This is a genomic window from Streptomyces sp. NPDC048643 (assembly GCF_040650615.1).
Lineage (GTDB): Bacteria > Actinomycetota > Actinomycetes > Streptomycetales > Streptomycetaceae > Streptomyces.
The window spans coordinates 1-112,213 of the sequence record NZ_JBEZHO010000006.1; the positions used below are offsets into that span (position 1 = coordinate 1).

The following is a 112,213-nucleotide window of genomic DNA, read 5'->3' on the forward strand; positions in this document are numbered from 1 at the left end:
CCGATCGCGATCATCAACGACAGGCCGATCGCCGAGTCGAAGGAGTACCGGCCCCCGACCCAGTCCCAGAACTCGAACATGTTCGCCGTGTCGATCCCGAAGTCGGCGACCTTGCCGCTGTTCGTCGACAGGGCCACGAAGTGCCGGGCGACCGCCTCCTGACCCGCCTTCAGCCCCTCCAGCAGCCACTCCCGCGCCGAGGTCGCGTTCGTGATCGTCTCGATCGTCGTGAACGTCTTCGACGCGATGATGAACAGCGTCTCCGCCGGATCCAGACCCTGCAACGCCTCATGCAGGTCCGCACCGTCCACGTTCGACACGAACCGCACCGTCAGACCACGGTCGGTGAACGGACGCAACACCTCGTAGGCCATCGCCGGACCCAGGTCCGAACCACCGATACCGATGTTCACCACATTGCGGATCGGCCGCCCGGTGTGACCGGTCCACTCACCCGAGCGCACCCGCCCCGCGAACCCGGCCATCTTGTCCAGGACCGCGTGCACGCCCGGCACGACGTTCTCGCCGTCGACCTCCACCACCGCGTCCGCCGGCGCCCGCAACGCGGTGTGCAGCACCGCCCGGTCCTCCGTCGTGTTGATCTTCTCGCCCCGGAACATCGCGTCCCGCAACCCGAACACACCCGTCGCGGAGGCCAGTTCCTGGAGCAGGGCGAGGGTCTCGTCCGTGATCAGGTGCTTGGAGTAGTCGATGTGCAGATCGCCGACCCGGACGACATAGCGCTCGGCGCGGCCGGGGTCGGTGGCGAACAGCTCACGCAGGTGGGGCTGGAGCAGCGTGGTCGCGCGGTGGTCCTCCAGGGCCACCCACTCCGGACGCCGCGTGAGGCGGGGGAAGTCAGGCACGGGAGGTCTCCTTGATGCCCTCGCCCCGCAGGGCGACGGCGTACATCTCGTCCGCGTCGAGGCGGCGCAGTTCCTCGGCGATCAGCTCGGAGGTGGAGCGCACCTTCAGCGCCAGGGTGCGCGGCGGCTGTCCGGGCAGGGACAGCGTGGCCAGCGGCCCGTCGGGACGGTCGATCACGATCTCGCCGTTCTCGGTGCCGAGCCGTACGGCGGTCACCACCGGCCCCGCGGTGACGACGCGCTCGGCGGTGACCTTGAGGCGTGCCTCCAGCCAGCGGGCGAGCAGTTCGGCGCTCGGGTTCTGCGCCTCGCTCTCGACCGTCGCCGAGATCACCTTCGCGCGGGCCTGGTCGAGGGCCGCCGCCAGCATCGAGCGCCACGGCGTCAACCGGGTCCACGCCAGGTCGGTGTCACCCGGCGCGTACGAGGCGGCGCGGGCCTCCAGGGCGCGCAGCGGGTCCTCGACGGCGTACATGTCGGTGATCCGGCGCTGTGCGAGGGCGCCCAGCGGGTCCTTGACCGGGTTGTCCGGCGCGTCCACCGGCCACCAGACGACGACCGGCGCGTCCGGCAGCAGCAGCGGCAGGACCACGGAGTCGGCGTGGTCGGACACCTCGCCGTAGGTCCGCAGGACGACCGTCTCGCCGGTGCCCGCGTCCGAACCGACGCGCACCTCCGCGTCGAGGCGGGAGTTGGTGCGGTCGCGCGGGGTGCGGGCGACGCGCTTGATGACGACCAGCGTCCGCGAGGGGTGCTCGCGGGACGCCTCCTCGGCCGCCTTGATGGCGTCGTAGGCGTTCTCCTCGTCGGTCACGATGACCATCGTCAGGACCATGCCCACGGCGGGGGTGCCGATGGCCCTGCGCCCCTGCACGAGCGCCTTGTTGATCTTGCTTGCCGTGGTGTCGGTCAGATCGATCTTCATGGCCTGCGCCAGCTCCGTCCGTCTCGTGCGAGCATCTCGTCGGCTTCCTTCGGGCCCCAACTGCCCGAGGGGTACTGCGCGGGCTTGCCGTGCGCGTCCCAGTACCCCTCGATCGGGTCGAGGACCTTCCAGGACTCTTCCACCTCCTGGTGACGGGGGAAGAGGTTGGCGTCGCCGAGCAGGACATCCAGGATCAGCCGTTCGTACGCCTCCGGGCTGGACTCGGTGAACGACTCGCCGTACGCGAAGTCCATGGTGACGTCCCGGATCTCCATCGAGGTACCCGGCACCTTCGATCCGAAGCGCACCGTCATGCCCTCGTCCGGCTGGACGCGGATGACGATCGCGTTGGCGCCGAGTTCCTCGGTGGCCGTGGAGTCGAAGGGGGAGTGCGGGGCGCGCTGGAAGACGACCGCGATCTCGGTGACCCGGCGGCCGAGCCGCTTGCCGGTACGCAAGTAGAAGGGGACGCCCGCCCAACGGCGGTTGTCGACCTGGAGCTTGACGGCCGCGTAGGTGTCGGTCGTCGACGCGGGGTCGATGCCGTCCTCCTGGAGGTAGCCGCGCACCCGCTCGCCGCCCTGCCAGCTCGCCGCGTACTGGCCGCGCACGGTGTGCTCGCCCAGGTTCTCCGGCAGCTTCACGGCACGCAGCACCTTGAGCTTCTCGGTCAGCAGCGACTCGGCGTCGAACGCGGCCGGTTCCTCCATGGCGGTCAGCGCCATCAGCTGGAGGAGGTGGTTCTGGATGACGTCGCGTGCGGAGCCGATGCCGTCGTAGTAGCCGGCCCGGCCGCCGATGCCGATGTCCTCGGCCATGGTGATCTGGACGTGGTCGACGTACGACCGGTTCCAGATGGGCTCGTACATCTGGTTGGCGAAGCGGAGCGCCAGGATGTTCTGGACGGTCTCCTTGCCGAGGTAGTGGTCGATACGGAACACCTGGTCCGGGTCGAACACCTCGTGCACGATCTTGTTCAGCTCGCGCGCGCTCTTCAGGTCGTGGCCGAACGGCTTCTCGATGACGCCACGTCGCCAGGACCCCTCGGGGGCGTCGGCGAGTCCGTGCTTCTTGAGCTGCTGGACGACCTTGGGGAAGAACTTCGGCGGGACGGACAGATAGAACGCGTAGTTGCCGCTGGTGCCCTGCGAGGAGTCCAACTCCTCGACGGCCTCCCGCAGTTGCTCGAAAGCGGCGTCGTCGTCGAAGTCGCCCGGGATGAACCGCATGCCCTGGGCGAGCTGCTGCCAGACCTCCTCGCGGAACTCGGTGCGCGCGTGCTCGCGCACCGAGTCGTGCACCACCTGCGCGAAGTCCTGGTCCTCCCACTCACGACGGGCGAACCCGAGGAGCGAGAAACCCGGCGGCAGCAGACCCCGGTTGGCGAGGTCGTACACGGCCGGCATCAGCTTCTTGCGGGACAGGTCACCGGTCACACCGAAGATGACGAGCCCGGAGGGGCCCGCGATCCGGGGGAGCCGGCGGTCGCGCGGGTCACGCAGCGGGTTGTCCCAGTCGGCCGCCGGGACGACGCCGAGCGCCTCGGCGAGCGCCTCGGGCGTCAGGCCGGACGGTTCCACGGGCGCGTCACCGGATCCCTGCGGCGTGGCGGCCGCATCCTGCGCGGTGTCGTCGGAAAGTTCCCCACGCTTGGTCATGCCCTCTCGACTCCCTTGCCGCGCAGCGAGGTCGAGACCGCTTCGAGCAGGTCCTCCCACGCCACCTCGAACTTGGCGACGGCCTCGGTCTCCAGCTGTGCGACGACCTCGTCGTAGGAGATCCCGAGCGCCTCGACGGCGGCCAGGTCGGCACGCGCCTGGGCGTAGCCGCCGGTCACCGCGTCACCGTGGATGTCGCCGTGGTCGGCGGTCGCGTTCAGCGTCGCCTCCGGCATGGTGTTCACCGTGCCCGGCGCGACCAGCTCGTCGACGTACAGGGTGTCCTTGTACGAGGGGTCCTTGACGCCCGTGGAGGCCCACAGCGGTCGCTGCTTGTTGGCGCCGGACGGGGCGAGCGCCGTCCAGCGGTCCCCGGCGAACACCTCCTCGTACGCCTCGTAGGCGAGCCGCGCGTTGGCGAGCGCCGCCCGGCCCTTGAGCGCGAGGGCCTCGTCGGTGCCGACTTTGGCGAGCCGCTTGTCGATCTCGGCGTCGACGCGGGAGACGAAGAAGGAGGCGACGGAGTGGATGCCGGCGAGGTCGATGCCCGCCGCGACCGCCTTCTCCAGGCCCGCCAGGTAGGCGTCCATGACGGCGCGGTAGCGCTCCAGGGAGAAGATCAGCGTGACGTTCACGCTGATGCCGAGGCCGATGACCTCGGTGATCGCCGGGAGGCCCGCCTCCGTCGCGGGGATCTTGATCATGACGTTCGGGCGGTCGACGAGCCAGGCGAGCTGCTTGGCCTCGGCGATGGTGGCGTCCGTGTCGTGGGCCAGCCGGGGGTCGACCTCGATGGAGACCCGGCCGTCGCGGCCGCCGGTCGTCTCGAACACCGGGCGCAGGATGTCGGCGGCGGCGCGGACGTCGGCCGTCGTCATCATGCGGACGGCCTCGTCGACCGTCACCTTGCGGACGGCGAGGTCGGCCAGCTGCTCCTCGTAGCCCTCGCCGGAGCCGATGGCGGCCTGGAAGATGGACGGGTTGGTGGTCACGCCCACCACATGGCGGTTCTCGACGAGTTCGGCCAGGTTGCCGGACTCGATGCGCTTGCGGGACAGGTCGTCCAGCCAGATGGACACGCCTTCGTCGGAGAGGCGCTTCAGGGTTGCCGCGGTCGCGGTTGCTTCGGTCACAGTGATCATCTTCCTTGGTACGAGCGGATCAACCGCGCAGGGCGGCGAGGGATTCCCGCGCGGCGGCGGCGACGTTCTCGGCGGTGAAGCCGAACTCGGTGAACAGTGTCTTGGCGTCGGCGGAGGCGCCGAAGTGCTCCAGCGAAACGATGCGTCCTGCGTCACCGACGTAGCGGTACCAGGTCAGACCGATGCCGGCCTCGACCGCCACGCGGGCCTTCACGGACGGCGGAAGCACCTGCGCCCGGTATTCCGGGGACTGCTCCTCGAACCACTCGACGGACGGCATCGACACGACGCGGGTGCCGACGCCCTCGGCCTCCAGGCGTTCGCGCGCCTCGACGGCGAGCTGCACCTCGGAACCGGTGGCGATGAGGACGACGTCCGGGGTCTCGGTGGAGGAGTCCCGCAGGACGTATCCGCCGCGCGCGGTGTCGGGGTTGGCCGGGTAGGTCGGCACACCCTGGCGAGTGAGGGCCAGACCGTGCGGGGCCGGGTCGGTGGCGTGCCGGCGGAGGATCTCGGCCCAGGCGAGGGAGGTCTCGTTGGCGTCGGCCGGGCGGACGATGTTCAGGCCCGGGATGGCGCGCAGCGAGGCGAGGTGCTCGACCGGCTGGTGGGTGGGGCCGTCCTCGCCGAGGCCGACGGAGTCGTGCGTCCAGACGTACGTGACCGGGAGCTGCATCAGCGCGGACAGCCGGACGGCGTTGCGCATGTAGTCGGAGAACACCAGGAAGGTGCCGCCGTAGATGCGGGTGTTGCCGTGCAGCGCGATGCCGTTCATCTCGGCGGCCATCGAGTGCTCGCGGATGCCGAAGTGCACGGTGCGGCCGTACGGGTCGGCCTCCGGCAGCGGGTTGCCCTTCGGCAGGAAGGAGGACGTCTTGTCGATGGTGGTGTTGTTCGAGCCGGCCAGGTCGGCGGAGCCGCCCCACAGTTCGGGGAGCACGTCACCGAGGGCCTGGAGCGCCTTGCCGGACGCGGCGCGGGTGGCCACGGAGGTGCCTTCCTCGAACACCGGCAGCGCGGCCTCCCAGCCCTCGGGGAGCTGGCCCGCGACGATCCGGTCGAAGAGCTTGGCGCGCTCCGGGTCGGCGGTGCGCCAGGCGTCGATCCGCTTGTCCCAGGCGGCGTGCGCCTCGGCTCCCCGGTCGAGGGCCTGCCGGGCGTGGGCCAGCACCTCGGCGTCGACCTGGAAGGTCTGCTCCGGGTCGAAGCCCAGGATGCGCTTGGTGGCGGCGATCTCCTCGGCCCCGAGCGCCGAGCCGTGCGAGGCCTCGGTGTTCTGCGCGTTGGGCGCGGGCCAGGCGATGATCGTGCGCATCGCGATGATGGAGGGCCGCCCGGTCTCGGCCTTGGCCGCGGTGAGCGCGGTGTGCAGCGCGTGCACGTCGATGTCGCCGCCGAGGGAGGGCTCGATGCGCTGCACGTGCCAGCCGTACGCCTCGTACCGCCCCAGGACGTCCTCCGAGAACGCGGTCGCGGTGTCGCCCTCGATGGAGATGTGGTTGTCGTCGTAGACGAAGACCAGGTTGCCGAGCTTCTGGTGGCCGGCGAGCGAGGAGGCCTCGGCGGAGATGCCCTCCTCCAGGTCGCCGTCGGAGACGATCGCCCAGATGGTGTGGTCGAAGGGGGACTCGCCCTCGGGGGCCTCGGGGTCGAAGAGGCCGCGCTCGTAGCGGGCGGCCATCGCCATGCCGACCGCGTTGGCGACGCCCTGGCCGAGCGGACCCGTCGTGGTCTCGACGCCGGCGGTGTGCCCGTACTCCGGGTGACCGGGCGTCTTCGAGCCGTGCGTGCGGAACGCCTTCAGGTCGTCGAGGCCGAGCTCGTAGCCCGACAGGAAGAGCTGGGTGTAAAGGGTCAGCGAGGTGTGACCGGGGGAGAGGACGAAACGGTCGCGTCCGGTCCACTCCGGGTCGGCGGGGTCGTGACGCATCACCTTCTGAAAGAGGGTGTACGCCGCCGGGGCCAGGCTCATCGCCGTTCCGGGATGGCCGTTGCCCACCTTCTGCACGGCGTCAGCGGCCAGGATGCGGGCGGTGTCGACGGCTCGGCGGTCGAGCTCGGTCCAGGTGAAGTCGTCGGAGCTCTGCGTACTCATCTTCAAGAAGTCCTCACGGGAGGGGTCGTCGCTGGTCGAACGCCTTCAAACCTAAAAGTCAGACTTTTGCTGCGGAAGGTGCCCGTGTGTCAGCCTTCGGTGAAAGTGGGACACGCAGAGTCGTGGCGAGCCGACGCGAGAAGGACATGGCAGACAGAACCACCCAAGGCGGGACCGGGGCCCGAAGCGGTGCCGCGGGCGAGGGAGGCACCCCGGACGGGATCAGGACGTTCCCTTTCCCGTCCGATCTGAGCCTCTCCGGCGTCGGTATGCAGGTCGGCGCGATGGGGACCGGGCGCACCTGGCACGCGGAGGCCCCGCTGGAGCGCGTGCACCGCATCGACTTCCACGTCGTGATGCTCTTCAGCGAGGGCCCGGTCCGTCACATGATCGACTTCGCCGAGTACGAGGCCGCGGCGGGCGACATCCTGTGGATCCGGCCCGGCCAGGTGCACCGCTTCTCCAGCACCGACCGGTACCGCGGCACCGTCCTGACCATGCAGCCCGGGTTCCTGCCGCGCGCGACCGTCGAGGCGACCGGCCTCTACCGCTACGACCTGCCCCCGCTGCTGCACCCCGACGCCGGCCGACTCGCTGCCCTGGAGCACTCGCTCGCCCAGCTGGAGCGCGAGTACGTCGACACCACCACGCTGCCGCTCAGCCTGCACACCTCGGTGCTGCGGCACTCGCTGACCGCGTTCCTGCTGCGCCTCGCCCATCTCGCGGCCAGTTCCGCCGAGGCGGCCCGCGAACACACCGACACCACCTTCACCCGCTTCCGGGGCGCGGTCGAGAAGGACTTCGCCACCAACCACAGCGTCAGCGCCTATGCCGACGCGCTCGGTTACTCGCGGCGCACCCTGGTCCGCGCGGTGCGCGCCGCCACGGGGGAGACGCCCAAGGGATTCATCGACAAGCGGGTGGTCCTGGAGGCCAAACGGCTCCTCGCGCACACGGAGATGCCGATCGGGCGCATCGGGGTGGCCGTCGGCTTCCCGGACTCGGCGAACTTCTCGAAGTTCTTCCAGCAGCACACGGGGGCGGCTCCGGCGGCCTTCCGCGCCGAACTGCGCTGAGAGGGGCGGACCGTGTGGTCCGCCCCTCCCGCCCGGCCGTTGGGCCGTCGGGCACCGCTCCCCGCGGGGAGCCGCGCCTCAGTGACCGAAGTCGAACCAGTTGACGTTCACGAAGTCGGCCGGCTGGCCGCTGGTGAAGGTCAGATAGACGTCGTGCGTTCCGGTGACGGAGCTGATGTTCGCCGGAACGGTCCGCCAGGACTGCCAGCCACCGGTGTTGCCGAGCGCGAAGCTGCCGACGGGTGTCGCGGTCCGGCTGTCGAGACGCACCTCGACGAGCCCGCTGACACTGCCGCCCGCGCCGCTCGCGACCCGCCCGTAGAACTGCCTGGCCGCCGTGGAACCGAAGTTGACGCCCTTGTAGAGCGCGTAGTCGCCGTTCGCGATGGAGCTGATGTTCTGGCCGCCGCCGGTGTCGGTGGTGGTCTCGGTGCCGACGCCCGCCTGCCCGTCGTACGACTCGGCCTGGATGGTGCTGTAGGCGTCACGGTTGCCGGTGGGCGGAGGGGTGGTCCCGCCGCCGCCGCCGGCCGACTGGAGGACCTGGACGTAGTCGACCACCAGCGGGTGGCCCGGCACCGTGCCGCTGTCGGGACCGCCGCCGAAGGCGTCGGGGAAGCCGCCGCCCATCGCGACGTTCAGGATGACGAAGTAGCCGTGGTTGGTGGCGTTCGCCCACGTGGTCGCGTCGACCTGGTTCGCCTTCACCGTGTGGAAGTTGACGCCGTCGAGGTAGAAGCGGATCTCCTCGGGGCTCGTCGACCGGTCCCACTCCATGGCGTACGTGTGGAAGCCGGCCTGGCAGGTGCTCCCGGCGCAGGGGGTGTTGCCGCCGATGCCGGACGTCTCGTTGCACGGGCCGCCCGGGTTGGTGCCGCAGTGCATCGTGGCCCACTCGGTGTTGAGGCCCTGGACGTTCTCCATGATGTCCAGCTCGCCGACGCTCGGCCAGTTCTGGTAGTTGCCGCGGTAGGGCGCGCCGAGCGCCCAGAACGCGGGCCAGTAGCCCTTGGCGGCGGCGCCGGTCACGTTCGGCATCTGGAGCCGCGACTCGACGCGCAGTTTGCCCCCGGCGGGCGGTTGGAAGTCGGTGCGCTTGGTCTCGATGCGGCCCGAGGTCCAGTTGCCGGAGGCGTCCCGGCGCGGGGTGATCAGCAGGTTGCCGCTGCCGTCCAGAGCGACGTTGTTGGTGCTGGAGGTCATCGTCTCGACCTCGCCCGTGCCCCAGTTGGCGGCGCCGCCCGGGTAGCTGGTGCCCGTGTCGTACTGCCAGTTGGCGGTGTTGACGCCGGTTCCGGCCGTGCCGTTGAAGTCGTCGAGGAAGACCTGGGACCAGCCGGAGGGGGGAGTGGGGGCGGAGGCGTTCGCGGGGAGGGTGGCCGCCGTCGCGGCGGCCGCGGCCAGACTCAGCGTGCTGAACACGGCGATGAGCACACGCCGGAGGGAGCCGCGTCTGACTGGTGTGCCGGAAGTTTCACTCATGGGTGCCTCTTCGGGTACGGAGTGTGGGGTGCGCGGGTGGTCGTGAGAGCGCTCCCATGGCCTTTGAGAGCGCTCTCACAGCAGCTGCGCGGCCAATGTGCTCTCTGTCACTCCGACCGTCAAGAGGTGAAGCCGAGAAACTCCTTGCGGCGTACGGGAGTTCACGCCGTGAAAGAAGGAGTCGCGCGGTCGGGGCGGCCCGGCGCGCCACGCCGGCACCCGCCCCTCGGCACCGCCGTCACAGGGCGCTGCCGGTCTTCCAGTCCGCCCACGACAGGTTCCAGCCGTTGAGGCCGTTCGACGCCTCGACGGTCCGTTCACCCGAGTTCTCGACCACCACCACGTCACCGAGCATCGAGCTGTCGTAGAACCGGTAGCCCGGTACGGAACGGTCGGCCCCGCCCTGCGCGTCGTGCAGGCCGATGCAGCCGTGGCTGGTGTTGCCGCTGCCGAAGACCGAGGCCGCGGCCCAGTAGTTGCCGTGGATGAACGTGCCGGACGTGGTCAGGCGCTGGGCGTGCGGCACGTCCGCGATGTCGTACTCGTCGCCGAGCCCCACGGTCGAGGACTCCATGCGGGTCTGCCGCAGCCGCTCGCTGATCACCATGATCCCGGACCAGGTGGTGTGGTCCGCGTCGCCGCCGGTGACCGGGTAGCTCGCGAGGGTCCTGCCGTCCCGCTCGACCGTCATGGTCTCCTTCGCGAGGTCCACGGTGCTCACCTGGCGGCGGCCGATGTGGAAGGTCACGTCCTTCGACTGGACGCCGTGGACACCGTCCGCGCCCTCGACGTCCTTCAGCCGCAGGCTCAGCGTGATCTTCGTGCCGGCGGCCCAGTACTCCCGCGGCCGGAAGTCGAGCCGGGAGTTCCCGAACCAGTGGCCGACGATCTCGACCGCGGGCTCCGCCGTGACGGTGACGGCCTTCTCGACGGCCGCCCGGTCCGTCACGGCGTGCGTGAAGGCGATCGACACGGGCATGCCGACACCCGAGGTGGAATTCGCCTCGGGCGTGAACCGGCCCACGAAGGTCTCGCCCGGGGACTTCGTGACGAAGGTCGCGATGTGCTCCGAGCCGTCCTCCGTTTTCGCCGTGACCGTGTATTTGGTGCCCGAGTACGGATTCCTCGACGAGGTCCATCGTGTACGGGCCTCGTCGAAGGATCCGGCCAGAAGGGAACCGTCGTTGCCGGACACCACGACCGTCGACAGGGTGCCGTCCGTCACGGTTATCCCGACCGGGCTGCCGAACGCGGCCTTCTTCGTGCCGTCGGCCGGGGTGAAGGAGAGGGTCGGCGTCCTGACCTGGGACGTGGCCCCGGACCCGGCCGTCGCACCGCCGGTCGCCGTCGCGCCGGATCCCTCCGCCGCGCCGGCGGAGGCACCGCACCCCGTCAGGGCGAGTGCCGGTACGGCGGCGCCGAGGGCGGTGAGCACCCCACGCCGTGACCAGGCGGGACGCCCGCTCCGGCGCGGGTGCCGTCCTGCGGTCTCCGGCACGGAGTCGGGCCGGACGGATATCTCGGGGACCTCCACGGAACGCCTTTCCTCGGTTTCTGCTTCCCCCTTGCCTCCGAGGCATCTTGTGCGACGTTCATGGGTCGATTCTTTGAATTCGGCCTCCCTCACCTGAGATTCCTGTGAGGACACCCGGAGAGACGTCCGGAATCCATGGTGTCGGGCCGCCTCCGTTTATGAACAGAGTGTGAAGTGCCGAACGGATTCCTGAGCTTCCGGTGAGATCGCCCCTCTCCGGAAGCCCTTTCCGGCGGCTCCGGCCGACAGGGGGACGAGGAGTTCCGCCTGTCGGATCCGCACCAGACCAGCCGGAGGTATCCGTGAGTCCAGCCCGTGAGCGCCCCACCGTGGCCATCGTCGGAGCGGGCGCGGCCGGCACACTCACCGCCGTGCAACTGTGCGAGTCGGCGGCCCGCCGCCGGACGCCCCTGCGCCTCGTCCTGATCGACCCCGCCCCGGAGGCCGGACGCGGCACCGCGTACGCCACCACCGACCCCCGGCACCGACTGAACGTGCCCGCGGGGGGCATGAGTTGCCATCCCGACGACCCCGGTCACTTCACCCGCTGGCTGTGCCGGCACGGCGAACCCACCGTCACGCCAGCCGACTTCGCCACCCGTTACCGCTACGGCGCCTACCTCGCCGACACCCTGGGGCGGGCCGTCGTCCACGCCCACGGCACGGTCGCGGTACAGCGGCTGCGCACCAGGGCCGAGGGCTGCACCCGTACCTCCGACGGCCGACCGGAGCTCCGACTCGCCGACGGCGCGCGCCTGGTGGCCGACGGCGTGGTCCTCGCCACCGGACCGGCCGGCACCACCGCCGACTGGGCCCCACCCCGCCTCCGCGCCTCCGGGCGCCTCGTCCGGTCCCCGTGGGCGCCGGGCGCCCTCGACGACGTGCTCGCCCACCGCGGCACCGGCCCCGACAGCGCCGCGCGGGCCGACGTCCTGCTGGTCGGCACCGGCCTCACCGCGGTCGACCTGGCGCTCACCCTCGACCGGCCCGACCGCACCGTGCACGCCGTCTCCCGCACCGGACTGCTGCCCCAGCCGCACGCGCTGAGCCCCGCCGCCCCGATGCCCGCACCCGACGACCTCGACGCCCCCACCCTCTCCGCGCTGCGCCGGACCGTCTACCGCCACATCGGCCGCGCGGTGCGCACCCACGGCGACTGGCGGCCCGCCCTGGACAGCCTGCGCCCGCACACCGCGCGCCTGTGGCACAGCCTCACACCCGACGAGCGCGCCGCGTTCCTGGAGCGCGAGGGCGCACTGTGGAACGCCCACCGCCACCGCATGGCGCCGGCGACGGCGGAGTCCGTGGACCGGGCGCGAACGTCCCGACGGCTGCGCGTGCACACGGGCCGGATCACCGACACGTCCGCACGACCCGACGGCACCCTCCTGGTCACTCTCTCCAACGGCACCCGCCTGGAAGCCGGTTGGGTGATCGACTGCACCGGACCGGGTCCGCGCCCCGAAGACCCCCTGTGGCGCTGCCTGTTCGACACCGACGCGGCGGTCCCCGGACCGCTCGGCCTGGGCGTGGCGACCCGTGACGGGCGGCTCGTCGACGCGTCGGGGCGGACCGGGCTCGCCCTGTTCACCCTGGGGGCCCCACGCCGCGGGGAACTGTGGGAGACCACCGCGGTCCCCGAGATCCGCTCTCAAGCAGCTCACCTGGCCCGGCAGTTGCTCACCCTCCTCGTCCCGCCGCGACGAGCTGCCCGCCGCCGTCCCCTCGACTCCCACGGACTCCCGCTGTCCACCCACGCCGAGGCGGCGGCCGCCCACCGCACCGGACTCGAGCGGGTCCAGAAGGTCAGGGCGGGCGCCGAGGGCGCCTTTCGCCGCGCCGTCGCGCTCGACCCCGGCTTCGCCCTCGGGCACGCCGCCCTCGCCCTGCTCGGTCACGAGGGCGGCGCCGACGTCGACGTACCGAGAGCTCTGGCGGACGCGCGCCGCGCCGCGCGGGAACGGGCCGACGCACGCGAGCGCTCCTTCGTCGACATGGTGGACCGCCGGGTGCGCGCCGACCCCCCGGACGCCGGTGCGGGCGCCCTGCTCGACCACCTCGCCGCCCACCCCGCCGACGCGCTGGCCCTCGCCGCCGCCGTGCCCACCATCGCCTTCTCCGGCATCAACGACCTCGACGCCGCCTACGCGTTGAAGCTGGTCGAGCAGGCCTCGCCCGCCTACGACGGACACTGGTTCCCGGCCTCGCTGCTGGCCTTCCTGCGGCAGGATCAGGGCCGTTACGCGGAGGCGGCCGAGCTGGCCCACCACGCCCTCGCCGCCGAGCCCGCCGCCGGGCACGCCGTGCACGCGCTGGCCCACGTCCACTACGAGTGCGGCGCCCACGCGAAGGGCCGCGACTGGCTGGACGCCTGGGTCTCCGGTCAGGGCAGGGGAGCCGTCCACCGGGCCCACTTCTCCTGGCACATCGCCCTGCACGAACTCGCCCTGGACGACCCCGCCGCCGTCCGCAGACGCTGGTTCGCCCAGCTGGCCCCGGGCCGGGTGACCGGTGTGCGTGCGCTGGTCGACTCCGGGTCCCTGCTGTGGCGGGCCCTGCTCAGCGACAGCTGGCGGGGCCGGATACCGGCGTCGGAGATCCTCGACAGCGTCGCCCCCGAGCACGTGGAACGCCCGGCCACGGCCTTCACCGCCCTCCACGCGGCGGTCGCTCTCACGGCCGCCGGTGACCTCGCCGCCCTGCGCCGCCTCCGCGACCACGCCGCGGGCGCCGACCCGGTGCAGCGCGCGGTGGTCGCTCCGCTCTGCGAGGCCCTCGCCGCCCTCGTCGAGGAGCGCTTCGCCGATGCCGCCGCGGGCCTCGCCGCCCTGCTCCCGGTCCTCGCCCGGGTCGGCGGCAGCGCGGCGCAGCGCGAGGTCGTGGAGGAGACGCTCTTCCACGCCCTCGTGGCGGCCGGTCGCTGCGAGGCGGCCCGCCGCGTGCTGAACACCCGGCTCGACCGGGCCGATGCCCCGAGGGACCGCCGACTGCTGGCGGGGCTGGGCGGCCGGGAAACGCCCTGAACCCCGCTCCGGCGGACGTCAGCCGGTACGGGCCCTGAGGTGGCCGCCCCGTAGCTCCCTGGTGTCCGAAGAGGACCAGGAGCCCGGCGGTCCGGTCGTCGTCGGCCCAGCCTTCTTGGAGGTGCCCGTGCCGGCAGCTTGCCGAAACGGCATGGTCGGTTGCGACTTCGTCAGGAGCGCTCGCATGCTCGGGTTCAGAGCGGAACGCCGCCCAGGACTCCTTCGGAGCGCGGCGGAGCCCAGCCACCGGTCACCGGCCGGCCGCGCCCGAAAGGACCCCATGAACGACAGCGACACGGACTCCGCAGCCTTCTGGGAGAAGCACTACGCCGGCATGGACGCGCGGTGGGGCACCAAGCCCAACGTCGTCCTGACGGGCCTGGTCGAACGCCTGGCGCCCGAGCCGGGCACCGCACTGGACCTGGGCTGCGGACACGGCGGCGACGCGCTCTGGCTCGCGGGGCTCGGCTGGCACGTCACGGCCGTCGACGTGTCGCAGACCGCCCTCGACCGGGTGGCCGCGGCAGCCGCGGCCACCGGCGTGGCGCACCGGGTCGCACCCCGCCGCCACGATCTCGCCGAGACCTTCCCCGACGGAACCCACGACATGGTCACCGCCACCTACTTCCACACCCCGGTGGCCATCTCCCGCGAACAGGTCCTCCGCCGGGCCGCCCGGGCGGTGGCCCCCGGCGGCCTGCTGATCGTGATCGAACACGCCTCACTGGCACCCTGGTCCTGGCAGGCGGGCCAGGACATCCGCTTCCCCACTCCCGACGAGGTCGTCTCGTCCCTGCACCTGGACGACACCTGGCACACCGAACGAGCCGAAGCACCCCGACGAACGGCCAGCGGCCCGGAGGGACGGACGGCGACGGTCACGGACAACGTGATCGCGATACGACGTGCCTGACGAGTCGGAGCCGGAGCCCGTGCGGGATCAGGTCGCCGTCCCGGGCGCCCTGTCCGTCGGTCCGTCCGGCCGCCATCCCAGCCCCCGAGAGATCCCGCGGGCCGCCAGCCGTACCGCCGGTATCAGGGCCGGGGTGCGTGCGCCGGAGTGCGGAACCACCACCGACACGGCGGCGGCGACGGTTCCGTTCGGGCCGTGGACCGGGGCCGCCACCGACAAGGCGTCGTCCGTGATCTGACGGTCGCTCACCGCGACGCCGGTGCGGCGCACTTCGGCGAGGGTGCGGCGCAGGAGGGCCGGGTCGGTGATCGTGTACGGGGTGAAGGCGGTCAACGGGCCCGCGCAGTAGGCGTCCTGGAGGGCAGGGGCCTCGTGGGCGAGCAGGGCGAGGCCGACGCCGGTGGCGTGCAGGGGCCAGCGGGCGCCCACCTGGATGCGGACGCCGACGGCCGAGCGTCCGGAGATCCACTCGATGTAGACGACCTCCTCGCCGTCCCGGACCGCCAACTGGACGTTCTCGTGCGTCGCTTCGTACAGGTCCTCCAGATACGGCAGGGCGACCTGCCGCAGACCCAGGCCGCGCGGTGCGAGCGCCGCGGTCTCCCACAGGCGCAGGCCCACGTGGTAGACGCCGTCCGCGTCCCGTTCCAGCGCGCCCCACTCGGCGAGGGCCGCCACCAATCGGTGCGTGGTGGTGAGGCTGAGGCCGGCCCGCCGGCTGATCGCCGTCAGGGACAGCGCCGGGTGACCCTGGTCGAAGGCGGCGAGCACGGCGAGGAGCCGCTCGGGCGCGGACCGGCCGCCGGTCATGCGTTCGGTTCGGTGTCCGCGATCCGTTGCGGCAACCCGCGCATGGTCATGCGCTCGGCGGTACCCAGGCGCTCCAGCAGGTCGTTCGTCACGCGCGGCTCCGCCTCGTCCGTGTCGCGCCGGAAGACGCGTCCGCCCCCGGTGAGGAGGACGGCGCTCCGGTCGTGGCCGAGCCGCGCTCCGCCTGGTCGGTCGCGCGCTGCCGGCCTGCGATGACGGGCTCCCTGGGGCCGGGCCCCGGGCGGGGCGGTTCGGACGTGCGGCACCAGCGTGCCGCACGGAACGGACCGCAACAACCGTTGACGTCGACAACGGTCCGGCACGGTGGGGATCGACGACGGCGGCGAACCCGCCGCCGTCGTCCGGAGCCTGTCGCGGTTCCACGCCTGTCCGCCCGCGCCGAGGCCCGCGTCGACCTGCCGGGCCGCCCGGCTACCGCAGCCGGTACGCGTACACCGAGGTCGCGACGGCGCACACGCCCGGCTGGACGACCTCGGTGCGCAGCGTCCCGCTCACCGTGTCGTAGTCGACGCCCTCCGCCTCGTACGTCCCGTCGCACAGGCCGCGCTGCGGCAGGGCGAAGAGGCTGGTGACGTGTCCGGTGACCGGGCGGCCGTCCACCGCGTGCTCCAGGTCGACCTGGAGCAGCGGCCGGTCCTCCGGGAACAGCGCGCGCGAGCCGTCGTCCGAGGCGCACAGCAGCCGGGTGGCGTCGACGAAGTCGCAGCCCTGGATGTCGCGGACCGGTCTGTCGAGGGTGATCTGCCCCGCCTGCGGCAGGACGCCGCCGGTACGGGGGGTCGACGGGTTCAGCAGTGGGGCCGGGAACACCTGGAGCCGGTCCTGGTCGCCCCACTCGCCCGACACCAGCCACTGTCCGTCGGGCGACACCGTGGCGAAGGAGTTGTTCAGCCTCTCGCCCGGGTCGAGTCGGTGGACGTACTCGTAGCGCTTCCCGGTGGGGGTGGTGACGGCGAACATCTTCGTCGTCGCGGAGTCGGGCCCCTGATAGGCGTCGAACACGTTCCCCTGCGCGATGTCGGGGTCGCCCACGTGGTTCCAGCCCTTGATCCGCAGGCCGAGGGGGATGGTGAGGAGCCCGCGGTGCAGCAGCGACCCGTCCGCCCGGCTCGCCAGCCCCTGGCCGCCGCTCAGGGTGTCGACGTACGAGGTGCCGGTCTCGGTCCACACGGGCGCGCCCGCCGCCGCGGCCGACGACCCCAGACCGAGCGAGAGCGCACCCAACAAACCTGCCAGTGACAGTAGTTGACGTTTCATCAGCAACCTTCCGCAGCGCGACGGACACCGGCCTGGATGGAATCACGGGGTGCCCGGCCCCGCGTAGGGCCCAGGACCACTTGTGGGGACCGCTCCGACCGGCTAGGCGGTGTCCGGGGGCCGCGCCTGGGGCGCTGCGAGGAAAGGCGGCCGGCGCCGAGTACTGTTCACGGCGTGCCGGCGGAGCGACGACACCGGCCACGGGCCCGGGACGTGGGACGACGCGGGAGCCCCTGGCCCGGTGGCGCGGTCCGCCCCGGAAGGAACGGACGTCCGGGCGGCCGTGGCGTGACCCTCGCCGCGCGGCCCGTGACCCCGGACGAACTGCGAAGGGGTACTTGCGTGAGGCTGACCATTCTGGGCGGCGGCGGATTCCGTGTCCCGCTCGTCCACGGGGCGCTCCTCGGCGACCGTGCCGAGGGCCGCGTCACCCAGGTCGTGCTGCACGACCTCGACGCGGACCGGCTCTCCGCCGTCGCCCGGGTCCTCGCCGAACAGGCGGCGGATGTGCCCGACGCGCCGGAGGTGACGATCACCACCGACCTCGACGAGGCCCTGCGCGGCGCCGACTTCGTGTTCTCCGCGATCCGGGTCGGTGGCCTGGAGGGGCGCGCCGCCGACGAGCGGGTCGCCCTCGACCTGGGCGTCCTCGGCCAGGAGACGGTCGGCGCCGGCGGCATCGCGTACGGCCTGCGCACCGTGCCCGTCGCCGTGGACATCGCGCGGCGCGTGGCCCGCCTCGCGCCCGACGCCTGGGTCATCAACTTCACCAACCCGGCCGGCCTGGTCACGGAGGCGATGTCCCGGCACCTCGGCGACCGGGTGATCGGGATCTGCGACTCGCCGGTCGGCCTCGGCCGCAGGATCGCCCGGGTCCTCGGCGCCGATCCGCGCGAGGCGTTCATCGACTACGTCGGGCTCAACCACCTCGGCTGGGTACGGGGTCTGCGCGTCGCGGGCCGCGACGAACTCCCGCGCCTGCTCGCCGACCCCGCCCTGCTCGGCTCCTTCGAGGAGGGCAAGCTCTTCGGCACCGAGTGGCTCCAGTCGCTCGGCGCGGTGCCCAACGAGTACCTGCACTACTACTACTTCAACCGCGAGACCGTCCGCGCCTACCAGGAGGCCGACCGGACCCGCGGCGCGTTCCTGCGCGACCAACAGGCCGGTTTCTACGACGAGATGAAGCGCCCGGACGCCGCCGCCCTGAGCGCCTGGGACCGTACGCGCGCCGAGCGCGAGGCCACCTACATGGCGGAGAACCGGGACGCGGCCGGCGCCGGCGAACGGGACGCGGACGACCTGTCGGGCGGCTACGAGAAGGTGGCGCTCGCCCTGATGCGGGCCATCGCCCGCGACGAGCGCACCACCCTGATCCTCAACGTCCGCAACCGGGGCACGCTGGGCGCCCTCGACAGCGAGGCCGTCATCGAGGTGCCCTGCCTGGTCGACGCGAACGGTGCCCACCCCGTCGCCGTCGACCCGCTGCCGGGTCACGCCACCGGCCTGGTCTGCGCGGTCAAGGCCGTCGAGCGCGAGGTGCTCTCCGCCGTCGCGTCCGGGTCCCGTACGACCGCGGTGAAGGCCTTCGCCCTGCACCCGCTCGTGGACTCCGTGAACGTGGCACGCGCCCTGGTCGACGGCTACACGGCCGTGCACCCGGGCCTGGGTTACCTCACGTAGACGGCGCCGTCGGCATCACCGGCCTGACGTCCCCCGGCGTCAGGGAGTCGACGAGGGCGTCGTGGGGTCGCCCGGAAGGTCGAGCAGCCCGGCCTCCGCCCGGGCGACCGTCGTGGGGTGGCCGAAGAAGCCGGGCAGTCCGCCGGTGTGCAGGAAGACGGTGCGCTGCCCGGCGGCGATGTCGCCGTCCGCGACGGCGGCTGCCAGCCCGGCCATCGCCCGGCCGGTGTAGATCGGGTCCAGGACGATGCCCTCCGTCCGCGCGGCCAGGGTCAGGGCGTTCATGACCGGCTCGGTGAGCGTGGCGTAGCCCGCCCCGACCTGGTCGTGGCGCACCCGCAGCGCGTGCGGGTCGCAGGGGCGGCCGCACAGCTCCGAGACCAGGTCCGCGACGGTCCGGGCGGGCTCGTCGACGGCGCCGACGTGCACGCCGAGGACCCGCCCGTCGCCCAGCCCCGCGACGAGCCCCGCCATGGTGCCGCCCGAGCCGAGGGCGACGACCACGCTCGCCACGTCCGGCGCCTGGTCGATGATCTCGTCCGCGCACGCGGCGTAGCCGCGGGCGCCCAGCGGGCTGGACCCGCCGAAGGGGATCAGCGCCGGGACCTCTCCGGCCGCCCGCAGTTCCTCCGCGACCTGCTCCGCCCGCGCGGCGAGTCGGGTGCGGTCCTCCTCCCGGACGACGTGGGCGCCGAGGAGGCCGTCGAGCGCGAGGTTGCCCGAGGCGGTGTTCGCGGGGGTACCGGAGGGCCCGGACTCCGGAGGCGAGCCCGCGAGGACGAGGACGACCCGCAGCCCCAGCCGGGCGCCCGCGGCCGCCGTCAGCCGGGCGTGGTTGGACTGCGCCGCGCCGGTCGTCACCAGCACGGTGGCGCCGTCGGCGAGCGCCGCACCGCAGGTCCACTCCAGCTTGCGGATCTTGTTGCCGCCGCCGCCCAGGCCGGTGAGGTCGTCGCGTTTGACCCACAGGTCGTCGGGGCCGAGGCCGAGCGCCGCCGCCAGTCGGGGCGCCGGTTCGAGCGGGGTGGGCCAACTGCCCAGTCGGGCGCGGGGCGGGGTGTTCCCCTCGGAGAGCGTGCTGGTCACCGCGGGCCTTTCTGCTGACGCCGGTCGTGCGGGGAGCGTAACGCGACGGGCCGCCCGGATCTCCGGGCGCCCCGCCGCGTCGTCTCGCTGTCCGGCGGGCCCCGGCGGGCCCGCTGTCGGTCTCAGCCCGTGAAGCCGGCCGTGATCGACGTGAACTGCCAGGTGCTCTGGCTGATGCCGGAGCAGTTGCTCACCACGCCGCCCCCGGGGCAGGACCGGTCGCGGTTGACCGACCAGTAGGCGAGCCGGGCGATGTGGTGGGTGTTCGACCAGTCGCGGATCTGGGTCCAGATCGCCGGCGTCGTGTTCTCCTGCTGGTCGGACAGACCGTTCATGCCGGAGATGCCGATGTGCGAGTAGGCCGTCGAGTCGTCCCAGCCGAAGGTCGACTTCAGCTTGGTCTTCAGCCCCTCGGCCGCGTTGACCGTGTTGCCGTACATGTCGGAGCCGCCGCCGAAGTCGAACGGCATGATGGTGAAGACGTCGATGTTGGCGTTCAGCGACTGCGCCTGCTCGATGAGCCGGTTCCCGTAGTAGGTCGGGCCGGTCGTCGAGGTGCCGAAGGTGACGATCGTCCTCAGACCGGGGTTGTTGGCCTTGACGGTCTTCAGCGCGGTCAGGATCTTCGCCTGGACGGCCTCGTTCTCGAACTCGTCGGTGTTCTCGATGTCCATGTCGATCGCCTTGAGGCCGTAGGCGTCGATCACCTTCTGGAGCGCGCCGGCGAGTGCGCTCGCCGAGGAGCAGTTGGCGCCGAGCTTGCTGCCCTGCCAGCCACCGAACGACGGCACGATGTCACCGCCCGCCGAGCGGATCTGGTTGATGGCGGTCTGGTCGACGCCACCGGTCAGCGGCCGACTGCTGTCCCAACTCGGCGTGCAGCCACCGGAGTCCAGGACGAACGCCATCGTGAACCACTTGACGCCGGTCGCGTTCATCACCGTGGTGGGGTTCGGCGGGTCGCCCCAGCCCTCGTACAGGTAGGGCGCGGCCTGCTTGAAGCCGGTGCCGCCGCCACCGCCCGCGTTCGTCGTGACGCTCACGGAGTTGGAGGCGCCGGAGGTGTTCCCGGCCGCGTCCCGCGCCTTGACGGTGAACGTGTAGGCCGTGCCGGCGGACAGCCCGCTGACGGTCGCGCTGGTGCCCGACACGCTGAGCAACTGGTTGGAGCCGCTGTAGATGTCGTACGCGGTGACGCCGACGTTGTCGCTCGACGCGGCCCAGGACAGCGACACGCTGGAGGAGGTCTTGCCGGTCGAGGTCAGACCGCTGGGCGCGGTCGGTGCCTGCGTGTCGGAGCCGCCCCCGCCGCCGCCCGGACCGTCCAGGCTGATGTCGTCGGCGTAGTAGGTGCCCTGCGCGTACCAGCCGTGCACGTAGATCTTCGCGCTGGTCTGCGAGGCGCCGGTGGTGAAGGAGACGCTGAGCTGGCTGTACGCGGACGGGGACGTCGTCCAGGTCGATGCGCCGCCGTCGACGCCCAGGTAGACGTAGCTGCCGCGCACCCAGCCCTTGAGGCTGTACGTCGTGTTCGGCTGGACCGACACGGTCTGGGTGCACTGCGCGTTGTCGCTCGAACTCACGGCCCCCGCAAGGGCTTTGGCGCCCCCGTGGACCGGGCTGGAGACGATGGAGCCCAGGTTGCCGGAGCAGGACCAGGGGGAGAGGCCGCCCGTCTCGAAGCCGGGGTTGGTCAGGATGTTGGCCGCCTGTGCCGTACCGGGCAGGGCGACGGCCCCGGCCAGGGCCAGCGCGGCCGTGCCGAGGAGGGCGAGGAAGCGATGTCTGGAGCGTCTGAGTTGTGTGATGCGCACGCGATCTCCCTGGGGAATGGGGGTGTTCGGGAGTGCAGAGAGGTGCGCAACCAAGTTGGTATGGACCAATCGAGCTGTCAAGACGCGGAGCGGATTTCGGGTCTTCGATCAACTACCCAACCAGTGGCAGGAGTTCGCCGCGTCACGGTAGTGGTCGAGAGATCGCGGGTCGCCGTGGTCACCCCAGTGGACCCTGGAATCCGATGCCCCGCGCCGCCGCATCCCGGCCGACCGCGCGGCCTGCCGAGGCCCCGGACGCGGGAGCCGGTTCACCGCCGCGGGCCCTCCGGTGTCCAGCGGAGCGTCAGGTCGGGCAGGTTCTCCATGTTACCGGCCCCGTCGCCGGCCTCGACGACGACGAAACCGTGCCGCTCGTAGAACGCGCGGGCGCCGGTGTTCTGCTGGAAGACGTGGAGGGACACCCCGTCGGGACGGTGCCGCCGCACCTCGTCGAGCAGGAGCGTGCCGACGCCCCGCCGGCGGACGTCCGGGCGCAGATAGAGGTGTTCGAGCAGGTCGCCGTCCAGGGCCGCGTAGCCGACGACCTCCGCATCGCACACCGCGACCCACAGGAGGCACTCCTTGAGCAGGACGTCCCGGACCCAACGGGTGACCTGCTCGTGGTTCCGTCTCTGCGGGGGCAGATACGGCATCGTCGCCGACCGCGAGGCCATGTGGACGCGCGCGATCACGGCCGCGTCGGCCTCCTGCGCGCATCGGATCCGCGTCCCGACGTCACCGCTCATGCCGGGAACCTACAGGTCCGCCGACGCCCGATCCGGCGCTCGGCCCGGCCCGGCGCTCGGCCCGGCCCGGTACGCGTTCACCGGCACCGCACTAGGCCGGCGCGGTGGCGGCGCTGCCCGCCGGGGCGGCGGCCGCCGAGGCCGAGGCGTTCGCCGGGCCGACCGGTGAGGACGCCGTGGATCCCGTCGCGTTCGCGGGGACCGTCCCGTGCGGGCCGGACGGGGAGTCCATGGGCTGGGCCGGCACCGCCGGGAGCATGGGCACCGCCGCGTCCGCGTCCGCCGCCGTCCGCTGCTGCGGCAGCGACACCGGACGCACCGGACGCGGACCCGACACCACCGTGTAGTCCTGCGCGAGGAACGGCGGAACGATCTCGCCCGTCTCCTCGCCCAACGCCAACTGCACAGCCGCCCAGGGGGCGTTCACCCCGCACTGCGCGAGCTGGTGCAGCCCGCCCGCCGGACGGGTGTTCACGTCCATCAGGACCGGCTGGTCGCCGTACATCCGGAACTGGATGTTCGACAGGTGCTTCAGTCCGAACGCCTCCGCGAGCAGCCGCGCCGGCTCGATCCAGGAGGGGTGCAGTGTGAAGCCGCGACGGCGCCCGTTCTTGGTCCGCCCGATCGCCATGCGCACCCGCCCGTCGGGCCCGGTCAGGCAGTCCACCGACACCTCGGGCTGCCCCAGGTGCGGCATGACCAGCCAGTCGACGGGCTCCTCGGCCGCGCGCAGCGCCTCCACGACCAGGTCGAGCGGGACGTACGCGCTGGGGAAACCGTTCAGATGCGTGAGGGAGAACGGCGTGCGGGTGATGACGCGGAAGCCCACCCCGCCCGCTCCGGCAGCCGGCTTGAAGCAGGCCCGCTGACCCGCCGCCTCCAGCGACTCGACCGCGGCGACCAGCTCCTCCTCCGTGCGCACCCGCCACCACGGAGGCACCGGCACCCCCACGGACTCGACCGCCTGATACGCGGTGGCCTTGTCGTGGAAGACCGCGACCGCCTCCGCGGGCGGTGCCAGCAGCGCCGTGCCCACGGCGGCGAACTCCGCGCGCTGCGCCACGATCGCCGCCTGGTGCAGGACCGGCACGAACACGTCGATCGAGCGGCGGGCGCAGAGGTCGAGCGCGTACTCGACGTAGGCGCGCGGCGACAGACCGTCCGGCTCCAGCTCGGCGGTGTCCGCCGCGGCCAGCACGGGGGAGTCGGCGTCGCCGTGGGTGGCATGGACCTCGACCGCACGATGCTGCGGATTACTCCGCAGCTGATCGATGAAGAACACGTTCTCCGCGTACGTGCGGTTGAGCCAGACGCGTACGGGAGAGCCCATGCAAGCCACCTTTACGGTTTCCGGGCACGGCGGAGCAGGCCGGGCCCGGCCAGGGGTAGGGGAGGTACACCCAGCCGTCATGGGCCAAGGCCGGTTCGAGACGGTGGTGTTGGGGCGATCATAGGGGGCGCGGAACCCCTCCGCTGCTACAGGGATGTTACGGATTCACCGATCTTCCGTCGGGCCTCCCCGCCTGGCGCCTCCTTGTCCCCCGGCGGCCGCGTGTGTTCTTGTGTTGCCGTCCTATGTCCACGGTTCTTCGGGGGTGCCGCGTGCGGCCGATCGACGGCGGCGACGGGAACCTGCTCGCCATCAGTGACCTGCACATCGGCTATCCCGAGAACCGCGCCATAGTCGAACGGATGCACCCCGAGACGGACCGGGACTGGCTCCTGGTGGCCGGAGACATCGGCGAGATCGTCGACGACATCCGCTGGACCCTGGAGACACTCGCCGGCCGCTTCCGCAAGGTCGTCTGGGTCCCCGGCAACCACGAACTGTGGACCCACCCGAAGGACTCCGTCCAGCTTCGGGGCGTCGACCGCTACGACCACCTGGTCGCCCTGTGCCGGGAGCTCGGCGTCGCGACCCCCGAGGACCCCTACCCCGTCTGGGAGGGCCCCGGCGGCCCGGCCGTCGTCGCCCCGCTCTTCCTGCTCTACGACTACTCGTTCCTGCCCGCGGGCTGCGCCGACAAGGACCAGGGCCTGGCCTACGCCCACGAGACCGGGGTCGTCTGCACCGACGAGTACCTGCTCCACCCCGACCCCTACCCGAGCCGTGAGGCCTGGTGCCGGGCCCGGGTCGCCGAGACCGAACGCCGGCTCGCCGAAGTCCCCGACGACCTGCCGGTCGTCCCGGTCAACCACTATCCGCTGGACCGCCATCCGACGGACATCCTGCGCTACCCCGAGTTCGCCATGTGGTGCGGGACCACCGCGACCGCCGACTGGCACCGCCGGTTCCGCGTCGAGACCATGGTCTACGGACATCTGCACATCCCTCGGACCACCTGGCACGAGGGTGTGCGCTTCGAAGAGGTCTCGGTGGGTTACCCGCGAGAATGGCGCAAGCGTCCGGGACAGCCGGGCACGCTGCGCCGCATTCTGCCGATGGAGGTCAAAGCCGGTGATGGAGGAGCTGCTCCCGGAGTCGGTGGTGGCCGTGGAGAGCCACGGTGACGACGGGACCGAGGCCGCGCCGCTGTACCCCGAGGAACAGGCGCTCCTGACCCGGGCGGTGGCGAAACGGCGACGCGAGTTCGCGACCGTGCGTTTCTGCGCCCGGCGTGCCATGGAGAAACTGGGCGTTCCCCCGGCCCCCGTGCTGCCCGGCGAGCGCGGCGCGCCGCGGTGGCCGGCCGGTCTGGTCGGCAGCATGACCCACTGCGACGGCTACAGCGCAGCAGCCCTCGCCCGCGCCACTGACCTGGCCTCGCTCGGCATCGACGCCGAACCCCACAAGGGCCTGCCGGCCGGTGTCCTCGAAGCCGTCGCCCTGCCCGCCGAGTCGGCCCGCCTCGCCCTCCTACGGGACCGAATCCCCGCCGTGCACTGGGACCGCCTCCTCTTCAGCGCCAAGGAGTCGGTCTACAAGGCGTGGTTCCCCCTCACCGGCGAGTGGCTGGACTTCTCCGAGGCGGACATCGACATCTCCGTCACGCCGAGCGCGCCCGGGGCCGCGCCGTCCGGTGCCCCCACGGGCCGCTTCCGAGCCCAACTCCTCGTCCCCGGACCGGTGGTGGACGGTCGCCCGGTCGCGTCCTTCGACGGCCGCTGGACGGTGAGGGGCGGGCTGATGGGTACAGCGGTGACGGTCCCGCGTGCTCCCGCCGGCTGAAAAGCGGCACCTGGAGGGGGAGTTGAGCCGGGATGGGCTGCCCGGGCCGGCCGCGGCGGAGGGCGGGGCGGGGGACCGGGCAGGGCACGGAACAGGCCTCCGTACGCTCGACACCGTGACCGACGACATCGAGGTGCTGCTGGCCGCGTACGACGCGCAGATGCGAGGCGTTCCGCCCGCCCTGCCCGCAGGCGTGCGATGGGAGGCCGACCACCCGGTGCACCGGGTGGTCGGGCACTCCTGCGGCTTCGTCATCGGCCCCCGCGACCTGGGGCCGGGCGGCGCGGACCTGGACCGGCTGATCGCCCGGCAGCGCGACCACTTCGCCGCACGTGGTGAGGCCGTCGAGTGGAAGATCCGCGGCCACGACAGGCCGGCCGACCTCGGCGACCGCCTCCGCGCGGCGGGCTTCGTTCCGGGTCCCACCCAGACGGTGCTGATCGGCCGCGCGGCGGACCTGGCGGCGGAGTCTCCGCTCCCCGGGGGAGTCGTCCTGCGACGCGTCGCGGCGGAGCCCGACATCCGCCGGATCGCGGAGATGGAGGCGGCCGTGTGGGACACGGACTGGCGCCCGCTCCACGCCTTCCTCAGCGGGCAGATCGAGGCGGCGCCGGACGACATGGCCGTCCTCGTCGCCGAGGCCGACGGAGAGGTCGTCTCCGCCGCGTGGCTCGTCCTGACCCCCGGCGGCACCTTCGCCGGCCTCCGCGGCGGCACGACGGTCCCGCCCTGGCGCGGCCGCGGAATCTACCGCGCCCTCACAGCGGCCCGAGCCCGCCTGGCCGTGGCCCGGGGCGCCGAACACCTGCACGTCGACGCGTCCCACGCCAGCGCACCGACCCTGCGACGCCTGGGCCTCCACCCCGCGACGACGGCAACGCCGTATATGTGGACACCTCCGGAGGGGGGTTGAAGGAAACCGGGGTGAGCAGGCGTGCGTCGTCCCTCCTCGTCCACTTCGCTCCCCGGTACGTCTCGCCGTCCGCCGGCATCGAGTCGTGTCCGGGTTTCTCCGGTCCTGAGTGGTCGGCCGGCCGGTGGTACAGAGTGTGGGTATGGAGTTCTTCTGCTATCACCGCGATCGGGCCGACTCCCTGGCCCTGCGTGAGGAGTTGTTGGAGGACCACTGGTCCTACATGGACGGGTACGCGAAGGAGATGATCGCCCGGGGGCCGACCCTCACCGGAGCGGACGACGACGACGTTCCCACCGGCAGCGTGCACATCGTCGACCTGCCGGACGTCCGTGCCGCCCGCGCGTTCGCGTTCGACGAGCCCGGCTATCAGGCGGGCGTGTACCGGGACGTGATGCTGCGCCGGTGGCGGAACCTGCTGGGGCGCACCATGTGGGACTTCCCCGGCGGCCGGACCGGCGGCGCGCGCTACCTGGTCCTCGGCCTCGGTGAGGGGCGGGAGGTCGACGCCTCCGGCCTCCCCGATCCGGTTCCTTCCAGCGGGCGGGACGAGTTGATCGCGTACGGGCCCCTGTTGTCCGACGACGGGTGCACCTGGCTGGGCACGGCCGCGTTGGTGCGCGCGTCGGATCCGGACGCTGCTCGTGCCGTCCTCACCGCTGCCCCCCTGGCGGCCGACCGCTACGCCGAGGTCGAGGTCCAGCCGTGGCAGTTCGGCGGTCGGTCGTGAGCCGAGGCCGGGAGGGGAGCGCGGACGTCGGGCCATGAGGCCGGGCGGGAGGCGGCTCCCGAGGCTCCGCCCAGCCGTGGGCGCCCCCCACCCGACGCCTCTCACCGGCCACCGTGTCGCCAACCCCCCTCCGTCCACCGATCCCGTGCGAAAGAGGCAGCCCCGTGGACGCCCTCTCCGTGACCCTGATCTCCGCGGTGACCTCGGGTGCCATCTCCCTGACGCTCGCGTGGCTGTCCAGCCGGCAGCAGCGGCGTGACGGCGAGCGCGTCCAGCGCGAGAGCCGGACCATGGCGTACCTCAACCCCCTCCGCCGGCACACCGCCGAGGTGCACCACCGGCTCTCCCTCTACGCCACCTCCGTGGAGCGCGAAGGCTGCTACCCGCCCGCGCAGGTCCTCACCGACCCGCGGCGGATGGAGGGCAAGGGCGCCGACTGGTTCACCGGGAAGGGGGTCGTCCTCGGGTCCAGCGTGTGGATGACCGCCTGCCTGTTCGCACAGATGAACCGAACCCGTCACGACCTGCCCTTCCTTCGGCTGGCCGGGAACGACGACACGCGGTTGCCCGGCCTGCTGCAGAAGGTGCACGCCGCCTTCGCCGCCTGCGAGATCTACTACGCGACCCAGTCCAGCCTCGGCACGGACGCCCTCCTCGAACCCGAAGGACGGCTGCGCAGCTACCGGGAGTTCTGCGACCTCCTGGCGGAGCCCGAGCGGAGGGTGTGGGCCGATCCCGTCATCTGGTTCCTGATCGCCGTCGCGCACGGTGAGCGGCGCCCCGCGCTCCAACGGGCCCTGGACGCACTCTCCGAGCTGTCCGCGTTCCTCGACGACAGCCTCGCCGGGGGAGCGTCGCTCCGGGCACGTCACGACGCCGAGATCCACCGGCCTCCCGGCCGTTCTCCCGGCGCAGGCGCAGGTCCGGCGGCGGGGACGGGCGCAGGCGCAGGCCCGGACGCGGGCGCGAGCGCGGGCCGTGGTCAGGCTCCCCACCTGCCGGCGGGCCCCATCCCGGCTCCCGGCCCCACCCCCAGCCTCGATCCCGGCCCTCTCCCCGGCCCCGACGCAGGTCCTGGCCCAACCTCCGCTCCGGGGACCGGCCCCCACACCCCGAGCCGGCCCCTGCCCCCGGACTAGCTCACGCCGGGCCCGACCCCGCCCCCGGACCAGCTCACGCCCAGCCCGGCTCCGGGCACCACGCCTGGAGCAGTCGGAAGAACTCCTCCTCGTTGCCCGCGAGTCCGGCCGCCGCCAGGGCTCGCTCCGCCTCGGCGAGGACGGCCGGCGGCACCATGGGTGGTCGGCCCCCGTCGGGCGGCCCGTCGAACGCTGCTCGAACCGTCTGGAGGAGACGGAGATAGGCCTGCACGGCGGCGCGTTCGTGTTCGGTCAGTACGGCGGTCGGCATCGGACGGCTCTCCCGGTCGGCTTGTCGTGACACTGCTCCTGGACCCAGCTTGCCGTCCACCACTGACAATCCGGTTTCGGTCCGTGCAGGTTCGCCCGCTTAGCGGAGGCGAAACCTCACGGAAATCCCTTGTGGGACAGGGGCCCTACGCTGGAGAGAAGAGCTGGGGGCCGCCCACCGGACGGCCCCGGAGCCGTCCTCCCGGCGGCTCGTGAACTGCGGCGACCGCTCCGGCGGCCGCCCGGAACGGGGAGGCCAGCCCGTGGACGACTCACCGCCCCCGCACCCCCGGCGCACTCCGCGGCTGCGTTCCGTGAACGACGTGGAACTGCGCCTGCGTCACCGCGTCGTGCACGGCTACCGGCGCGCGTACCGGATGGCCGGCAAGGGCCCGGCGCTCGTGCTGATCCACGGCATCGGCGACTCCTCCGCCACCTGGGCCGACCTGATCCCCGACCTCGCCCGCAGCCACACCGTGATCGCACCCGACCTGCTCGGCCACGGCGATTCAGACAAGCCGCGCGCCGACTACTCGGTGGCCGCCTACGCCAACGGCGTACGCGATCTGCTGACGACCCTCGACATCGAGTCCGCCACGCTGGTCGGGCACTCGCTCGGCGGGGGAGTGGCGATGCAGTTCGCGTACCAGTTCCCCGAACGCACCGAGCGGTTGATCCTCGTGAGCGCCGGCGGCGTCGGCGGCGAGGTCAACCCCGTCCTGCGCGCCGTCTCCCTGCCCGGCGCGCATCTCGCGCTCTCCTCCCTGCGACTGCCGGGCATGCGCCTGCAAGTGGGCCTCTTCCTGAGGTTGATGCGGCTGCTCGACACCGATCTGGGCCAGGACGCACCGGAGTTGCTGAACCTGGTGGACGCGCTGCCCGACACGACGTCCCGCAGCGCGTTCATCCGGACGCTGCGGGCCGTCGTCGACTGGCGCGGCCAGGCGGTCACCATGCTCGACCGCTGCTACCTCACCGAGGGCATGCCCACCATGCTCCTGTGGGGCGACCGGGACAGCGTGGTACCGGTGCGCCACGCCTACGGTGCCCACGAGGCCATGCCGGGCAGCCGGCTGGAGATCTTCGAGGGCGCCGGCCACTTCCCCTTCCACAGTGATCCGGCCCGCTTCCTCGCTCTGGTCGAGGAGTTCACGACCAGTACGCGTCCGGCCGACTGGAGCCGCGAGCACTGGCGCGAGCTGCTGCGCGCCGGACGCCCGGGTACGACGGCGGGACAGCCGGACACCGCCAGGAACCGTGCGATGGAGAGGGATCTGCGCGAGGCGAGCGAACGCAGCGCCACCTGAGCCGGGTTCCGGTCAGGTGCCGCGGCCCTGGTCGGCCGAGGCGGTCCCGGCCGTCCCGGCGGACTCGGTCGTCGGGTCGACGGTCGGGGAGCCGGCGTGCGCGGCCCGTCCACGTGCCGCCGCCACGACCGCCGACTCGCGCAGCGCGATCGACATGCGGACGAGATCACGCGGGCCGTCGCTGTGCACGGACGAGATGTCCGCGGCACCCGGGGCGGTGGGCGCGTCCGCCGAGCTGATGACCCTGCCGTCGGGGTCGGCCGCCCTCGCGCGCACCGCGGCCGTCACCATCGCGGCGTCGGCCTCGGCCTGCGCGTCGCCGGGGGAGGAGCCGGCGGCGACGGCGGCGTCGTAGGCCCGGGAGCGCAGCGCGGAGTCGAAGTAGGGATAGAGGCTGAGCATGCCGTCGTGGATGTCGGACTCGCGCTGTGTGACCTGGAGTTCGGCGGGCGACCACCAGGACATGCGCACCGCGCGGTCCTCGGGGGCGGCGACCGGCCGCAGTTCGCGCCACAGCGGTCCGAGTCGGCGGTAGGTCGACCAGGTGTTCCAGCTGTCCCCGATGCGCTGGCAGGCCAGTGGCACACAGAAGCCGACCGCGGTGAGCTGGGCGCCGGCCGAGGCCAGTACGGGCGCCACGTTGGTGCTCAGGCCGTCCAGGTCGCCGCCGTTCCAGCGGGCCACCACGGCGGCGAACTTGGCGGCCGAGTAAGGGATGTTGAACAGCGAGCCGAGCGCGATGATCACCAGCCCGGCGCGCAGCCGGCCACGGACCTGCGCCGCCCAGCGCCAGCACATGACGTTCATCGCGATCCCCGCGACGGACAGCGACGCGAGGTAGAGCACGATCATCTCGCGGATGAAGGGGGTGTTGGCGTAGTAGGTGTCGAGGTCGCGCAGTCGTTCGACGGGCGCCTCCCCGAGGACGAACAGTGCGATCAGGGCCACGCCGACCACCGTGTAGCCGAGGATCCAGCGACGGGCGAGACGACGGGTCACCTCGGGCGGACCGCCGCGCCAGTTGATGATCAGCACCAGACAGGAGGCGCTGAACGCGCTCAACAGGCAGTAGACCAGGGGTCCTGAGACGTTCGGTATCCCGGTGGCGTCGTTGACGGCGGCAATGGTCGGCGGGGCCGCGAAGAGGAAGACCAGGCCGGCGAGGGCCAGCAGGACACCCACGGAACGCAGCAGGGGATCGCGCCAGCCGCGCAGCAGCGCGGGCCCCTTGAACGTGAGGGCGGCGCCCATGGCGACGGCAGGGATGTAGTAGCTGGATCCGTCCATGGTCGCGGGACCTTCAGCCCCGCGGCCCGCGATAGCCCAGGGACGCCTCGATGCGGCCTGCCAGACCGTCACGCTGCACCGGGCCACGCAGTGACGAACCGGCCAGCCAGGTGCGGCACTTGCTGGCGAGCAGCAGGCCGAAGCTCTCGGCCTCCTTCTCGTCGGCGAGGTCGAAGCGGGTGCGGGCGGCCACCTTGAGGACGGTCGCCCGGAGGTCGGCGCCCTCGTTCAGTAAGCGTGCCGCGACGGCGGCTCCCTCGACATGGTGACTGCAGTGCCCGGCCTTCATGTGCCACAGTTCGTGGCCCAGGATGACCAACTGGTGGTCCGGCGCCGTGCGTTCCTCGATGACGACGAGGTCCTGTTCGGCCATGTCGAGCCACAGACCGCTGGCGGTGCCGGGCGGGAAGGGGGCCGTACGGAACTGGACGGGACGACCGCGGCGTCTGCTCATCGCGCCGCACAGCGCCGCGTACAGGTCGGCCGGTGCCGCCGGTGCCGGCAGCGACAGCTCCGCGACCAACTCGCCGCACAGGCGGCGCATGTCCCTTCCGATGCCCACAGATCTCCCCCGGCTCACGACTCTGGCCGTTTGACGCTCTCCAGGAGCATGTCCAGCCACTCGGCGACCTTGTCCCGGTGCTGGTCGGTGGGCAACTGCGCGGCCCGCCAGGCGATTCCGCGGACCCCGTGGTCGAGGAGCAGTCGGTCCAGCGGGTCGTCGGCGACGGTGGCCGCCGCCCGTTCGCGGTCGGCGAGTCGTTGCAGGAGTTCCTGCTCGGAGCGCTGGAGCGCGCCCACGAGTGCTTCGGAGTCCTCCGCGGTCAGGAATCCGGCGTGCACGCGGAAGAAACGCTGGATGGCGTCGCAGTGCTCCATGGTGGGGCGCCGGTCGCCGTTGATGAGGGCGCCCGCCTGCTGACGCGACATGCCGGCGCCGTCCGCGATCTCCTGCTGGGTGTAGCGGCGCCCGTTGGGCTTGAGCCGGGTGCGGCGCAGCAGGTCGAGCCGTTGCAGGAAGCGGGCCTGCAGGTCGGGTTCACCGGCGGGGCGGCCGCCGAGCAGGGTCTTGACCACGGGCTCGGGGACACCGGATTCGGCCGACAGCCGCCGGACGTCGAAGACCTCGGCGTGCTGCACGCCGAGCCGGTCGGCGAGTGTGGTGACCCGGGCCACGACGGCCTGCAGCAGAACCGTCGCCGTGGCGCCCGGAACCTCGAAGCCATCCGTCACCGACAGATCTCCTACGTCTCTCTCAGGTCGCTCTCACGAAGGTCGGGCACCATCCGGACGCGAGGGCCGGGACGTGTCCCGGCGCGAAGACCGGGGACCATCCGGAGCGTAGCCCCTTGCTCGAACTCACATCCAGGTCTCGCCACAACTGTGGCGAGATTCAGCCGTCAACAAGCGCCAAATGCCACGATAGTTGACACGCCTGTGCCCTGGGCAGCAGGATCGGTCCGCCGCGTGAAGGCCGCAGAGGCAAGAGGGGTGACCTCCCGATGGCGTACCAGGCAGGAAGGCAGCGGTCCCAGCCGCGACCTGTCCCCGAGAGTCTCGAAGCACAGGCGTACCTCCAGGACTTCGCGAGCCTGCTCGAGGCCGTCCCGTTCCCCTCCGTGGTGTTCGACCACCGCTGGGACGTCGTGCTGTCCAACGCCGGGTTCGAGACACTTTTCAGCGGTGTCGGAGCGCATCCGACCGCCATGCCGGGAGACAACTTCCTGCGCTTCGTCCTGTTCCACCCCGACGCGGCCACGGTCCTCGGCGAGCACGAGTCGCGCTGGTGTCTGCCCATGCTCGCGCACTTCGCGGCGGCCGTCGAGCGGCACGGACAGGACCGCGGACTGCTGTCGATCCGCCGGGACATCGCCCAGGACCCGATCATGGACGCGGCCTATCGACACGGTCTGCCGCACTGGATCCGCGCGGTCGGCCCGGGCGCGGTCCAGCACGACGGCGCGGTGCGCCCGGTCGTCCACCCGGACCCGCGCTGGGGCAGCACCGACTGCCGCATCGTCGACGACACCCCCAAAACCCTTCAGGACATGGGCTATACGCGGATGACGCTCGTCCTGCGCGAGGCGGTCCGACCGGCGTCGGGCGGCCCCGGCAAGGCGCGCACCACCCGCAACGGCGCCGCGGAACTGCGCGCGGTCTGAGTCCTCGGGCCCGATCCCCGGGTGAGATCCCGCCGCCGCCTCAGCCGGCCGGCGTCACCAGGACGAGCGGCACTCCGTCGCACGGCACGAGCCGCATCTCCTCGAAGCGCGCGCTCCGCGCCGCCGTCAGCACGGACCCGAAGTCCGGTCCCTTGGTGAGTGATCCGGCCAGATGGTCCGGGTCGGCGGAGGCGGCCACCCGGCCCCGCGCGTTGACCAGATGGGCGGCCCCGGGCAGCCGCTGCAGGAGCGGTACGACCGCGCCCTCGAAGTGCCGCAGATACACGTCGGCCGCCGCCACCCCCACGAACCGGCCCTCCACGTGGACGGGGGCGGACAGCGTCAGGCTGTACTCGTCGGAGCAGAGGTAGTCGACATAGGGCCCGGCGACCGCGCGCCGCCCGGTGTCCCGCGGGAGCGCGAACCAGTCCCAGTGCGTGTAGTCGGAGTACGCGGAGTGCGCCGGGTCGAGGTCGAGCAGCAGCGGCCGTACGTTCCCGTCGGCGCCCTGCTGCCACCACTCCAGCCACGCCGGCACGTCACCGAGCAGGCCCGGCGCCGCCACGAAGCCGACGCCCGACACCAACTCCTGCCGCACGAGCCGCAGATGGAGCCCGGGACGCAGCGCGGCGAGGTCCACGGTGGCGGGGCGGCGGCCCTGTGCGGTCACCCGGGTGAGCAGCGCGGTCGTCTCGTCCCGGGTCTCGGCGACCGCGGCGAAGACGGTCTCCAGCGTCGAGCGGACCTGGGCGGCGACGGCCGCCTCGGGACCGCCGTCAAGCGTTGCGGTCGCGCCGACCGGGCCGGGGCTCCTGCTCATGGGTGCCCTCCAGCGGACGGGAACCGGACGCGGTGCGGGGCATCGCCAGACGCAGGCCGATGAGCCGCGCCGTCGAGTCCTGTACGCACCGCTCGGCCAGCGCTCTGGCCGAATCGTGGGCCCCATCTTGCACCGCCGAGATTACGGAGCGGTGACGGTCTGCGACTTCTTCACGATATTCGTCGTCCCCGAGCACCAGGCACATCAGCGCCCCCACCTCGGTCTGCAGCGCGACCTGTTCACGGGTCAGCCGGGCGGACTGTGCCGCCGCCGCGAGTTCGACGTGGAAGCGGCCGTAGACGCGGCTGCGGGCGGCGGCGTCCTCGGCCGACGCCAGCTCGTCCAGGGTGCGCCGCAGCGCCCGCAGGTCGTCCGGTTCGGTGCGCTGTGCCGCGAGGCGGGCGGCGGCACCGGAGACGGCCGCCCAGTGGTCCCCGAGGTCGCGCAGCTCCTCGGTGCTCCAGCCGGCCAGCCTGACCCTCAGCCGGTCCTCGCCGGGCACCTCGGGCAGCGAGACGAAGCTGCCGCCGCCGCGTCCGCGCCGTGTGGTCACCAGTCCCTGCTGCCGGAGGGCCATGAGCGCCTCGCGCAGGGTGACCGTGGACACGCCGAGCTGCCCGGCCAGGTCCATCTCGCCGGGCAGCTGCTCGCCGTCGGCGAGCAGCCCGAGCTCGATGGCGTCGCCGATGCGGTGCACCACCGTCTCGACGCGGGCGCGGTTGTCCACGGGAGTGAAGACGGCTCTGCGGACGCCGTCGTCCCTGTGTTGCTTCACGGTCACCACCTTGTGCGTTGACTCAACCTTTACTCTAAAGGGGTCTTGAGATTTGAACTATGACTTCATATCTTTCCGGTCAGTGTTGCAACGCGCCACCGCACCAGAAAGGTTCCCGCCCATGGAGGCACAGGCGATCCGGCTCCAGGGCCTGCGCAAGGAGTTCGGCGGCGCGACCGCCGTGGCCGGAGTCGATCTGGAGATAGCCGACGGCGAGTTCTTCTCGATGCTCGGCCCGTCCGGCTCCGGAAAGACGACCGTGCTGCGGATGATCGCCGGGTTCGAGCGCCCCACCGCCGGCCGGATCGAGCTGGCCGGCCAGGAGGTCACCGGCCTCGCGCCCTTCGAACGGGACGTCCACACCGTCTTCCAGGACTACGCCCTCTTCCCGCACATGACGGTGGAACAGAACGTCGCCTACGGCCTGAAGGTCCGCAGGGTGCCCAAGGCCGAGCGACTGGTACGGGCCCGCAAGGCGCTCGCCGACGTCCGCCTCGAAGGGTTCGGCCGGCGCCGCCCGAGTCAGCTCTCCGGTGGCCAGCGCCAGCGCGTCGCCCTCGCCAGGGCCCTCGTCGGCCGCCCCGGCGTCCTGCTGCTCGACGAACCGCTCGGCGCCCTCGACCTCAAGCTGCGCGAGCAGATGCAGGTCGAACTCAAGGCGATCCAGCGCGAGGTCGGCATCACCTTCGTGTTCGTCACCCACGACCAGGAGGAGGCCCTGACGATGAGCGACCGCATCGCCGTCTTCCACCAGGGCCGCATCGAACAGGTCGGCACCCCGGCCGAGATCTACGAACGCCCCGCCACCCCCTTCGTCGCGGGCTTCGTCGGCACCTCCAACCTGCTGGAGGGCCAGTCCGCACAGCAGGTCGTCGGCTCCCCGGGCACCTACAGCATCCGGCCCGAGAAGATCCGCGTCCTCAAGGAGTCCGCCGAGGCCGACGAACCGGAGCACTCCAGCACCACCGGCACCGTCGCCGAGGTCGTCTACCTGGGCGACTCCACCCGCTTCCTGGTGGACCTCGACGCCGGCGGCCGCCTCACCGCGCTCCAGCAGAACCTGGACACCTCCTCCGAGGACGTCGCCGCCCTGCGCGGCACCCGCGTCCGCCTGCGGTGGCACCGCCGCCACTCGGTCCGGGTCCCCGACCCCAGCTGACCCCCGCTCAGACCCCGTCACCCATGGAGTACGTCGGGCGACTCACCCGAACCCTCCAGGCCGCCGCCGCCGTCGCGGTGCTCCTCGCGGCCACCGCCTGCGGATCCTCCGACTCCGGCTCGCCCTCGGCCGGCAGCCTCAACCCGCCCGACCTCAAGGCCCCCACGAAGCTCGGCAAGACCGAGGGGCAGGTCAACCTGATCGCCTGGGCCGGCTACGTCGAGGACGGCTCCAACGACCCGAAGGTCGACTGGGTCGGCGACTTCGAGAAGCAGACGGGCTGCCAGGTCAATTCCAAGGTCGCCGCCAGCTCCGACGAGATGGTCAAGCTGATGAAGACCGGCCAGTACGACGCGGTCTCCGCCTCCGGCGACGCCTCCCTGCGCCTGATCGCCTCGGGCGACGCGGCCCCCGTCAACACCGGCCTCGTACCGAACTACAAGGACGTCTTCAGCGGCCTGAAGAAGGGTGCCTGGAACTCCGTCGACGGCCAGATGTACGGCATCCCGCACGGCCGGGGCGCCAACCTCCTGATGTACAACACCCAGAAGGTCACGCCCGCCCCCACCTCATGGTCCGCGGTCTTCGACGACGCCTCCGCGTACAAGGGCCACGTCACCGCGTACGACTCGCCCATCTACATAGCGGACGCGGCGCTCTACCTGAAGTCCGCCAGGCCCGAGTTGAAGATCAAGGACCCCTACGCCCTCGACCAGAAGCAGTTCGACGCGGCGGTCGCCCTGCTGAAGAAGCAGAGCGCGAACGTGGGGGAGTACTGGAGCGACTACCTGAAGGAGATCTCCGCGTTCAAGAGCGGCGACTCCGTCATCGGCACGAGCTGGCAGGTCATCGCCAACCTCACCGCGGACGAGGGCGCCAAGGTGAAGGCGTTCGTCCCCGCGGAGGGCTCCACCGGCTGGTCCGACACCTGGATGGTCTCCGCCAAGGCCAAGCACCCCAACTGCGCCTACAAGTGGATGGACTGGATCATCTCCCCGAAGGTGAACGCCCAGGTCGCCGAGTACTTCGGTGAGGCACCCGCCAACTCCAAGGCCTGTGCGGACACCAGCGACAGCTCCTTCTGCGACACCTTCCACGCCGCCGACGAGAGCTACTGGAAGAACATCGCCTTCTGGAACACGCCCATCGAGCAGTGCCTGGACGGCCGCACGGACGTCCGTTGCGTCCCGTACGCCAAGTGGGTCCAGGCCTGGACCGAGATCAAGGGCTGACGAAGCGATGACCTCCACCCTGCCGGCCGCCGGACGCTCACCCGTCCGGCGGCTCGCCGGGACCCTGCACCGGCACTCCCGGCTGCGGCTGTCCCTGCTCCTGACCGCGCCGCTGCTGTGGCTCGCGGTGCTCTATCTCGGCTCGCTGGCCGTGCTGTTCGTCTCCGCGTTCTGGACGACCGACTCCTTCACCTCGGAGGTCGTCAAGGTCTGGTCGATGGACAACTTCCGAGAGCTGTTCACCACGCCCGTCTTCCGGCAGGTCATCCTGCGCAGCATCGGCGTCGCCCTCGCGGTCACCGTACTGTGCGCCCTGATCGCCTTCCCCGTCGCGTTCTACACGGCCCGCATCGCCCGGCCCCGACGGCGTCCGCTGCTCGTCGTCGCCATCCTCACGCCGCTGTGGGCGAGTTACCTCGTCAAGGTCTACGCCTGGCGGCTGATCCTCTCCCAAGGCGGCCTCGCCGACTGGATGTTGCGGCCCCTCGGACTCAGCGGTCCCGGGTTCGGCCTGACCGCGGCGATCATCGCACTGACCTACCTCTGGCTGCCGTACATGATCCTTCCGATCCACACGGCACTGGAGCAGCTGCCCGCCAACCTGCTCGACGCGTCGGCCGACCTGGGCGCCGGGGCGGGCCGTACCCTCCGCTCCGTCGTGCTGCCGATGGTCCTGCCGTCCGTGGCCGCCGGCTCGGTCTTCACCTTCTCGCTCAGCCTCGGTGACTACATCACCGTGCAGATCGTCGGCGGCAGGACCCAGCTCATCGGCAACGTCGTCTACTCCAACATCGAACTGAACCTGCCCATGGCCGCCGCGCTCGGCACGGTCCCCGTCGTGGTCATCGTGGTGTACCTCCTCGCGATGCGCCGCACGGGCGCCCTGAGCAGTCTCTGAGGAGCCCGCTGTGCAAGTCTCCCGTCCCGCGCGCATCGCCCTGCGCGCCGCCGCCGGGCTCGGCTTCGCGGTCATCTACGTGCCGCTCGCGCTCGTCCTGGTCAACTCCTTCAACCCGGACCGCAGCGCGAGCTGGCCGCCCTCCGGTCTCACCGTCCACTGGTGGTCGGCCGCCTGGGACAACGCGGGCGCCCGCGACGCCCTGTGGGTCTCGGTCAAGGCGGGCCTCGGCGCCACGGCGATCGCCCTGGTCCTGGGCACGCTGATCGCCTTCGCGGTCGCCCGCCACCGCTTCTTCGGCCGGGGCGCCGTCTCCTTCGTGGTCGTCCTGCCGATCGCGCTGCCCGGCATCGTCACGGGCATCGCCCTCAACTCGGCGTTCAGCACGGTGCTCGAACCGCTCGGCGTCGGACTCGGCATGTTCACCGTGATCGTCGGCCACGCGACCTTCTGCATCGTCGTCGTCTTCAACAACGTCGTCGCCCGGCTGCGCCGTACCTCCGGCAGCTTCGAGGAGGCCGCGATGGACCTGGGAGCGGACACCTTCCGGGCCTTCGCCGACGTCACCTTCCCGCTGGTGCGCTCGGCGCTGCTGGCCGGCGGACTGCTCGCCTTCGCGCTGTCCTTCGACGAGATCGTCGTCACGACATTCACGGCCGGGCCAGGCATCGAGACCCTGCCGATCTGGATCTTCAACAACATGACCCGGCCCCAGCAGGCACCGGTCGTGAACGTCGTCGCGGCCGTCCTCGTCCTGCTCTCGGTGATCCCCATCTACGGGGCCCAGCGGCTGTCGGCGGACACGGCGGCCGAGAGCAGGATCTGACCCGCCTCGGCACCGGGGCGGGGACCGCTCTTCGCGGGCCCCTCCCGCACGCCGTCAGCGGGGCTGCCGTTCGGGCCGTCCGGGCCCTGCCCCGTGCGTGGCGGGAGCGCCCGGGCTCGTGGCGGAGTGGTCCGGGTCCGTGTGATCAGGGGCCGAGGCGAGGAGCTCCCGCATGCGCAGCAACCGCTGCCGGCCCCGGCCGCCGCCGATGACGGCCCAGGTCAGGAAGGCCACGGCGAGGAGCCCGACCCCGATCGTCTGCCGCGGTCCCGCGGTCAGGGCCGTCAGCACCGCCACGCCCCCGAAGAGCAGGAAGAGGAAGACCAGAGCCGCACCGCGATGCCGGGTCCGGTGCAGACGTCGGTCCACCAGTTCCCGCATCGCCTCCCGCCGCTCCGGGTCGGTGGGAACCTCGCCCCTGCGCAACTGCGCTTCCAGGGTGACCAGTCCATCGGTCGAGCTGCCGGTCGCCCGCTTCTCCCGGGAGCGGATCCGCAGGGTGAACCAGACGGCACCCACGCAGCCGGCCGCGACCCTGGCCAGCACCGCGGGTAGCGAACGCCCCGGATAGATCAGCAGCACGAGAGCGGTGGTCGCCAGCCACGACAGGACGAACTGGAGCCACAGATGACGGGCCAGGGTGTCGGAGAACTTCTCCAGCATCGGTCTCCCCCTTCTCGCCGCGGCCCCCTCGGATGCCGCGGGCGCCGCGCACTGGGTGTGCGCGGAGCCTTCCGGCTACCCCTGGAAAGGGTCGGTATGCGGGCGAACTGCCTTGCGTTGAAGGCCTGTTGTCCGACCTTCGGGTGCCCGGTGCCGGCCGGGAACCGGGTCCCCGACCCCCTCTGTCGCTATCCCGCGTGCTCCCGCATCCACGCCTCGACCTCGTCGGCCGAGCGCGGCAGGGCGCCCGACAGGTTCTCGTAACCGTCCGCCGTGACCAGGAGGTCGTCCTCGATCCGGACGCCGATGCCGCGCCACTCCTCGGGCACCGTCAGATCGTCCGGCTGGAAGTAGAGGCCCGGCTCCACGGTGAGGACCATGCCCGGCTCCAGGACGCCGGCGACGTAGTCCTCGTTGCGGGCCCGCGCGCAGTCGTGCACGTCCAGACCGAGCATGTGTCCCGTGCCCGCCATGGTGAAGCGACGCTGCAGACCGAGGTCGAACGCCCGCTGCACCGGGCCCTCGAGGAGCCCCCAGGCCACCAGCCGCTCGGTCATCGACCACTGGGCGGCGTCGTGGAAGTCGCGGTACGGGGCGCCGGGTCTCACCGCCGCCATGCCGGCCTCCTGCGCCTCGTACACCGCGTCGTAGATCTCCCGCTGCAGCGGTGTGAACGTGCCGCTGATCGGGAGGGTGCGGGTCACGTCGGCGGTGTACAGCGTGCGGGTCTCCACGCCCGCGTCGAGGAGCAGCAGTTCACCGGGGCGGACGGGCCCGTCGTTCTCCACCCAGTGCATGATCGTGGCGTGTTCGCCGGCCGCGCAGATCGAGCCGTAGCCGACGTCGTTGCCCTCGACGCGGGCGCGCCGGAAGAACGTGCCCTCGATCCACCGCTCCGAGGTGGCGACGGCCTGCGACAACTCCCGTACGACGTCGATGAATCCGCGCACGGTGGAGTCCACCGCCCGGCGCAGCTCGCCGATCTCCCAGGCGTCCTTCACCAGCCGCAGCCCGGACAGCGCCTCCTCCAGCTCGGCGTCCCGCTCCTCGTCGGTGACGAGGGCCACGTCGATCGCCGGGGCGTGGCCGCGCACGACGCGGGTCGGGACGCCGGTGTCCGCCAGGTCCTTGGAGAGGGTGCGGATGTCGCGGCAGGGGAGTCCGAGGACCTGCTCCGACTCGGCGAGGGAGCGGCGTCGGCCCATCCACAGTTCGGCCGTCATGCCCGTCCAGAACTCGTCGCTGTCCCGGCTGTCGCGGGGGAGCTGATAGCAGTGCGCGTCGTGACCGCCGTCCGCGCGCGGCTCCAACACCAGTGCGCCGTCGCGTGCCTGATCACCCGTCATGTGGACATAGCCCGAGTACGCGCGGAACGGGTAGTGGGTGTCGTTCGACCTGTTCCGGAGGCCGCCGGAGGGGATGACCAGCCGTTCGCCCGGGAACAGGGCGGACAGTGCGGCGCGCCGCCGGGCCGCGTGGGCCGCCTGCTCGCCCGGCCGCAGATCGGCGCGCTCGGTGTCGGCCCAGCCCGTCCGCATCAGGGCGGACAGCTCGTCGGAGATTCCTCGGTAGAGACCGTTCTTCCGGGCCTTGGCCACGGCGGACACCTCTTCTTCAGCTCGTCTCGGTCAGTTCGGGTCACGGCGCTCGGGCGGCCCGGCGTGCCGCGGGGACGCGGCCGGGACGGCACCCGGGAGGAGCGCCCGCCCTCGGTGCCGACCATTCCGCACGACAGAAGCATGTGACATAGTACTGACGTGAGCAAGCCCTTTACCTGCGATGTCGTGGTCGTCGGCGCCGGAATGGTGGGCGCCGCCTGCGCTCTGTACGCGGCTCGCGCCGGCTTCGACGTGGCCGTCGTGGACCGTGGCCCGGTCGCCGGCGGCACGACCGGCGCGGGCGAGGGCAACCTGCTCGTCTCCGACAAGGAACCCGGACCCGAACTCGATCTCGCCCTGCTCTCCGGGCGCTTGTGGGCCGGGCTCGCCGAGGACCACGCGGAGGCGATCGAGTACGAGGCCAAGGGCGGGGTCGTCGTGGCCTCGACGCCCGACGGGCTGGCCGCGCTGGAGAAGTTCGCGACCGGCCAGCGGGCGGCCGGTGTCCTGGCCGAACCGGTCACCGCCGACCGGCTCCACGACCTGGAGCCGCATCTGGCCCCCGGCCTCGCGGGTGGCGTGCACTACCCCCAGGACACCCAGGTGATGCCCGCCCTCGCCGCCGCCCGTCTCGTACGGGCCTCGGGTGCGCGGTTGTTCACCGGGCACACCGTGACCGAGGTGCTGCGCGCGCGGGACGGATCGGTCCGCGGGGTGCGCACCGACCGGGGCGACCTGCACGCGCCGGCCGTCGTCAACGCGGCCGGGACCTGGGGCCGCGAGGTGGCGGCTCGCGCCGGTGTCGGCCTTCCCGTGCTGCCCCGCCGCGGATTCGTCCTCGTGACCGAACCGCTGCCGCGCCGCGTGCGGCACAAGGTGTACGCGGCGGACTACGTCGCCGACGTGGCCAGCGACTCGGCCGCCCTCCAGACCTCACCGGTGGTGGAGGGCACGGCCGCCGGTCCTGTCCTGATCGGCGCGAGCCGCGAACGGGTCGGCTTCGACCGCTCGTTCTCGCTGCCCGTCGTCCGTGAACTGGCCGCGGGCGCCACCCGGCTCTTCCCCTTCCTGGCGGAGGTGCGCGCCCTGCGGACCTATCTCGGCTTCCGGCCCTATCTGCCCGACCATCTGCCCGCGATCGGCCCCGACCCCCGGGCGCCCGGGCTCTTCCACGCCTGCGGCCACGAAGGCGCCGGGATCGGTCTGTCCACCGCGACCGGACACCTCATCGCGCAGGTCATGGCCGGCGCGACACCCGACCTCGATCTCGCGCCGTTCCGGCCCGACCGCTTCCCCGAGGAGGCCGCGTGAACCCGCTGGAACTGGCCGGGGCCGAGCCCGGACCCGCGTTCACCGTCACGCTCGACGGCCGGGAGATCGAGGCGCTGCCCGGCCGGACCGTGGCCGCCGCGCTGTGGGCCGCGGGCGTCACCTCCTGGCGCTCCACCCGTGACTCCGGCCGGCCGCGCGGTGTCTTCTGCGGCATCGGCGTCTGCTTCGACTGCCTCGTCACCGTCAACGGCCGCCCCAACCAACGGGCCTGCCTGGTCCCCCTGGAACCCGGCGACGCGATCCGCACCCAGGACGGCACCGGCCACGACGTGGGCCGCGGTCAGGAAGGCACGGGCCACGATGACTGACGGACGACACCGCCTGGCGGTGATCGGCGCGGGGCCCGCGGGACTCGCCGCGTCCCTCGCCGCGGCGGCACGCGGGATCCGCGTCACGCTGATCGACGCGGGCGTCACGGCGGGCGGCCAGTTCTACCGGCGCCCCGCGCCCGGCCTGCACGCCCGGCGGCCCGGCGCCCTGCACCACCAGTGGCGCACCTGGGAACGGCTGGAGGAAGGGCTCGCGCGGCACCTGGAAGCGGGCACGGTCGAGCACCTGGCCGACCATCACGTCTGGCTGGTGGAACCAGCGGGGACCGGAGAGGGCGGGAGCACGGCGCCGGGCTTCGCGGTCCATGCCCTGCCGGGCCCTCTCCAGGAACGCTCCGTCGTCGTGCGGGCCGACGCCGTGCTCCTGGCCACCGGCGGATACGAGAGGGTGCTGCCGTTCCCCGGCTGGACCCTTCCCGGTGTGGTGACGGCGGGCGGGGCCCAGGCCATGCTCAAGGGCGGACTCGTCGTGCCGGGCCGTACCGCCGTCGTCGCCGGGACCGGGCCGCTGCTGCTGCCGGTCGCGACCGGACTGGCCGGCGCCGGGGTCGAGGTCGCCGCGCTGGTGGAGTCCGCCGACCCGCGCGCCTTCGCCCGCCGGGCCGCCGCGTTGGCGGCCCAGCCCGCAAAGGTCGCCGAGGGCGCCCGGTACGCGGCTCAACTCCTGCGCCACCGCGTCCCGTTCCTCGCCCACCACACCGTGGTCGAGGCGCACGGCGAGGAGCGGCTCGACGCCGTCACCGTCGCCGCGCTCGGCCCCGAGGGACGGGTCAGGTCCGGCACCGAGCGGCGCATCCGCTGCGACACACTCGCCGTGGGCCACGGGATGATCCCGCACACCGATCTCGCCGAGACGCTCGGCTGCCGGATCGACGGCCTCCGGGTGGACGTGGACGACGAGCAGCGCACCGACGTGCCCGGCGTCTGGGCCGCGGGGGAGACCACCGGCATCGGCGGCTCCGCGCTCGCCCTGGCGGAGGGACACATCGCGGGCCGGTCGATCGCGGACCGGCTCTCCGGCACCGCGCCCCACCCACGTACGACGACCCGCGCGATCCGGTCCCGTACGCGCCTGCGGGCGTTCTCCGCCGCACTCGACACCGTGTACGCGCCCCCCGCGCACTGGACGGACCAGGTCGGCGACGACACCGTCGTGTGCCGCTGCGAGGAGGTCACGGGCAGCCGGATCCGGGAGGCGGTCGCCGACCTCGGGGCCGGCGACGTCCGCACGGTGAAACTGCTCACCCGCGCCGGGATGGGGTGGTGCCAGGGCCGGATGTGCGAAGCGGCGGTGGCCGGCCTCGCGGGCTGCGAACTGACGCCCGCGCGACGGCTGTTGGCTCGCCCGGTACCGCTCGGCGTGCTCGCGGGTGCCGGAGAGGAACCGGATGACTGAACGCCGGGTGCGGCCCGGCTCGGCCCGACCATGGGCCCCGCGCCTCCCGTAGCGCCCGACCCGACCAGGACCCTGCACGCGCACAGTAAAATGTCACACCCTATCGAGAGGGATGAGTACGTCATGACGGTCACCCCCGACCACCGCCCCTGGCGCGGAGTTCTCGTCGCCACCGCGCTCCCGCTGAACGACGACCTCTCCGTGGACCACGACCGCTACGCCGAGCACTGCGCCTGGCTCGTCGAGAACGGCTGCGACGGAGTCGTGCCGAACGGTTCCCTCGGCGAGTACCAGGTGCTCACGCCCGAGGAACGCGCCCGGGTCGTCGAGACCGCCGTCGCCGCGATCGGCGGGCAGCGGGTGATGCCCGGCGTCGCCGCCTACGGCTCCGCCGAGGCGCGCCGGTGGGCCGAGCAGGCGGCCGAGGCGGGCTGCGGCGCCGTGATGCTGCTGCCGCCCAACGCCTACCGGGCCGACGAGCGGTCCGTCCTCGCCCACTACGCCGAGGTCGCCCGGGCGGGCCTCCCCGTCGTCGCGTACAACAACCCCGTCGACACCAAGGTCGACCTGGTGCCCGAACTTCTCGCCGAGCTGTACGCGGCCGGTTCGATCCGGGGCGTCAAGGAGTTCTCCGGCGACGTGCGGCGCGCCTACCGCATCGCCGAACTCGCCCCCGAACTCGACCTGTTGGTGGGGGCGGACGACGTGCTGCTGGAACTCGCCGTGGCGGGGGCCAAGGGCTGGGTGGCCGGCTACCCGAACGCGCTGCCCCGGGCGAGCGTCGAGCTGTACCGCGCCGCCGTCGCAGGTGACCTCGACACGGCGGGCAAGCTCTACCGTCAGCTGCACCCGCTGCTGCGCTGGGACTCCCAGGTCGAGTTCGTCCAGGCCATCAAGCTGTCCATGGACGTCGTCGGCCGCCACGGCGGCCCGGTCCGCCCGCCCCGCGTACCCCTCCTGCCCGCACAGGAGGCGGCCGTCAGGTCGGCCACGGAACGGGCCGTGGCCGCCGGTCTCGTCTGAGCGGCGGGCCGCGCGCCCGCACCGATCCGTCCCTCGCCGACCCCCCTCAGGAGTGCCATGCGCAGCAAACTCGTCCTGCACGCCGTCGACTCGCACACCGAGGGCATGCCCACCCGGGTGATCACGGGGGGCATCGGCACGGTTCCGGGCGCGACGATGAACGAGCGGCGGCTGTACTTCCGTGAGCACCGCGACGACATCAAGCAACTCCTGATGAACGAGCCGCGCGGGCACGCGGCGATGAGCGGTGCCGTCCTCCAGCCGTCCACCCGGCCCGACTGCGACTTCGGCGTGATCTACATCGAGGTCTCCGGCTACCTCCCGATGTGCGGACACGGCACGATCGGTGTCGCGACCGTGCTGGTGGAGACGGGCATGGTGGAGGTCGTCGAGCCGGTCACCACCATCCGGCTCGACACCCCGGCGGGTGTCGTCGTCGCCGAGGTCGCCGTCGAGGACGGTGCGGCGAAGGAGGTGACGCTGCGGAACGTGCCCTCGTTCTCCGTCGGCCTCGACCTGAGGGCCACGCTCGCCGACGGACGCAGGGTGACCTACGACCTGGCGTACGGCGGGAACTTCTACGCGATCGTGCCGCTGGAGCAGTTCGGTCTGCCCTTCGACCGCTCCCGCAAGGACGAGATCCTCGCGGCCGGACTGGCGCTGATGGACGCGGTCGACGAGGGCGGTGAGCCCGTGCACCCCGAGGACCCGTCCATCCGCGGCTGCCACCACGTCCACCTGTACGCCCCCGGGGCGACGGCCCGTCTCTCGCGCCACGCGATGGCCATCCACCCCGGCTGGTTCGACCGGTCACCGTGCGGGACGGGCACCAGCGCACGCATGGCGCAGCTGCACGCGCGGGGCGAACTCCCGCTGCACACCGAGTTCGTGAACGAGTCGTTCATCGGGACGCGGTTCACCGGACGGCTGCTCGGCGAGACCGAGGTGGCCGGGATCCCCGCGGTGCTGCCCAGCTTCACGGGCCGTGCGTGGATCACCGGGACGGCCCAGTACCTGCTCGACCCCACCGATCCCTTCCCGGCCGGGTTCGTCCTGTGAGCGGCCCGCCCCGGGGGCGTAGATACTGGTGGTCCGAGTAGGACGTGACATGGCACCCGGCCGGTGCGGCGACAAGGCGACGCACCGGCCCGTACGAGGAGACCCCGATGGCCGCCCAGCGCAGCAGCGCACCTTCCGCCGCTCCCGCCCTGCCCTCACTGGGCGGGAGGAGGAGCAGCTATCGCGAGCGCGTGGCCGACGCGCTGCGGGCGGCCCTGATCGCGGGTGAACTGCGGGCCGGTGAGGTCTACTCGGCGCCCACGCTGGCGGCGCGCTTCGGTGTCTCGGCGACGCCGGTGCGCGAGGCGATGCTCGATCTGGCCAAGGAGGGACTGGTCGACACGGTGCCGAACAAGGGGTTCCGGGTCACGGCGGTCTCCGAGCGGCAGCTCGACGAGTACACGCACATCCGCTCGCTCATCGAGATCCCCACGGTCGTGCGCCTGGCCACCACGGCGGACCCCGTCTCCCTGGAGGCACTGCGTCCCGCGGCCCGGGAGATCGTGGCCGCCGCGGCGGCCGGCGACCTCATCGCCTACGTGGAGGCGGACATCCGTTTCCACCTCGGCCTGCTGGCCCTCGCGGGCAACGCGCACCTGGTGGAGGTCGTCGGCGACCTGCGCAAGCGCTCGCGGCTGTACGGGCTCACGGCGCTGGTCGAGGCGGGCCGGCTGGAGGCTTCGGCGGAGGAGCACCTGGAACTTCTCGACGCGCTCCTGGACCGCGACGAGCAGGCGGTGCGCGCGGTGATGACCCGCCACCTGGGACATGTCCGGGGGCTGTGGGCCGCTCCCTGAGGGGCCGCCGCGAGGCCGTCCGTGAAGTGGCCGGTCTGTTACGCAAGCAGCTTGCATTTCTTGCGCTATTCTTGCGGCCATGACGCGACGACTTGCTCAGGTGGCGAAGAAGGTCGGGGTCAGCGAGGCCACGGTCAGCCGGGTGCTCAACGGCAAGCCCGGAGTCTCCGATTCCACCCGGCAGGCGGTTCTCTCCGCCCTGGACGTCCTCGGCTACGAGCGGCCGACCCAGTTGCGCGGCGAGCGCGCGCGACTCGTCGGACTGGTCCTGCCCGAGCTGCAGAACCCGATCTTCCCGGCCTTCGCCGAAGTGATCGGCGGGGCGCTCGCCCAGCTCGGTCTCACGCCGGTGCTGTGCACCCAGACCAAGGGCGGCGTCTCCGAGGCCGACTATGTGGAACTGCTGCTTCAGCAGCAGGTCTCCGGCGTGGTCTTCGCCGGCGGTCTCTACGCGCAGGCGGACGCTCCGCACGACCACTACCGGCAGCTCGCGGACCGCAACATTCCGGTGGTGCTGGTCAACGCGGCCATCGAGCACCTCGGTTTCCCCTGCGTGTCCTGCGACGACGCGGTCGCCGTCGAGCAGGCCTGGCGCCATCTCGACTCCCTCGGCCACGAGCGCATCGGCCTCGTCCTCGGCCCCGGCGACCACATGCCCTCGGGCCGCAAGCTCGCCGCGGCGCGCGCCCTCGCGCCGCAGCTGCCCGACGAGCACGTCGCCCGGGCGATGTTCTCGCTGGAGGGCGGCCAGGCCGCGGCCAGTCGGCTGCTCGACCGGGGCGTCACCGGCATCATCTGCGCGAGTGACCCGCTCGCGCTCGGCGCCGTACGGGCCGCCCGCCGCAAGGGGCTCAGCGTGCCGGGCGAGATCTCCGTCGTCGGCTACGACGACTCGGCCTTCATGAACTGCACCGAACCCCCGCTGACCACCGTCCGCCAGCCGATCGAGGCCATGGGACGCGCCGCGGTGGAGCTGCTCAACGCGCAGATCGGCGGCAGTAGCGTGACGGCCGAAGAGCTCCTGTTCGAGCCTGAGTTGGTGGTGCGCGGGTCGACAGCGCAGGCCCCCCGCGGCTGAAGTTTCCCGCAACCATACGCCACAGGGATCCCTGTCGCTGTCAAATAATTACAGATTCTGCGCGACATCTTGCGGACGGATGTCGTCGGTGCTTGAGTGTGCGGCGCCAGAACACGGCGGCGCGCCCGCCGTGGGCCTTCCTCGCTCCAGCCCGAAGGGGTCCACCAATGAGAAGCACCGGGTTCCGCCGTACCTTCGTCACGCTCATGGCGTCGTCCGTCGTGCTCAGCGCCGCCGCGTGCGGTTCGAGCGACGACGACGGCAAGGCGGCCGACGGAAAGACCCGTATCACCGTCAACTGCGAGCCGCCCAAGAGCGCCAAGGTCGACCGCTCGTTCTTCGACGCCGACACCAAGGCCTTCGAGAAGGCCAACCCGAAGATCGACGTCGTCACCCACGACGCGTTCCCCTGTCAGGACCCCAAGACCTTCGACGCGAAGCTCGCCGGCGGCCAGATGGAGGACGTGTTCTACACGTACTTCACCGACGCCAAGCACGTCGTCGACGTCAACCAGGCCGCCGACATCACGAGTTACGTCAAGGACCTGAAGAGCTACAGCACCATCCAGCAGCAGCTGCGCGACATCTACACCGTGGACGGCAAGATCTACGGCGTCCCGCGCACCGGCTACTCGATGGGCCTCATCTACAACAAGGCGCTCTTCAAGAAGGCCGGCCTCGACCCCGACAAGCCCCCGGCCACCTGGGAGGAGCTGCGCGCGGACGCCAAGAAGATAGCCGCGCTCGGCAAGGGCACCGTCGGCTACGCCGACTACAGCGCCCAGAACCAGGGCGGCTGGCACTTCACCGCCGAGCTCTACTCGCAGGGCGGCGACGTCGTCAGCGAGGACGGCAAGAAGGCCAACGTCGACACCCCCGAGGGCAAGGCCGTCCTGCAGAACCTCAAGGACATGCGCTGGAGCGACAACTCCATGGGCAGCAAGCAGCTGTTGGTCATCAACGACGTCCAGCAGATGATGGGCTCCGGCAAGCTCGGCATGTACCTCTCCGCGCCCGACAACATCCCGATCCTGGTCAAGGAGAAGGGCGGCAACTACAAGGACCTGGGCCTGGCGCCGATGCCCGGCGGCAAGGGCACGCTCATCGGCGGCGACGGCTACATGTTCAACAAGAAGGACTCGCCGGCCCAGATCAAGGCGGGCCTCAAGTGGCTCGACTCGATGTTCCTGACGCCCGGCGACGGCTTCCTCGGTGACTACGCCCGCGCCAAGCAGAACAACGCCCCGGTCGGCCTGCCCGAGCCGCGCCTGTTCACCGGCGCCGCGGACGCCAAGGACCAGGAGGTCAAGAAGGCGAACGCGAACGTGCCGGTGGAGAACTACCAGGCCTTCCTCGACGGCAACCAGAGCCTCGACATGAAGATCGAGCCGCCGCAGGCCCAGCAGATCTACTCCGTCCTCGACGGCGCGGTGTCCGCGGTCCTCACCAAGAAGGACGCCGACGTCGACCAGCTCCTCAAGGACGCCTCCGGCAAGATCGACTCCATCCTGGCCCGAGGCTGACACCGTTCATGAAGACCGCATCGAAGCCCCCCGCAGCGTTCCCTCCGGCCGCCGTCGGCGCGCCGGAGGCGCCGCGGTCGGCGGGACGCCGGCCCGGGACCCCCTGGCGCCGGCGCCTGGCCGACCAGTCCCGCGCCTACGCGTTCCTCATCGGCGGTGTGCTCTGCTTCGTGCTGTTCTCCTGGTACCCGGCGATCCGCGCGGTCGTGATCGCCTTCCAGAAGTACACGCCCGGCAGCGGCGGTGAATGGGTCGGCACCGCCAACTTCACCCGGGTCTTCCACGACCCGGAGTTCACCGCCGCCTGGCGCAACACCCTCACCTTCACCGTGATCGCCCTGCTCATCGGCTTCGCCGTCCCCTTCGTACTGGCGCTGGTGCTCAACGAACTGCGGCACGCGAAGGCCTTCTTCCGCGTCGTGGTCTATCTGCCGGTGATGATCCCGCCGGTGGTCAGCGCCCTGCTGTGGAAGTGGTTCTACGATCCCGGAGCGGGCCTCGCCAACGAGGCGCTGCGCTTCCTGCACCTGCCGACCTCGAACTGGTCCAACGGCGCCGACACCGCGCTCGTCTCGCTGGTCATCGTGGCCACCTGGGCCAACCTCGGCGGCACCGTCCTCATCTACCTCGCCGCGCTGCAGAGCATCCCCGGCGAGCTGTACGAGGCGGCCGAGCTGGACGGCGCGAGCCTGATCCAGCGCGTCCGGCACGTGACGATCCCGCAGACCCGCTTCATCATCCTCATGCTGATGCTGCTGCAGATCATCGCCACCATGCAGGTGTTCACGGAACCGTTCGTGATCACCGGCGGCGGCCCCGAGGACAAGACCGTCACGGTGCTCTACCTGATCTACAAGTACGCCTTCCTCTACAACGACTTCGGAGGGGCCTGCGCGCTGAGCGTCATGCTGCTCGTCCTGCTGAGCGCCTTCTCCGCGGTGTACCTGAGGCTGACCCGCTCGGAAGGGGACGACGCATGAGCACGCGCACCCTGGTCTCCCCGCTCACCCTGGCACGCCCCCGCGGCAAGGCCGTCTACTGGACCGTCTTCTGCGGTGTCGTCCTGCTCTTCGCGCTGGCCTTCCTGTTCCCCGTCTACTGGATGGTGACCGGCGCCATGAAGTCGCCGGACGAGGTGACGCGCACACCGCCGACCCTCGTCCCCGACAAGTGGCACCTGTCCGGCTACACCGACGCGTGGGACCTGATGGACCTGCCCACGCACCTGTGGAACACGGTCGTCCAGGCGGCGGGGGCCTGGATCCTCCAGCTCGTCTTCTGCACCGCCGCCGCGTACGCCCTGTCCAAGCTGAAGCCGGCCTTCGGCAAGGTGATCCTCGGCGGCATCCTCGCCACCCTGATGGTCCCGGCGCAGGCCCTGGTCGTCCCGAAGTACCTGACGGTCGCCGACCTGCCCCTCATCCACACCAGTCTGCTGAACGATCCGCTCGGCATCTGGCTGCCGGCCGTCGCCAACGCCTTCAACCTCTATCTCCTCAAACGCTTCTTCGACCAGATCCCGCGCGACGTCCTGGAGGCCGCCGAGATCGACGGCGCGGGGAAACTGCGCACCCTGTGGTCGATCGTGCTGCCGATGTCCCGGCCCGTCCTCGGCGTCGTGTCGATCTTCGCCCTGGTCGCCGTGTGGCAGGACTTCCTCTGGCCGCTGATGGTCTTCTCCGACACCGACAAACAGCCGATCAGCGTGGCACTCGTCCAGCTGTCGCAGAACATCCAACTGACCGTGCTCATCGCCGCGATGGTGATCGCGAGCATCCCCATGGTCGTGATGTTCCTGGTCTTCCAACGGCACATCATCGCCGGGATCAGCGCGGGCAGCACCAAGGGCTGACGCCTGTACGTGACCTCCTCGAACGAAAGGCATCGCACCGTGGGACAGCCCCGCCCTGCCCGAAATCAGTCCGCGTGGTGGCGATCCGCCGTCATCTACCAGGTGTACGTCCGCAGCTTCTCGGACGGCGACGGCGACGGCACCGGCGACCTCGCGGGTGTCCGCGCCAGACTGCCCTATCTCGCCGAACTCGGCGTGGACGCACTGTGGTTCAACCCCTGGTACCGCTCACCCATGGCCGACGGCGGCTACGACGTGGCCGACTACCGCTCCATCGACCCGGCCTTCGGGACGCTCGCCGAGGCGGAGAAGCTCATCGCCGAGGCCCGAGAACTGGGCATCCGCACCCTGGTCGACATCGTGCCCAACCACGTGTCCGACCAGCACCCGTGGTTCCAGGCGGCCCTGGCGGGCGGCCCGGAGCGCGAGCTGTTCCACTTCCGCCCCGGCCGCGGCGAGAACGGCGAACTCCCGCCCAACGACTGGCCCTCCCAGTTCGCCGGCTCCACCGAACCCGTATGGACCCGGCTGCCCGACGGCGACTGGTACCTCCACCTCTTCACCCCCGAGCAGCCCGACCTCAACTGGGACCACCCGGCCGTCCGGCAGGAGCACGAGGAGATCCTGCGCTTCTGGTTCGACCGGGGCGTCGCGGGTGTCCGCATCGACTCGGCCGCGCTGCTCGCCAAGGACCCCGACCTGCCGGACTACGTCGAGGGCGTCGACCCGAACCCGTACGTCGACCGCGACGACCTCCACGACATCTACCGCTCCTGGCGGTCGGTCGCCGACGCCTACGACGGTGTCTTCGTCGGCGAGGTCTGGCTCCCCGACACCGAGCGCTTCGCCCGCTACCTGCGCCCGGACGAGCTGCACACCGCGTTCAACTTCTCCTTCCTGTCCTGCCCCTGGGACGCGGCACGGCTGCGCACCTCCATCGACGACACCCTCGCCGAGCACGCGCCCGTCGGGGCGCCGGCCACCTGGGTGCTGTGCAACCACGACGTGACCCGCACGGTCACCCGCTACGGCCGCACCGAGACCGGCTTCGAGTTCACCGCCAAGGCCTTCGGAACCCCCACCGACCTCGCCCTCGGCACCCGAAGGGCCCGGGCCGCCGCTCTGCTCTCGCTCGCCCTGCCCGGCTCCGTGTACGTCTACCAGGGTGAGGAACTCGGCCTGCCCGAGGTCGAGTTGCCGCTGGAGAGCATCCAGGACCCGATGTACCTCCGCTCCGGCGGGACGGACCCGGGTCGCGACGGCTGCCGGGTGCCCCTGCCCTGGGCGGCCGAGGCGCCCCACGCGGGGTTCGGCGGCGACCCGTGGCTTCCGCAACCCGCCGACTGGGCCGGCTACGCGGCCGACCGGCAGGCCGAGGACCCCGCCTCGATGCTCAGCCTGTACCGGACCGCCCTCGGCATCCGCCGCGCCGAACCCGGCTTCGGCGACGGCCCGCTCACCTGGCTGCCCGCGCCCGAGGGCGTCCTCGCCTTCGCCCGCACCGACGGCCTGCTCTGCGTCGTCAACCTGGCCGACGGACCGGTCGAGCTTCCGGAGCACTCCGAACTCCTGCTCGGCAGCGCCGCGTTGGACGCCGACGGATTCCTCCCACCGGACACGGCGGTGTGGCTGCGCGCCTGACACCGCCGGAACGCACACCGCTATCCCCACCCCCACCTCGAAGGGATCAGCACATGCACAGCAGCACTGTCGGACGCGTGCCCCTCGCGTGCGCCGCGGCCGTCGCCCTCGCCGCCGGCATGCTCGCCGCCACCACGGCCCACGCCGCGGTGGCGGCGGCCGGCGCGAGTCTCCCCTTCGCCTCGGTCGAGGCGGAGTCGGCCACCACGACGGGCACGAAGATCGGCCCCGACTACACCCAGGGCAGCCTCGCCTCGGAGGCCTCCGGCCGGCAGGCCGTCCGCCTCTCGGCGGGCCAGCGCGTCGAGTTCACCGCGCCGCGCGCGGCCAACGCGGTGAACGTCTCCTACAGCGTCCCCGACGGCCAGTCGGGGACGCTCGACGTGTACGTCAACGGCACCAGGATCTCCAAGACGCTCGCGGTGACCTCCAAGTACTCCTACGTGGACACGTCCTGGATCGCCGGCGCCAAGCAGCACCACTTCTTCGACAACGCCCGTCTGCTGCTCGGCCAGAACGTCCAGGCGGGCGACAAGATCGCCTTCCAGGCCACCTCGACCCAGGTCACCGTCGACGTGGCCGACTTCGAGCAGGTCGCCGCCGCAGCGACCCGGCCCGCGGGGTCCGTGTCCGTCACCGACAAGGGCGCCGACCCCAGCGGGCAGGGCGACTCCACCCAGGCCTTCCGGGACGCGATCTCCGCAGCCCAGGGCGGCGTCGTGTGGATCCCGCCGGGCGACTACCGCGTCACGTCCTCGCTCAGCGGCGTCCAGAACGTGACCCTCCAGGGCGCGGGCGGCTGGTACTCCGTCGTCCACGCGTCCCGCTTCATCGACCAGGGCAGCTCCTCCGGCGGCGTCCACCTCAAGAACTTCGCGGTCATCGGCGAGGTCACCGAGCGCGTCGACTCCAACCCGGACAACTTCGTCAACGGTTCACTCGGACCGGGGAGTTCGGTCTCCGGGATGTGGATCCAGCACCTCAAGGTCGGCCTGTGGCTGACCGGCAACAACGACAACCTCGTGGTGGAGAACAACCGTATCCTCGACACCACCGCCGACGGACTCAACCTCAACGGCAACGCCCACGGTGTCCGCGTGAGCAACAACTTCCTGCGCAACCAGGGCGACGACTCGCTCGCCATGTGGTCGCTGAACGGCGCGGACAGCAACTCCAGCTTCGAGAGCAACACCATCTCGCAGCCCAACCTCGCCAACGGCATCGCGATCTACGGCGGCACCGACATCAGCGTCAGGAACAACCTGGTGTCCGACACCAACGCGCTCGGCAGCGGCATCGCCGTCTCCAACCAGAAGTTCCTCGACCCCTTCTCCCCGCTCGCCGGCACGATCACCGTGGACGGCAACACCCTGGTGCGCACCGGGGCGGTCAACCCCAACTGGGGCCATCCGATGGGCGCGCTGCGGGTCGACTCCTACGACAGCGCGATCAACGCGACGGTCGCCATCACCAACACGACGATCACCGACAGCCCGTACAGCGCCTTCGAGTTCGTCTCGGGCGGCGGCCGCGGATACCCCACGTCCAACATCAACGTGACCGGGGCGACCGTGAAGAACACCGGGACGGTCGTCGTGCAGGCCGAGACACCGGGCTCCGCGAAGTTCAGCAACGTCCAGGCCACAGGCGTCGGTGCGGCCGGCATCTACAACTGCCCCTACCCGAGCGGCTCGGGCACCTTCACCGTCACCGACGGCGGCGGCAACTCCGGCTGGAGCAGCACCTGGTCGAACTGCTCGGCCTGGCCGCAGCCCGGCCAGGGCACCCCGCCGCCGGACCAGAACGCCAACCTGGCCAAGGGCCGTCCGGCCACCGCCACCGGCTCCCAGGACGTCTACACCCCGGGCAGAGCCGTCGACGGGGACGCCAACAGCTACTGGGAGTCGAGCAACAACGCCTTCCCGCAGGCTGTCACGGTCGATCTCGGCTCCACGCAGGCGGTCCGCCGCGTCGTCCTGAAGCTGCCGCCCGCCGCCGCCTGGGCGGCGCGCACCCAGACCCTGTCCGTGCTGGGCAGCACCGACGGCTCCGGCTACTCCACGGTCGCCGGTTCGCAGGGCTACCGCTTCGACCCGGGCACCGGCAACACCGTGACGATCGCACTGCCGGCCGGCACGAACCTGCGCTACCTGCGGCTGAACGTCACGGCCAACACCGGATGGCCCGCCGCGCAGCTCAGCGAAGTGGAGGCGTATCTGTCCTCGTGAGGGTCTCCCCGCGCTTCGCCGCCTGGATCTGCTCGTACACATGGGTCCGCAACTCGGCGAAGCGCGGGGCCACGCGCGTGTGCAACTGGTCCCGCACGTCCGGCAGATCGACCTTCAGCTGTTCCCGCACGACGGTGGGGGAGGCCGACAGGACCAGGACCCGTTCGCCGAGATAGACCGCCTCGTCGATGTCGTGCGTCACGAACAGGATGGTCATCCCGCGCTCCCGCCACAGCCGCCGCACCAGGTCCTCCAGGTCGGCACGGGTCTGCGCGTCGACCGCAGCGAACGGCTCGTCCATCAGCAGCACGTCGGGTTCGTAGGCCAGCGCACGGGCGATGGCGACCCGCTGTTGCATCCCGCCGGACAACTGCCAGGGATAGGCGCCTGCCGCGTCGGACAGACCGACGGACTCCAGCGCGTCGGCGACCAGTTCGCGCCGCCGGGCCCGGCCCAGCTTCTTCTGCCTCAGGGGCAGTTCGACGTTCTCGCCGACCCGCATCCAGGGGAAGAGGCTGCGCCCGTACTCCTGGAAGACGAAGGCCATGCCGGGCGGCGGCCCGCTCACCGGGCGCCCGGCGAGCCGTACCTCGCCCGCCGTCGGCGTCAGCAGCCCGGCCACGCACTTGAGCAGGGTCGTCTTGCCGCAGCCCGACGGGCCTACCAGGCACACGAGTTCACCCGTGTCCACGGTGAAGGTGAGATCGCGGACCGCCTCCACCCGGCGCCCCGACCCCTCGTAGACCTTCCGCAGGCCGGTGACGACCAGAGACGCGTGCATGGACCGCCCTTTCACGAGCGTCGTCACGGGGACCGCCGGGAGGAGTCCCGCAGCCCGTGGTACCAGCCGAGTACCCGGCGCTCCACGACCCGGAAGACGACCGAGAGGAGGAAGCCGAGCAGACCGAGGACGAGGATCCCGGTCCACATGTCGGGGATGGCGAAGCCGCGCTGGAACTGCACGATGGTGAAGCCGAGACCGTTGCTGGCCGCGAACATCTCGCTGATGACCATCAGGATGATCCCGATGGACAGCGCCTGGCGCAGCCCCGCGAAGATCTGCGGGCTCGCCGCGGGCAGTACCACCGCGCGCATCCGGGCCGGGCCGGTGATCCCGTACGAGCGGGCCGTCTCGGCCATCACGGAGTCGACGGCGCGCACGCCCTCGACCGTGTTGAGCAGCACCGGCCAGACGCAGCCGCTCGCGATCACCGCGATCTTCATGGTGTCGCCGATGCCGGCGAACAGCATGATGACGGGGACGAGGACGGGCGGTGGCACCGCGCGCAGGAACTCCAGGACCGGTTCGCACACGGCCCGCACCGTCCGGTACGAGCCGATGAGGGTGCCGAGGGCGACCCCGGCGACGGCCGCCACCGCGTAGCCGGCGAGCAGCCGCAGCAGACTGGGCAGCAGGTCGGCGCGGAGCCGGTCGCCCGTCCAGACGTCCGGGAACGTCTTCAGGATCGTGCGCAGCGGTGGCCAGTACACGTTCGTGCTGCCGTCCGAGGCGAGCCACCACACGACGACGAGCAGCGCGGGGAGCGCGACGACGAACAGCGCCCGCAGCAGGAGGACACTCCCCATGTTCGGCCGGGTGCGGCCGGAGGGCACGCCCGTCACACCGCCACCTCCCCGCGCACCGACTGGTGCCAGGCCAGCGCGTGCCGCTCCACGGACCGCGCCCCCACGTTGATCAGCAGGCCGAGCAGGCCCGTGACGACGATCAGCGCGTACATCTCGGGTACCGCCTGCGAGGTCTGGGCGACCGCGATGCGCGCCCCCAACCCCGGTGCCCCGATGACGAGTTCGGCGGTCACGGTGAGGATGAGCGCGACGGACGCGGCGAGCCGGACGCCGGTCATCACGTAGGGGAGGGCCGTCGGCCACAGCACATGGCGCACCCGTGCCCAGGCGCCGAGTCCGTACGAGCGCGCCGTCTCCTCGGCCACCGGGTCGACGTCGCGCACGCCGTACATGACCTGGACGAGGACCTGCCAGAAGGAGGCGTACACCACGAGGAGGAGCACCGACCGCAGTTCGGTGCCGTAGAGGAGGACGGCGAGCGGGATGAGGGCCACCGAGGGGATGGGGCGCAGGAACTCGATCGTCGAGGCGGTCGCCTCCCGCAGATACGGCACCACGGAGACGGTCACCCCGGCCACGATGCCCGCGCCGACGGCGATGGCGAGGCCCAGCGCCCAGCCGGTCAGGGTGTCGCCGAGGTCGGTCCAGAAGGCGCGCTCGCCGATCTCGTCGACGAGCGCGCCGGCGATGCGGCTGGTGGGCGGGAAGTACCGCTCCTTGACGATGCCGAGCCGCGGCACCACCTCGCCGAGGGCGAGGAAGGCCGCGAGCCCGACGGCGCCCAGGACGGCGTTCGGGACACCTCCGGCGGGGCCGCCTCCCTGTGGCTGCTTCCGTTTCACGGCAGCAGCTTGTCCAGGTCGGGTGCCGTCTTGAAGAGTCCGTCCTGGTCGCCGAGTTGCTCCAGCGCCTCGATCGAGGCGCGGTTCGCCCGGGCCGGCCACTTCGGGAGGGTCACCTTCGCGAGGACGGCTGCCGGGATCTTCGTGTACGTGGTGACGATCGCGCGGACCTCGTCCGGGTGGGCGTCGGCGTAGGCGAGGGACTCGGCCGTCGCCTCCTGGAACTTCGCGACCGTGTCGGGATGTTGCCGCGCGTACTGGCTCGAGGTGAAGTACATCGCCACGGTGAGGTCCTTGGCGACGTCGACCAGGGACGAGGCGATCTCGGTGGCGCCCTGGCTCTTGACCGTGGCGAGCGCGGGCTCGACCACCATGGCGGCGTCGATCTGCCCGCTGTCGAGGGCCGCGGGCATCTGGTCGAAGGCCAGCTCGACGAACTTCACCTTCGCCGGATCGCCGCCGGCCTTGCGCACCGACTCGCGCACGGCCGTCTCGTTGATGTTCTTCAGGGTGTTGACGGCGACCTTCTTGCCCTCGAGCTGCTTCGGCGAGCTGATCGAGCTGCCCTTCTCGACCGTGATGGCGCCGAAGTCCTTGCCCGTGACGCCCGTCGAGGCGACTCCGTTGGCGATGGCACGCACGGGAACGTTGTTCGACTGGGCGACCATCAGTGAGGTCATGTTGGAGAAGCCGAACTGGAACTGGCCCGAGACGACCCCCGGCACGATCGCGGCGCCGCCCTGCGCCGTCGTCAGCGACAGCTTCAGTCCGTGCTCGGCGTAGAAGCCCTTCTTCTGGCCCAGATAGACGGGGGCGACATCGACGATGGGGATGACGCCCAGCTTGACCGTGGTGGTGCCGCCGGACGACGCGTTCTTGTCCGAGGCGCCACCGCCGTCGGACGAACCGCAGGCCGACGCGGCGACCAGGAAGGCTCCGACCGCGATACCGGCGAGCAGACGACGCATGGCTCCTCCTGTGCAGACGTGAGTGTTCCGACAGGTTGTGCGCAGACCGCACAATGGTGCACAGCGCGAAGGTAGAACCCCGCCGGAGCCGGGTCAATGGCTCTGGCTGACAATATTGTTGACAGTTGTCGAAGTGTGCTCCCGGTCGCGCGGGGAGCGCTCCGCGCGTCCCTCTGGAGGCGACGATGTCCGCGGCAGCCCGAGCGCCCCACTTCGTCCGGTCCTTCGAACGCGGGCTGGCCGTGATCCGCGTCTTCGGCGCCGACCGGCCCGAACTGACCCTCAGTGAGGTCGCGCGGGGCTGCGGCCTGACCCGTGCCGCGGCGCGCCGGTTCCTGCTGACCCTGGCCGACCTCGGCTACGTCCACACGGACGGCAGGACCTTCCGGCTCACCCCGCGCGTCCTGGAACTCGGCTACGCCTACCTCTCCGGCTTCACCCTCCCCGAGATCGCCCTTCCCCATCTGGAGCAACTCGCGGAAACCGTGGGGGAGTCGAGCTCCCTGTGCGTTCTCGACGGCGACGACATCGTGTACGTCGCGCGGGTCCCCACCCGGCGCATCATGGCGGCGTCGATCACCGTCGGCACCCGCTTCCCGGCCCATGTCACCTCCGTGGGCCGGGTGATCCTCGCGCACCTCACGGACGAGGAGACCGACGCCCGGCTGGCCCGCGCCGACCTGCGGCCCCTCACCGCGCGGACCCTCGTGTCGGCGGACCGCCTGCGCACGGAGCTGCGCCGGGTGCGACGGCAGGGGTACGCCATCGTCGACCAGGAGCTGGAGGAGGGCCTGCGGTCGGTCGCCGCCCCGGTGCGGGACCGGGACGGCGCGGTCGTGGCCGCCGTGAACATCCCCGTGCACGCCAGCCGCAACACCCTCGACTCGGTCCGCCGCGACCTGCTGCCCCACCTGCTGGTGACGGTCGCGCGGATCGAGGCGGACCTTCGGGTCACAGATCCAGCACGAGCCTCTTCCCGTGGCAGCGGGACACACAGATGAGCATCGTCTCGCCGGCCTCCCGCTCCTCGTCCGAGAGCACCGAGTCCCGGTGGTCCGGCGTGCCGTCGAGCACGTCCGTCTCGCAGGTCCCGCAGGTGCCCTCGGTGCAGGAGAAGAGCACCTCGACGCCGGCCGCGCGCACGGTGTCGAGGACGGAGACCCCGGGGACGACGGTCACCGTCCGCCCGGACCGTTCCAGCACGACCTCGAACTCCGCCTCTCCGCCCGCCTCCTGGAGCCGGGGACGGAAACGTTCGACGCGCAGCAGCTCCGCCGGGCAGGCCGCCTCCACCGCGTCGAGGAGCGGTTCCGGACCGCAGCAGTAGACGAGGGTGCCGTCGGGGGCGCCGTCCAGCACGGCGGCGTGGTCCAGCAGACCCGTCTCGTCCTGCGGCGCGAGCGTGACCCGCTGCCCGTAGCGCTCCAACTCCCCGGTGAACGCCATGGATCCGCGGGTGCGTCCGCCGTACAGCAGTGTCCACTCCGCGCCCGCCGCCTCGGCGGCGGCGAGCATCGGCAGGATCGGCGTGATGCCGATGCCGCCCGCGACGAACCGGTAACGCGGGGCGGGCACGAGGGCGAAGTGGTTGCGCGGCCCCCTGACCCGGACCGGCGCTCCCTCCGTCAACCGGCCGTGCACATGGGCCGATCCGCCCCGGCCGTCCGGCTCCCGCAGCACCGCGATCCGCCACTCCCGGCGCTCCGCCGGTTCCCCGCACAGGGAGTACTGGCGTTCCAGGCCCGGCCCGAGGACGACATCGATGTGGGCGCCCGGCTCCCAGGAGGGGAGTTCCGCCCCCCGGGGATGGCGCAGGGTCAGGGCGACCACGCCGTCGGCGACGGACTCCCGTCGTGCGACGACGAGTTCGGCCTCGTACGTGTTCATGAACCGCCGTCCCCCGTTCCGTCGGCGCGGTGTCCCTCGGGGTGGGCGAGCATCCACTCCCACATCGCGATCGGGTCCTCGGCGGTGTGCTCGGCGCCGCAGTGGCACGTGCCGTGCAGCACGTCCGTGCCCGGAAGCCAGTCGACGCGGTAGATCTCCCCGGTGGGGCCGCTCACCGGACCCTCTCCATCGGCTTGTCGCCCTCCTCGGCCAGCCGGGCCAGGATGCGGCGGGCGGCGAGGCCGCCGGTGTCGATGTTGATGCTCAGCTCCTGGTAGCCGGAGCGTTCGGTGCCGAGTGTCCGCTGGAGGAGGTTGAGCGCGTCGACGTCCTGCATCACCACCGTGTGGTTGAAGTCCCGCAGGAAGGCGGTGACGTCGTCGTCCGAACGGGCGAAGTCGCGGGAGACCGCCCAGAAGTCGTACACCTTGCCGTCGGCGGACGGCGTGATGGCGTAGGTGATCTCGGTGTGGAAGGCGTTCGGGTCGCTGCCGTCCGGCTCCGGCAGGACGCCGACCGGGGCGATCCTGCTGTGCAGCAGATAGAGGCACGGCGCGTGGTACTCGATGTCCTGCCAGCGCGTGATGCGGCCCTCGATGCCGGTCGAACGGGCGTAGAAGGGCGGGCACTCGGCGTCGTCCATGTGCCGGGAGACGCGGACGATCCCGGCGCCCTCGTCGACCTCGGTGGAGATGGGCGTCTCGGCGACCTCGGGCGTCCCGATGTAGCCGCCGTGCAGGTACGTCTCGTGGGAGAGGTCGAGGAGGTTGTCGACGAGGAGGCCGTAGTCGGCGTCGATGGGCTCCATGCCGCTGACCGTCGTCCACTGTGGCGCGTCCATGTGCCGGGCGCGCGACACGGTCTCCGGATCGGCGAGCGCCGCGTCGCCGATCCACACCCAGACGAACAGGTCCTGCTCGACGACCGGGTAGGCGGCGACCCGGGCGGTCCGCGGTATCCGTTTCTGCCCCGGCACGTACACGCAGGCCCCGGTCGTGTCGTACGTGAAGCCGTGGTAGCCGCAGACGATCCGGTCACCGTCGAGCCGGCTCTCGGACAGCGGGAAGCGGCGGTGCACACACCGGTCGGACAGCGCGACGGCCGTCCCGTCCTCCTCGCTGCGGTAGAGGACGAGCGGCTCCCCGAGGACCGTCCGGCCGAGCAACTCGCGCCCCACCTCGTAGGTGTAGGCGACGACGTACCACTGGTTCCTGGCGAAGGAGGTCATGTGCGGCATGGAGCGGCTCCCGTCTCTGGGTGGTGGCGCCATCGTCGGGACGGACTCCGCGGCCCCGCAACACCACTTCCGCCCGGCGGAAGAAGCGCCCGCTCCCGCCGTCGCCCGACGCCCGTTGCCCGTCGCCCGGTTCCGGGCATAGGCCATGGGCCCCGGTCGTTGGCCCTGGCATGCCCAACATCACCGGTGTGCTCGCCCGTGTCCTCGTCGACGACCTCGACGCCTCGCTCGTGCTGTACCGCGCTCTCGCCGACGGACAGGAGCCGGTGCGCTTCCGGTTCGGTGACGTCGAACTGGCCCGCGTCGGGCCGTTCCTGCTGCTCAGCGGGGACACGGCGGCGTACCGGGACCGGGTGGCGACGCTGCTGGTGCGTGACCTGGCACCGGTGGTGGTCGAGGTCGAGCGGACCGGCGGCCGCATCGTCGAAGGACCTGGCCCGGCACCCGGCGGACGACGGCTCATCGCCCGTCACGCGGACGGGGCGGTCTTCGAGTACATCGAAGAGACCGGGTGACCGTACGGACCTTCGCGCCGACCGGCCCTCACTCCTCACGGCGACCGGCCCTCACTCCTCCCGGCGTCCGGCCCTCCGCCTCTTCACCGCCTGGGCCACCGACGGGAGTTCCTCGTGCAGGAGCCGCCCCACCAGGGCGCCGTCGAACACCACGACCCCCACGCCGACCAGCCAGGACTGGACGACCAGGGCGGTGCCGAAGGGGCCGTAGGTGACGGCGCTGGAGGCGATCAGCGGTGAGAAGACGAGGCGTGAGAAGACGCGCAGGCCCAGCAGGCCGAGGGCGGTGAGGACCGCGCCGGGCAGCAGCGCCGGCCACGAGATCCTGCCGCCGAGCAGCACCCACTGCGACCACCAGAAGAAGAGGACGGCGCTCAGTGTCGCGGCCAGCGTTCCGGCGGCCGAGTGGCGCCACAGGGTGGTCGTGGCGGTCAGGAAGAGCGAGCCGACGAGCGCGGCGAGCCACAGCACATGGCGCCATCGGCCGTACCAGCGGGCCGGGGGCAGGTCCCAGATCTTCTCGTAGCCGGTCTGCACCGCGGCCCCGAAGCTGAGACCGAAGACGGCGAGCGCGGCGAGGCCGAAGGCCGTGGTGGTCTGCAGCACCTGACCGGGCCGCGTGAACAGCTGCGCGACCTGCTCCCGCGCGGGCCTGGACACGCCGAGTCCGTCCCCCAGCCACTCGGCGAACCCCCGCCCGTGCGCCGGATCGGCCGCGGAGACGACGATCAACAGGGGGACCAGGGTGAGGAATCCGAGCGCCGCGAAGCCCAGTGACCTCGACGCGAGTTCGATCTCCGTGCTCCGCCGCCATCCCCGCCCGACGGGCGAATCACGCAGAGCGCGACCCAGCCGGGTCCGCGGGGGCGGGCGGTCGGCGTCGTCGTCGCCGGCAGACATCTTCGGCATGCAGGTCGACTATCACAGATGCCGACCCCTCCAACAGGGCTCGGAGAAGCGCGCCTTGACCGGGTGCGTGCCGGATCCGCGGTCGGGAGAGTCGGCTGTGGCTCGGGTCCGCTACTGGAGTGCCCGGACCGCCGCCGCGAAGACCGGGGGCATCCGGGAGGCCGCCGGGACGATGAGCCGGGCGGCACCCGGACGACTGCTCGCACTCAACAAGGCGCCGGTCAGCAGACGGTGACGGCGTGTCAGTGCCGCCCAGGCACGCTCGTACTGCTCCGGCCGTCCCGCGGCCAGACAGCGGACGGCGGCCCCGGCGGTCCCCACCGCGAGCGCGACGCCCTCGCCGGTGAGGGCGTCGAGGTATCCCGCCGCGTCCCCGACGAGCAGCACACGGCCGGCGACCCTGCGCCGTACGCGCTGCAACAGCGGCCCGGCACCCCGCACGCTCGTGTCGGCGGGGCCGCGCAATGACGCCGTGAGCGCGGGAAAGTCGGCCAGGTGGTCGTCGTACGGGCGACGGGTGCGGCTGAGGACGGCGACGCCCACCAGGTCGTCGGCCACCGGCGTCACGTACGCCTCCCCGTGCCGCGACCAGTGGACCTCCACGAAGTCGGTCCACGGCTCGACGCGGAAGTGCCGGCGCAGCCCGTAGCGGCCGTGCGGCCGGGCCGGGCGTTCCAGCCCGAGAGCGCGGCGCACCGGGGAGTGCAGCCCGTCGGCGGCGATCAGCCAACGGGCGGTGATCCCGGCGGCGGTGACCGTGTCCTCGCTCTGGCGCACCTCGCCGACCTTGCCCTGAACGACGCGCACCCCGAGGCCCAGAGCGCGCCGGTGCAGCGCGGCGTGCAGCGCCGTACGGCGGATCCCGAGCCCCGGCCGCCCGCGGAAGGGCGCCTCGGCGCGGGCGGCCCCGTCCACGTACCGGATGCCGCGCAGGTCGCGCCCAGCCGCCTCCACGCCCAGCGCCCGCAGCGCCGCGACACCGCTGGGCATGACGCCCTCCCCGCACGCCTTGTCCACGGGCGAGACCCGGGGCTCCACGACGACGGCCTCCAGGCCCGCGAGCGCGGCGTGCACCGCGGCGGCCAGCCCGGCCGGCCCGCCGCCCGCCACCAGCACGTCGATCACGCCGGCACCGTCGCGGCCGGTGCGGTGGCGGACGCCAGCGCCCGGTTCTCGCAGCGGACGCGCACGGTGAGTAGCACCGCGTTCAGGACGGTGAAGACGACCGCGGTGACCCAGGCCGTGTGGACGAGCGGCAGCGCCACGCCCTCGGCGACGACCGCCACGTAGTTGGGGTGCCTGAGCCATCGCCAGCGGTAGGGGCCCTTCGCCACCAGCGGCAGACCGGGAACGACGATCACGCGCGTGTTCCACCGCGGGCCGAGGCTGCGGATGCACCACCACCGCAGACCCTGGGCGCCCGCGAGCACGGCCAGCATCGGCCACCCGAGCGCCGGGACGAAAGGCCGGTCGGCCGACCACACCTCGGCGAGACACCCCGCCAGCAGACCGGTGTGCAGGGCGACCATCGCCGGGTAGTGGCCCTGCCCGGCGACGGTCGCGCCGCGCGCGGTGCTCCAGCGCTCGTTGCGGCGGGCGACGACGAGTTCGGCGACGCGCTCGGCGGCGACGGCGGCCACGAGAAGTCCGTACCAGATCATGATTCCTGCGTCCTGTGTCCTTCGGCGGTGCGGGTCACTACCAGCGCAGCAGGACGAGTTCGCAGGCGAAGCCCGGTCCCATCGCCAGCAGCAGACCCGGGGTGCCCGGCGCCGGGCGGCGTTCGGCGAGGGTGTCGCGCAGCACGTGGAGCACCGAGGACGAGGACAGGTTGCCGACGTCCCGCAGGTGGCGCCACGTCACATCCAGTGCTCCGTCAGGGAGTTCGAGAGCGTCGGTGACGGCGTGCAGGACCTTGGGGCCGCCCGGATGGCACACCCAGGCGGTCACGTCCTTCGGCTTCAGACCGTGGTCGCCGAGGAACCCCTCGACGTCCTCGGCGAGATAGCGCCGCACCACGTCGGGGACCTGCGGATCGAGGACGACCTGGAAGCCGGAGGTCCTGATCTCCCACCCCATGACGCGTCCCGTGTCCGGGTACAGGTGACTGCGGGTGTCGACCACGGTCGGGCCGTCGCTCGCGGTGGCCTCGGTGCTCTCGCTTCTCGCCGCGGCGCGGTCCGCGCCGCAGGCCACCACCGCGGCGGCCCCGTCCCCGAACAGGCCGGTGGCCACGAGGTTGGCCATCGAGGCGTCGTCGCGCTGGAAGGTGAGTGTGCACAGTTCGACGGAGAGCAGGACAGCCACCTGGTCGGGATGGCCCAGCAGGTAGTCGTGCATACGGGCCAGACCGGCGGCGCCCCCGGCGCAGCCCAGACCGAACAGCGGGAGGCGCTTGACGTCCGGACGCAGTCCGAGACGGCCGACCAGCCGGGCGTCGATCGAAGGAGTCGCGATACCGGTGACCGACGTGAAGATCAGCAGGTCCACGTCGGCGGGGGAGAACCCCGACCGGCGCAGCGCCTCCCGGACCGTCCTGGCGCCCAGGTCGGTGGCCGCCGTGATGAAGACGTCGTTGGCGGCGCCGAACCCGTCGAGCTCCCCGTACCGTTCGAGCGGCAGCGTCATGTGACGGGAGTGGACCTGCGCGCTGGTGTGCAGCCGGTCCAGGACCCGGCGGTCGGCGCCCTCCGGCAGGCAGGTGCGCGCCACTATGTCGGTGATCTCGGACTGGGTGTGACGGTGCGCTGCGAGGGCGCCGTGAACGGCGGCGATCCGCGTCATGTGGTTCCCGTCCGGTGACCGACTGGGTGGATGCCTGCACCTGTTCCCCGGACGGCGCCTTCACCACCAGGGATCGCCCGTCCGGCGGTTCGCCCGGACGGACGTTCGCCCCTTCGGGCGTGCGTCCGGCCGGTGGGGGGCGAGCACGCCTACGATCGGCCGCGTGGGCATTCCGGGGCAGTCGACGGCCGGCCGCCCGGCGGCGAGGTGGGCCGGCCGGTCGGCCGGTCTCGCCGGGTCCTGCCACCCCGGGCCCGTCGTGGCGGTCACCGCGTTGACGACCGCGCTCGCCGCGACCGCGGGCCAGAGCGCGGCCCGCTGTGCGCTGACCGCCCTCGCCGCGCTGACCGGCCAGTTGTCCATCGGCTGGTGCAACGACGCGTTCGACGCGCACCGGGACCTCGCCGCGGGCCGCCGGGGCAAACCCGTCGTCGACGGCACCGTCCGGGTGACGGAGGTCTGGGTGGCCGCGTACGTGGCACTGGCGCTCTGCGTGCCGCTGTCGTTCGCGTGCGGACTCCTCGCGGGCGCCGTCCACCTGACCGGAGTCGCGGCGGCCTGGGCGTACGACCTGCGGCTCAAGGCGACCGTCTGGTCCTGGGTGCCGTACGCGATGGGGTTCGCGGCGCTGCCCGCGTTCGTGGCGCTGGGCCTGCCGGACCGGCCGTGGCCCGCCTGGTGGGCGGTCACCGCGGGGGCGCTCCTCGGGATCGGCGCCCACCTCGGTGACGTCCTGCCGGACATCCGTGGTGATCTGGCGATCGGTGTACGGGGATGGCCGCACCGGCTCGGCCCGGACGGCGCCCGGCTGCTGTTGCCGGTACCGCTGGTGGCCGCGTCCGCCACGCTGGTGCTGGGGCCGGCCGGACCGCCCGGCGGACGGGGGATCGCGGCGCTCGCGCTGGCCGCCCTGGTGGCGGTCACGGGGACGGTGCTGGGGCGTCGCCGGGAACGGGCCGCGTTCGCGGCGGCCGTCGCCGTCGCCGTGGTCGACGTGGCGCTGCTGCTCGTGCGCGGGACCGGGATCGCCTGACCGCTCGGACCCGCCGACGGCAGGCCACGGCGCGAAGCCGCCGCCCGGGCGCAGACTCTCCCGGCGCGGGCCCCGGCGGCAGATTCACAGGCCCCGGGGGGTGGGACGGTGTTACTGGGGTGACGGCGCGGCGCTGCCCCGGCCGCCGGGAGACGGCAGACGTCGCCCACCGGTCGCGACGGGCGGCTCGCCGGCCAGGGCCTCGAAGAGACCCCGCGCCTCGACCATGGCCTCTCGCATCTCCTCGGTGCCGCTCCGGCCGCGCGCCGCGGTGTGCACGTCGCGGTAGCCCTCGACGAAGTAGGCGTGGTGGACGGAGAGCGCGGCCCACTGCTCCTCGAACCGCTCGGCGCCGGGGAAGCCGCGGTCCCTCGCCAGCCGCGCCAGCAACTCGTCGGCCTCGGTGACGGCCTCGTGCGGTGACGCGACGAACCGCTCCTGCAGGGCGGCCCACTCGGCCACGTACTGCGCACGGGCCGACGGTGACAAGGGCCGTTCCCTGAGGGAACCGTGACGCCTCACGCGCTCGTCGAGCTCCTGCTCCGCCGCTCGGACATCACCGTCGTGATCGGCGACGACACGGTCGTACTCCGGCCCGAACTGCCGCTTGAGGCGCCGCCCGCCGCTGCCCCGGGCCCGGCCACGCCCGCTGTAGAGGAGGGCGGACAGGCCGAGGACGATCACGACGATGACCAATACGGTGATCATGGTTGCCTTCTCCGGGTCGCGGGAGTACCTGGTTCCGCGGGGTCCGGGCGAATCGGGACGGTGCGATGCGTCCTCCGCACGATCCGGAGTCGCATGGCCCTGCGCCGTGCCGTCAGTCAACGCCTGGGGACGCCCCCTGTCAACGTGGCCTCGACGCCGCGGAGTTCTGAGGTCGGGGCGGGGTCCGGTGCGGCGAGCGGGGACTCGGGGGGCGCGTCGACCGGCTCTGCCGTCGCCGGCAGGACGTGGTCCTCCCACCAGGACAGGCCCAGCACGGTGGCGAGCAGGACGAAGGGGGCGGAAACGGGAACGAGCAGCGCGTACATGCGTACCGCCTGTGATGCGTGCGACGCGGCGGAACGCCCGAGGGGCGTGCCCGCCTTGGGGCGCGTCGAGGCCGCGCCGGACAGCGCGGCGACGGTGCATGCGGGGGAGAGCGGCCCGTCGACGACGGGGCGGGGTCCGGCACACCTGCGCCAGCTGCGCCCCCGAGGAGGCGCGAGAGGTGATCGACGCTGCCGGGGGCAGGGGCCGCACCGGGCACGTTAGCCCTTGCCGGGCACCCCGAACAGACGGTGAGCGGCCATCAGTTCGCCGCCCGTTCCCGGCGGCGGAGGGACGCTGACGTGCGGTGCTGTCCCCTGGCTCCGGACGGGGCTACGCTGTTCTCAAAGGCCCTGGCCCCCGGCAGTGACACTCTGTTCCGCTCCGGGGAGGCCCGCCGTGTTCGTCCTGCTTCTCGTTCTCATCGTGGTCATGTTCGCCCTCGGTTTCCACAGTCCCGTCTGGTGGCTGATCGCGGCGGTACTCGTCTTCGGCGTCGTGCGGAACAGCCGCGACCGGGGCGGGGGTTGGGGACGCGGATCCCTCTCCGACCTCGGGGAGTACCGGGACTACCAGGACCGCCGCCACCGTCAGGAGCAGTGGGACCGGCGCTACCGCCGGCAGCACCGGGCGCAGTGGCGGCGCGAGGACCGGCGCGACAGCCAACGCCGCGGGGGTGACGGATGAGGTCGCACACCACCCCGTGGTTCTCGACGATCGTTACGGGAGGTTGATGACGTCGTGAAGGACACCCGGTGCACGGGATGACCACGCCCCGGCCAGGGCAGATCGCGTCGCCGGCTGCGGCGGTCGCGGCGACCAGGGGCGCGGAGCTGGCTGTGGAGAACCGTGAACTCCGCGCCGAGAACGAGCAGTTGGTACGAGCGTTGGCGAGCCGCCCGGTGATCGACCAGGCCCGCGGCATGGTGATGGCCCTCGCTCCGTGTTCCACCGACCAGGCCTGGGGTGTGCTGGTCGACGTGTCGCAGCACTGCAACGTCAAGCTCCGGGACGTGGCCGCGGCCCTGGTGGCCATGTCGGACGGCGGGGCGCTCGCCGAACCCGTACGGCGGGAGCTGCGCCGAGCACTAGGACGCCTGCACCGGGCCGAGCAGAGCTGACGGAGCGTCTGTTCAATTGTGCGCAAGGTGTGTTGCGGGCAGTCCGGTCGACCGAACCGGCCGGTGACCAGAGGGAGACACGTGCTCCATGACGATACGTCAGCACAGTCGGACGACGTACGACCGCAGTCGGAGCGGCGTAGGTCGCCCCGCGGACGCGCCGGACACCGACGCGGTGTTCCGTCGTATCGCCGCCCTGCGGAACGGCCCGGAGAGGACCGCGCTGCGACAGGAGGTGGTGTGCGCCTGGACGCCGATGGCCGAGCGGCTGGCCCGGCGCTTCCGCCATCGCGGGGAGACCTTCGAGGACCTCAGCCAGGTCGCCCGGCTGGGCCTGGTCAAGGCGGTGGCCGGCTTCGACCCCGGTGCCGGCTCGGCGTTCCCGAGTTTCGCCGTACCGACGATCCTCGCAGAGGTGAAGCGGCACTTCCGCGACGATCTCTGGGCCGTGCGGGTGCCCCGGCGCGTGCAGGAGGTACGTGGCCCGGCCCGCGTGGCCGACCATGAGCTGGACGCGGCGCCGGGCGGCCGTGGACCCTCCGTCCCCGAGACCGCCGCGCACACCGGGCTGAGCGAGACGGACGTACGGCTCGGGCAGGGGGCGTCGCGGAGCTTCGCCTCCGTCTCCCCGGAGGCAGCGCCCGGCCGTTCGGCGGGCGGCCGACGACCGGCCGACACCCTCGGAGAACTGGAACCCGGCATCGACCGGGCCGCGGACCGCGCGGCGCTCCGCCCCCTGTTGCGGGCCCTGCCCGAACGGGAACGGCAGATTCTCTGCATGAGGTTCTTCGGCGAGATGACCCAGGACCGCATCGGCCTCCAGCTCGGCATCTCGCAGGTGTACGTCTCCCGTCTGATCAGCCGCACCTGCGCGATCCTGCGACGGCAGAGCATGGCCGACGCGCGCGATCCGCGGGAGCCCGCGTGACGGCGCCCGCGGCCCCCGGGCGTCGCCGGGGTGCCGGGCTCCGGAGGTGTTCTCCGCCCGCCCGCCGCCGGCTTCCCCCGGGTCTCGGCGCGCCGGTGCCACCTGGGACCCTGTGCTCATGAGCGAGCAGGACAATGAGGTCAGGCACCACCCGGCAGTGATCGCGCACCGGCAGAGCCGCGCCCAGGACGTCCAACTGCGGATCGCCGACGCCATCACGAAGTTCGCCGGGTCGATGCCCTTCGTCTACCTCCACGCCGTCGCCTTCGCGCTCTGGATGCTGTTCGTCGAGGCGAGCCCCTGGCCGACGTTGACGCTCGTGGTGTCCCTCGAAGCGATCTTCCTGTCGGCGTTCGTCATGATCGGGCAGAACCGGCAGGCGGCGTTCCAACAGATCAAGGCCGACCACGACTTCGTTCTCCAGGATCTCGAACTCAAGACGAACACCGAGCTGACACGCGAGATCCACTCCATGACCACGGAACTCCATCGCCGTCTGATCGAGGACGGCACGCAGCCGTAGCCGCCCGGGGCGGTCAGGCGACCAGGCCGGGCAGGGGTTCCGAGTCGTCGATGAACGCGCGCGCCACGTCGGACAGGCGCCGGTTGTGGGAACGGGCGTAGCGGCGCAGCGCGGTGAAGGCCTCCTCCATGTTGATGCCCTGCCGTTCGGCGAGCTTGCCCTTGGCCTGTTCGATCAGCACGCGGCTGTTCAGGGCGTTCTGCAACTGTTCGTTGAGGGCGTTGCTGCGGTGCGCGGTGCGTTGTTGCAGGAGGCTGATGGTGGCGACGTCGGCGAGTGCCTGGGCGAGCGGGGCGGCGCCCGGGTCGAAGGGGCCGGGCGCGGCGCGGAAGATGTTCAGCGCGCCGACGACCTCGTCCCGCAGCCGCATGGGCAGTGCCTGGACCGCCCCGAACCCGCTTGCCCGGGCCGCCGTCGCGAAGCGCGGCCATCGGGCGGTCTCGGCGCCGAGGTCGGTGACGATCACCGGAGTGCCCGTGCGGAAGCACTCCAGACAGGGGCCCTCGTCGTTCTGCAACTGGAAGAGCTCCAGCAGACGTACCTGTTCGTTGGAGGCGGCCATGACGCGCAGTTCACCGTCGCGGTCGGCGAGCAGCACCCCGGCGGCGGCAGCGTCCAGCATGGCCACGGATCGGTCGGTGAGCAGGCGCAGGAAGTCGATGAGGTCGAAGTCGGCGACGAGGTTGTCGGCCAGTTCGACGAAGGTCTTGGCCAGGAGTTGCTGATTCATCGTGGGCACCCTCTGCTGGGACTGTTCCCGCGGTGAAGGGGCGGGAAGGGCGGTGCGTCGGCCGGATGGCACTCGTTCGTCGGTTCTCGTCGGTTCTCGGCAGGTCTTCATGTCTCGTCAGCTGTCGTCATCGGGCTGTTCGGGATCCGCGTCGGGTGAGAAGCGGAGTCGGTGGGCCACCACGTCGGCGGCCACCTCGGCGAGCCGGCGCCCCCGCATGAAGCTGTGGGCGCGGAGCCGTACGAAGGCCTCGTCGACGCCGACGCCGAGCTGGACCATGAGGATGCCGGTGGCCTGGTCGATCTCCGCCCGGTAGCCCCCGAGGTCCTCGCCCCCGTGTTCCGTTGCCGCTCCGCCGTCCGACGCGCCCGTGGCGTCGATCCGCGCGTCGAGCAGCAGGAGTGTCGCGAGATCGGCGAAGGCCAGCGCGTCCGCGAGTTCGTCCCCGTCCAGAACGGTCGGCACGTCCGCGTACAGGTCGAGGACGCCAGGGCTGATCGCCCCCATCTGCAGGGGGAGAGCGAACACCGCGCGTGCCCCCGCCTCCAGGGCCGCGTCGGCGAACACGGCCCAGCGGTCCTGGAGTTCGGCGGTCAGCAGATCCGGTGTCAGGACGCTGGACCCCTGAAGGAAGGCGTCCACGCAGGGTCCCTCGCCCAAGGTGAGCTGGAGCTCCTCCAACTGCTCGCTGACGGCGTCGGTGCTGCACAGGGGGTGGCTCGGGGTGGTCCGGGACATCGCGGACAGCCCCGCCCCGCCGACCGGGAGGGCGGCGACCGCGGCGGTGCACACGTCCAGCACGCCGGCCGGGGCACCGCGCAGCGCCGCCTGCCGCGCCACCAGCACCTGGATGCGGGCCGACCGGCCGCCGGGTATCACCGGGCCCTCCGGATACGGGCGGCGTCGGCAGGGCACTCCGCCGTCATGACGGTGTCCGGTGCCGGGCTCCTCCGGTCGTGGCGGCGCGGGGTGAACTCGATGAGGGGCATGGTGCCTCGGTTCCGGGGCCGGCCGGCGGCGGCCGCGGCGACGCCGGGGTTCCCGGCCCGCCCGGCGCGCTTCCGGTACGGGCGTACGGGGGTGGCGTCCGGGCCGTGACCGGTCCGGCGGCCTGTACGACAGAACAGAGGACCCACCCGGTTTCGCGCCGGCGATGTGTGCCGAGGGCGGACGAAAGTCCGGCTCTCCGCACCATCTGTGTCGGACAACGACAAGCCGTCGGGGTCTGGGACGTCCGTACCCAGCGTAGTCCTCCGCGCGGCCGGCGAGGCGTCGTCGGCCGTCCGGCACTCCTACGAGGGGATCGCGCCTGCGGCCGTGTCCGCCACCGGGGCCCACCCGGCCGGACCCGGGCGTCCATCCGGAACCGTTCGCCTCGCGTACCTCCGAGTTTCACGCAAGAGCCACGGGGCCCTTCCCTGACGTTTGGTGCTCTTGGAACACTCGCTTCGCGCACGTTCCATCAAAAACGGCCACATCGGCCCGTCAAGACAAGAGGTCACTCACTCATGTCCCAAGTGAATCGACGCCGATTCCTCCAGCTCGCCGGCGGCACAGCGGCGTTCACCGCGCTGTCGAACAGCATCCAGCGCGCCGCGGCCCTGCCCGCGCAGCACCGCTCCGGCACGATCGAGGACGTCGAGCACATCGTCGTCCTGATGCAGGAGAACCGTTCGTTCGACCACTACTTCGGCTCGCTGAAGGGTGTCCGCGGTTTCGGGGACCCGCGCCCGGCGACCACGACGGGCACCAAGTCCGTCTGGTACCAGTCGGACGGCACCAAGGACGTGCTCCCCTTCCACCCCGAGGCGGACGACCTCGGGCTCGCCTTCATCCAGGACCTCCCGCACGGCTGGAGCGACGGACACACCGCCTTCAACAAGGGCAAGTACGACAAGTGGGTGCCCGCCAAGTCGGCCACGACGATGGCCTATCTGACGCGTGAGGACATCCCGTTCCACTACGCGCTGGCCGACTCCTTCACCGTCTGCGACGCCTACCACTGCTCGTTCATCGGCTCGACCGACCCGAACCGCTACTACATGTGGACGGGTTACACGGGCAACGACGGAAAGGGCGGCGGCCCGGTCCTCGGCAACGACGAGGCCGGCTACAGCTGGACGACGTACCCCGAGCGGCTGGAGGCGGCCGGGGTCTCCTGGAAGATCTACCAGGACATCGGCGACGGCCTCGACGCGGCCGGTTCCTGGGGCTGGATCTCCGACGCCTACCGCGGCAACTACGGCGACAACTCGCTGCTCTACTTCGACCAGTACCGCGACGCCAAGCCCGGGGACCCCCTCTACGACAAGGCGCGCACCGGCACGGACGCGAGCAAGGGCGAGGGTCTCTTCGACCGGCTGCGGGCCGACGTCGAGGGCGGCAAGCTGCCCAAGGTCTCCTGGATCGCCGCCCCCGAGGCCTTCACCGAACACCCCAACTGGCCCGCCAACTACGGCGCCTGGTACATCTCCCAGGTACTCGACGCGCTCACCTTGGACCCGGAGGTGTGGAGCAAGACGGCGCTGTTCATCACGTACGACGAGAACGACGGTTTCTTCGACCACCTGGTGCCGCCGTTCCCGCCGCAGTCCGCCGCGCAGGGCAAGTCCACCGTCGACGTGGGCCCCGACCTGTACAAGGGGGACGCGAGCCACGCCGCCGGACCCTACGGGCTCGGCCAGCGGGTGCCGATGCTCGTCGTCTCGCCCTGGAGCAAGGGCGGCTACGTCTGCTCCGAGACGCTCGACCACACCTCGATCATCCGCTTCATGGAGACCCGGTTCGGGGTGCGCGAGCCCAACATCTCGCCCTGGCGCCGCGCGATCACCGGCGACCTCACCGCCGCCTTCGACTTCGCGCGCAAGGACACCAAGCCGGTCGCGCTGCCCGACACCGACGGCTACGAGCCGCCGGACCACGACCGTCACCCCGACTATGTGCCGACCCCTCCGGCGAACCCGGCGCTGCCCAGGCAGGAGCGCGGCTCGCGTCCGGCCCGGCCGCTCAAGTACGCGCCCCTGGTGGACGGTTCGGCGGACACCGCGGCCGGGACGTTCACGCTCACCTTCGGCTCGGGCGCCAAGTCGGGCGCGGCCTTCCTCGTCACGTCCGGAAACCGCACCGACGGCCCCTGGACGTACACCACCGAGGCGGGCAAGACGGTCGCCGACACCTGGAACTCCGCATACTCGAACGGCTCGTACGACCTGACGGTGCACGGTCCGAACGGGTTCCTGCGCACCTTCAAGGGCGCCAACAGGACCGCCGGCCCCGAGGTCACGGCCCGGCACGCGGGCAACGACGTGGAGCTGACGTTCACCAACAAGGGGACGGCCACCGCGAATCTGAAGCTCACCAGCCGATACGGCGGGCCGGCCCAGGTCTTCCGGGTGAAGGCGGGCGCGACCGTGAAGCACACGGTGGACCTGCGGGCGAGCAAGCGCTGGTACGACCTGAGCGTGGCCTCCGACACGGACGCGGGCTTCCTGCGGCGATTCGCCGGACATGTCGAGAACGGCCAGGCAGGCGTCAGTGACCCGGCTCTCATCACCGTCTGATGCGTACCCGACTGCCGGTTGAGTTCCGGCCATGTCACGGTAGTGTGCCCCGGTGACCACGCATTCGAACACTCCTGCAGGTTGGTACCCGGACCCGAACGGAACGCCCCAGACGGTGCGTTACTGGGACGGTTCGCAGTGGACCGACCACACGAATGCGGACCAGCAGGCCTCGGCCGCGCAGCAGGTTCCGCAGCAGGCCCAGGCGCCGCAGCAGGCGTTTCCCCAGCAGGCCGCGTCGGCTTCGGACCCGCGCGTCCAGCGTCAGGTGCAGCAGCAGGCCGGAGTCGCCGCGGGCGGCGCCGGCGGCGGCAGCCTGTTCACCGAGCCCGTCCTGGTGGTGAACCAGAAGGCCAAGCTGATCGAGCTGACCAACGAGTACAAGGTCATGGATCAGCAGGGCAACCTGATCGGTTCGGTCGTCCAGGTCGGGCAGAACGCGTTCAAGAAGATCCTGCGTTTCGTCTCCAGCCTCGACCAGTACATGACGCACAAGCTGGAGATCCGTGACGCGCACGGTCAGCCGCAGCTGCTGCTGACCCGTCCCGCGAAGTTCATCAAGTCGCGGGTGATCGTCACGCGTCCGGACGGTTCGCCCGTCGGTGAGATCGTCCAGCAGAACATGATCGGCAAGATCAACTTCGCGATCAACGCCAACGGGCAGCAGATCGGCGCGATCAAGGCGGAGAACTGGCGCGCCTGGAACTTCGCGATCGTCGACCACGCCGACAACGAGGTGGCCCGGATCACGAAGACCTGGGAAGGTCTCGCCAAGACCATGTTCACGACCGCGGACAACTACGTCCTGCAGATCCACTTCCAGCTCCCCGAGCCCCTGCTGAGCCTCGTCGTCGCGACGGCGCTCACCGTCGACACGGCGCTCAAGCAGGACTCCCGCGGACTGGGATGAACCAACCGGGCCGCTGCGGCCCGGACGTACGGAAGGGCGGTCGCGGATCTCTCCGCGACCGCCCTTCCGTTTCCCGCTGTACGCGGTGAGGCGCCCGTTCCGTGCGTTCCGTCCGGACTACAGCGACGTGAGGTGTCCCGGGCTGGGCTGCTGCGGCAGCGGTGACGGTTCGTACGTCGCCGATCCCGGTTCCAGTGCCAGCACCGCCGCGACCGGATGGTCGTCGTCGACGGCCGGTTCGGCCGCGACCGCGGCGGGTTCCGGACCCGAGCGGGACAGCGTCACCACACCCCACCCGGCGACCGACGCCCCGGTCAGCGCGAGCAGGATGCCCGCCACCCCGCCCTGGAGACGTTCGCCGAGCAGGGACAGGCCGATCGCGGCGGCGGCCAGCGGGTTGGCGAGGGTCACGACCGCCAGCGGCGCGCCGAGTCCACCCTGATACGCGGTCTGCGACAGCAGGAGTCCGCCCGCCGCGAAGACCGCGACCAGCAGCGCCACCACGATCACCTGGGCGCTCAGCAGCGAGTCGGAACGGTCCGTCGCGGCCACCGTCACCGTCTGGGTCAGGGCGGAGGCGACACCCGAGGCGAAGCCGGAGGCCGTCGCGTGTCGCAGCCCGGGTCGCGCGCCGCGCGACAGGGCGCCGATGAGGACGGCGGTCGTACCGGCCACGCCCAGCGCCTGCGGCAGGCTGAGCACGTCGTCGGGCGCGGGCCCGGACGCCGTGACGAGCAGGGCCGCGAGGCCGATCAGGGTGAGCGCCGTACCGCGCCACTCGACCGGGCTGACCTTCCGGCCGGCGACCCGCGCGCCCAGCGGGACCGCCGCGACCAGGGTGAGCGCGCCGAGCGGCTGCACCAGCGTCAGCGTTCCGTACTTGAGGGCGGCGACGTGCAGCAGCGCGGCCGCGGCGTTCAGCACCACCGACCACCACCAGGCGCCGTCGGCCAGCAGACGCAGCGTGCCCGAGCCGCCCGACCGGGCGGCGAGCCGCTCCTGGGCGACGGCCGCGGCGGCGTAGGCGACGGCGGAGAACAGGGACAGGACGATGGCGGCGAGAGTCGGGTTCATCGGCCCGCTCCGACCAGCTCGGGCCGGTCCTGCGCGGGGACGCGGGCGCGTCCGGGCCCCTGGCGCCGGACCGCGGTCGTCGCCGTGCGGCGCGGCGCGTGGACCACGGCGAGCGCGATGCCGAGCAGCGCGGCCGCGACGACCGAGTCCAGCCAGTAGTGGTTCGCGGTGCCCACGATCACGACGAGCGTCAGCAGCGGATGCAGCAGCCACAGCCAGCGCCAGCGCGACCGGGTCGCCGCGATCAGCCCGATCGCGACCATGAGCGCCCAGCCGAAGTGCAGCGACGGCATGGCGGCGAACTGGTTCGCCATCGCGTCGGTCGCCGGGTGTGCCCCGTACACCGACGGCCCGTACAGCTGCCCGGTGTCGAGGAGGCCGGACTCGGCGAGCAGCCGCGGCGGGGCGAGCGGGAAGGTGAGGTGCCCGATCAGGGCGGCGGCGGTGACCAGCGCGAGGACCCGGCGCGCCCACACGTAGTGCGTGGGGCGTCGCAGATAGAGCCAGACCAGGAAGGCCGCGGTGGCCGGGAAGTGCACGGTCGCGTAGTAGGTGTTCGCGATGTGCACGAGGGTGTCGCTGTGCAGCAGGGCGGTCTGTACGGCCCCTTCGCCCGGCAGGTGGAGGGAGCGCTCCGCGTCCCACACCCGGTGCGCGTTGGCGAACGCCTCCGCGGTGTGGCCGGTGGCCAGCTGGCGGCCGACCTTGTAGACGACGAAGAGGCCGACGACGAGCAGCAGCTCGCGCACGAGCGGCGGCCGCGCCGTGCTGTCGCGCAGGTCGGATCCGGTGCGGTGGGCGCAGGCGTGCGCCCACGCGAGGGCGCGGCGCGGCGCTCTCGCGGACACGGCCGCGTCGGGCGGCTCCGGTTCCGGTGCCGACTCGGACGCTGACGCGGAAACTGCAGGCTCGGTTCGGGAATCCATCCCCCGGCCCCCTTGCTGACGATCGTGCGTGGGGTGGTGCGTGGTGAGCCCAGGACAGGATCCACTCGGCGTCCGGTCCGGAGGAGTGGATGCTGTCCAAGGCTCATCGATACGACAGTGTACCGATACGCCAGTGTACCGATACGGAGCAGTACCGGTACAGTGGCGTATCGATTAGAGTGTGTGCAGCACGACACCCACACGCGTCGGATGCAGCGAGGAGAAGCGCCATGACGTCGCAGGCCGCGGACGGACCGGAGACGGTCGTCGCCTCGCGCCGCTCCAAGATCACGCCCGAGCGTGAGCAGGAGTTCTTCGACGCCGTGCTCGAACAGATCCGTGAATGCGGCTACGAGGCGCTCACCATGGAGGGCGTCGCCGCCAGCACCCGCTGCAGCAAGTCCACGCTCTACCGCCAGTGGCGGACCAAGCCCCAGTTCGTGGCCGCCGCGCTGCGCAACAACCGCTGCCCCACGTTCACGGGGATCGACACCGGCTCTCTCGCCGGTGATCTGCGGGAGGCGGCCCGGGCCGCCGGCGAGTGGGCCGGCCGGGACAGCACCCAGCTGCTCCAGGGCCTCGGCAACGCCGTGATGCAGGACATGGAGCTCCAGCAGGCGCTCCGTGACGCGCTCGTCGAACCCGAGGTCGTCGAACTGCGGCAGATGATCGCCCGTGGCGTCGAGCGCGGTGAGATCGCCGCCGACCATCCGGCGCTGCAGTTCGTACCGGCCCAGATGCTCGGCGTCCTGCGGGTGCGCCCTCTCCTGGAGGGGCAGTACGCGGACGCGGCGTATCTCACACAGTTCGTGGAGGCGGTCGTGCTGCCTGCCCTGGGCCTGACCTGAGACTCAGGCCGCCGTCCGCGGGATGACCGGACGACGGCCTGTCACGCGCCGCACCGTGGGGACGGGGGCGGCGCGCACCCCCCGGCCGGGTGGGGTTCCCCTTGAGCGGAGGGGCGCTCCACCCGGCCGAACCATGTCCGGAGGACCGGCCGCTACACGTTCTGTCCGTCGCCGCCGGTCCCCGAGGCCACCTTGATGCCCTTGGTGATGGTGTCGATCGTCGACAGCTCGGGCGCCTTGGAACCGACGTCCACGCCGAAGCGGACCACGACGAGCGAGGAGGGGTCGGCGGGGGAGGGGAAGACGAGCGACTCGACGTACCCGTCGTCGCCCTTGCTCGTCGCGACCTTCCAGCGGACCAGGTAGCCCTTCTGTCCGGCCACCGTGACCGCCTTGGAGGCCAGCTCCTTGTGCGAGGTGATCGAGCCGTAGCCCTTGCCGTACGACTCGGTGGCGTTCTTGGAGATGTCCTCCTTGGCCGCCGCCTCAGCGGTCTTCGCCTTCAGGCCCTGGAGCTTGGCGGGGGCCGAATAGGCGCCGCCGCGCTGGCACTTCTGCGAGGTGTCGCCGGGGCACTTGTACGTGTCCTTGGTGGAGACCGTCGCGCTGCCCGTGCCGTCCTGGCCGGTCCAGCCGTCCGGCACCGGGATGCTGATGCCGTTGTAGGAGTCCGTGGCGTAGCCGGCCTCGGTCTGCGGCTGTCCCGACTGGCCGGGCGCCGGGCTCTGTTCGCCGGGGCCGCCGGATCCTCCGGAGTCCCCGGGAGCACCGCCCGGGCCGCCGGACCCGCCCTCGCCGCCGGACCCGCCCCGCCCGTTCGGACCGCCGCTCGGTCCGCCCCGGCCGTCGGGGCCGACCTGGCCACCGGGGCTCCGGGAGGCGGAGCTGCCGCCGTCGTCCTTGGTCAGGGCGTACACGCCGCCGCCGATCCCCGCCAGTACGGCGATGGCGGCGGCGACCGCTATGCCCGTGCGCAGTCCGCGCCTGCGGGACCCCGGCGGTGCCGGATGGGGCCCCGTCGGCGGATACGCCGGGGGACCCCAGGGGGCGGCCGACCCGACGGGGCGGACCTGATCCGTCCATGTCCTACCGTCCCACCAGCGCTCGGCGGCGGGAGCGTCACTTGTCTGCCCGGGGTCGGGATACCAGCCGGGGGGAGTCACCTGCGTCATGGACCCACCGTATGAGCCCTGGGTGAAAGGCGGATGAGAGGGTTCCCCTCCCGGGCCGCCGGGTCACTTCAGGACGAGCCGCACCGGGGCCCGTTCCGCGGGCGGCGGCAGTCGCACACCGTCCCGGCCCGGGGTCAGCGAGCCGAGCACGCTCGGATGCCGGGCGCCGGTGCTCGCCGGTTCCGTGCCCGCGAGTCCGTGCAGGGTCAGGAAGCCGAGGACCGCGAAGGCGTACGCCTCCTTCGCGGCCGACGGCAGCCCCAGTTCGTCGGAGGTGCGCACCACCACGCCGGGGAGCCGGGCGCCCAGCATCGCCATGAGGGTCGGGTTGCGGGTGCCGCCGCCGGAGGCGATCACCTCCGTGGCACCCACCGACCGGACGGCGTCCGCGACGGTCACGGCGGTGAGCCGGGTGAGCGTGGCGATGACGTCCTCGGCGGTCAGCGTCCCGAACCCCGCGAGGGCGTCGCGCAGATACCCGAGGTGGAACAGCTCCTTGCCGGTCGTCTTGGGCGCGGGCAGGGCGTAGTACGGCTCCGCCAGCAGCCGTCGGAGCAGCGGCTCGTGCACCGTGCCGCGGGCTGCGAGGGCCCCGTCCACGTCGTGGTCGAGACGTCCGCCGCTCAGGCCCCGGGCCGCCGCGTCGAGGAGGGCGCAGGCGGGGCCGGTGTCGAAGGCGGTCCCGTCCGGCGCGGTGAGGTTGGCGATGCCGCCGAGATTGAGCGCCACGGGCGTCCCCGGTCTGCCGCGCAGCCACAGCAGGTCGACCAGGCTCACCAGGGGCGCTCCCTGACCTCCGGCGGCGATGTCGCGCGGCCTGAAGTCGGCGACGACCGGCAGGCCCGTGGCCTCGGCGATCCAGGCCGGCTGTCCCAACTGGAGCGTGCCGTGCACCTGTCCGTGCTCGACCCAGTGGTAGACGGTCTGGCCGTGCGAGGCGATCGCGTCGGCTCGTCCGTCGCACAGTTCACGGTCCGCGCGGACGGCTGTCGCGGCGAACGCGCGGCCGATCAGGGTGTCCAGACGGCACACCTCGGCCAGACCGGTCGGGGCCGGCGGCAGCGCCGCCGTGAGCAGGTCGCGCAGTTCCTGCTCGTACTCCTCGCTGACGAGCCCGAGGGGCCGCAGGACGAGGGCGTCGCCGTCCAGATCCAGATCGGCCGCCGCCGCGTCGATCGCGTCGTACGACGTCCCGGACATCAGGCCGATGACCCGCACACGCTCACCTTCCCTTCCTCGTACGGGGCGTGGCGAGTGCCAGCGCGCTCACGGCGCAGGCCGCCGCCGCGTAGTACCCGGGGATGTCGACGCTCCCGGTGCGCTGCACGGTTTCCGTGATGATGAGTCCGGCGCAGCCCGAGAACACGGCATTGGACAGGGCGTAGGCGAGTCCGAGTCCCGTGTAGCGCACGCTCGTCGGGAACATCTCCGCGAGCATCGCGGGCCCCGGTCCGGCCATCAGCCCGACGACCGCACCCGCCACGAGGACGGCGAGTCCCTTCACGGTGTTCGAAGTGCCGCCGTCCTGAAGGAGGTTGAGCAGGGGAACCGACAGCGCGGTGACGAGCAGGGCCCCGGTGAGCATGACGGGACGACGGCCGATCCGGTCGCTGAGCAGCCCCGCGGGCACGATCGTGGCCGCGAAGCCCACGTTGGCGAGGACCGTGGCGAGCAGCGCCTGCCGGAAACTGGCGTCCAGGGTGCTCTGGAGGTACGACGGGAGCACCACGAGGAAGGTGTAGCCGGCGGCGGCCCAGCCCATGACCCGGGCCGCGCCGAGGGCGACGGACCCCGCCACCTCACGCGCCGGAGGCTGTCCGGGGGTGGCCCCGGGTCCGTCCGCCGACGCCTCCCGCTCCGTCTGTTCCCGCCGGAACGACGGCGTCTCGTCCAGCCGCAGCCGGAGCCACAGCGCGCCGAGACCGAGCGGCAGTGTCAGCAGGAACGGCAACCGCCATCCCCAGGAGTCGAGTTGGGGTTCGCTGAGCACGGTGGCCAGCAGGGCCGCCACTCCGGCGCCGCCCAGCAGTCCGAGTGCCACGGTGAACGACTGCCACGAGCCGTACAGGCCGCGCCGGCCCGGTGGCGCGAACTCCGTCATCACCGACACCGCCCCTCCGAACTCCCCTCCCGCGGACAGGCCCTGGACCACCCGAAGCAGGGTGAGCAGCCACGGTGCCAGGGCGCCGGCGGTGGCGTACGTGGGGAGGACGCCGATCAACGCGGTCGCGGCCGACATCACGACGACGACGGTGATGAGGACGGGCCGTCGCCCGACGCGGTCGCCGAGCCGCCCGAACAGCGCGGCCCCCACCGGCCGGAAGAAGAACGCCAGCGCGAAGGACGCATACGTCTTCACGAGGCCCTCGATCTCGCTGCCGCCCTCCGGTGTGAAGAAGCGGGCGGCGATGATCGTGGCGAAATAGCCGTAGACACCGAACTCGTACCACTCGATGAGGTTGCCCACGGATCCCGCGAGCAGGGCTCTGCGGGACTGCCCGGGCCGGACGGCGCGCAGGTCGGAGTCGTGCGCGGGGGCGCTCATGCCGGTTCCTCCCGAGGGCGTGCGGGGGCCGGTCGCTGCCGGCCCCCGGCGAAACGATGTTGGAAAGTTAGCGTCATTTCTCCGGCCGTCGACTGTCAATAACTTTCACCACGGTCGTCGGAGGCCCCGGGGCGTCGCCTCCAATACATCGCCGTCACTCGTCCCGGCAACTGGTGACGGGTCCCGCCTCCACCAAGGCGTCCAGAAGGCTAGGCTCGTTCCCTGTACGTCGTTTGGGCGACCTTGGGGAGGTAGCGGGATGACGGAGGTACGGCCCGGAGCGGTCGCCTCGGCCTCCCTGTGGGAGCGCGACGAGGAGGTCGCCACACTGGAAGCGGCGATCACCGCGCTGCGCGCGGACTCCGCGACCTCGGGCAGTCTGCTCGTGCTCAGCGGCGACGCGGGCCTCGGCAAGACGGCCCTCCTCGCCGAGGCGCGCCGCATCGCGGAACGCAGCGGCTGTTCGGTGTGGTCGGCGCGCGGCGGCGAGACCGTCACGTCCGTCCCCTTCAACGTCGTACGGCATCTGCTGCAGCCCGCCCTCGTCTCGCTCCTTCCGGAGGAGGCGCGCGAGTACCTCGGCGACTGGTACGACATCGCGGGCCCCGCCCTCGGCATAACGGAACCGGGCGACCGGCAGCCCGACCCGCAGGGCGTCTGCGACGGACTCGTCGCCGCGGTGCGCCGGCTCGCCAAGCGCGACTGGCCGCTCGTCCTACTCATCGACGACGCGCACTGGGCGGACCAGGAGACCCTGCGCTGGCTCGCCGCGTTCGCCGAGCGCCTCGACGACCTGTCCGTCCTCGTCGTGGTCGCCCGCAGGCCCGGCGGGGTCAGCGGCGAGAGTGCCCGGCTGCTCGACGCCGTCGCCGCCGCGGCCCTCCCGATCTCCACCCTGAGCGCGCTCACCCCGGCCGCGACCGAGGGCCTCACCCGCGCCACGCTCGGGGAGCACGCGGACGCGCCCTTCTGCCGTGAGGTCTGGGCGGTCACCGGCGGCAACCCCTACGAGACCGTCGAACTGCTCGCCAAGGTCCAGGACAGCGAACTCGAACCGGGCGAGGGCTCGGCCGCCGAACTGCGCGACCTGAACCGCTCGGCGCGCGGCCGCGGACTCGTCGCCCGCCTCGAAGGACTCGGCATCGACGCCACCCGGTTCGCCTGGGCGGCGGCCATCCTCGGCACCGGCATCTCCCTCGACCTCGCCGGCCAACTCGCCGGGATGCCCGACGACGAGGCCCAGCGCTGCGCCGAACTCCTGGGCGCCGCGCGTATTCTGACGGCTGCTCAGCCCACGAACGGTCATGGTTCCGAGGGCGACCTGGAGTTCGTGCACCCGCTGATCGCGACCGCCGTCTACCGCTCGATCCCGGACGCCCTGCGCACCGCCATGCACGGGCAGGCCGCCTGGGCGGTCACCGAGTCGGGACGCGGCGCCGCGGCGGCCTCCCGTCACCTCCTCGAAGTGCACCCGGACGACGACCCCGAGCTCGTCGAGCAGATGCGCGAGGCCGCCCGCGAACACCTCGCCGTCGGTGCCCCGGACGCCGCCCGGCGCTGCCTGGAGCGCGCCCTCCAGGAGCCGCCGCTGCCCGAGGTGCACGCGCTGCTGCTCTACGAACTGGGCTGCGCCACCCTCCTGACCGCGCCGTCCACGACCATCGGCCACCTGCGTGCCGCGCTCGAACGGCCCGGCCTGGAGGACACCGTCCGCGTGGACGCCGTCTTCCGGCTCTCCCAGGCGCTGCTGCACAACAACCAGCTCGACGAGGCCGTCCGCACGGTCGACGCCGAAGTCGACCGGCTCACGCCCGGACCCGCCCGGATGCGGCTGCAGGCCGTGCACTACATGTGGGAGGGCATCCACGCCGGCGAGGAGCGCTCCGGACACTCCAGCGGCCTCGCCGAACTCGCCGCGACCTGCACCGGCCGCGACAACTCCGAGCGCGCCGTGCTGATACTGCGCGGCTTCGACGCGATGACCCGCGGCGAGAACGCCGAGGAGGTCGTGGAACTCTGCGACCGCGCCCTCGTCAACGGCCGCCTCGCGCCCGGACTGGGCTGGACCGACACCGAGTGGGGTGTCGAACTCCTGCTGATGCTGGGCAGCGCGTACGCCTACGCCGACCGACTCGACCGGGCCGAGAGCCTGTTCAGCGAAGCCCTGCGCGCCTATGTGAAGGCCGGCTGGAGCGGCGGTCATCTGTCCCTGGCCAACGCCTACCTCGGACTCGCCCACCGCCGCCGGGGCCGCCTCGCCGACGCCGAGCACTACCAGCGCGAGTCCCTGCGGCTCGCGGAGCGCGTCGGACGCGGACTGCCCCTGTACTGGTCGGCGACCTGCGGCCTCATCGACACCCTGCTGGCCCGCGGTCACGTCCAGCAGGCCGCCGAGATCGCCGAACGCTACGGCTTCGCACCGCCGTACCCCTCCACGATCGTCCTCCCGGACACCCGCTCCGTCCGGGGCCGGCTGCTGATCGCCCTCGGCCGCACCAAGGAGGGCGTCAACGAACTGGAGGCGGCGGAGAAGGCGGCCACCGCGCGCGGTCACCACAACACGGTGCTCGCGCCCTGGGCCGTCGACCTCGCCAGAGCGCTCGCCGCGGAGGACCCGTCCCGGGCGGCGGCCCTCGCCGCCGAGGCGCGCCGCCAGGCCGAGCGGTTCGGCACCGACACGGCGATCGGCGAGGCCCTCCGCTGCGCCGCCGCGCTGGAGACCGGCCAGCGCGCCGTCCGGTTGGCCGCGCAGGCGGTCACCTATCTGGAGGCCTCGCCCTGCCAGTACGAGCACGCGGCGGCCCGTATCGAGTACGGCATCGTCTCCCGCTCGGTGACGGAACTCAACAAGGGCCTGACGCTGGCCCGCACGAGTGGAGCGGACGGTCTGGTGACCAAGGCGGAACGCGCACTGGCAGGCCTGTAGGCACTCAGCCCTCCGGCGTTCACTCCGCGAGCGGGCCGTCCTCGTCCGCCAGCACCCGCTGGGCGACGGCGAACGCCGCGTTGGCCGCGGGCACACCGCAGTACACGGCGGTCTGCAGCAGCACCGCACCGATCTCCTCGGGCGTGAGCCCGTTGCGCCGCGCCGCGCGGACATGCATCGCCAGCTCGTCGAGGTGACCGTGCGCCACCAGCGCGGTCAGCGTGACCAGGCTGCGCTCGCGGCGCGTCAGCGTCGGATCGGTCCAGATCTCACCCCAGGCGTAGCGCGAGATGAAGTCCTGGAACCGTGCGGTGAACGGCGTCTGGCGGGCCTGCGCACGGTCCACGTGCTCGTCACCGAGGACCTCGCGGCGCACCTCCATGCCGCGCCCGGCATCCCCCGACAGCTGGGCCCGCAGCGCCGTCAGGACGGCGTCCGGACGCTCCGCGGGCGCCAGGTGCGAGGCGCGCGGGATCTCGACCAGCGTCGCGTCCCGCACCGCGTCCGCGATCTCCCGCAGATGGGCGGGCGGCGTGGCGGGATCCTCGCGTCCGGCGACGAGCAGCGTCGGCACGGTGATCGACGCCAGCCGGTCCCGGATGTCGAACGCGGCGAGGGCGTCACAACAGGCCGCGTACGCGGCGGGATCGGCGGTGCGGTGGTCCTCCACGAGGCCCGGCACGGTGAACCCGGGGGTGAACCAGCGGCTTTCGGCGCTCGCGGCCACCGGGGCGAGACCCTCGCGGCGCACCAGCTCGGCCCGCTCCTCCCACGGCTTCGACCCGTTGAAGTGGGCGGAGGAACAGATCACGGCGAGCGAGGAGAGCCGCTCGGGGTGGTGGACCGCCAGATGCAGGCCGACGGCGCCGCCCAGCGAGACACCGGCGTACGCGAACCGCTCGATGCCGAGCACGTCGGCCAGCTTCAGTACGAGCCCCGCCAGGTCGGCGACCGTCGCGCCGGGGCCGATCAGATGGCCCGGAGATCCGCCGTGGCCGGGAAGGTCCCAGCGCACGACGTTGTGGGTGAGCGACAGTTCGGGCGCGAGTCCGTCCCACAGCGCGGTCGACGTCCCGAGCGAGGGCCCGAGGAGCAGCGGGGGAGCGGTGAGGGGGCCTTCGCTGCGGTGGTTGAGGATCTTCCCGGTCAACGTCGCTCCAGAGCACGGTCGGTGAGGGCCCCGGCGGAGCCCGTGTAGCGGGTGGGGTCGGTGAGGTCCGCGAGGTCGGAGGCGGTGAGGTCCTTGAGGCCGGGTTCCTCGCCGAGCACGTCCGCCAGGGTCCGCTCCTCGGAGACGGCGCGCTCGGCGGCACGGGTCAGGAGCTGTTGGGCACGGGCCCGGCCGAGCAGCGGGGCGAGTTCGGCGGCCAGCCGTTCGGAGACGATCAACCCGTGGGTGAGATCGAGGTGTTCACGCATGGCCGCGGCGTCCACCCGTAGCCCTTCGATGAGTTCGGCCGCCTGCGCCGCCGCGCCGCCGGCCAGCCGGAGCAGGTCGCGCAGCGGCTCCCATTCGGCGTGCCAGGCCCCGGCCGGACGTTCGTCCTCGGCGGTCAGCGCGCCGTACAGCGTGGCCGCGAGCAGCGGCGCCCGGCGGGCCGCGGCCACGACGAGGGTGGCGCGCACCGGGTTCGCCTTGTGCGGCATCGCGGACGAGCCGCCCCCCGAGCCCTCGGCCAGTTCGGCGATCTCGGTGCGGGACAGGGTGAGGACGTCGACGGCCGCTTTGCCCAGCGCGCCCGCCGTGAAGGCCAGTGCGCCGGCCAGGTCGGCGACCGGTGTCCGCAGCGTGTGCCACGGCAACACCGGTTCGGTGAGGCCGAGTTCGCGGGCGTAGGCGGCGGTCAGGTCCCGGGTGTCGTCCGCCCCGAACGCGGTGAAGGCGGCCAGGGTGCCCGCGGCGCCGCCGAGCTGGGCGGGCAGGGACGACCGTACGGTCCGTACACGGTCCCGGGCGTCGAGCACGAGCGAACGCCAGCCCGCCGCCTTCAGCCCGAAGGTCGTCGGCACCGCGTGCTGGGTGAGGGTGCGGCCCGGGAGCACGGTATCGCGGTGCTCCTCCGCCAGCCGGGCCAGTGCCCGCGCCGTGCGGTCCAGGTCGCCGAGGAGCACGTCCAGGGTGCGGGCGGCGACCAGCATGGTGGCGGAGTCCAGGATGTCCTGGCTGGTCGCGCCCCGGTGCACGTAGGGCCGGTGCTCCGCGGCGACGGTGGCGGTCAGGTCCGCCACCAGCGGGATCACCGGGTTGCCGCCGGACCGGGCGCGCAGGGCGATCGACGCTACGTCGAAGCCCGCCCCGCCGGCCGCCTCGGACACCGCCGCAGCGGCCTCGGCGGGGACCAGCCCGAGGGACGCCTGGGCGCGGGTCAGCGCCGCCTCGGCGTCGAGCAGGGCCCGCAGGTACGCGGTGTCGCTCGTCCGCGCCGACGCGGGGGAGCCCGCCCATCCGGGGGCGAGCAGGCCGGTGTCGGACACGACGGGGTCGACAGCTGTCACTGGAACTCCAGGAAGACCGTTTCGCCTTCGCCCTGAAGACGGATGTCGAAACGGTACGTCCGAAGGGCGTCCTCGGCCGCGACCAGCGTGGCGCGCCGCTCGGCCGGCAACGCGTCGAGCAGCGGGTCCGCTCCGTCGGCGAGGTAGGCGCGGGTGAACAGGTGGTGGGTCAGACCGCGTGCGAACACGCAGACGCTGATGTACGGCAGCCCGGTGTTGCCCGGCGGCAGCGTGCGCAGCGCGTAGTGGCCGTCGGCGTCGGTGGCGACCCGGCCGAAGCCCGTGAAGTCGACGCCGTTGCGGCCGAGGAAACCGCCCGTCGACGGATCGCGGCGCAGCGAGCCCGGGGCGCCGGTGAGGGAGCCGTCGGGCGCCGCCTGCCAGAAGTCCAGCAGGGCGTCCGGGATCGGCACACCCGCGCCGTCGAACACGTGCCCGTGCAGGGTGATGGTGTCGGGGTGGCCCTCGGGCGCTATGGCACCGCCGCCCGGGAAGGGCAGCGCGTGGCCGTAGAAGGGGCCGATGGTGTGGGAAGGGGTGGGGAGCAACCGCTCGTTCATGGTCAACGGCCCTCCTCGATCCAGGTGGCGGAAGGGCCGTCGAGGACGATGTCCCAGCTGTAGCCCAGGGAGAACTCGGGCCGGGAGAGGCCGTGGTCGTAGGCGGCGATCAGCCGGCGGCGGGCCCCCTCGTCCGTCACCGACCGCAGGATCGGGTCGTAACGGAACAGCGGGTCGCTCGGGAAGTACATCTGGGTGATCAGCCGCTGCGTGAACGCCGTGCCGAACACCGAGAAGTGGATGTGGGCGGGCCGCCAGGCGTTGGTGTGGTTGCCCCACGGGTACGGTCCGGGCTTGATGGTCGTGAACGCGTACCGCCCCTGATCATCCGTCAGTGTGCGTCCCACGCCGGTGAAGTTGGGGTCGAGCGGTGCCGGGTGCTGCTCCCGCAGGTGGGCGTACCGGCCGGCCGCGTTGGCCTGCCAGATCTCGACGAGCTGGCCGCGTACCGGACGGCCCGCGCGGTCGAGGAGCCGGCCCGAGACGGTGATCCGCTCGCCGATCGGTTCGCCCCGGTGCTGCAGGGTGAGGTCGTTGTCGATCTCCGTTATGTCGGTGACGCCGAAGACCGGGCCCGACAGTTCGACGGTCTCCGGGTCGCCGCTCACGGCGACCAGCGGCTGCCGGGGATGCCGGAGCCGGGAGCTGCGGTAGGGCGGGTAGTCGCGTGCGGGGTGGTGCAGGGCGGGTGCGCCGCCGGCGACCGCCTTGTCGTACGCGTCCTGGAGATCCGTGATCTCGGCGTCGATGTCCGACTGAGTGAGAGCCATCTCGACTTCCTAGCGTTCGAGGACGAGGGCGAGGCCCTGGCCCACGCCGATGCAGAGGGTGGCGACACCGACCCCACCGCCCGCGCGGGCGAGTTGGTGGGCGACGGTGCCGGCGAGGCGGGCGCCCGAGGCGCCGAGGGGGTGACCGAGGGCGACGGCGCCGCCCTGCGGGTTGAGGATCGCGGGGTCGAACTCGGGCCATTCCGCGAGGCATCCGAGCACCTGTGCGGCGAACGCCTCGTTCAGTTCCAGAGTCGACACGTCGTCAAATCGCCTTCCCGCCTTGGCGAGTGCGCGGTTCACGGCCTCGACGGGAGCGAGTCCGAAGTACTGCGGCTCGATCGCCGAGACGCCGGTCGAGCGGACCCGGGCGAGGGGTTCCCGGCCGGTGGCGGCGAGCCCTTCCTCGTCGACCAGCAGCAGGGCGGCGGCGCCGTCGTTGAGGGGCGAGGCGTTCCCCGCGGTCACCGTGCCGTGCTCCGTGCGGAAGGACGGCTCGAGGCGGGCCATGGCGTCGAGCGACGCGTCGGCGCGCACGCACTCGTCGGCGCCGAACACGACCGGGTCGCCCTTGCGTACCGGGAGGGTCAGCGGCGCGATCTCCGCGTCGAACAGGCCCTTCCGCCGGGCCTGTTCCGCCTTCCGGTGGCTGGCGAGGGCGAACTCGTCCTGCTGTTCACGGGTGATCCCGTGCTTGTCGGCGATGAGTTCGGCGGACTCCCCGAGAGGGATGGTCCACTGCGGGTCCATCCGCGGGTTGACCATGCGCCAGCCGAGCGTCGTGGAGTACATCTCGGTGTGCCCGGCGGGGAACGCGCGGTCGCTCTTGGGCAGGACGTAGGGCGCGCGGGTCATCGACTCGACGCCGCCGGCCAGGACGACCGAGGCGTCGCCGACGGCGATGGCGCGGGCGGCCTGCACGACGGCTTCCAGCCCGGAGGCGCAGAGCCGGTTGACGGTCACGCCCGGCACGGAGGTGGGGAGTCCGGCGAGGAGCGCGGCCATCCGGCCGACGTTGCGGTTCTCCTCGCCCGCTCCGTTGGCGTTGCCGACGTACACGTCCTCGATCCGCGCGGGATCCAGGTCCGGTGTGCGGGCGAGGAGTTCACGGATGGCGTGGGCCGCCAGGTCGTCCGGCCGGACACCGGCCAGCGAACCGCCGTACCGGCCGATCGGTGTCCGTACGGCGTCGAGGATGTAGACGTCCTTCACGACGGGATCTCCTCTGCGACGCGGACTTCGGCCGCGGTCTTCGCGGTGATCTCCTCGACCGTGACACCGGGGGCGGTCTCCACCAGCACCAGGCCCTCGTCGGTGACGTCGAGGACGCCGAGGTCGGTGATGATCCGGTCGACGCACGCCTTCCCGGTGAGCGGCAGCTCGCATTTCCCCAGGATCTTCGGTGAGCCGTCCTTCGCGGTGTGGGTCATCACCACGATGACGGTGCGGGCGCCGTGGACCAGGTCCATCGCGCCGCCGATGCCGGTGATCAGCTTTCCGGGGACGGCCCAGTTGGCGAGGTCGCCGCCGGCGGAGACCTGCATCGCGCCGAGCACGGCCACGTCGATGTGCCCGCCGCGGATCATCCCGAAGGACAGTGCGGAGTCGAAGTACGCGGCGCCGGGCAGGACCGTGACGGTCTCCTTGCCGGCGTTGATCAGGTCGGGGTCGACCTCGTCCTCGGCGGGGTAGGGGCCGGTGCCCAGGATGCCGTTCTCCGACTCCAGGATCACCTCGACGCCCGGGGGGAGGTGGTTGGGGATCAGCGTGGGCAGGCCGATGCCGAGGTTCACGTACTGACCGTCCGCGAGTTCGCGCGCGGCCCGGGCCGCCATCTCTTCCCTGCTCCAGGCCATCAGCCGCTCACCCTTCCGTCGGCGGCGGGCGCCGAGACCGTCCGCTTCTCGATCATCTTGGCGTTCGCCTGCGCGGGCGAGAGCGCCACGACCCGCTGCACGAAGACGCCCGGCAGATGCACCGCGTCCGGGTCGATCGCACCCGGCTCGACCAACTCCTCCACCTCGGCGATCGTCACCCGGCCGGCCATCGCCGCGAGCGGGTTGAAGTTCCGCGCCGACTTGTTGAAGACGAGGTTGCCGTGCCGGTCGCCCTTCGCGGCGCGGACCAGCGCGAAGTCCGTGCGGATGCCGCGCTCCAGTACGTACGGGGTGCCGTCGAAGTCGCGCACCTCCTTCGGCGGGGAGGCCAGCGTGACGCCGCCCGCGCCGTCGTACCGCCACGGCAGGCCCCCCTCGGCGACCTGGGTGCCGACCCCGGCGGGCGTGTAGAAGGCGGGGATCCCGGCGCCGCCCGCGCGCAGCCGCTCGGCGAGCGTGCCCTGCGGGATCATCTCGACCTCCAGCTCGCCGGCCAGGTACTGCCGCGCGAACTCCTTGTTCGCCCCGATGTAGGAGCCCGTGACGCGGGCGATCCGCCCCGCGGCCAGCAGGACCGCGAGCCCGGACTCCATGGCTCCGCAGTTGTTGGAGACCACGCCGAGCTCCCGGACACCCCGCTCGTGGAGCGCCTCGATCAGCACGTTCGGCACACCGCTGAGGCCGAAGCCGCCGACCGCGAGTGTCGCGCCGTCCGGCACATCGGCCACCGCCTCCAGCGCCGTGGCGACCACCTTGTCCATCCGCGAAGCCCCATCTCTCCCGAGCGCCCGGTGCCCGAATTACTCAGGGCACTGATTATTTCCACGAGCTTTCCCACACGCTGCCACCGCGGTTCCGGAACGTCAATACCCTTTGTGTGAGGCCGGTTGTGATGCGGTCGCGGGGTGGGACAGTGGACGGAACGGGCGGGTATCGTTCAGTACACAGACGATTTTGTACGGGGTGACGCGCATCCGGAAGCGCGTACCGGAACCCGAGGAGCGCACATGGCCGCGGTGGATCTCTCCACCCACCCCGGGCACCTGGCCCGGCGACTCCAGCAGGCCCACTACCTGCTGTGGAACACGATGGTCTCCGAGGAGATCACCTCACCCCAGTTCGCGGTCCTGAACGCGCTGGTCGCCGAGCCCGGCCTCGACCAGCGCACGGTGGGGGAGCGGGTCGGGCTCGACCGGTCCACCATCGCCGAGGTCATCAGCCGGCTCGGGCGCCGCGAGCTGCTCGACAAGGTGCGTGACCCGCAGGACGGCCGGCGCTTCCTGCTCCGGCTCACCGACGAGGGGCTGCGCACCCACCGCAAGCTGACCGTGCGCACCGCGCGGATGAACCAGGTCTTCCTCGGCCCGCTCTGCGCCGAGGAACAGACCCTCTTCTTCGACCTCATCCAGCGGGTCGCGGACGCCGCCGAGGGACTCCGCCACCCAGCGGAACCCCTCGGCGCCCAGCCGTAGGGAGCCGTCCGCCGTCCGCGCTCACGCCTTGGCGAAGACGACCCAGACCTGTCCGCGGGCGAAGTTCATCGGCGCGCCGTCCGGCGTCGTGAAGTCCGTCCCGTCCGACGCGTCGGACCGGTTCCAGTCGGCGTCGTAGGCGCGGCCGTCGCGCAGCACCGTCGCGGTGCCCGAACCGACCGACTCGGTGTACGGGGTGTTGTTGCCGAGGACGTCGTGGTACTTCGACGAGCGCACCTTGACGTACTGGATGACCACCGTCGCCGGCGCGACCGACGTGCCCTCCGTGGTGACGGTCGGCGTGCCGTCCATGGCCACCGTCCAGCGCTTGCGCTCGGCGGACCAGGTGAAGGTGAACCTGGCCGACGGGAACTTCACCGTGCGGGAGGTCTCCGCTTTGCCTCCGGCGGGCGCCGAGCCGAAGCGGAAGCCCGTGCTCAGCGCGGCGTCGCCCGGCGCGTCCCCGACGAGTCGCTGCGGACGCAGATAGAGGTTGTGCGGCGCGGCCTTGTCGTTGCCCCGGTACCAGGCGTCCGGCACCTTCCCCGGGAGCTGCGGGTGCAGCGGCGCCTTGTCGATCAGGGGAAGCAGCTTGTGCTGGGCCCCCGAGAAGGCGAGCGTCGGCTCGTCGAACTGCCTCAGCAGCTCCAGATCCGACTCACGGGCGCTGCGTACCGGCCCGACGGCCTTCGGGAAGGTGCTCGCGAACACCGCCATCAGCCGGCTCAGACCGCCCTCGACCTGCTCCGCGTACACCACGTCCGCCGCGTCGAGACCGGTCTGCGGGCGGGCCGCTGCCACGTTGTCGATCTTCACCGCGAGCACCGGACCGGTGCTCGCGGAGGCGCTCGGACTGTCGCTCGGACCGGTGCTCGGAACCCGGGCCCTGCCGTCGTCGGTCGGGCCGCCGCCCTTGCCGTCCCCCGCGGTGCAGCCCGTCATCAGGGAGCCCGTCACCGTGACGGCCAGCAGCGCCGCCGTCCATGCGCCGCGCCGCGTCCGCACCATCTTTCGCATGCCCACCGTGCCACCCGTCTCGTGCCGTCGATTGTGCGTTCATCAGTTCATCGGTGGCCATACCCGATCGTTTCTGATTGCGCGCGTCGACTGGGCTGATCGGCTCAGCGAGATGATCGGGGGAGAGTGAAGCGGAACCGCGGAGGCCGCCGTTCCACGTCCCGCGGTCAGTCCCGCGGCCCGAAGATCTCCGCCAGGTCGTAGCCCACCGGCTCCTCCAGTTGTCCGTACGTGCAGCTCTCCGCGGTCCGGTCCGGGCGCCATCGGCGGAACCGGGCGGTGTGCCGGAACCGGGCACCGTTCTCCATGTGGTCGTACGCCACCTCAGCCACCCGCTCGGGCCTGATCGGCACCCACGACAGGTCCTTCTTCGCCGACCACCGGCTCGGCGCGCCCGGCAGCCGCGCCGACTCGTGCGCGGACTCCTGCGCCCAGGCCGCCCACGGATGCTCCGAGACGTCCTCCAGACGCAGCGGCTCCAACTCCTCCACCAGTTCCGCGCGCCGCTTCATCGTGAACGCGGCACTCACCCCGACGTGCTGGAGCGTGCCCCGGTCGTCGTACAGGCCGAGCAGCAGCGACCCGACGACCGGCCCGCTCTTGTGGAAGCGGTACCCGGCGACGACGACATCCGCCGTCCGCTCGTGCTTGATCTTGAACATGGCCCGCTCGTCCCGCAGGTACGGCAGCGTGAGCGGCTTGGCGACGACTCCGTCGAGTCCCGCGCCCTCGTACTGCTCGAACCACCGCTGCGCCACCTCGCGGTCCGTGGTCGCCGGCGCCAGGTGCACCGGCGCGGTCACTCCGGACAGGGCCGTCACCAGCAGCGCGCGCCGGTCGCCCAGCGGGACGTCGAGGAGCGACTCGTCGGCCAGCGCCAGCAGGTCGAACGCCACGAAGGAGGCCGGGGTCCGCTCGGCGAGCGTCCTGACCCGCGAGTCCGCGGGGTGGATCCGTTCCGTGAGCGCGTCGAAGTCGAGCCGGCCGTCCCGGGCGATCACGATCTCGCCGTCCATCACACAGCGCTCCGGCAACCGATCGAGCAGCGCCTCGACCAGCTCAGGGAAATACCTGGTCAGCGGCTTGCCGGTGCGACTCCCGATCTCCAGCTCCGTGCCGTCCCGGTACACGATGGCGCGGAATCCGTCCCACTTGGCCTCGTAGTGCATGTCCGGCGGGATCTTCGCGACGGACTTGGCGAGCATCGGCTTCACGGGCGGCATCACCGGCAGGTCCATGCTCCGATTCTCCGCGCAACCGCGGGCATCCGCCCGGTGTGCGGGGCCACGGCACTGCGCCTACCGTGGCTCGCATGGGCGATGCGGTGGAACTCGAGGCAGCCGGCAGGACCGTACGTCTGTCCAGTCCCGGCAAGATCTTCTTCCCGGAGCGCGGCTTCACGAAGCTGGACCTCGCCCAGTACTACCTGGCCGTCGGCGACGGCATCCTGCGCGCCCTGCGCAACCGCCCCACCACCCTGGAGCGCTACCCCGACGGCGTGGCCGGCGAGTCCTTCTTCCAGAAGCGGGCGCCCAAGAACATGCCCGACTGGATCCCCACCGCCCACATCACCTTCCCCAGCGGGCGCAGCGCCGACGAGATGTGCCCCACCGAGCCGGCCGCCGTGCTGTGGGCCGCGCAGTTCGGCACGCTCACCTTCCACCCGTGGCCGGTGCGCCGCGACGACGTCGACCGGCCCGACGAACTCCGGATCGACCTCGACCCGCAGCCCGGGACCGACTACACGGACGCGGTCCGCGCCGCCCACGAGCTGCGCCAGGTGCTTCACGAGTACGGCGACCTGCGCGGCTGGCCCAAGACCTCCGGCGGCCGCGGCCTCCACGTCTTCGTGCCGATCCAGCCGCGCTGGACCTTCACACAGGTGCGCCGGGCCGCCATCGCCGTCGGACGCGAACTCGAACGCCGGATGCCCGACCACGTCACCACCGCCTGGTGGAAGGAGGAGCGGGGCGAGAAGATCTTCGTGGACTACAACCAGACCGCGCGCGACCGCACCATCGCCTCCGCCTACTCCGTACGCCCCCGGCCGCACGCGCCCGTCTCCGCGCCGCTGCGCTGGGACGAGGTGGACGACGCCCGGCCGCGGGACTTCGACCTGGCGACCATGCCGGCCCGCTTCGCCGAACTCGGCGACGTGCACGCGGACATGGACGACCAAGCCTTCTCGCTGGAGGCCCTGCTGGAGCTCGCCAGCCGCGACGAACACGACCACGGCCTCGGTGACCTCCCGTATCCGCCCGAGTATCCGAAGATGCCGGGCGAGCCCAAGCGGGTCCAGCCGAGCCGGGCCAGGCACGAGGACGCGGAGCCGCCGGGCGCCTGAGCCGGCCCCGCTCGACGTCCTCGATTCGACGCCGCGGGCGCGGTGTTGGCCGGCGTCCTGGAGGGTCCGCCCCGTGCTGAGGCGGTTCGCCTCGGTGGCCGCCCAGGAACGTCTGCACGTGCTCCGCATCGGGGGAGTCCGCGTGGCCGGCGCCTCGGAACGGCCGTCCCGCGTTGCGGGAGTGCCGTGTTACGGGAGTACCGAGTCGGCCGGCGCCCGGAACGCCTTCCCCGCGCGCCGGGAGGGTGCCGCCTCGGACAGTGACTCGGCACGGTTGCCCGCGCGGCCGGAGGCGCTGACTTGGCCGGCGCCCGGGACCGCCCGCCGCCCGCGGGGAGTGCCGCCCTCCTCGGCGGATGCGGCTCTGAACGGCGCCCCGCACACCGGGGTTCGCACTGATCCGCACGGCACCCCCCGCTGCGGCGCGGCTATCCTGATCCGCATCCGCCGAGGAGGTGCCCTGCATGACCGAGACCGTGTCGCGCCCCACGCTGGAGGCCGTGGCCGCGCGGGCCGGAGTCTCCCGGGCCACCGTGTCCCGGGTGGTGAACGGCGGCGACGGAGTGCGCGAGCCGCTCGCGGAGCGGGTACGCCGAGCCGTCGAGGAACTCGGCTACGTGCCGAACCAGGCCGCGCGCAGCCTGGTCACCCGCCGCCACGACGCCGTCGCCGTCGTGATCGCCGAACCGGAGACCCGCGTCTTCGCCGACCCTTTCTTCGCCCACCAACTTCGCGGCATCAGCAAGGAGTTGACGGCGCACGACTCGCAACTCGTGCTGCTGCTCACGGAGGGCCGCGACGACCACGCGCGCGTCGCCCGCTATCTCGCCGGTGGCCACGTCGACGGAGCGCTCGTCTTCTCGCTGCACCTCGACGACCCGCTGCCCGGCCTGATCCACGGGGCGGGCGTGCCCACCGTGTTCGGCGGGCGGCCCGACTGGGGCGGGAGCGACCGCGAGTCGGTGTACGTCGACTGCGACAACCGGGGCGGTGCCCGGCAGGCGGTGCGCCACCTCATCGGCCTCGGCCGCACCCGCATCGCCCACATCACCGGCGCCCTCGACCAGACCTCCGCTGTCGACCGCCTCGACGGCTTCCGGGACGTCGTGGGCGATGTCGACCCGGCCCTCGTGGCGGAGGGCGACTTCACGCCCTCTGGCGGGGAGCGCGCGATGCGGGAGCTGCTGGAGCGCCGCCCGGACGTGGACGCCGTGTTCGTGGCGAACGACCTGTCGGCCCTCGGCGTGCTGCGCGTCCTGCGCGAGGCCGGGCGGCGGGTCCCCGAGGACGTCGCCGTGATCGGCTTCGACGATATGCTGCCGATCGCGGAGCAGACGGACCCGCCGCTCACGACGGTCCGTCAGGACATAGAGGAGATGGGCCGGTTGATGGCCCGGATGCTGATCCGGGGCCTGGAGGGCGGGAGGGGGACGGACACCGACCCCGAACGCTCCGGTGTCGTCCTGCCGACGACCGTGGTGGTCCGGGGCTCGGCGTAACCCTTCGGCGGAGGCCTTCGAGCGACGGAATCCGAGCGACGGAATCCGAGTGGCGGTACCCGGGTGCCGGATTCCGAGCGGAGCCATCCAGGAGTGGAATCGCGTGAGTTGGACCGGGCGCGAGCACCGGCGCCCCCACCCGGGTCCGCTCGGCGCGGGCGCCCGTGCCCCTTCGCAGGGTGACCCTGACCGAACGAGCCGACCGGGACGGACCCGACCGGACCGACCGCCAGGCCGGAGCGCGGATCCTGGCAGCACCCGAACACGGAAGGGGCCGCCCCGGTACGCACCGGGACGGGGCCCCTTCGCCTTGCGGCGGCCCGGGTTCCGGGCCCCTCCGGCCGGAGGATCAGCCCTGCTGCTGCGCGCTCTTGATCACCGCGAAGCGCGCCCCGTACGGATCGGTGAGCTTGGCGGCGCGGCCGACGCCCTCCATGTCGGTCGCGGGCATCCGCACCGTACCGCCGAGTTCCTGGGCCTTCGCCACCACGGCGTCCGTGTCGGCGACCTCGATGTACGGCAGCCAGTACGCCCCGGAAGCGGACTCGACCGGGTCGTCGGCCAGCGGGACCACGCCGCCGAACATGTCCTCCGAACCGGCTGGATTGATACAGGTGTAGACGCCGCCGGGGAACGGGACCGCCGAGGTCTCCCAGCCGAACACCGCGTTGTAGAACGCGGCGGCCGCCGCGATGTCCGGGGTGTACAGCTCGACCCAGCACAGCGAGCCCGGGTCCGTGGCGAGGCCCAGGCCCTTCGTCCGGGCCGGCTGCCAGATCCCGAAGGGCACGCCCGCCTTGTCGGCCAGCACCGCCATGTGGCCCTCGCCCATCACGTCCATGGGTGGCATCAGCACGGCGCCCCTGGCCTGTTCGACCGCCTTGGCCGTGGCCTCGGCGTCCGCACTCTGGAAGTACACGTTCCAGGACGGGGGGCCCTGCTCGGGGGTGGTCTGCATGCCGCCGGCGACGGTCTTCCCGTCGATCTGGAAGAAGCCGTAACCACCGGCGTCGGGCCCCGCCGACGTGAACTGCCAGCCGAACAGGGCTCCGTAGAAGGAGATGGCGCCGTCGATGTCGGATGTGCCTACATCCAGCCAGTTCGGCGAGCCGTTGACGAAACGGGTGGTGAGCATCATTGCCCTCCTTTGAGGGGTCCCGCTGCCTTTGACACCGAGTCTTCCACCGCCCACCGACAATCGCGGCCGGGACGCGCACTCCCGTCCCGAGACCCCGCGCCGCTACGCTCGGTGGCCGGGCGGATTCGCATGGTTCTCGTCGCCCCCCGCGCGCCGCCGTGCTCAGGACCGTCCCGCGGGGGCATCATCGGGGCCGCCGGAGGCGTCGGAATCCCGCGTTGATCCCGCGTTGATCGAACGTTTTTCGCGGCGGGGCACGATCCTGAACATGCCCATGGAAACGATCACTCCGTCCGACATCGCCTGGCAGCAGCAGGCGCTGTGCGCGCAGACGGGGGCGGACTTCTTCTTTCCCGAGCCCGGCAGTTCGGTGCGCGAGGCGAAGCGCATCTGCGGGATGTGCGACATGCGGTCCGCGTGCCTCGACTACGCGCTGAGCAACGACGAACGCTTCGGCGTGTGGGGAGGACTCTCCGAGAAGGAGCGCCTGGGTCTGCGCCGCGCCCGCGAATGACAGGGCACGCACCGCGCTCCTCCGGTGGCGCCAGGCACCGGAGAACCCTGAGGTGACCGGTCGGCTCCGCGGTGAGGATCCGGGGGCGCGTCCGGGCGGGTTGCGGAGTCAGGCCCGGGGACGGGTTCCGCCGTTCCGGAAGGCGCTCCCGACGCCCCTCTCCCGTACGGGAGTTCGCGGGTGTCTCGCCGGTCGTGCCGGGCGCGGGGCCGAACCGGCCCCTCTTCCGGCCTGGTTGGGCGACGACCGCCCGAGCGGTGAGCCGCCGTCCTCGGACGCGGGGGCGGGGTCGTAGCGCGCGGGCGGGCGCGCGCCGGTCTCCAGAACCGGGACGCGCCGATGCGCATCCAGTCGCCCCGTCCCCCTGAACGTGCGAGAACCCCCGCCTCACGTACCCCGTGCGAGCGGGGACAGGAGACGGGGGTCGAGCGCGGGACCGCGCGGGGGCCTACGCGTTCGCGCGGGCCGCCATGCGCGCCTTGCGGGCCGCGAGCTTCTCGTCGAACTTCGACGCCTCGGCGTCGAGGCCGCCCATGAAGAAGCCGAGCTCCTCCTGGGCCTGGAGCCCCTCGGGGCCGAGGCCGTCGATGTCGAGCACCTTCAGGTGACGCAGCACCGGCTGCAGCACGTCGTCGTGGTGGATACGCATGTTGTAGACCTCGCCGATGGCCATCTGCGCGGCCATGCGCTCGAAGCCGGGCATGCCGTGACCGGGCATGCGGAAGTTGACCACGACGTCCCGCACGGCCTGCATCGTCAGGTCGGGGGCGAGCTCGAACGAGGCCTTCAGGAGGTTGCGGTAGAAGACCATGTGCAGGTTCTCGTCGGTCGCGATGCGCGCCAGCATGCGGTCGCAGACCGGGTCGCCCGACTGGTGGCCGGTGTTGCGGTGCGAGACCCGGGTCGCCAGCTCCTGGAACGCGACGTACGCGACGGAGTGCAGCATCGAGTGGCGGTTGTCCGACTCGAAGCCCTCGCTCATGTGCTGCATACGGAAGGCCTCGAGCTTGTCCGGGTCCACGGCGCGCGAGGCGAGCAGGTAGTCGCGCATCACGATGCCGTGCCGGCCCTCCTCCGCGGTCCAGCGGTGCACCCAGGTGCCCCAGGCGCCGTCCCGGCCGAAGAGGGAGGCGATCTCGTGGTGGTAGCTCGGGAGGTTGTCCTCGGTGAGGAGGTTGACGACCAGCGCGATGCGGCCGATCTCGGTGACCTTGGACTGCTCCTTGTCCCAGGCCTCGCCGTCCTCGAAGAGACCGGGGAAGTTACGGGCGTCGCTGAACGGCACGTACTCGTGCGGCATCCAGTCCTTGGCCACCTTCAGGTGGCGGTTGAGCTCCGTCTCGACCACTTCCTCCAACGCGTACAGCAGGCGTGCGTCGGTCCAGGCGGCTGACGGGCTGCCGAGGTGAGGGGAAGTGATCGTCACGGTTGCTCCAGAGGGGGACGGGGACTACTACGAGCGGAGAAGCCAACCTACGGCATCGTAGGCTACGTATCCGTAGGTTACGTTGCCGTAGGTTAAGGACTCCGTAAAGAGCGCTGATCAGCAGGGTTTCGGGCAAGATCGCTCACTCCCTGGAACCCCACGAAAGCGCTCCGGAAGCGGTTCGGAACGGCAGGTCGGCGGGTACCCACGAGCGTCTTGATCACTCGGTCAGGTGTACAGCTCCCGGAGCCGGACCGAGAGGCACGTCACACATCCTTCGAGCTTCTCGAACTCGCTGATGTCGACCAGGACCGGTGTGTGTCCGAGGTCCGCGAGCAGTTCCGCGGTCTTCGGGGCACTCTTCGCCATCAGGAGCCTCCCGCCGCCCAGCAGCACCACGTGCGCCCCGGACTCCTCCGGCACCGGCAGGAAGCGCGGGAAGAGGGCGGCGGAGTCCACGAGGGGTTCGTACCCGATCACCGTTCCGTCGGGCAGCGCGGTGACCGCCGACTTCAGGTGCAGCACCGTGCTGACAGGGACGGCCACGACCCGCGCCCCGAGCGGCTCGAAGACGGCGCGCAGCTGCCGCACGCCGTCCGCGTCGGTCCGCCCGCCCCGGCCCACGTAGATCGTGTCGCCGACCTTCAGGACGTCGCCCCCGTCGAGGGTGCCCGGCTCCCGGATCCGGTTGACCGAGCAGCCGAGCCGCTCCACGGCCTCCTCGACCCCGGCGCTCTCGCCGCGCCGGGACTCCGCGCCGGAGCGGGCGATCAGGGCGACGTTGCGGAAGACGACGACGGCGTCCTCGACGAACACCGCGTCCGGGCAGTCGTCGGCCGGGTCGACCTCGACGGTCTCCCAGGCGTGCGCGCGCAGCACCTCGACGTACGCCTCCCACTGCGCGACCGCCCGCTCCACGTCGACCGGGGCGCGGTCGATGTGCGTCACCAGCCCCTCGGCGAGGCGGGGGCCGGGACGGCGTACGAGCGCTTTGCGGCTGGGCACAGGCAGGTCTCCGATTCGGCAGGGGGTCGTCGGCGCACGTGCGGCGCGCTCGAAGCGCGCGAAAGCCCCCAGCTTCACGTCGGGCACCGTCACACCCGACGCTAGGCCGCCCCCGCCGTCCGCACTAGAAGGGATACCCGACAGTTTCCGGAGCGATTTCTTTCAGTTCTCCTCCTTCCAGCAGCAGCCGGCGCGTGATGCCGATCGACTCCAGGAACGGCATGTCGTGGCTGGCGACGACGAGTGCGCCCTCGTAGGACTCCAGGGCGGTGGTGAGCTGGCGGACGCTCGCCATGTCGAGGTTGTTCGTCGGCTCGTCGAGCATCAGCAGCTGGGGGGCGGGCTCGGCGAGCATCAGGGCCGCGAGCGCCGCCCGGAAGCGTTCGCCGCCGGAGAGTGTCGCCGCCCGCTGGTCGGCCTTCGCCCCCTTGAACAGGAAGCGGGCCAGCCGGGCCCGGACGCGGTTGTTGGTGGCCGTGGGCGCGTACCGGGCGACGTTCTCGGCGACGGTCAGTTCGTCGTCGAGAACGTCGAGCCGCTGCGGCAGGAACCGCAGGGGCACATGGGCCCGGGCGTCACCGGACACGGCGTCCAGCTCGCCCGCGATCGTGCGCAGGAGCGTCGTCTTGCCCGCTCCGTTGCGCCCGATCAGCGCGATCCGCTCGGGGCCACGCAGGTCGAACATGCCGTCCACCCGCGCGCCGTACCGCAGTTCCAGCTGTTCGAGCGTGAGGACGGTGCGCCCCGGCGGTACGGCCGTGTGCGGCAGATCGACGCGGATCTCGTCGTCGTCCCGTACGGCCTCCACCGCCTCGTCGAGACGCTCCTTCGCCTCGCTGAGCCTCTCCTCGTGCAGGATGCGGTGCTTGCCCGCGGACTCCTGCGCCGACCGCTTGCGCGCCCCCATGACGATCTTCGGCTCGCGCTTCTGGTCGTTCATCTTCTGGCCGTACCGCTTGCGCCGGGCCAACTTGACCTGTGCGTCGACCAGTTCGCGCTTCTGCTTCTTCAGGTCGGACTCGGCGACACGCACCATGCGCTCGGCCGCCTCCTGTTCGCCGGCGAGGGCCTCCTCGTACGCCGAGAAGTTGCCGCCGTACCAGGTGACCCCGCCGGAGTGCAGGTCGGCGATCTGGTCGACCAGGTCGAGGAGTTCGCGGTCGTGACTGACCACGACCATGACGCCGGACCAGGCCTCCACGGCCGCGTACAGCCGCTGTCGCGCGTACACGTCGAGGTTGTTGGTGGGTTCGTCGAGGAGGAGGACGTCGGGGCGGCGCAGCAGCAGGGCCGCAAGCCGCAGCAGTACCGACTCGCCGCCGGACACCTCGCCGATGGTGCGGTCCAGGTCGACGTGCCCGAGGCCGAGCTCACCGAGGGTGGCCAGGGCCCGTTCCTCCACGTCCCAGTCGTCGCCCACGACGTCGAAGTGTTCCTCGGCGGCGTCGCCGGACTCGATGGCGTGCAGGGCGGCCCGCCGCGCGGCGATACCGAGCGCCTCGTCGACCCGCAGGCCCGTGTCGAGGGTGACGCTCTGCGGCAGGTGGCCGATCTCGCCCGCGACCCGGACGGTGCCGTCGGCCGGGGTGAGTTCGCCGGCGATCAGCTTCAACAGCGTCGACTTTCCTGACCCGTTGACTCCGACGAGACCGGTCCTGCCCGGCCCGAACGCGATCTGGAGGTCGTCGAAGACGTCGGTGCCGTCCGGCCACGCGAAGGACAGGGAGGTGCACGTGATGGAGGTGGGGAAGGTTGACATGAGGGCCTCGCGGTTGCTGGAAACGGTCGGGGGTACGCGTTCGGGACACCGCGAGGCGACGACGATCCAGTTCGGAGGAGAGCGAGAAGAAGGCCCTGTGCCGAAGGACGGCTCGAACGCCGAGGTCGCACGCTGCGCACACGGAAGCCGGACAGAACCGACTGCGTGTGACGCGGTGTCTCAGACCTCAGACGAGCAACGTCCTTCTCCATTCGACGGCAACAGAACCGCTGTACACCGTAGGGACGGCCCCGGGGGCTGTCAAAGGATTAACGTGGCCCCCACGACACCTAAGGAGATCCCGTGCCGAACGGCCCGCTCTCGCTGCCCGCCCGGCTCTACCTCCTGGCCTGGGACACCACGAAACCCAAGGTCACCGGGTCGACCCACCTCCACCACCTGGTGCGCGCCGGTGCCCTCACCGAGCTGGCCCAGCGCGGGCTGCTCGTCGACGACGACGGCATCGTCACCCCGGTGGACCCCGACTCCCGGACCGGGGACCTGGTCCTCGACGGGCTGCTCGAACTCGTCGCGGAGTCCCGCCCCCGCAAGTGGAAGGCCTGGGTCACGCTGCGCGCCCGGGTCACCCTGGACGCCGTCCGCGCGCAGCTGGCCGCCGAGGGATACCTGCGGGCGGAGAAGAAGCGGGTCCTCGGACTCTTCCCCTCCGTGGACTACACCCTGGACCGGATCCCCGTCGTGGACGCGCTGCGCGCCGAGGCACGCCAGGTGCTGGAGGGGCCGGTGCCGGTCGCCGAGGTCGGTGACCGCGACGCGGCCCTCGTCGCCCTCGCCACCGCGGCCGAGCTGCGCACCCTCGCCTCGGCGAAGGAGCGCAAGCTCCACAAGGCCCGCATCGACGAACTCACCGAACGCGGCGGCGCGGCGGCCCCGGCCCTGAAGAAGGTCATCCAGGAGGTCAGGACGGCGGTCATCGTGGCGGCGACGACCGCCTCGACCACGGCGGCGACCACCGGAGGCTGAGCCGCGCGAACCGACGTCCGGGCGCTCTTCGAACCGGTGTTCCTGGCCGGAGATGTGTCGCACGTTCATGCCGGATTCCTGCCAGCCCCGCGTCCCGGCCCGTGTTTGGCTCCTTCCGTGACCACCACGGAACAGCTCCGCGCGACCGCCCTCGCCTTCCGCGCCCTCCACGTCCCCGGCCGGCCCCTCGTCCTCCCGAACGCCTGGGACACGGCGAGTGCCCGCATCGTCGAGCAGGCCGGCACGGCGGCGGTGGCCACGACCAGCGCCGGGCTCGCCTGGGACCTGGGCGCCGCCGACGGGGACGTGCTCGACCGGGAACGCGTGCCGGCCGCCGTCGCGAGGATCACGGCCGCGGTGGCCGTGCCGGTCAGCGCGGACGTCGAGAGCGGATACGCGCCGGACGCCGAGGGCGTGGGCGACACCGTCCGCGCGGTGCTCGCGGCGGGCGCCGTGGGCGTGAACATCGAGGACGCCCTCCACACGGAGGGTGCCGGGCCGCTGCGCCCCCTCGCCGAGCAGGCGGACCGTATCGCGGCGGCCCGCGCGGCCGCCGACACGGCGGGCGTGCCACTGTTCGTCAACGCGCGCATCGACACGTTCCTGCGAGGTGCGGGCGGGGTGGAGGAGACCCTGGAGCGCGCCGCGGCGTTCCTCGCCGCCGGAGCCGACGGCGTCTTCGTCCCCGGAGCCGTCGACCCGGTGACGGTCGAGGCGCTCGCCGGGGGCATCGACGGACCGCTGAACATCATGGTGGGCCCGGGCGCGCCCACCGTCGCCGAGCCGGCCGCTCTCGGGGTGGCCCGTGTCAGCGCGGGTTCGGGCATCGCGCAGGCCGCCCACGCCCTGGTCCGTCGTGCCGCGCGGGAGCCACTGGACACGGGGACCTACGGCGCGATGGCCGGCGGGTTCGACTAAGGGGAGCTCAACTCCCCTCTGGACAACGACCGCTGACGAGGTCTCAGCTCCTCAGCAGGTGCCCCGCATCAGCTCCGCGAGATCCTGGTCCAGGTCGACCTGGAGGTGCTCAAGACCGACCGGGACCAGCTCGGTCGTCAGCTGCAGGAAGTCCCGTACCTCTCCCGAGCGCACATGGACCACCGCGGTGCCCTCGGGGGCGTGGAACTCCAGCACGGTGCGGTCGTAGCCGTACGGCCGCACCCGTACGTCACCGAACCCCACCGCGTCCTCGAGGCCCGCCACCAGCAGCTCGCGGGCGAAGGTCCAGCAGACCTCGACGCCTTCGAGGGTCGCGGGGGCGGGGAAGGTCATGCGGACGGCGAACGGGTCGGTCCGGTCGTAGTGGAGGGTCGCGGGAATGCTCGGCATCCGCGGGGCGGCGGCGACGAGGCGGGCCTCAACGGGCTGCTCGATGACGGTGGACAACGCCTTTGCTCCCTTGTGACGACTGGACGGACTCCGGGTGGATGACGCCGGTCATTGGAAGAGACGGAAAAATGACACGGCACGTGCACCCGTGACCCGAGTGACCTCTGTCACCGGGGCCGTGTACCGGGGAGATCCACTTTCCCCGACAGCGGCCGTCCCATTCCGTCCCGTGCTCGCAGGACACCCCTGAGGACACCCGGACGGGCCCCCGAGGTTCCCGCCGGAGGCCATCTGGACGGCATCGGGCGAGTGGACTAGCTTCGCCCGCCATGAGGGGCTTGGGGAAGAAGAGGCGCACGGGTCGGTCGGTCACGGTGGGGTTGAGCGTCGCCACGCTCGCCGCGGCGCTCGCGGCGGCCGTGCCCGCACAGGCGCGCGAACCGTCGCACGATCGGACACGGACTCCACAGTGGGCGCTCAAGGACAGCGGGACGGACGCGCGGTTTCGCGGCCTGGCCGCCGTCAGCCGGAACTCCGCCTGGGTGGCCGGCTCCAAGGGCACCGTGCTGCGCACCACCGACGGCGGTGCGCACTGGCGCGACGTGTCGCCGCCCGGCGCCGCGGACCTGGAGTTCCGTGACGTCGAGGCGTTCGACGCGCGGCGGGCCGTGGTCCTCGCCATCGGTGAGGGCGAGGCCTCCCGGGTGCTCAGGACCGAGGACGGCGGCGCAACCTGGACCGAGTCCTTCCGCAACACCGACGCCAAGGCCTTCTACGACTGCCTCACCTTCTTCGACCCGCGCCACGGCCTGGCGATGAGCGACCCCGTGGACGGCCGGTTCCGCATCCTGTCGACCAGCGACGGCGGACGCTCCTGGAAGGTGCTGCCGAGCCGCGGCATGCCCGCCGCGCAGGAGGGCGAGGCCGGATTCGCCGCGAGCGGCCAGTGCCTGGTCACCTCGGGGCCGCGCGACGTGTGGCTGGCCACGGGAGGGGCGGCGAGCGCGCGGGTGCTGCACTCCGCGGACCGCGGTCTGACCTGGACCGCCGCCGACACACCCGTCCCCGCGGGCGACCCCGCACGGGGCGTGTTCGCGCTCGCCTTCCGCGACCGGGTCCACGGGCTCGCGGTCGGCGGCGACTACCGCGCCGACCAGGCGTCGCCGCGGGCCGCCGCAGTCACCGCCGACGGCGGCCGCACCTGGACGACGGCCGACCGGCCGCCGCCCGCCTACCGCTCCGGCGTCACCTGGCTCCCGCACAGCCGCACATCCGCGCTCGCCGTTGGCCCCACCGGCACCGACCTGACCACCGACGGCGGCCGCACCTGGCGCACCCTGGACACCGGCTCGTACGACACCGTGGACTGCGCACCCGACCTGGGCTGCTGGGCCTCCGGCGAGAAGGGACGGGTCGCCCGGCTGGAGCGCTGAACCGGGCGCGTGCCGGTCACCCGGGGGAGGGGTGCCGCTCAGCCGAGCGGCTCGCGGTACCGCTCCAGCCCGGGTGCCGTCTTCGTCGCGACGAACTCGGTCACGCGGTACGCGCACACGCCCGCGGTGACGAACGGGTCGCCCGCGATGATCTCCTCGATCCGCGCCCGGTCCTGTGCGACGGCCAGGATCACCCCGCCGTCGCGCGGGTTCTTGCGCCCCGACGCGAGGAAGGAGCCGGCCGCGTACTGCTCGTCCAGCCAGGCGACATGGGCTTCCAGGACGGCGTCGACGGCGTCGAGCGGCGCGGTGTAGGTCAGCTCCAGTACGAACATGATCGCGAGCCTACCTCCGGCCCGGTGGGGCGCTGCGCGGGTGAGGTCCTAGGCTCCTTCCATCATGAAGACCGTGAGGATTCCGGCGGGCTGGCCCGTCACCGAGGACCAAGCCCGCGCCGTGCAGGACGAGTTGAGGGAGCGGGTCGTCCTCGACGAGCCGGGTCCGCCGCCCGGCACCGGCCACGTCACGGGCGTCGACGTGGCCTACGACGACGAGCGGGACGTCGTGGCCGCGGCGGCCGTCGTCCTCGACGCGGCGACCCTCGACGTCGTGGCGGAGGCCACCGCGATCGGCCAGGTCTCCTTCCCGTACGTGCCCGGGCTCCTCGCCTTCCGGGAGATCCCGACCGTCCTCGCCGCACTGGACGCCCTGCCCTGCCCGCCGGGCCTGGTGGTCTGCGACGGCTACGGTCTCGCCCACCCGCGCCGCTTCGGTCTCGCCGCCCATCTCGGTGTCCTCACCGGACTCCCCACCATCGGCGTCGCCAAGAACCCGTTCACCTTCGCCTACGACGATCCGGGCCCCCACCGCGGCAGCGCCTCACCGCTCCTCGCCGACCGCGACGAGGTCGGCCGCGCACTGCGTACGCGGGACGGTGTGAAGCCCGTGTTCGTCTCCGTCGGCCACCGCGTGGACCTCGACAACGCCTGCGCGCACACGCTCGCGCTCACCCCGAAGTACCGCCTCCCGGAATCCACCCGCCGCGCGGACTCGCTGTGCAGGCGGGCCCTCCAGGAGGCAACGGCCTGACACGGCCGCCCAGTTGGCTCCGCGCACCGCGAACGCGGTCTCCACGTGCGGCATGTGAGCACGTCGTCCTGGCGCGCCGTCCGAGCGGACCACCTGAGCCGGTCGTCCGAACGAGGCGACCGAGTACGTCTTCTGAGTACGCGCACGGATGCGACCGCGCGGCCCGGATCGGCAGGCCGGCCCGCATGACCTCACACCGCGCTCCGAAGGCCGCAGCCGGCCCCGCCCAGCCCGTCGAGCGCGCCGTCACGGCGGCGCTGCTCCTCGCCGTCCTGGCCGGACTCGCCTGGATCTGCGGGATGATCTGGACGGTGACCGGCTGGGCGACGTGACGGACGCCGAGCCGGGGCCGGACACGACCGGCCCGGGACACCCCTCGCCCACCCGGCGGCACCGCCGGGCGTCCCGCGTCGAGCAGCAGCGCTACCGGACCGCGGCCACCCGGAACGTGATGCCCGCCGCGCGGAGCCGCCCGATCAGCGCGTCACCCATCGCCACCGCCGGGGTGACCTGCCCGGACGTCTTCGGCAGGTCGTCGAGAGCCAGGGCCATCGCCGCCTCCGCGAGCATCTTGGCGGTCTCGTCGTAGCCGGGGTCGCCGCCCGCGACCTCGGTGAACACGCGTCGGCCACCGCCCTCGCCCACGAAGCGCACCGAGAACCAGCTCTTCGCCCGGCGCGCCGCACTCGGCCCCTCGCCCGGCTTGAAACGGTCGGACAACCAGCGCCGCGCCGACGGCAGTTGGGCCGCCGCGAAGAGCGCGCTCACCCCGGCCAGCCCGCCGAGAGCGACGGGCAGGCGGCGTACGGCCGCGTAGTGGCGGTAGCGGAAGTCCGGTCCGTACCGCTCCAGGGCCCGCGCCGAGCGCTGTACCACCTGGGCGTCGATCGTGGGCAGGGGCAGCGCCCAGGCGCCGACCTCCCCCGCGAACCGTGGCGCGCCCAGCGGCGCCACGGCGCGGCGGCCCATCAGCCGCGGCTCGTGGTGCCTGCGGTCCCGGGCGGCCGCGATCATCTGCGGGCCCCGGGCGAACTGGTTGAGGGCGGAGTTGAACGTGCCGCCCGAGAACATCGCCTGGGAGCGGACGAATCCGTCCACCCGCAGCGGCACGTCCTCGGGGAGCTGTCCCACGGTGAAGTACGCGCCGAGGTCGTGCGGGATCGAGTCGAAACCGCAGGCGTGCACGAGCCGCGCGCCCGTCTCCCGCGCGCGTGCGTCGTGCCGCACGTACATCAGGTCCACGAACTCCGGCTCGCCGGTGAGGTCCAGGTAGTCGGTCCCGGCATCCGCGCAGGCGGCCACCAGCTCCTCCCCGTACGTGACGTACGGCCCCACCGTGCTGGCCACCACGCGTGCGTGCCGGGCGAGTTCGCGGACCGAGTCCGGGTCCGTCACGTCCGCCCGGAGCACTCCGGGCGCGCCGACGAGCCGCTCCCGCAGGCGCTCCAGTTTCTCCTCGCTGCGTCCGGCGATCGCCCACCGCAGCCCCTCGGGCGCGTGCGCGGCGAGGTACTCCGCGGTGAGCTCTCCGACGAACCCCGTGGCTCCGAAGAGCACGACGTCGTACGCGCGGTCCGTCCCGTTCGGCCTGCTCATGACACCTTCCCCACTGTGGACTGCGCTCGACCGCGCGGTGGCCCCACGTCGTGTGCGAAGCGCCGTTGTCGGTGGCTGAGGCTAGCGTGAGGTACGAGCAGCCGGGCGACGAGGTCGCACGAACAGGCCGGAGGTAGTGGTGGCCGTGCCGAAAAACGCGTTGAAAGAGTGGCAGAAGGTGCGCGCGTTCGCGCTCGGCCTGCCCGGCGCCACGGAGGAGTTTCCCTGGGGCGAGACCGTGGCCAAGGCCAACAAGAAGGTCTTCGTCTTCCTCGGTGTCGACGACGGCAGCCACCCGTTGGCCGTCACGGTGAAGCTCACGGACGAGGAGACGCACGCGCACGCGCTCACCTCGCCCGGCGCGGAGCCCGCCGGTTACGGCCTGGGCCGGGCCGGCTGGGTGCGCATACCCCTGGAGGAGTCGGGGGCTCCCCGGGCGGAGCTGCTGTGCGACTGGGTCGAGGAGAGCTACCGGGCCGTCGCCCCCAAGCGGCTGGTCGCTGAGCTGGACCAGGCCTGAGCGTGATGCAGGACCCGCCGAGCGTGGTGCAGGACCTGCCCCGAGCGTGGTGTCGGACCTGCGCCGATCGCGGAAGCGGACCGGTTCGACATCCCGACCCCGGAGCCGGCCTCACCGTCGGCCCATGGCGTCCGTTTCGGGCCCTCCGGTCCCTTCCGGACCCCTTCGGTCATCTCCACTCACCGGGAATTTAACTAAGCGCTTGCTCGTCAGGGGCTTGCCCGGAGTGGAACACGTTCTTAACATCGCTGATGTCACATCAGTAGTGTCACAGTGCTGGGAGCTTGATGGCAGTGACAGGAACGCCGGGGCACGGCCCCCTCGCCGGGGTGCGTGTCGTCGAGCTGGCGGGCATCGGACCCGGCCCGTTCGCCGCCATGCTCCTGGCCGACCTGGGAGCGGACGTCGTGCGGGTGGACCGCCCCGACGGCCCCGGCCTCGCGATCGATCCGGCCCACGACGTCACCAACCGCAACAAGCGGTCCGTGATCATCGACCTCAAGGCCGAGAGCGGTCCGTCCCGGGTCCTCGACCTGGCCGAACGGGCCGACATCCTGATCGAGGGCTACCGCCCCGGCGTCGCGGAGCGCCTCGGCGTCGGCCCCGAGGCCTGCCACGCCCGCAACCCGAAGCTCGTCTACGGCCGGATGACCGGCTGGGGCCAGGACGGCCCGCTCGCCCAGCGCGCCGGGCACGACGTCGCCTACATCGCGCTCACCGGCACCCTCGGCATGATCGGCAGGCCCGACGAGGCCCCCGCCGTCCCCGCGAACCTCCTCGGCGACTACGCGGGCGGCTCCCTCTACCTCGTCGTCGGCGTCCTCGCCGCCCTCCACCACGCGCGCGAGAACGGCGCGGGACAGGTCGTGGACGCGGCCATCGTCGACGGCACCGCCCACCTGTCCGCGATGATCCACGGCATGATGGCCGCCGGCGGCTGGCAGGACCGGCGCGGCGCCAACCTCCTCGACGGCGGCTGCCCGTACTACGGCACCTACGAGACGGCCGACGGCGGCCACATGGCCGTGGGTCCCCTGGAGGGCCGGTTCTACGACACGTTCGTCGACCTGCTCGGCGTCCCGGAGCTGCGCCCCGCCCGCAAGGACCTCGCCCGCTGGCCGGAACTGCGCGAGACGGTCGCCGCCCGCTTCAAGACCCGTACTCGGGACGAGTGGACCGCGGTGTTCGACGGATCCGACGCGTGCGTGGCGCCGGTCCTCTCGCTGCGCGAGGCACCCGCCCATCCGCACCTCGCGGCCCGCGGCACCTTCGTGGACCACGGCGGCATCACCCAGCCGGCCCCCGCGCCGCGCTTCTCCACCACCCCCACCTCCGTGCGCGGCGGTCCCGCCCTGCCGGGGGCCGACACCGCGGACGTGGCCCGTGACTGGGACGTACCCCGGCTGACCGAGGACGACGACTGATGGAACTCTCCCTCCCGCTCGACTACGCGGGCGACGCGCGAGCGGCAGCCGACGAGGTCGCCGCCCTGGAGGCCGCCGGTCTGGACGCCGTCTGGGTCGCCGAGGCCTACGGCTTCGACTCGCCCACGGTCATGGGCTACCTGGCCGCCCGCACCGAGCGCATGAAGATCGGCGCCGCGATCCTGAACGTCTACTCGCGCACCCCCGCCCTGATCGCCCAGACGGCGGCGGGGCTCGACGCGGTCTCCGGGGGCCGCGCGATCATCGGCCTCGGCGCCTCGGGCCCGCAGGTCGTCGAGGGCTGGCACGGGAAGGCGTACGACAAGCCGCTCGGCCGGACCCGCGAGACCATCGAACTGACCCGCCGCATCCTGCGTCGGGAGGTCATCGACCACCACGGCATCACCGACATGCCCCGCCCCGGCGGCCTGGGCAAGCCACTGAAGATCCTCACCACGCCCGTGCGCCCCGAAGTCCCGCTGTACGTCGCCTCGTTGGGCCCGGCCAACGTACGGATGACCGCGGAGATCGCGGACGGCTGGCTCCCCACGCTGTTCATCCCCGAGAAGG

106 protein-coding genes and 1 pseudogene (1 of these 107 cut by a window edge) are annotated in these 112,213 nt (G+C 72.1%); 50 read left to right on the forward strand and 57 right to left on the reverse strand.

Features of this window, described 5'->3' with window-relative positions:
- From AB0C62_RS07970 to tkt, 5 genes and pseudogenes are all read right to left on the reverse strand, one after another.
- Window positions 1-866 (reverse strand): annotated as a pseudogene (locus tag AB0C62_RS07970) (glucose-6-phosphate isomerase); the annotation flags it as partial.
- Window positions 859-1,791: a glucose-6-phosphate dehydrogenase assembly protein OpcA gene (gene opcA, locus AB0C62_RS07975; RefSeq protein ID WP_362970688.1), complete on the reverse strand. Its 933-nt coding sequence runs from the start codon at window positions 1,789-1,791 to the stop codon at window positions 859-861. The pseudogene AB0C62_RS07970 and the gene opcA, both read right to left, overlap by 8 nt.
- Window positions 1,788-3,449, reverse strand: a complete 1,662-nt coding sequence (gene zwf / locus AB0C62_RS07980; RefSeq protein WP_362970690.1) for a glucose-6-phosphate dehydrogenase — start codon at window positions 3,447-3,449, stop codon at window positions 1,788-1,790. Before zwf ends, opcA begins: the two co-directional genes overlap by 4 nt.
- Window positions 3,446-4,591, reverse strand: coding sequence for a transaldolase (tal, locus tag AB0C62_RS07985; protein WP_362970692.1), 1,146 nt, complete (start codon window positions 4,589-4,591; stop codon window positions 3,446-3,448). The genes zwf and tal overlap by 4 nt, the downstream gene beginning before the upstream one ends.
- Window positions 4,592-4,610: 19 nt before the next feature.
- The gene (gene tkt / locus AB0C62_RS07990) at window positions 4,611-6,686 is read right to left on the reverse strand and encodes a transketolase (protein WP_362970694.1); all 2,076 of its coding nucleotides are present in this window, start codon (window positions 6,684-6,686) and stop codon (window positions 4,611-4,613) included.
- A 146-nt stretch (window positions 6,687-6,832) separates the two neighbouring features.
- Here tkt and AB0C62_RS07995 point away from each other — a divergent pair, with 146 nt between their 5' ends.
- On the forward strand, window positions 6,833-7,762 hold the full coding sequence (locus AB0C62_RS07995; RefSeq protein WP_362970696.1) for an AraC family transcriptional regulator: 930 nt from the start codon (window positions 6,833-6,835) through the stop codon (window positions 7,760-7,762).
- Between the two features lie 78 nt (window positions 7,763-7,840).
- Here the strand turns inward: AB0C62_RS07995 and AB0C62_RS08000 are convergent, their stop codons facing one another.
- Entirely contained in the window at window positions 7,841-9,244 is a 1,404-nt protein-coding gene (locus AB0C62_RS08000; RefSeq protein ID WP_362970698.1) for a glycoside hydrolase family 16 protein, read from the reverse strand.
- Window positions 9,245-9,482: 238 nt separating this feature from the next.
- The gene (locus tag AB0C62_RS08005) at window positions 9,483-10,742 is read right to left on the reverse strand and encodes an Ig-like domain-containing protein (protein ID WP_362971100.1); all 1,260 of its coding nucleotides are present in this window, start codon (window positions 10,740-10,742) and stop codon (window positions 9,483-9,485) included.
- Window positions 10,743-11,080: 338 nt separating this feature from the next.
- On the opposite strand from AB0C62_RS08005, the gene AB0C62_RS08010 reads away from it, so the two are divergent.
- Together AB0C62_RS08010 and AB0C62_RS08015 are read left to right on the forward strand one after the other, a co-directional pair.
- A complete protein-coding gene (locus tag AB0C62_RS08010; protein ID WP_362970700.1) occupies window positions 11,081-13,801 on the forward strand; it encodes an FAD/NAD(P)-binding protein in 2,721 nt (906 codons plus the stop codon).
- A gap of 280 nt (window positions 13,802-14,081) precedes the next feature.
- Window positions 14,082-14,714, forward strand: a complete 633-nt coding sequence (locus tag AB0C62_RS08015; protein WP_362970702.1) for a class I SAM-dependent methyltransferase — start codon at window positions 14,082-14,084, stop codon at window positions 14,712-14,714.
- Window positions 14,715-14,741: 27 nt separating this feature from the next.
- Here AB0C62_RS08015 and AB0C62_RS08020 read toward each other — a convergent pair whose 3' ends face one another.
- Complete coding sequence (locus AB0C62_RS08020; RefSeq protein WP_362970704.1) at window positions 14,742-15,524, reverse strand: IclR family transcriptional regulator; 783 nt, start codon at window positions 15,522-15,524, stop codon at window positions 14,742-14,744.
- Between the two features lie 432 nt (window positions 15,525-15,956).
- Window positions 15,957-16,802, reverse strand: a complete 846-nt coding sequence (locus AB0C62_RS08025) for a hypothetical protein (protein WP_362970706.1) — start codon at window positions 16,800-16,802, stop codon at window positions 15,957-15,959.
- 342 nt (window positions 16,803-17,144) lie between these two features.
- Between AB0C62_RS08025 and AB0C62_RS08030 the strand changes: the two genes are divergently transcribed.
- A complete protein-coding gene (locus tag AB0C62_RS08030; RefSeq protein WP_362970708.1) occupies window positions 17,145-18,482 on the forward strand; it encodes a 6-phospho-beta-glucosidase in 1,338 nt (445 codons plus the stop codon).
- A gap of 39 nt (window positions 18,483-18,521) precedes the next feature.
- On the opposite strand, the gene AB0C62_RS08035 is transcribed toward AB0C62_RS08030, so the two are convergent.
- From AB0C62_RS08035 to AB0C62_RS08050, 4 genes are all read right to left on the reverse strand, one after another.
- Window positions 18,522-19,568 carry a D-cysteine desulfhydrase family protein gene (locus AB0C62_RS08035; RefSeq protein ID WP_362970710.1) on the reverse strand — a complete coding sequence of 349 codons (1,047 nt, stop codon included), beginning with the start codon at window positions 19,566-19,568 and terminating at the stop codon, window positions 18,522-18,524.
- A gap of 122 nt (window positions 19,569-19,690) precedes the next feature.
- The gene (locus AB0C62_RS08040) at window positions 19,691-21,382 is read right to left on the reverse strand and encodes a carbohydrate binding domain-containing protein (RefSeq protein ID WP_362970712.1); all 1,692 of its coding nucleotides are present in this window, start codon (window positions 21,380-21,382) and stop codon (window positions 19,691-19,693) included.
- A gap of 269 nt (window positions 21,383-21,651) precedes the next feature.
- Window positions 21,652-22,128: a GNAT family N-acetyltransferase gene (locus AB0C62_RS08045; RefSeq protein ID WP_362970714.1), complete on the reverse strand. Its 477-nt coding sequence runs from the start codon at window positions 22,126-22,128 to the stop codon at window positions 21,652-21,654.
- Between the two features lie 91 nt (window positions 22,129-22,219).
- The gene (locus AB0C62_RS08050; RefSeq protein ID WP_362970716.1) at window positions 22,220-23,458 is read right to left on the reverse strand and encodes an ATP-grasp domain-containing protein; all 1,239 of its coding nucleotides are present in this window, start codon (window positions 23,456-23,458) and stop codon (window positions 22,220-22,222) included.
- Between the two features lie 272 nt (window positions 23,459-23,730).
- Here AB0C62_RS08050 and AB0C62_RS08055 point away from each other — a divergent pair, with 272 nt between their 5' ends.
- The 5 genes from AB0C62_RS08055 (at window position 23,731) to AB0C62_RS08075 (ending at window position 28,079) form a co-directional block, all read left to right on the forward strand.
- The gene (locus tag AB0C62_RS08055) at window positions 23,731-24,639 is read left to right on the forward strand and encodes a metallophosphoesterase (RefSeq protein WP_362970718.1); all 909 of its coding nucleotides are present in this window, start codon (window positions 23,731-23,733) and stop codon (window positions 24,637-24,639) included.
- Entirely contained in the window at window positions 24,587-25,297 is a 711-nt protein-coding gene (locus AB0C62_RS08060; protein WP_362970720.1) for a 4'-phosphopantetheinyl transferase superfamily protein, read from the forward strand. Before AB0C62_RS08055 ends, AB0C62_RS08060 begins: the two co-directional genes overlap by 53 nt.
- Before the next feature lie 160 nt (window positions 25,298-25,457).
- Entirely contained in the window at window positions 25,458-26,210 is a 753-nt protein-coding gene (locus tag AB0C62_RS08065; protein ID WP_362971102.1) for a GNAT family N-acetyltransferase, read from the forward strand.
- A gap of 142 nt (window positions 26,211-26,352) precedes the next feature.
- Window positions 26,353-26,940 (forward strand): YciI family protein, encoded by a 588-nt coding sequence (locus tag AB0C62_RS08070; RefSeq protein ID WP_362970722.1) that lies wholly within the window; start codon window positions 26,353-26,355, stop codon window positions 26,938-26,940.
- A gap of 164 nt (window positions 26,941-27,104) precedes the next feature.
- Window positions 27,105-28,079, forward strand: coding sequence for a hypothetical protein (locus AB0C62_RS08075; protein WP_362970724.1), 975 nt, complete (start codon window positions 27,105-27,107; stop codon window positions 28,077-28,079).
- A gap of 34 nt (window positions 28,080-28,113) precedes the next feature.
- Here AB0C62_RS08075 and AB0C62_RS08080 read toward each other — a convergent pair whose 3' ends face one another.
- Complete coding sequence (locus tag AB0C62_RS08080) at window positions 28,114-28,350, reverse strand: hypothetical protein (RefSeq protein WP_362970726.1); 237 nt, start codon at window positions 28,348-28,350, stop codon at window positions 28,114-28,116.
- 262 nt (window positions 28,351-28,612) lie between these two features.
- Here AB0C62_RS08080 and AB0C62_RS08085 point away from each other — a divergent pair, with 262 nt between their 5' ends.
- Window positions 28,613-29,656 carry an alpha/beta hydrolase gene (locus AB0C62_RS08085; protein WP_362970728.1) on the forward strand — a complete coding sequence of 348 codons (1,044 nt, stop codon included), beginning with the start codon at window positions 28,613-28,615 and terminating at the stop codon, window positions 29,654-29,656.
- Between the two features lie 12 nt (window positions 29,657-29,668).
- Here AB0C62_RS08085 and AB0C62_RS08090 read toward each other — a convergent pair whose 3' ends face one another.
- From AB0C62_RS08090 to AB0C62_RS08100, 3 genes are read right to left on the reverse strand one after another with little or no spacing between them, the layout of a single operon-like run.
- A complete protein-coding gene (locus AB0C62_RS08090) occupies window positions 29,669-30,943 on the reverse strand; it encodes an MAB_1171c family putative transporter (protein ID WP_362970730.1) in 1,275 nt (424 codons plus the stop codon).
- Between the two features lie 13 nt (window positions 30,944-30,956).
- On the reverse strand, window positions 30,957-31,487 hold the full coding sequence (locus tag AB0C62_RS08095) for a toxin-antitoxin system, toxin component (protein WP_362971104.1): 531 nt from the start codon (window positions 31,485-31,487) through the stop codon (window positions 30,957-30,959).
- A gap of 32 nt (window positions 31,488-31,519) precedes the next feature.
- A complete protein-coding gene (locus AB0C62_RS08100) occupies window positions 31,520-32,176 on the reverse strand; it encodes a helix-turn-helix transcriptional regulator (RefSeq protein WP_081220336.1) in 657 nt (218 codons plus the stop codon).
- Window positions 32,177-32,445: 269 nt separating this feature from the next.
- On the opposite strand from AB0C62_RS08100, the gene AB0C62_RS08105 reads away from it, so the two are divergent.
- Window positions 32,446-33,105, forward strand: a complete 660-nt coding sequence (locus tag AB0C62_RS08105) for a hypothetical protein (protein WP_362970732.1) — start codon at window positions 32,446-32,448, stop codon at window positions 33,103-33,105.
- 40 nt (window positions 33,106-33,145) lie between these two features.
- On the opposite strand, the gene AB0C62_RS08110 is transcribed toward AB0C62_RS08105, so the two are convergent.
- Window positions 33,146-33,925 carry a cache domain-containing protein gene (locus tag AB0C62_RS08110; protein ID WP_362970734.1) on the reverse strand — a complete coding sequence of 260 codons (780 nt, stop codon included), beginning with the start codon at window positions 33,923-33,925 and terminating at the stop codon, window positions 33,146-33,148.
- Entirely contained in the window at window positions 33,882-34,706 is an 825-nt protein-coding gene (locus AB0C62_RS08115) for a GntR family transcriptional regulator (RefSeq protein ID WP_362970736.1), read from the reverse strand. Before AB0C62_RS08115 ends, AB0C62_RS08110 begins: the two co-directional genes overlap by 44 nt.
- A 115-nt stretch (window positions 34,707-34,821) precedes the next feature.
- On the opposite strand from AB0C62_RS08115, the gene AB0C62_RS08120 reads away from it, so the two are divergent.
- The 4 genes from AB0C62_RS08120 to AB0C62_RS08135 are packed head-to-tail and all read left to right on the forward strand — an operon-like array spanning window position 34,822 to window position 38,815.
- Window positions 34,822-35,859: an ABC transporter ATP-binding protein gene (locus AB0C62_RS08120; RefSeq protein WP_362970738.1), complete on the forward strand. Its 1,038-nt coding sequence runs from the start codon at window positions 34,822-34,824 to the stop codon at window positions 35,857-35,859.
- A gap of 23 nt (window positions 35,860-35,882) precedes the next feature.
- Window positions 35,883-37,091 (forward strand): ABC transporter substrate-binding protein, encoded by a 1,209-nt coding sequence (locus AB0C62_RS08125; protein ID WP_362970740.1) that lies wholly within the window; start codon window positions 35,883-35,885, stop codon window positions 37,089-37,091.
- 7 nt (window positions 37,092-37,098) lie between these two features.
- Window positions 37,099-37,989 carry an ABC transporter permease gene (locus AB0C62_RS08130; RefSeq protein ID WP_362970741.1) on the forward strand — a complete coding sequence of 297 codons (891 nt, stop codon included), beginning with the start codon at window positions 37,099-37,101 and terminating at the stop codon, window positions 37,987-37,989.
- Window positions 37,990-37,999: 10 nt separating this feature from the next.
- On the forward strand, window positions 38,000-38,815 hold the full coding sequence (locus AB0C62_RS08135; protein WP_362970743.1) for an ABC transporter permease: 816 nt from the start codon (window positions 38,000-38,002) through the stop codon (window positions 38,813-38,815).
- A 54-nt stretch (window positions 38,816-38,869) separates the two neighbouring features.
- On the opposite strand, the gene AB0C62_RS08140 is transcribed toward AB0C62_RS08135, so the two are convergent.
- Window positions 38,870-39,478: a hypothetical protein gene (locus AB0C62_RS08140; protein ID WP_362970745.1), complete on the reverse strand. Its 609-nt coding sequence runs from the start codon at window positions 39,476-39,478 to the stop codon at window positions 38,870-38,872.
- Window positions 39,479-39,666: 188 nt separating this feature from the next.
- Complete coding sequence (locus tag AB0C62_RS08145; RefSeq protein WP_362970747.1) at window positions 39,667-41,076, reverse strand: aminopeptidase P family protein; 1,410 nt, start codon at window positions 41,074-41,076, stop codon at window positions 39,667-39,669.
- A gap of 159 nt (window positions 41,077-41,235) precedes the next feature.
- On the opposite strand from AB0C62_RS08145, the gene AB0C62_RS08150 reads away from it, so the two are divergent.
- The 12 genes from AB0C62_RS08150 (at window position 41,236) to AB0C62_RS08205 (ending at window position 55,334) form a co-directional block, all read left to right on the forward strand.
- Window positions 41,236-42,387 (forward strand): FAD-binding oxidoreductase, encoded by a 1,152-nt coding sequence (locus tag AB0C62_RS08150; RefSeq protein ID WP_362970748.1) that lies wholly within the window; start codon window positions 41,236-41,238, stop codon window positions 42,385-42,387.
- The gene (locus AB0C62_RS08155; protein WP_362970750.1) at window positions 42,384-42,716 is read left to right on the forward strand and encodes a (2Fe-2S)-binding protein; all 333 of its coding nucleotides are present in this window, start codon (window positions 42,384-42,386) and stop codon (window positions 42,714-42,716) included. The genes AB0C62_RS08150 and AB0C62_RS08155 overlap by 4 nt, the downstream gene beginning before the upstream one ends.
- Window positions 42,709-44,133, forward strand: a complete 1,425-nt coding sequence (locus AB0C62_RS08160; protein ID WP_362970752.1) for an FAD-dependent oxidoreductase — start codon at window positions 42,709-42,711, stop codon at window positions 44,131-44,133. Before AB0C62_RS08155 ends, AB0C62_RS08160 begins: the two co-directional genes overlap by 8 nt.
- Before the next feature lie 123 nt (window positions 44,134-44,256).
- On the forward strand, window positions 44,257-45,156 hold the full coding sequence (locus AB0C62_RS08165) for a dihydrodipicolinate synthase family protein (protein ID WP_362970754.1): 900 nt from the start codon (window positions 44,257-44,259) through the stop codon (window positions 45,154-45,156).
- A 57-nt stretch (window positions 45,157-45,213) separates the two neighbouring features.
- Window positions 45,214-46,215, forward strand: a complete 1,002-nt coding sequence (locus tag AB0C62_RS08170) for a proline racemase family protein (protein ID WP_362970756.1) — start codon at window positions 45,214-45,216, stop codon at window positions 46,213-46,215.
- Between the two features lie 107 nt (window positions 46,216-46,322).
- Window positions 46,323-47,012, forward strand: coding sequence for a GntR family transcriptional regulator (locus tag AB0C62_RS08175; protein WP_362970758.1), 690 nt, complete (start codon window positions 46,323-46,325; stop codon window positions 47,010-47,012).
- Between the two features lie 79 nt (window positions 47,013-47,091).
- Complete coding sequence (locus AB0C62_RS08180; RefSeq protein WP_355881004.1) at window positions 47,092-48,090, forward strand: LacI family DNA-binding transcriptional regulator; 999 nt, start codon at window positions 47,092-47,094, stop codon at window positions 48,088-48,090.
- A 167-nt stretch (window positions 48,091-48,257) separates the two neighbouring features.
- The gene (locus AB0C62_RS08185; RefSeq protein WP_362970760.1) at window positions 48,258-49,613 is read left to right on the forward strand and encodes an extracellular solute-binding protein; all 1,356 of its coding nucleotides are present in this window, start codon (window positions 48,258-48,260) and stop codon (window positions 49,611-49,613) included.
- Between the two features lie 8 nt (window positions 49,614-49,621).
- Entirely contained in the window at window positions 49,622-50,593 is a 972-nt protein-coding gene (locus AB0C62_RS08190) for a sugar ABC transporter permease (protein ID WP_362970762.1), read from the forward strand.
- The gene (locus AB0C62_RS08195; protein WP_362970764.1) at window positions 50,590-51,465 is read left to right on the forward strand and encodes a carbohydrate ABC transporter permease; all 876 of its coding nucleotides are present in this window, start codon (window positions 50,590-50,592) and stop codon (window positions 51,463-51,465) included. Before AB0C62_RS08190 ends, AB0C62_RS08195 begins: the two co-directional genes overlap by 4 nt.
- Before the next feature lie 39 nt (window positions 51,466-51,504).
- Complete coding sequence (locus AB0C62_RS08200) at window positions 51,505-53,106, forward strand: glycoside hydrolase family 13 protein (RefSeq protein ID WP_362970765.1); 1,602 nt, start codon at window positions 51,505-51,507, stop codon at window positions 53,104-53,106.
- A gap of 53 nt (window positions 53,107-53,159) precedes the next feature.
- The gene (locus AB0C62_RS08205; RefSeq protein WP_362970767.1) at window positions 53,160-55,334 is read left to right on the forward strand and encodes a discoidin domain-containing protein; all 2,175 of its coding nucleotides are present in this window, start codon (window positions 53,160-53,162) and stop codon (window positions 55,332-55,334) included.
- Here AB0C62_RS08205 and AB0C62_RS08210 read toward each other — a convergent pair.
- From AB0C62_RS08210 to AB0C62_RS08225, 4 genes are read right to left on the reverse strand one after another with little or no spacing between them, the layout of a single operon-like run.
- Window positions 55,303-56,115, reverse strand: coding sequence for an ABC transporter ATP-binding protein (locus AB0C62_RS08210; protein ID WP_362970769.1), 813 nt, complete (start codon window positions 56,113-56,115; stop codon window positions 55,303-55,305). The genes AB0C62_RS08205 and AB0C62_RS08210 overlap by 32 nt on opposite strands.
- Before the next feature lie 23 nt (window positions 56,116-56,138).
- Window positions 56,139-56,921 (reverse strand): ABC transporter permease subunit, encoded by a 783-nt coding sequence (locus AB0C62_RS08215; protein ID WP_362971106.1) that lies wholly within the window; start codon window positions 56,919-56,921, stop codon window positions 56,139-56,141.
- Window positions 56,922-56,953: 32 nt separating this feature from the next.
- Window positions 56,954-57,763: an ABC transporter permease gene (locus AB0C62_RS08220; RefSeq protein WP_362970771.1), complete on the reverse strand. Its 810-nt coding sequence runs from the start codon at window positions 57,761-57,763 to the stop codon at window positions 56,954-56,956.
- Window positions 57,760-58,731 carry an ABC transporter substrate-binding protein gene (locus tag AB0C62_RS08225; protein ID WP_362970773.1) on the reverse strand — a complete coding sequence of 324 codons (972 nt, stop codon included), beginning with the start codon at window positions 58,729-58,731 and terminating at the stop codon, window positions 57,760-57,762. The genes AB0C62_RS08220 and AB0C62_RS08225 overlap by 4 nt, the downstream gene beginning before the upstream one ends.
- 185 nt (window positions 58,732-58,916) lie before the next feature.
- Between AB0C62_RS08225 and AB0C62_RS08230 the strand changes: the two genes are divergently transcribed.
- Window positions 58,917-59,732 (forward strand): IclR family transcriptional regulator C-terminal domain-containing protein, encoded by an 816-nt coding sequence (locus tag AB0C62_RS08230; RefSeq protein WP_362970775.1) that lies wholly within the window; start codon window positions 58,917-58,919, stop codon window positions 59,730-59,732.
- On the opposite strand, the gene AB0C62_RS08235 is transcribed toward AB0C62_RS08230, so the two are convergent.
- From AB0C62_RS08235 to AB0C62_RS08245, 3 genes are read right to left on the reverse strand one after another with little or no spacing between them, the layout of a single operon-like run.
- Entirely contained in the window at window positions 59,683-60,618 is a 936-nt protein-coding gene (locus tag AB0C62_RS08235; RefSeq protein WP_362970777.1) for a PDR/VanB family oxidoreductase, read from the reverse strand. The two genes, AB0C62_RS08230 and AB0C62_RS08235, sit on opposite strands and share 50 nt — an antisense overlap.
- On the reverse strand, window positions 60,615-60,794 hold the full coding sequence (locus AB0C62_RS08240) for a hypothetical protein (RefSeq protein ID WP_362970779.1): 180 nt from the start codon (window positions 60,792-60,794) through the stop codon (window positions 60,615-60,617). Before AB0C62_RS08240 ends, AB0C62_RS08235 begins: the two co-directional genes overlap by 4 nt.
- On the reverse strand, window positions 60,791-61,855 hold the full coding sequence (locus tag AB0C62_RS08245; protein WP_362970781.1) for an aromatic ring-hydroxylating dioxygenase subunit alpha: 1,065 nt from the start codon (window positions 61,853-61,855) through the stop codon (window positions 60,791-60,793). The genes AB0C62_RS08240 and AB0C62_RS08245 overlap by 4 nt, the downstream gene beginning before the upstream one ends.
- Before the next feature lie 170 nt (window positions 61,856-62,025).
- On the opposite strand from AB0C62_RS08245, the gene AB0C62_RS08250 reads away from it, so the two are divergent.
- On the forward strand, window positions 62,026-62,370 hold the full coding sequence (locus tag AB0C62_RS08250; protein WP_362970783.1) for a VOC family protein: 345 nt from the start codon (window positions 62,026-62,028) through the stop codon (window positions 62,368-62,370).
- A 51-nt stretch (window positions 62,371-62,421) separates the two neighbouring features.
- Here AB0C62_RS08250 and AB0C62_RS08255 read toward each other — a convergent pair whose 3' ends face one another.
- The 4 genes from AB0C62_RS08255 to AB0C62_RS08270 form a co-directional block, all read right to left on the reverse strand.
- On the reverse strand, window positions 62,422-63,270 hold the full coding sequence (locus AB0C62_RS08255) for a YhjD/YihY/BrkB family envelope integrity protein (RefSeq protein WP_362971108.1): 849 nt from the start codon (window positions 63,268-63,270) through the stop codon (window positions 62,422-62,424).
- A 120-nt stretch (window positions 63,271-63,390) separates the two neighbouring features.
- Window positions 63,391-64,404, reverse strand: coding sequence for an FAD-dependent monooxygenase (locus AB0C62_RS08260; RefSeq protein WP_362970785.1), 1,014 nt, complete (start codon window positions 64,402-64,404; stop codon window positions 63,391-63,393).
- Entirely contained in the window at window positions 64,401-64,940 is a 540-nt protein-coding gene (locus tag AB0C62_RS08265) for an isoprenylcysteine carboxylmethyltransferase family protein (protein ID WP_362970787.1), read from the reverse strand. The genes AB0C62_RS08260 and AB0C62_RS08265 overlap by 4 nt, the downstream gene beginning before the upstream one ends.
- Window positions 64,941-64,977: 37 nt before the next feature.
- Complete coding sequence (locus AB0C62_RS08270; RefSeq protein ID WP_362970789.1) at window positions 64,978-66,063, reverse strand: 3-oxoacyl-[acyl-carrier-protein] synthase III C-terminal domain-containing protein; 1,086 nt, start codon at window positions 66,061-66,063, stop codon at window positions 64,978-64,980.
- A 163-nt stretch (window positions 66,064-66,226) separates the two neighbouring features.
- On the opposite strand from AB0C62_RS08270, the gene AB0C62_RS08275 reads away from it, so the two are divergent.
- A complete protein-coding gene (locus tag AB0C62_RS08275) occupies window positions 66,227-67,096 on the forward strand; it encodes a UbiA family prenyltransferase (RefSeq protein ID WP_362970791.1) in 870 nt (289 codons plus the stop codon).
- 111 nt (window positions 67,097-67,207) lie between these two features.
- On the opposite strand, the gene AB0C62_RS08280 is transcribed toward AB0C62_RS08275, so the two are convergent.
- Complete coding sequence (locus AB0C62_RS08280; protein ID WP_362970793.1) at window positions 67,208-67,804, reverse strand: hypothetical protein; 597 nt, start codon at window positions 67,802-67,804, stop codon at window positions 67,208-67,210.
- Between the two features lie 116 nt (window positions 67,805-67,920).
- A complete protein-coding gene (locus AB0C62_RS08285) occupies window positions 67,921-68,130 on the reverse strand; it encodes a hypothetical protein (protein ID WP_362970795.1) in 210 nt (69 codons plus the stop codon).
- A 397-nt stretch (window positions 68,131-68,527) separates the two neighbouring features.
- Between AB0C62_RS08285 and AB0C62_RS08290 the strand changes: the two genes are divergently transcribed.
- The 4 genes from AB0C62_RS08290 (at window position 68,528) to AB0C62_RS08305 (ending at window position 70,700) form a co-directional block, all read left to right on the forward strand.
- On the forward strand, window positions 68,528-68,815 hold the full coding sequence (locus AB0C62_RS08290; RefSeq protein WP_362970797.1) for a hypothetical protein: 288 nt from the start codon (window positions 68,528-68,530) through the stop codon (window positions 68,813-68,815).
- A gap of 77 nt (window positions 68,816-68,892) precedes the next feature.
- Window positions 68,893-69,249 (forward strand): ANTAR domain-containing protein, encoded by a 357-nt coding sequence (locus tag AB0C62_RS08295; RefSeq protein WP_362970799.1) that lies wholly within the window; start codon window positions 68,893-68,895, stop codon window positions 69,247-69,249.
- Window positions 69,250-69,337: 88 nt separating this feature from the next.
- Window positions 69,338-70,177 (forward strand): sigma-70 family RNA polymerase sigma factor, encoded by an 840-nt coding sequence (locus tag AB0C62_RS08300; protein WP_362970801.1) that lies wholly within the window; start codon window positions 69,338-69,340, stop codon window positions 70,175-70,177.
- 118 nt (window positions 70,178-70,295) lie between these two features.
- Window positions 70,296-70,700, forward strand: coding sequence for a DUF1003 domain-containing protein (locus AB0C62_RS08305; protein WP_362970803.1), 405 nt, complete (start codon window positions 70,296-70,298; stop codon window positions 70,698-70,700).
- Between the two features lie 13 nt (window positions 70,701-70,713).
- Here the strand turns inward: AB0C62_RS08305 and AB0C62_RS08310 are convergent, their stop codons facing one another.
- On the reverse strand, window positions 70,714-71,430 hold the full coding sequence (locus tag AB0C62_RS08310) for a GAF and ANTAR domain-containing protein (RefSeq protein ID WP_362970805.1): 717 nt from the start codon (window positions 71,428-71,430) through the stop codon (window positions 70,714-70,716).
- A 117-nt stretch (window positions 71,431-71,547) separates the two neighbouring features.
- Complete coding sequence (locus tag AB0C62_RS08315) at window positions 71,548-72,309, reverse strand: ANTAR domain-containing protein (RefSeq protein ID WP_362970807.1); 762 nt, start codon at window positions 72,307-72,309, stop codon at window positions 71,548-71,550.
- Window positions 72,310-72,938: 629 nt separating this feature from the next.
- On the opposite strand from AB0C62_RS08315, the gene AB0C62_RS08320 reads away from it, so the two are divergent.
- Together AB0C62_RS08320 and AB0C62_RS08325 are read left to right on the forward strand one after the other, a co-directional pair.
- A complete protein-coding gene (locus AB0C62_RS08320) occupies window positions 72,939-74,990 on the forward strand; it encodes a phosphocholine-specific phospholipase C (protein ID WP_362970809.1) in 2,052 nt (683 codons plus the stop codon).
- A 52-nt stretch (window positions 74,991-75,042) separates the two neighbouring features.
- The gene (locus AB0C62_RS08325; protein WP_362970810.1) at window positions 75,043-75,900 is read left to right on the forward strand and encodes a phospholipid scramblase-related protein; all 858 of its coding nucleotides are present in this window, start codon (window positions 75,043-75,045) and stop codon (window positions 75,898-75,900) included.
- A gap of 117 nt (window positions 75,901-76,017) precedes the next feature.
- Here AB0C62_RS08325 and AB0C62_RS08330 read toward each other — a convergent pair whose 3' ends face one another.
- Together AB0C62_RS08330 and AB0C62_RS08335 are read right to left on the reverse strand one after the other, a co-directional pair.
- The gene (locus AB0C62_RS08330; protein WP_362970812.1) at window positions 76,018-76,974 is read right to left on the reverse strand and encodes a hypothetical protein; all 957 of its coding nucleotides are present in this window, start codon (window positions 76,972-76,974) and stop codon (window positions 76,018-76,020) included.
- Complete coding sequence (locus tag AB0C62_RS08335) at window positions 76,971-77,753, reverse strand: phosphatase PAP2 family protein (RefSeq protein ID WP_362971110.1); 783 nt, start codon at window positions 77,751-77,753, stop codon at window positions 76,971-76,973. Before AB0C62_RS08335 ends, AB0C62_RS08330 begins: the two co-directional genes overlap by 4 nt.
- 377 nt (window positions 77,754-78,130) lie before the next feature.
- On the opposite strand from AB0C62_RS08335, the gene AB0C62_RS08340 reads away from it, so the two are divergent.
- Window positions 78,131-78,748, forward strand: a complete 618-nt coding sequence (locus tag AB0C62_RS08340) for a TetR/AcrR family transcriptional regulator (protein ID WP_362970814.1) — start codon at window positions 78,131-78,133, stop codon at window positions 78,746-78,748.
- A gap of 152 nt (window positions 78,749-78,900) precedes the next feature.
- On the opposite strand, the gene AB0C62_RS08345 is transcribed toward AB0C62_RS08340, so the two are convergent.
- From AB0C62_RS08345 to AB0C62_RS08355, 3 genes are all read right to left on the reverse strand, one after another.
- A complete protein-coding gene (locus tag AB0C62_RS08345; RefSeq protein WP_362970816.1) occupies window positions 78,901-79,920 on the reverse strand; it encodes a DUF2510 domain-containing protein in 1,020 nt (339 codons plus the stop codon).
- A gap of 63 nt (window positions 79,921-79,983) precedes the next feature.
- Window positions 79,984-81,138 (reverse strand): anhydro-N-acetylmuramic acid kinase, encoded by a 1,155-nt coding sequence (locus tag AB0C62_RS08350; RefSeq protein ID WP_362970818.1) that lies wholly within the window; start codon window positions 81,136-81,138, stop codon window positions 79,984-79,986.
- A gap of 4 nt (window positions 81,139-81,142) precedes the next feature.
- Window positions 81,143-82,465 carry an MFS transporter gene (locus AB0C62_RS08355; protein ID WP_362970820.1) on the reverse strand — a complete coding sequence of 441 codons (1,323 nt, stop codon included), beginning with the start codon at window positions 82,463-82,465 and terminating at the stop codon, window positions 81,143-81,145.
- A 259-nt stretch (window positions 82,466-82,724) separates the two neighbouring features.
- On the opposite strand from AB0C62_RS08355, the gene AB0C62_RS08360 reads away from it, so the two are divergent.
- Window positions 82,725-85,391, forward strand: a complete 2,667-nt coding sequence (locus AB0C62_RS08360; protein ID WP_362970822.1) for an AAA family ATPase — start codon at window positions 82,725-82,727, stop codon at window positions 85,389-85,391.
- 19 nt (window positions 85,392-85,410) lie between these two features.
- Here AB0C62_RS08360 and pcaC read toward each other — a convergent pair whose 3' ends face one another.
- Genes pcaC through AB0C62_RS08395 form a run of 7 tightly spaced genes read right to left on the reverse strand, consistent with a single transcriptional unit; the run spans window position 85,411 to window position 91,855 of the window.
- Window positions 85,411-86,541, reverse strand: coding sequence for a 4-carboxymuconolactone decarboxylase (gene pcaC / locus AB0C62_RS08365; protein WP_362970824.1), 1,131 nt, complete (start codon window positions 86,539-86,541; stop codon window positions 85,411-85,413).
- Window positions 86,538-87,887 carry a 3-carboxy-cis,cis-muconate cycloisomerase gene (gene pcaB / locus AB0C62_RS08370; RefSeq protein ID WP_362970826.1) on the reverse strand — a complete coding sequence of 450 codons (1,350 nt, stop codon included), beginning with the start codon at window positions 87,885-87,887 and terminating at the stop codon, window positions 86,538-86,540. The genes pcaC and pcaB overlap by 4 nt, the downstream gene beginning before the upstream one ends.
- Window positions 87,884-88,447: a protocatechuate 3,4-dioxygenase subunit alpha gene (gene pcaG / locus AB0C62_RS08375; RefSeq protein WP_362970828.1), complete on the reverse strand. Its 564-nt coding sequence runs from the start codon at window positions 88,445-88,447 to the stop codon at window positions 87,884-87,886. Before pcaG ends, pcaB begins: the two co-directional genes overlap by 4 nt.
- A 2-nt stretch (window positions 88,448-88,449) precedes the next feature.
- Window positions 88,450-89,217 carry a protocatechuate 3,4-dioxygenase subunit beta gene (gene pcaH, locus AB0C62_RS08380; RefSeq protein ID WP_362970830.1) on the reverse strand — a complete coding sequence of 256 codons (768 nt, stop codon included), beginning with the start codon at window positions 89,215-89,217 and terminating at the stop codon, window positions 88,450-88,452.
- Between the two features lie 9 nt (window positions 89,218-89,226).
- Entirely contained in the window at window positions 89,227-90,429 is a 1,203-nt protein-coding gene (locus AB0C62_RS08385; RefSeq protein ID WP_362970832.1) for a thiolase family protein, read from the reverse strand.
- On the reverse strand, window positions 90,426-91,073 hold the full coding sequence (locus AB0C62_RS08390) for a CoA transferase subunit B (RefSeq protein ID WP_362970834.1): 648 nt from the start codon (window positions 91,071-91,073) through the stop codon (window positions 90,426-90,428). Before AB0C62_RS08390 ends, AB0C62_RS08385 begins: the two co-directional genes overlap by 4 nt.
- Window positions 91,073-91,855 carry a CoA transferase subunit A gene (locus AB0C62_RS08395; RefSeq protein WP_362970836.1) on the reverse strand — a complete coding sequence of 261 codons (783 nt, stop codon included), beginning with the start codon at window positions 91,853-91,855 and terminating at the stop codon, window positions 91,073-91,075. The genes AB0C62_RS08390 and AB0C62_RS08395 overlap by 1 nt, the downstream gene beginning before the upstream one ends.
- A gap of 246 nt (window positions 91,856-92,101) precedes the next feature.
- Between AB0C62_RS08395 and AB0C62_RS08400 the strand changes: the two genes are divergently transcribed.
- Entirely contained in the window at window positions 92,102-92,566 is a 465-nt protein-coding gene (locus AB0C62_RS08400) for a MarR family transcriptional regulator (RefSeq protein ID WP_362970838.1), read from the forward strand.
- Window positions 92,567-92,587: 21 nt separating this feature from the next.
- Here the strand turns inward: AB0C62_RS08400 and AB0C62_RS08405 are convergent, their stop codons facing one another.
- Together AB0C62_RS08405 and AB0C62_RS08410 are read right to left on the reverse strand one after the other, a co-directional pair.
- Window positions 92,588-93,583: a DUF3048 domain-containing protein gene (locus tag AB0C62_RS08405; RefSeq protein WP_362970840.1), complete on the reverse strand. Its 996-nt coding sequence runs from the start codon at window positions 93,581-93,583 to the stop codon at window positions 92,588-92,590.
- Window positions 93,584-93,750: 167 nt separating this feature from the next.
- On the reverse strand, window positions 93,751-94,821 hold the full coding sequence (locus tag AB0C62_RS08410) for an ATP-dependent DNA ligase (protein ID WP_362970842.1): 1,071 nt from the start codon (window positions 94,819-94,821) through the stop codon (window positions 93,751-93,753).
- Between the two features lie 74 nt (window positions 94,822-94,895).
- On the opposite strand from AB0C62_RS08410, the gene ligD reads away from it, so the two are divergent.
- Both ligD and AB0C62_RS08420 read left to right on the forward strand, forming a co-directional pair.
- Window positions 94,896-95,927: a non-homologous end-joining DNA ligase gene (gene ligD, locus AB0C62_RS08415; protein ID WP_362970844.1), complete on the forward strand. Its 1,032-nt coding sequence runs from the start codon at window positions 94,896-94,898 to the stop codon at window positions 95,925-95,927.
- Between the two features lie 464 nt (window positions 95,928-96,391).
- Window positions 96,392-97,426: a LacI family DNA-binding transcriptional regulator gene (locus tag AB0C62_RS08420; RefSeq protein WP_362970846.1), complete on the forward strand. Its 1,035-nt coding sequence runs from the start codon at window positions 96,392-96,394 to the stop codon at window positions 97,424-97,426.
- A 349-nt stretch (window positions 97,427-97,775) separates the two neighbouring features.
- On the opposite strand, the gene AB0C62_RS08425 is transcribed toward AB0C62_RS08420, so the two are convergent.
- Window positions 97,776-98,561: a VOC family protein gene (locus AB0C62_RS08425; RefSeq protein WP_362971112.1), complete on the reverse strand. Its 786-nt coding sequence runs from the start codon at window positions 98,559-98,561 to the stop codon at window positions 97,776-97,778.
- A gap of 271 nt (window positions 98,562-98,832) precedes the next feature.
- On the opposite strand from AB0C62_RS08425, the gene AB0C62_RS08430 reads away from it, so the two are divergent.
- Window positions 98,833-99,078, forward strand: coding sequence for a WhiB family transcriptional regulator (locus AB0C62_RS08430; RefSeq protein WP_179165336.1), 246 nt, complete (start codon window positions 98,833-98,835; stop codon window positions 99,076-99,078).
- Window positions 99,079-99,526: 448 nt separating this feature from the next.
- Here AB0C62_RS08430 and AB0C62_RS08435 read toward each other — a convergent pair whose 3' ends face one another.
- The 3 genes from AB0C62_RS08435 to AB0C62_RS08445 form a co-directional block, all read right to left on the reverse strand.
- On the reverse strand, window positions 99,527-100,504 hold the full coding sequence (locus AB0C62_RS08435; RefSeq protein WP_362970848.1) for an acyl-ACP desaturase: 978 nt from the start codon (window positions 100,502-100,504) through the stop codon (window positions 99,527-99,529).
- Window positions 100,505-100,732: 228 nt separating this feature from the next.
- On the reverse strand, window positions 100,733-101,509 hold the full coding sequence (ddaH, locus tag AB0C62_RS08440; RefSeq protein ID WP_362970850.1) for a dimethylargininase: 777 nt from the start codon (window positions 101,507-101,509) through the stop codon (window positions 100,733-100,735).
- A 124-nt stretch (window positions 101,510-101,633) separates the two neighbouring features.
- Entirely contained in the window at window positions 101,634-103,268 is a 1,635-nt protein-coding gene (locus AB0C62_RS08445) for an ABC-F family ATP-binding cassette domain-containing protein (protein ID WP_362970852.1), read from the reverse strand.
- A gap of 303 nt (window positions 103,269-103,571) precedes the next feature.
- Between AB0C62_RS08445 and AB0C62_RS08450 the strand changes: the two genes are divergently transcribed.
- Together AB0C62_RS08450 and AB0C62_RS08455 are read left to right on the forward strand one after the other, a co-directional pair.
- Window positions 103,572-104,252: a GPP34 family phosphoprotein gene (locus AB0C62_RS08450; RefSeq protein WP_362970854.1), complete on the forward strand. Its 681-nt coding sequence runs from the start codon at window positions 103,572-103,574 to the stop codon at window positions 104,250-104,252.
- Window positions 104,253-104,369: 117 nt separating this feature from the next.
- The gene (locus AB0C62_RS08455; RefSeq protein ID WP_362970856.1) at window positions 104,370-105,170 is read left to right on the forward strand and encodes an isocitrate lyase/phosphoenolpyruvate mutase family protein; all 801 of its coding nucleotides are present in this window, start codon (window positions 104,370-104,372) and stop codon (window positions 105,168-105,170) included.
- Window positions 105,171-105,221: 51 nt separating this feature from the next.
- Here the strand turns inward: AB0C62_RS08455 and AB0C62_RS08460 are convergent, their stop codons facing one another.
- Window positions 105,222-105,638: an SsgA family sporulation/cell division regulator gene (locus AB0C62_RS08460; protein WP_362970858.1), complete on the reverse strand. Its 417-nt coding sequence runs from the start codon at window positions 105,636-105,638 to the stop codon at window positions 105,222-105,224.
- Between the two features lie 272 nt (window positions 105,639-105,910).
- Between AB0C62_RS08460 and AB0C62_RS08465 the strand changes: the two genes are divergently transcribed.
- Complete coding sequence (locus tag AB0C62_RS08465) at window positions 105,911-107,014, forward strand: oxidoreductase (RefSeq protein ID WP_362970860.1); 1,104 nt, start codon at window positions 105,911-105,913, stop codon at window positions 107,012-107,014.
- A 38-nt stretch (window positions 107,015-107,052) separates the two neighbouring features.
- Here AB0C62_RS08465 and AB0C62_RS08470 read toward each other — a convergent pair whose 3' ends face one another.
- On the reverse strand, window positions 107,053-107,349 hold the full coding sequence (locus AB0C62_RS08470; RefSeq protein WP_362970862.1) for a YciI family protein: 297 nt from the start codon (window positions 107,347-107,349) through the stop codon (window positions 107,053-107,055).
- 64 nt (window positions 107,350-107,413) lie between these two features.
- Here AB0C62_RS08470 and AB0C62_RS08475 point away from each other — a divergent pair, with 64 nt between their 5' ends.
- Complete coding sequence (locus tag AB0C62_RS08475) at window positions 107,414-108,103, forward strand: endonuclease V (RefSeq protein ID WP_362970864.1); 690 nt, start codon at window positions 107,414-107,416, stop codon at window positions 108,101-108,103.
- A 185-nt stretch (window positions 108,104-108,288) separates the two neighbouring features.
- Complete coding sequence (locus AB0C62_RS08480; protein WP_362970866.1) at window positions 108,289-108,435, forward strand: hypothetical protein; 147 nt, start codon at window positions 108,289-108,291, stop codon at window positions 108,433-108,435.
- 91 nt (window positions 108,436-108,526) lie between these two features.
- Here AB0C62_RS08480 and AB0C62_RS08485 read toward each other — a convergent pair whose 3' ends face one another.
- Window positions 108,527-109,699 (reverse strand): saccharopine dehydrogenase NADP-binding domain-containing protein, encoded by a 1,173-nt coding sequence (locus tag AB0C62_RS08485; RefSeq protein ID WP_362970868.1) that lies wholly within the window; start codon window positions 109,697-109,699, stop codon window positions 108,527-108,529.
- A 139-nt stretch (window positions 109,700-109,838) separates the two neighbouring features.
- On the opposite strand from AB0C62_RS08485, the gene AB0C62_RS08490 reads away from it, so the two are divergent.
- The 3 genes from AB0C62_RS08490 to AB0C62_RS08500 form a co-directional block, all read left to right on the forward strand.
- Window positions 109,839-110,219: an MmcQ/YjbR family DNA-binding protein gene (locus tag AB0C62_RS08490; RefSeq protein WP_362970870.1), complete on the forward strand. Its 381-nt coding sequence runs from the start codon at window positions 109,839-109,841 to the stop codon at window positions 110,217-110,219.
- 287 nt (window positions 110,220-110,506) lie between these two features.
- Complete coding sequence (locus tag AB0C62_RS08495) at window positions 110,507-111,643, forward strand: CaiB/BaiF CoA-transferase family protein (RefSeq protein WP_362970872.1); 1,137 nt, start codon at window positions 110,507-110,509, stop codon at window positions 111,641-111,643.
- Window positions 111,643-112,213, forward strand: the 5' portion of a protein-coding gene (locus AB0C62_RS08500; RefSeq protein WP_362970874.1) for an LLM class F420-dependent oxidoreductase. It continues 443 nt past the right edge of the window; the window shows 571 of its 1,014 coding nt (coding positions 1-571); its start codon is at window positions 111,643-111,645; its stop codon lies beyond the right edge, outside the window. The genes AB0C62_RS08495 and AB0C62_RS08500 overlap by 1 nt, the downstream gene beginning before the upstream one ends.

Excerpts from the sequence above, each read along its gene's own strand:
- opcA (WP_362970688.1), bottom strand. The coding sequence starts at position 1,791 with ATGAAGATCGATCTGACCGACACCACGGCAAGCAAGATCAACAAGGCG.
- zwf (WP_362970690.1), bottom strand. The coding sequence starts at position 3,449 with ATGACCAAGCGTGGGGAACTTTCCGACGACACCGCGCAGGATGCGGCC.
- tal (WP_362970692.1), bottom strand. The coding sequence starts at position 4,591 with ATGATCACTGTGACCGAAGCAACCGCGACCGCGGCAACCCTGAAGCGC.
- tkt (WP_362970694.1), bottom strand. The coding sequence starts at position 6,686 with ATGAGTACGCAGAGCTCCGACGACTTCACCTGGACCGAGCTCGACCGC.
- AB0C62_RS07995 (WP_362970696.1), top strand. The coding sequence starts at position 6,833 with ATGGCAGACAGAACCACCCAAGGCGGGACCGGGGCCCGAAGCGGTGCC.
- AB0C62_RS08000 (WP_362970698.1), bottom strand. The coding sequence starts at position 9,244 with ATGAGTGAAACTTCCGGCACACCAGTCAGACGCGGCTCCCTCCGGCGT.
- AB0C62_RS08015 (WP_362970702.1), top strand. The coding sequence starts at position 14,082 with ATGAACGACAGCGACACGGACTCCGCAGCCTTCTGGGAGAAGCACTAC.
- AB0C62_RS08020 (WP_362970704.1), bottom strand. The coding sequence starts at position 15,524 with ATGACCGGCGGCCGGTCCGCGCCCGAGCGGCTCCTCGCCGTGCTCGCC.
- AB0C62_RS08025 (WP_362970706.1), bottom strand. The coding sequence starts at position 16,802 with ATGAAACGTCAACTACTGTCACTGGCAGGTTTGTTGGGTGCGCTCTCG.
- AB0C62_RS08045 (WP_362970714.1), bottom strand. The coding sequence starts at position 22,128 with ATGAGCGGTGACGTCGGGACGCGGATCCGATGCGCGCAGGAGGCCGAC.
- AB0C62_RS08050 (WP_362970716.1), bottom strand. The coding sequence starts at position 23,458 with ATGGGCTCTCCCGTACGCGTCTGGCTCAACCGCACGTACGCGGAGAAC.
- AB0C62_RS08065 (WP_362971102.1), top strand. The coding sequence starts at position 25,458 with ATGCGAGGCGTTCCGCCCGCCCTGCCCGCAGGCGTGCGATGGGAGGCC.
- AB0C62_RS08070 (WP_362970722.1), top strand. The coding sequence starts at position 26,353 with ATGGAGTTCTTCTGCTATCACCGCGATCGGGCCGACTCCCTGGCCCTG.
- AB0C62_RS08080 (WP_362970726.1), bottom strand. The coding sequence starts at position 28,350 with ATGCCGACCGCCGTACTGACCGAACACGAACGCGCCGCCGTGCAGGCC.
- AB0C62_RS08090 (WP_362970730.1), bottom strand. The coding sequence starts at position 30,943 with ATGGACGGATCCAGCTACTACATCCCTGCCGTCGCCATGGGCGCCGCC.
- AB0C62_RS08095 (WP_362971104.1), bottom strand. The coding sequence starts at position 31,487 with ATGCGCCGCCTGTGCGGCGAGTTGGTCGCGGAGCTGTCGCTGCCGGCA.
- AB0C62_RS08105 (WP_362970732.1), top strand. The coding sequence starts at position 32,446 with ATGGCGTACCAGGCAGGAAGGCAGCGGTCCCAGCCGCGACCTGTCCCC.
- AB0C62_RS08110 (WP_362970734.1), bottom strand. The coding sequence starts at position 33,925 with ATGAGCAGGAGCCCCGGCCCGGTCGGCGCGACCGCAACGCTTGACGGC.
- AB0C62_RS08120 (WP_362970738.1), top strand. The coding sequence starts at position 34,822 with ATGGAGGCACAGGCGATCCGGCTCCAGGGCCTGCGCAAGGAGTTCGGC.
- AB0C62_RS08125 (WP_362970740.1), top strand. The coding sequence starts at position 35,883 with ATGGAGTACGTCGGGCGACTCACCCGAACCCTCCAGGCCGCCGCCGCC.
- AB0C62_RS08130 (WP_362970741.1), top strand. The coding sequence starts at position 37,099 with ATGACCTCCACCCTGCCGGCCGCCGGACGCTCACCCGTCCGGCGGCTC.
- AB0C62_RS08140 (WP_362970745.1), bottom strand. The coding sequence starts at position 39,478 with ATGCTGGAGAAGTTCTCCGACACCCTGGCCCGTCATCTGTGGCTCCAG.
- AB0C62_RS08160 (WP_362970752.1), top strand. The coding sequence starts at position 42,709 with ATGACTGACGGACGACACCGCCTGGCGGTGATCGGCGCGGGGCCCGCG.
- AB0C62_RS08165 (WP_362970754.1), top strand. The coding sequence starts at position 44,257 with ATGACGGTCACCCCCGACCACCGCCCCTGGCGCGGAGTTCTCGTCGCC.
- AB0C62_RS08170 (WP_362970756.1), top strand. The coding sequence starts at position 45,214 with ATGCGCAGCAAACTCGTCCTGCACGCCGTCGACTCGCACACCGAGGGC.
- AB0C62_RS08175 (WP_362970758.1), top strand. The coding sequence starts at position 46,323 with ATGGCCGCCCAGCGCAGCAGCGCACCTTCCGCCGCTCCCGCCCTGCCC.
- AB0C62_RS08180 (WP_355881004.1), top strand. The coding sequence starts at position 47,092 with ATGACGCGACGACTTGCTCAGGTGGCGAAGAAGGTCGGGGTCAGCGAG.
- AB0C62_RS08185 (WP_362970760.1), top strand. The coding sequence starts at position 48,258 with ATGAGAAGCACCGGGTTCCGCCGTACCTTCGTCACGCTCATGGCGTCG.
- AB0C62_RS08190 (WP_362970762.1), top strand. The coding sequence starts at position 49,622 with ATGAAGACCGCATCGAAGCCCCCCGCAGCGTTCCCTCCGGCCGCCGTC.
- AB0C62_RS08195 (WP_362970764.1), top strand. The coding sequence starts at position 50,590 with ATGAGCACGCGCACCCTGGTCTCCCCGCTCACCCTGGCACGCCCCCGC.
- AB0C62_RS08205 (WP_362970767.1), top strand. The coding sequence starts at position 53,160 with ATGCACAGCAGCACTGTCGGACGCGTGCCCCTCGCGTGCGCCGCGGCC.
- AB0C62_RS08210 (WP_362970769.1), bottom strand. The coding sequence starts at position 56,115 with ATGCACGCGTCTCTGGTCGTCACCGGCCTGCGGAAGGTCTACGAGGGG.
- AB0C62_RS08215 (WP_362971106.1), bottom strand. The coding sequence starts at position 56,921 with ATGGGGAGTGTCCTCCTGCTGCGGGCGCTGTTCGTCGTCGCGCTCCCC.
- AB0C62_RS08225 (WP_362970773.1), bottom strand. The coding sequence starts at position 58,731 with ATGCGTCGTCTGCTCGCCGGTATCGCGGTCGGAGCCTTCCTGGTCGCC.
- AB0C62_RS08230 (WP_362970775.1), top strand. The coding sequence starts at position 58,917 with ATGTCCGCGGCAGCCCGAGCGCCCCACTTCGTCCGGTCCTTCGAACGC.
- AB0C62_RS08235 (WP_362970777.1), bottom strand. The coding sequence starts at position 60,618 with ATGAACACGTACGAGGCCGAACTCGTCGTCGCACGACGGGAGTCCGTC.
- AB0C62_RS08245 (WP_362970781.1), bottom strand. The coding sequence starts at position 61,855 with ATGCCGCACATGACCTCCTTCGCCAGGAACCAGTGGTACGTCGTCGCC.
- AB0C62_RS08250 (WP_362970783.1), top strand. The coding sequence starts at position 62,026 with ATGCCCAACATCACCGGTGTGCTCGCCCGTGTCCTCGTCGACGACCTC.
- AB0C62_RS08255 (WP_362971108.1), bottom strand. The coding sequence starts at position 63,270 with ATGTCTGCCGGCGACGACGACGCCGACCGCCCGCCCCCGCGGACCCGG.
- AB0C62_RS08265 (WP_362970787.1), bottom strand. The coding sequence starts at position 64,940 with ATGATCTGGTACGGACTTCTCGTGGCCGCCGTCGCCGCCGAGCGCGTC.
- AB0C62_RS08270 (WP_362970789.1), bottom strand. The coding sequence starts at position 66,063 with ATGACGCGGATCGCCGCCGTTCACGGCGCCCTCGCAGCGCACCGTCAC.
- AB0C62_RS08280 (WP_362970793.1), bottom strand. The coding sequence starts at position 67,804 with ATGATCACCGTATTGGTCATCGTCGTGATCGTCCTCGGCCTGTCCGCC.
- AB0C62_RS08285 (WP_362970795.1), bottom strand. The coding sequence starts at position 68,130 with ATGTACGCGCTGCTCGTTCCCGTTTCCGCCCCCTTCGTCCTGCTCGCC.
- AB0C62_RS08295 (WP_362970799.1), top strand. The coding sequence starts at position 68,893 with ATGACCACGCCCCGGCCAGGGCAGATCGCGTCGCCGGCTGCGGCGGTC.
- AB0C62_RS08300 (WP_362970801.1), top strand. The coding sequence starts at position 69,338 with ATGACGATACGTCAGCACAGTCGGACGACGTACGACCGCAGTCGGAGC.
- AB0C62_RS08305 (WP_362970803.1), top strand. The coding sequence starts at position 70,296 with ATGAGCGAGCAGGACAATGAGGTCAGGCACCACCCGGCAGTGATCGCG.
- AB0C62_RS08310 (WP_362970805.1), bottom strand. The coding sequence starts at position 71,430 with ATGAATCAGCAACTCCTGGCCAAGACCTTCGTCGAACTGGCCGACAAC.
- AB0C62_RS08320 (WP_362970809.1), top strand. The coding sequence starts at position 72,939 with ATGTCCCAAGTGAATCGACGCCGATTCCTCCAGCTCGCCGGCGGCACA.
- AB0C62_RS08330 (WP_362970812.1), bottom strand. The coding sequence starts at position 76,974 with ATGAACCCGACTCTCGCCGCCATCGTCCTGTCCCTGTTCTCCGCCGTC.
- AB0C62_RS08340 (WP_362970814.1), top strand. The coding sequence starts at position 78,131 with ATGACGTCGCAGGCCGCGGACGGACCGGAGACGGTCGTCGCCTCGCGC.
- AB0C62_RS08345 (WP_362970816.1), bottom strand. The coding sequence starts at position 79,920 with ATGACGCAGGTGACTCCCCCCGGCTGGTATCCCGACCCCGGGCAGACA.
- AB0C62_RS08355 (WP_362970820.1), bottom strand. The coding sequence starts at position 82,465 with ATGAGCGCCCCCGCGCACGACTCCGACCTGCGCGCCGTCCGGCCCGGG.
- AB0C62_RS08360 (WP_362970822.1), top strand. The coding sequence starts at position 82,725 with ATGACGGAGGTACGGCCCGGAGCGGTCGCCTCGGCCTCCCTGTGGGAG.
- pcaG (WP_362970828.1), bottom strand. The coding sequence starts at position 88,447 with ATGAACGAGCGGTTGCTCCCCACCCCTTCCCACACCATCGGCCCCTTC.
- pcaH (WP_362970830.1), bottom strand. The coding sequence starts at position 89,217 with ATGGCTCTCACTCAGTCGGACATCGACGCCGAGATCACGGATCTCCAG.
- AB0C62_RS08390 (WP_362970834.1), bottom strand. The coding sequence starts at position 91,073 with ATGGCCTGGAGCAGGGAAGAGATGGCGGCCCGGGCCGCGCGCGAACTC.
- AB0C62_RS08395 (WP_362970836.1), bottom strand. The coding sequence starts at position 91,855 with ATGGACAAGGTGGTCGCCACGGCGCTGGAGGCGGTGGCCGATGTGCCG.
- AB0C62_RS08400 (WP_362970838.1), top strand. The coding sequence starts at position 92,102 with ATGGCCGCGGTGGATCTCTCCACCCACCCCGGGCACCTGGCCCGGCGA.
- AB0C62_RS08405 (WP_362970840.1), bottom strand. The coding sequence starts at position 93,583 with ATGCGAAAGATGGTGCGGACGCGGCGCGGCGCATGGACGGCGGCGCTG.
- AB0C62_RS08410 (WP_362970842.1), bottom strand. The coding sequence starts at position 94,821 with ATGGACCTGCCGGTGATGCCGCCCGTGAAGCCGATGCTCGCCAAGTCC.
- ligD (WP_362970844.1), top strand. The coding sequence starts at position 94,896 with ATGGGCGATGCGGTGGAACTCGAGGCAGCCGGCAGGACCGTACGTCTG.
- AB0C62_RS08420 (WP_362970846.1), top strand. The coding sequence starts at position 96,392 with ATGACCGAGACCGTGTCGCGCCCCACGCTGGAGGCCGTGGCCGCGCGG.
- AB0C62_RS08425 (WP_362971112.1), bottom strand. The coding sequence starts at position 98,561 with ATGCTCACCACCCGTTTCGTCAACGGCTCGCCGAACTGGCTGGATGTA.
- AB0C62_RS08430 (WP_179165336.1), top strand. The coding sequence starts at position 98,833 with ATGCCCATGGAAACGATCACTCCGTCCGACATCGCCTGGCAGCAGCAG.
- AB0C62_RS08445 (WP_362970852.1), bottom strand. The coding sequence starts at position 103,268 with ATGTCAACCTTCCCCACCTCCATCACGTGCACCTCCCTGTCCTTCGCG.
- AB0C62_RS08465 (WP_362970860.1), top strand. The coding sequence starts at position 105,911 with ATGAGGGGCTTGGGGAAGAAGAGGCGCACGGGTCGGTCGGTCACGGTG.
- AB0C62_RS08470 (WP_362970862.1), bottom strand. The coding sequence starts at position 107,349 with ATGTTCGTACTGGAGCTGACCTACACCGCGCCGCTCGACGCCGTCGAC.
- AB0C62_RS08475 (WP_362970864.1), top strand. The coding sequence starts at position 107,414 with ATGAAGACCGTGAGGATTCCGGCGGGCTGGCCCGTCACCGAGGACCAA.
- AB0C62_RS08480 (WP_362970866.1), top strand. The coding sequence starts at position 108,289 with ATGACCTCACACCGCGCTCCGAAGGCCGCAGCCGGCCCCGCCCAGCCC.
- AB0C62_RS08485 (WP_362970868.1), bottom strand. The coding sequence starts at position 109,699 with ATGAGCAGGCCGAACGGGACGGACCGCGCGTACGACGTCGTGCTCTTC.
- AB0C62_RS08495 (WP_362970872.1), top strand. The coding sequence starts at position 110,507 with ATGGCAGTGACAGGAACGCCGGGGCACGGCCCCCTCGCCGGGGTGCGT.